This window comes from Comamonas sp. Z3, from assembly GCF_008121565.1.
GTDB classification, from domain to species: domain Bacteria; phylum Pseudomonadota; class Gammaproteobacteria; order Burkholderiales; family Burkholderiaceae_C; genus Comamonas; species Comamonas brasiliensis.
The window spans coordinates 1-113,780 of sequence record NZ_VOQU01000007.1 but is presented as its reverse complement, the minus strand read 5'-3'; the positions used below and the strand labels follow the sequence as shown (position 1 = coordinate 113,780).

Genomic DNA, 113,780 nt, shown 5'->3' with positions numbered 1-113,780 from the left:
TTGCCTTGTGCTCTGACTTGCCGCCGTCTGTTTGAGCGTAGCGGCTATGCCGCGCAGCGAGTTGGGCGGCACGCAGCCTGAATGGCGGGGTGCAGGTTTGCCCGTAGCGAAGCGCAGGGACGCGGACGGTCGGGAAGCGCTCTTTGCTTACTTTCTGACGTGTCAGAAAGTGAGTCGCCAGCCGGGGCGAGACCCGGCGCGGCCAGCAAGGCCTCTGTCGCTAGCGGCAAGGCAATTTTTTTTGATAGCTGCTTGCGCTTTCTGCAACTGGGCTAGAGCCTGATTAGGTTTGAAACTTCTATTGCTATCTCCGATAGCAGGAACTGGTGAGCGAGGCACATGACCTGCTTGATTCACTGACAGAGGGCGGGTTTCGGCCCGCCTTGCCGACCTACTTTCTGCTGCCGGTGTGCCGGACCACCAGAAAGCAGGCAAAGAGCCGGCCCTGCTGCCCTCGACCCCTTCGCTGCGCTACGGGGCAACCTGCGTCGTCAAACTCTTGTGGCTGTGCGGCCCAACTTGCTGCGCGTGCTGTGCACGCTTCGCTCAGACAAGCGGCCGCAAGTCAGAGCACGATGCGTCTGCACTCTACGGTGCAGCCGCGTACCGCAAGAGATTGCCGCCGCAGGCGCGGGCACAAAGGGCGATACCGGATACGGGATAGCTTCTTTTTGATAGCTGCTATCGCTTTCTGGGTAGGCGTTTGAGGTCGATTTCGTCATAACTCTTGCAGGCCACCCGCACCCCCCGTGACGCAGGTTTGCCCGTAGCGAAGCGCAGGGACGCGGACGGTAGGGGACGCCTAGTCTGATAGCGTTCTTTGTTGACTTCTCGGTGGTCCGGCATATCGGCGTGTCAGAAAGCAAGTCGCCTGCCGGGGCGAAACCCGGGCCCTGTCGCTGGCGACAAGGCAGAGCTGGAATAATATTGCTCCAGCTTGTATAGCGGCCTGCGCCCGCGCTTGGTTCGGTTGGAGGCCTTTGGATGCTTAAGGAAAGTTAATGGAAAACCGCAAAATCGGCCCATTCAGCGTGGCCAGTGTCGCACTGGGTTGCATGAATTTCTGCCATGCCTACGGCAACCCCGTCTCCACCGAGCAGTCGCACGCCGTGCTGCATGCGGCGCTGGATGCGGGCGTGACGCTGTTCGACACCGCTGCTCTCTATGGCTTTGGCGCCAGCGAATCGCTGATCGGCCCTGTGCTCAAGCCCCACCGCAACCACATCACCCTGGCCAGCAAATGCGGCATGGCCGGCGTGCGCGGCGAAGACGGCGTGATGCGCCGCGTCATCGACGGTCGTCCCAAAACCCTGCGCCAGAACTGCGAAGACAGTCTCAAGCGTCTGGGCACCGATGTGATCGATCTCTACTATCTGCATCGCTGGGACAGGAACGTGCCCATCGAGGAGTCGGTGGGCGAGATGGCACGCCTGAAGGAAGAGGGCAAGGTTCGCGCTCTGGGCCTGTCGGAAGTGGGGACCGATGCGCTGCGCCGCGCGCACAAGGAGCACCCGATTGCCGCGCTGCAAAGCGAATATTCGCTGTGGTCGCGCAACGCGGAGCTGGGCACGCTCGCCGCCTGCAAGGAACTGGGCATTGCCTATGTGGCCTTCAGCCCCATGGGCCGCGCCTTCTTCAGCGGCAAGCTGCAGCAGGTGGACAACCTGGTCAAGGGCGATATCCGCGCCTCCATGCCGCGCTTTGCCGGCGAGGCCTATGCGCAGAATCTGCGCCTGCTGGCGCCCATGCAGGCCGTGGCGGAAAAGGCCGGCTGCACGCTGGCCGAGCTGGCCATCGCCTGGGTGCTGCACCAGGGTGAGCATGTGATTGCCTTGCCCGGCACCACCAGCGTGGAGCATCTGCACGAAGACATTCGCGGCGGCAGCGTCAAGCTTGATGCCGAGCTGCTGGCCGAGCTCGATGACATCTTCAAGCCCGAAGCCATTGCCGGTGATCGCTATGCACTGCAAGGCCAGGGCGAGGTGGATACCGAGAAATACGCGTTTGAAAAACGCCCGGCCTGAGGCCGGTTGCAGATTGCGCTGGCGGGCTCGGGCGGCCTAGGCGGGCAGGGCGTGCAGGGGAATATCCCTGTCCTGGGCCAGCTGCATCAGCTCAGCACAGCTGCGCGCGGCCAGAAACCGGGCCACGCCCTGATGGATCTCGGGCTTGCGCATATCGGTTGGGTGGCTGAGCAGCAGGTCCGCCGCTTCGCTCAGGCGCTGGGCAAAGTGAGGCTCCAGCGCGGCCACGGCCACGATGCCGTCGGCGCAGGGGTAGATGCGGTAGCCCGCATGGGCGCCGCCGACATCGCCCGCGGGCTGGGTCAGGCCCCAGTGCCAGGGCAGGGCCAGCCATTGCGCGGCCTGGGCCAGTCCGACTTCGCGCAGGATGCCGCGTCCGCTGCGGCTGCTGACCAGCACGGCCTGGAGCACGGCCTCGCTGGCCATCAGCGCCCCCGCCATATCGGCAAACAGGCTGGGGGGCAGGGCGGTGCTGTGCACGAGGCCCGCTTCGGCCTGATAGGTGAGGTCGTGGCCGGGAACATTGGCCAGCTCGCCCGCGCTGCCGACCACGCGCACCAGCGACAGTCGCGGGTAGCGCTGCTGCAGGGCTTCCCAGCCCAGGCCCAGCTTGCTCAGGGCAGAAGGACGGAACGAGGTCAGCAGCACATCGGTTTGCGCCAGTTGCGCATGCAGGCTGGCCTGACCTTCGGCGGTCTTGAGATCGGCCTGCAGGGTTTGCACCTTGTCATGCATCTGCGCGTAGGCATCGGGACAGTAGAGGCCCATGGGGTCGGCGCTGCGGCCTGCGCCGGGGGCCAGGGGCTCGAGCTTGCGGCAATCGGCTCCCATGCCGGCGCAGCGCCACAGGGCGGCGGGGCCGGGCAGGTTCAGAGCCAGGCTGAGTATGCGAATTCCTTGCAGGGGCTGAATCTCGGTGCTGGGCATGAGTGGGAGTATTCCTTGTCTGGACTTGCGCAAACCAGGGTGCATCAGGATGGCTTGCTAGAAGCGAAGCCCTTGCCTGAGCCGATTGGCACCGGTCGTGCTTGTGCAACTGCAGTTGTAGTGCAAGCGGGGCCCTGGTGCTGGCACTTTCAGGACAGTCTGTTGCGCTGGCGATGCTTTCAGGCGCTGTTGCGCTGTGGCAAGCTTGCCCTATCTGTAAAAAAAACGCCCCTAGGGGCGTGTTCGATTGACCGAGATGCGTAGACGTACGCTTTTGTCCCTGGGCGCAGCCTCCGTGCTGGCCGCCGGCGGGGGCTGGAAGGCTTTTTCCATGAACTCCACTTCTTCTTCCCTGTTGCCCGAGCAGCTGCTGCAGAAGCTCAAGCCCTCGCCGCGCATGCCGGTGATGTTCCTGGGCCACGGCAGTCCCATGAATGTGATCGAGGACACGCACTGGCGCCAGAGCTGGAAGGCGCTGGGCCAGGAGCTGACGGCCAAGGGCATTGCGCCGCAGCTGATTCTCTGCGTCTCGGCCCACTGGCTGACCGAGTCCGACTGGGCGCTGACCGGCATGGCCCAGCCGCGCACGATTCATGATTTCGGCGGCTTTCCGCAAGAGCTGTTCGATCAGCAATATCCGGCTCCCGGCGCGCCCGAGGTGGCCATGCAGCTGGCGGCCGAGCTGCATTCGCCGCTGGACGGATCGGCGCTGCTGGTGGACCAGAAATGGGGCTTCGACCACGGCACCTGGTCGGTGCTGCTGCCCATGTTTCCCGAGGCCAGCATTCCCGTCATGCAGCTGAGCATGCCCTATGGACTGGCGCCCGAAAAGCATTTCGAGATGGGCCGCCAGCTGCGCGCGCTGCGCGACCGCGGCGTGCTGATCGTGGGCAGCGGCAATGTCGTGCACAACCTGCGCGCCATGCAGCGCGGTGCCAGCGACAACCAAGCCTATGACTGGACGATTCAGTTCGACACCGAAGTGCAGCAGCGCCTGGACAGCGGCAATCTGGCCGATCTGAGCACCTTCCTGGGCTGGGGCCCGCAGGCCCGTCTGGCCCATCCCACACACGACCACTATCTGCCCCTGCTGTATGCGGCAGGGGCGGTGCAGGAGGGCGAAGCGCCGCGCGTGTTCAACACGGCCTACCAGTATGCGGCGCTGTCCATGCGCTCGGCCATCTGGGGATTGAGTGCATGATATGATTTTGATAGCTTGATGCGTTTGTTTTAAAATGGTTTTAGATACTTTTGTATCTGAAAACTATATGGATAAAGCGCTAGCAGCTATCAAATATTGATCTGGCACTGAAGCTGGCACCGAAGCGGCCATAAAAAAAGAGCAAGGGACTAAAAGTCCGTTGCTCTTTTGCTTTCAGGGACCAGGCCCTGCATCGCGCGCTTAGATCACGGCGGCGATGGCCTTGCAGACATAGTCGATGTTCTTGCTGTTCAGCGCAGCCACGCACATGCGGCCGGTATCGGTGCCGTAGACGCCGAATTCGGAGCGCAGGCGCACCATCTGGTCCTTGGACAGGCCGGAGTACGAGAACATGCCGATCTGGGTGGTGATGAAGGACATGTCTTGCTGCACGCCGGCAGCCTTCAGACCGTCAACCAGCTTCTGGCGCATGGCCTTGATGCGCACGCGCATCTCGCCCAGTTCCTTTTCCCACAGAGCGTGCAGCTCGGGGTTGTTCAGCACCGCAGCCACGACGGCGCCGCCATGGGTGGGAGGGTTGGAGTAGTTGGTGCGGATGACGATCTTCAGCTGCGACAGCACGCGAGCGGCCTCGTCCTTGTCGGAGGCCACCACGGACAGGGCGCCCACGCGCTCGCCGTACAGGCTGAAGCTCTTGGAGAAGGAAGTCGAGACAAAGATGTCCAGGCCGGCGGCCACAAACTTGCCGATCACGGCGCCGTCTTCGGCGATGCCGTGGCCAAAGCCCTGGTAGGCCATGTCCAGGAAGGGGATCAGGCCCTTGGCCTTGACGACGGCAATCACTTCATCCCACTGAGCGGCAGTGATGTCGTAGCCGGTGGGGTTGTGGCAGCAGGCGTGCAGCACGACCACGGTGCCGGCGGCGGCGGCGTTCAGGTCGGCCAGCATGCCGGCGAAGTCGATGGAGCGGGTCGCTGCATCGTAGTAAGCGTAGGAGCCGACTTCAAAACCTGCGTTGGTGAAGATGGCCTTGTGGTTCTCCCAGCTGGGGTTGGAGATCAGGACCTTGGCGTTGGGGTTGAGCTTCTTCAGGAAGTCGGCGCCGATCTTCAGACCGCCGGTGCCGCCGATGGCTTGCACGGTGGCCACGCGGCCGGACTTGACCACGTCGGACTCGGCACCGAACACCAGGGCCTTGACGCCGTTGTCATAGGCGGCGATACCGTCGATAGGCAGGTAGCCACGGGCGGTGGGCTTTTCCATCATGGCCTTCTCGGCGGCCTGCACGCACTCCAGCAAGGGCAGCTTGCCGTTGTCGTCGAAGTACACGCCCACGCCCAGATTCACTTTGTTGGGGTTTGCGTCAGCAGCAAATTGCTCGTTCAGACCCAGGATGGGGTCGCGGGGGGCCATTTCGACGGCGGTAAACAGAGACATGAAAAAATCCTTGAGGGATGGAAATAAGTCAGGTCACCCCCAGCTATTGCTCCGAGAGCGTTTGACGGACAGGGCATTGCCCGGTGCTCGAAAAAACGCATCAGCCTAGGTTAGGCTTGAGGGTTGGGCTGCCATTCTACTCGCGCTTACCCTATGCGTCATGGACATGAGATCATGCAAGAACAAAATATGACTGCCGAGCCGCAAGGCCGTTTCGTGCAATATCCGGACTCGCCGTTCGAGCTGTTCCAGCCCTATCCGCCCGCTGGAGATCAGCCCGCGGCCATCGAAAAACTGGTCGAAGGCGTCAATGACGGCGAGTCCTTCCAGACGCTGCTGGGCGTGACGGGCTCGGGCAAGACCTTCACCATGGCCAACGTGATCGCGCGTCTGGGCAAGCCGGCCATCGTGTTTGCGCCCAACAAGACGCTGGCGGCACAGCTGTACTCGGAATTCAGGGAGTTTTTCCCGAAAAATGCGGTCGAGTACTTCGTCAGCTACTACGACTACTACCAGCCCGAAGCCTATGTGCCCCAGCGCGACCTGTTCATCGAAAAGGACAGCGCCATCAACGAGCACATCGAGCAGATGCGCCTGTCCTGTACCAAGAGCATCATGGAGCGGCGCGACGTGGTGATCGTGGCCACTGTCTCGGCCATCTACGGCATCGGCGAGCCCGAGAGCTACCACCGCATGATCATGACGCTGCGCGCGGGCGACACGCTCAACCAGCGCGACGCGATCGCGCAGTTGATCCGCATGCAGTACCAGCGCAACGACCAGGATTTCTCGCGCGGCACCTTCCGCGTGCGCGGCGACACCATCGACGTGTTTCCGGCCGAGCATTCGGAGCTGGCCGTGCGCATCGAGCTGTTCGACGACGAGGTCGAAAGCCTGCAGCTGTTCGATCCGCTCACGGGCCGGGTGCGCCAGAGCATTCCGCGCTTCACCATCTATCCCAGCAGCCACTATGTGACGCCGCGCGACAAGGTGCTGGCGGCCGTGGAGACCATCAAGGAAGAGCTGGCCGAGCGCCTCAAGCAGCTCGTGGGCATGGGCAAGCTGGTGGAGGCGCAGCGCCTGGAGCAGCGCACGCGCTTCGATCTGGAAATGCTCAGCGAAGTGGGGCACTGCAAGGGGATCGAGAACTACACGCGCCATCTCTCGGCCTCCCAGCCCGGCGATCCGCCCAGCACACTGACCGACTATCTGCCGCGCGACTCCATCATGTTCCTCGATGAGAGCCATCAGATGATCGGCCAGCTCAACGCCATGTACAACGGCGACCGGGCGCGCAAGACCACGCTGGTGGAATATGGCTTTCGCCTGCCGTCGGCGCTGGACAATCGCCCGCTCAAGTTCGAGGAGTTCGAGCAGCGCATGCGCCAGGTGGTTTTCGTCTCGGCCACGCCCGCCGAATACGAAAAGACCCATGCCGGGCAGGTGGTGGAGCAGGTGGTGCGTCCCACGGGCCTGGTCGATCCCGAGATCGAAGTGCGGCCGGCCATCCACCAGGTCGATGACGTGTTGCAGGAGATCCGCCAGCGCGTGGAGCTGGAGGAGCGCGTGCTCATCACCACGCTGACCAAGCGCATGGCCGAGCAGCTGACCGAATACCTGACCGACAACGGCGTGAAGGTGCGCTATCTGCACTCCGATGTGGACACGGTGGAGCGCGTGGAAATCATCCGCGACCTGCGCCTGGGGGCCTTTGATGTGCTGGTCGGCATCAACCTGCTGCGCGAAGGCCTGGATATTCCCGAGGTCTCGCTGGTGGCGATCCTGGATGCCGACAAGGAAGGTTTTCTGCGTGCCGAGCGCAGCCTGATCCAGACCATCGGTCGCGCGGCGCGCAACGTCAACGGCAAGGCGATTCTCTATGCGGACCGCATCACCGAGTCCATGAAGAAAGCCATCGGCGAAACCGAAAGACGCCGCGAAAAACAGATGGCTTTCAATGAAGCCAACGGGATCGTGCCCAAGCAGATTGTCAAGAGGGTGAAAGACCTGATTGATGGTGTCTACAGCGAAAAGAGCGGCAAAGAGGCTGAACGCCTGCAGGAGCAGGCCCTACAGCAGGCACGTGTCGAGGACATGACAGAGAAAGACATCGCCAGGGAGATCAAGCGTCTGGAGAAGCAAATGCTCGAGCACGCCAGGAACCTGGAATTCGAGCAGGCAGCGCGTGTGCGAGACCAGCTCTCGCTTCTCAAGCAGCAATTGTTCGGCGCGGCGCCGTAGGAATATTCCTTCGCAACTCTCAGGGTTATTACGTGAGTGCACGCTGTTACCCGACAAAATTGATGGGGAATGTGATATACTCGCGTCAAACACTCAACAACAAACTTCCCTCACAGAAGGGCTCTGAACCTAATCACAGGACGGAGTAAGGGCGGAGACTGTGCTCGTCTAGGTACTGTGACCAGGCGTGCGTTTCTGTAACGAACAATCCTGACTGAAGGAGCTCGTATGCGTCTTACGACCAAAGGCCGCTTTGCGGTCACCGCGATGATCGACCTGGCACTGCGCCAGAACAATGGCCCCGTGACCCTGGCTGCCATCAGCCAGCGTCAACAAATTTCGCTGTCCTATCTGGAACAGCTGTTTGGCAAGCTGCGTCGCCACGAACTGGTGGAATCCACCCGTGGCCCCGGCGGCGGCTACACGCTGGCCCGCAAGGCAACAGACATCACCGTGGCCGACATCATCGTCTCGGTGGATGAACCCATTGATGCGACCCAGTGCGGTGGCAAGGAAAACTGTCTGGGCGAAGCCGGCCGCTGCATGACCCATGAACTGTGGGCCGCACTGAACCAGCGCATGGTGGAATTCCTGGACTCCGTCACGCTGCAAAAGCTGGTGGACGAACAACTGGCCAAGGGCATCCAGATCGAGGACAAGCCCGTGGTGCGCCGCGCCATCTCCACTGCGCCCGTGGTCAAGCCCATCCGTGTGAACGCACCGAACTCGGTGTTCGCCCTGGGTAACGCCTTCGCGAAATCCTGATCCGCAGCCGCTCGAGCAGTGCTCGCGCGGCGACAACAGGATCACTCTGAAGCCCGACTCCGATAGTCAGGGCCTGGATACATGCATGGCTGTGCGGCATGTTTTCTCGCCCTGATGGCACCACAAGGTGCATCGATTCCTCACGATTTGTCAGCCAAAAACAAGACGAGCCAGTCATGGACATGACCCCGCACTTTCCCATTTATCTCGACTACGGTGCAACCACTCCGGTGGACCCCCGCGTGGCGGACGCCATGATTCCCTGGCTGCGTGAACATTTTGGCAATGCCGCATCGCGCAGCCATGCCTGGGGCTGGGAAGCCGAAGAAGCTGTCGAGAAGGCCCGCAAGCAGGTCGCCGATCTGATTGGTGCCGACCCGCGCGAAATCGTCTGGACCAGCGGTGCGACTGAGTCCGACAACCTGGCCATCAAGGGTGCAGCGCATTTCTACCAAGGCAAGGGCAAGCACCTGATCACCGTGAAGACCGAGCACAAGGCTGTGCTGGACACCATGCGTGAACTGGAGCGCCAGGGCTTTGAAGTCAGCTATCTGGACGTGCAGGAAAACGGTCTGCTGGACATCGAGGTGTTCAAGGCGGCGATCCGCCCCGACACCATCCTCGCCAGCGTGATGGCCGTGAACAACGAGATCGGTGTGGTTCAGGACCTGAACACCATCGGCGCTCTGTGCCGTGAAAAGGGCATCATCTTCCACGTCGACGCCGCTCAGGCTTCGGGCAAGATGGATCTGGACATGCAGACCATGCCCATCGACCTGATGAGCCTGGCTTCGCACAAGACCTACGGTCCCAAGGGCATCGGTGCGCTGTATGTGCGCCGCAAGCCGCGCGTGCGCCTGGAAGCGCAGATGCACGGCGGCGGTCATGAGCGCGGCATGCGTTCGGGCACGCTGGCAACCCACCAGATCGTGGGCATGGGCGAGGCCTTCCGCATCGCCAAGGAAGAGATGGCCAAGGATATGGCACACGCCCGTGCACTGCGCCAGCGTCTGCTCGACGGTCTCAAGGATCTGGAGCAGGTGTTCGTGAACGGTGATATGGACAACGGTGTTCCCCATTACCTGAACATGAGCTTCAACTTCGTCGAAGGCGAGTCGCTGATCATGGGTATCAAGGGCTTGGCCGTGTCCTCGGGTTCCGCCTGTACATCCGCCAGCCTGGAGCCCAGCTATGTGCTGCGTGCCCTGGGCCGCAGCGACGAGTTGGCACACAGCTCTTTGCGCATGACCTTTGGTCGCTTCACAACGGAAGAGGAGATCGACTACGCGATCAAGTCGATCCGCGAAAACGTGCTGAAGCTGCGCGAGCTGAGCCCCCTGTGGGAGATGTACAAAGACGGCATCGACCTCAGCACTATTCAATGGGCTGCACACTAAGCACAGATTACAAAGAGTTCAAGAGGTAGACACCATGGCTTACTCCGAAAAAGTTGTTGACCACTACGAAAACCCCCGCAACGTTGGCTCGTTCGACAAGAGCGATGACTCCGTGGGCACGGGTATGGTGGGCGCGCCCGCCTGTGGCGACGTGATGAAGCTGCAGATCAAGGTCAATCCCGCCACTGGCGTGATCGAGGACGCACGTTTCAAGACCTATGGCTGCGGCTCTGCCATCGCCTCGTCTTCGCTGGTGACCGAATGGGTCAAGGGCAAGACGCTGGACGAGGCTGCGGCCCTGAAGAACAGCCAGATCGCCGAAGAGCTGGCGTTGCCCCCGGTCAAGGTTCACTGCTCCATCCTGGCCGAAGACGCCATCAAGGCTGCCGTGAACGACTACCGCGCAAAGCGCACTGCAACGGAAGCCTGAGGCCATGGCCATCTCAATGACCGAGGCGGCTGCCCGTCATGTGAACCGCTATCTTTCACGTCGCGGCAAGGGGATTGGCGTGCGCCTCGGCGTGAAGACCACGGGTTGCTCCGGTCTGGCTTACAAGCTGGAGTATGTGGACGAGGTTCAGCCCGATGACGTGGTGTTCGAAGACCATGGAATCAAGGTGCTGATCGACCCCAAGAGCCTGGCCTATATTGACGGCACGGAACTGGATTTCGTGCGCGAGGGCCTGAACGAGGGCTTCAAGTTCCACAACCCCAACGAGCGTGATCGCTGCGGTTGTGGTGAGAGCTTTAGAATCTGACTCCCCCTGAGCCGCTTTGCGGCTTCCCCCAGAGGGGGGCGACACCTTCGCCGCAAGGCGGCTTTTGCTTGGTGTCTCTGGCCTCTTGGTCAGCTCCCTGGTTTTGAGTAAAGGAAGCCGCCTCAGCTTTGCTGCAGGCGGTTTTTTAATGCCATGAATCTGCAATCTGACGACTTTGAATTGTTTGGCCTGCCGCGCAAGTTTGCACAGGAGCGCAGCCAGATCGACGCACGCTGGAAAGAGCTGCAGCGCGAGGCGCATCCTGACCGTTTTGCGGCGCAGGGTGCGGCCGCGCAGCGTGTGGCCATGCAATGGTCGGTGCGCATCAACGAGGCCTATCAGCGCCTCAAGGACCCGCTCAAGCGCGCGGCCTATCTGTGCGAGCTGGCCGGCGCTCCGGTGCGTGCGGAAGACAACACGGCCATGCCTGTGGCATTCCTGATGCAGCAGATGGAGTGGCGCGAAGCGCTGGAGGATGCTGTCGGCGAGCAGGAGCTCGATGCGCTGGAGGCCGAGATGCTCGCCGCCAAAAAGCAGATGCTTGCCGAATGCGGCCGTTTGCTGGACGAGGCTGGCGATGCGGTCGCTGCCGTGCAGCAGGTGAGAGCCCTCATGTTTGTTGCGCGATTTGCGCAAGATGTGGATCGCCGTCGCGATCAACTGGGACAATAAGACCCAGAGCAACGCTTTGTGCCCATGGCGCATGGCGTATCCATCTTGAGCGGGCCAGCCACGCTGGCCTCAGACGTTTCAAAAGAAGAATTTCATGGCGCTTTTGCAGATTTCCGAGCCCGGCCAATCCCCCGATCCCCATCAGCGACGCATTGCCGTGGGTATCGACCTGGGCACCACGCACTCTCTGGTCGCCGCCGTGCGCAATGGCGTGGCTGAATGCCTGCCTGACGATCAGGGGCGTGTGCTGCTGCCGTCGGTGGTGCGCTACATGGAAATGGGCCGCCGCCAGATCGGCTTCGATGCCAAGGCCGCTCAGGCGCAGGATGCCACCAACACCATCAGTTCGGCCAAGCGCTTCATGGGGCGCAGCCTGGCCGATATCGAGTCGCCCGAGAAGCTGCCTTATCGCTTCAAGGCCGAGGACGGAGGCGTTATCTCCATCGAGACTGCGGACGGCGCCAAGACGCCCGTGGAAATCAGCGCCGAAATCCTGGCGACCCTGCGTTTCCGCGCCGAAGACACGTTTGATGACGAGCTCTATGGCGCCGTCATCACCGTGCCCGCGTACTTTGACGATGCCCAGCGTCAGGCCACCAAGGATGCGGCCAAGCTGGCCGGCATCAATCTGCTGCGCCTGATCAACGAACCCACGGCGGCAGCCATTGCCTACGGTCTGGATAACGCAGCAGAGGGGGTCTACGCCGTCTACGATCTGGGTGGCGGTACCTTCGATATCTCGGTGCTGCGCCTTGCACATGGCGTGTTCGAAGTGATCGCCACCGGCGGCGACTCGGCACTGGGTGGCGACGACTACGATGACGCGCTGGCAACCTGGGTCGCGGAAAAGACTGGCACGCAACTGGAGTCGGCAGCAGACAAGACCGCCTGGCGTATTGCCGCGCGCCATTGCAAGCAGGCTTTGACTGATTCTGAAACTGTAGCGTTTGCCGCTGATGTTTCCTCGGGCTCAGTGTCATTTGATGTCAAGCGTGAGGAATTCATTGCGCTGACTGCTCACTTAACCAGTAAGAGCCTTGCGGCCGTGCGCCGCGCGCTCAAGGATGCAGACCTGGGCCGCGATGAGGTGCAGGGCGTGGTCATGGTTGGCGGCTCCACCCGCATGCCCCAGATTCGCCAGGCCGTGGCCGATTTCTTCGGCAGCGAGCCGCTGACCAATCTCAATCCCGACGAAGTCGTGGCGCTGGGCGCTGCCATTCAGGCCAATCAGCTGGCCGGCAACAATACTGCCGGCGATTTGCTGCTGCTGGACGTGATCCCGCTGTCGCTGGGCGTGGAAACCATGGGCGGCTTGTCCGAGCGCATCATCACGCGCAACGAGACCATTCCCACGGCCCGCGCACAGGACTTCACGACCTACAAGGATGGCCAGACTGCTCTGGCCATTCACGTGGTGCAAGGCGAGCGCGACCTGGTGGCCGACTGCCGCAGCCTGGCGCGTTTCGAGCTGCGCGGCATTCCGCCCATGGCCGCCGGTGCGGCGCGCATCCGCGTGACCTTCACGGTCGATGCCGATGGCCTGCTGTCCGTCAGCGCCAAGGAGCAGACCAGCGGCGTCGAAGCGCATATCAACGTCAAGCCTTCGTACGGCCTCTCCGACGACCAGATCGCCCAGATGCTGCAGGACGGCTTTGCCACGGCACAGGAAGACATGAAGGCCCGCGCCCTGGTCGAGGCCCGCGTGGATGCCGATCGCATGCTGCTGGCCACGCAGAGCGCGCTGGACGCGGATGGCGATGTGCTCGGCGCCGAGCAGCGCGACAGCATCGACGGCCTGATGACGGCGCTGCGCGCGGCCGTCGCCAGCGATGATCCGGCCGTCGTGGAAGGCGCGACGCAGGCCCTGGCCAAGGGAACCGAGTCATTTGCGGCCGAACGCATGAATCGCAGCATCCAGCAGGCGCTGGCCGGCAAGAGTGTCAACACCATTTAATTCATAAACAGAACAATGCCCATCATCAAAATCCTTCCTCACGCCGAGTACTGCCCCAACGGAACAGAAATCGAAGCTCCCGTCGGCACTTCGATCTGCGAAGCCATGCTGGACAACGGCATCAATATCGAGCATGCCTGCGACATGAGCTGCGCCTGCACGACCTGTCATGTCATCGTCAAGGAAGGCTTCAACTCCCTGAACGAGGCCGAGGAAGAGGAAGAAGATCTGCTTGACAAGGCCTGGGGCCTGCAGCCTCAGTCGCGCCTGTCCTGCCAGGCCATTCTGGCGCGCGAGAATGTGACGGTGGAGATCCCCAAATACTCCATCAATCACGCCAAGGAAAATCACTGACCCCCTGAGCGGCTTTGCCGCTTCCCCCTCTCTCTTCGGGAGGGGGACGACAGCCTCGCTGCGCGGCGGCGCTTGCTTGCTGTCTCTGGTGTGGTCGACGCCAGTTTTTGAAAATAGGGCGATGTGAGCGCCACAGTTAACGGAGAGAAATTGAATGTCGCGCCAAATTGTTCTGGATACGGAAACCACCGGTCTGTCGGCCATCGATGGCGATCGCCTGATCGAGCTGGGCTGCGTGGAGCTGGTGAACCGAAAGCTCACCGGCAACAATCTGCATCTGTACTTCAATGCGGGTCGCGACAGCCACCCCGATGCCCTGCGCGTGCACGGCATCACGACCGAGTTCCTCAAGGACAAGCCGCGCTTCGAGGAAAAGATCGACGAGATCTGGGAGTATCTGCAAGGCGCAGAACTCATCATCCACAATGCGCCGTTCGACCTGGGCTTTCTGAACAACGAGCTCAAGCTGGCCAAGCGTCCGCCGCTCAAGCAGTGCGTGGGGGGCGTCATTGACACTCTGGTCATGGCCAAGGAGATGTACCCGGGCAAGCGCAACTCGCTGGACTCGCTGTGCGATCGTCTGGGTGTCGACAATTCCAACCGCACGCTGCACGGAGCCTTGCTCGATGCGGAGCTGCTGGCGGATGTCTACATCAATCTGACGCGCGGGCAAGATGCCTTGCTCATGTCGGAGGAGCCTGCAGATGCCCCCGCGGCCGGGACGATGATCGTTGCCTCGGTGGACCTGAGCAGCTTCAGGCTGCCGGTGCTGCGTGCCAACGAGCAGGAGCAGGCTGCCCACGACGATGTTCTCAAGCAGATGGATAAATCCAGTGGCGGCAAGACCGCTTGGCGCAACTTTGAAAATGTGAGCGCCAATCCCTGATACAATAACGTCCATCGGGTGATTAGCTCAGCGGTAGAGCACTGCCTTCACACGGCAGGGGTCACATGTTCGATCCATGTATCACCCACCAGGTATCAAACCCTCTTGAATCAATGATTCAAGAGGGTTTTTTGTTTCGGGGTGCGGGTTGCATTCATCCCGTTGATATATGCCGAGCTGCGGTGTTCGGGCTCGCACGCAAGCCGTTGGGACCTGGCGGGCGCCATGTGCTCAAGAGCATGGCTCGGTGGCAGAGCGTCTGCTCGGCCTCAGCAGCTTGGGCAGTGGCAGGCAGTCAGTTGCCGGTGATGCGGCGCACGGCCGAGAAATACCAGGCATCGGGCAGGCAGCGCAGCAGACGCATCCAGCGTGTGAAGCGGCGCGGGAAATTCATCTCGAAGCGTCCCTGGGCCCAGCCTTGCAGCATATGCCGGGCAGCCTCGTCGGCGTCTATCAGGGCCGGCATGCTGAAGCGGTTCTGTGCCGTCAGCGGGGTATCGACAAAGCCGGGGTTGATGATGGATACACCCAGGCCCCGGTCGTGCAGGTCCAGATAGAGGTTCTCGGCGAGGTTGTTGAGTGCCGCCTTGGTCGGGCCGTAGGCCAGGGACATCGGCAGCCCGCGATAGCCGGCCACCGAACCGACCAGTGCCAGATGGCCTTGCCCAGCGGCCAGCAGCATAGGAAGCACGGCATCGAGCAAATGCAGGGCGCCGCCATAGTTCACGGCCAGGTGGTGCTGCATCTCGGACAGGTCGAACTCCGTGGCGCGCAGGGGCTTGTAGCGGCCTGCGCAATAGAGAATCAGGTCCGGAGCCTTGCCGCAATGAACCTGCACCGCCCGGGCTGCTGTAGACAGGGCATCGGCATCGGTCACGTCCAGCGGCAGGGCCAGACAGCCGTCGTGGCTGCGCACGAAATCCTGCAGCGCGTCGTCTTGGCGCGCAGAAACGATCACTGTGGCTCCCTGCCTGTGCAGCGCGTCGGCCGTGGCGCGACCTATGCCCGAGGAGGCTCCCAGAATCCAGGCCGAGCGACCCTGCCAGTCGCGCAGTGGCGGGTTCAGCCGTGCACAGAGCAGTGACATGATCTTCACTCCTTGACGATGGCAAGCGTCACATCGCCCAGATGCAGGCCCAGCTTGCTCATGGCGGTGCGGTTGAGCAGGGTGCGTCCGTCGATCAGGTACATCCAGTCATCCATGCTGACATTCCAGACTCTTCCATTCACGGGCAGGGCCAGCACATAGCTCCAGCGGATGGCATTGCCAGCGCTCTGGCCCTGGGCTTCTCCCACCACGTCGTCGGCACGGCCGCTGTAGCGCCCGTCGCCCAGATGACGGATATGCCAGACGCGTTGCTGCGTGCTGCCGTCGCTGTAGACAAAGTGCTCGTCCAGCGTGCCCTCGTCGCCCTTCCAGGTCCCTGTCATGCGCACGGTGAAGCGCTTGACCACCTTGCCCGAGCGGTCCGTGAACATGCCGTGCGCCGTCAGCGGCCCGTTGAAGTACTGGCGCAGGTCCAGTTGCGGCTGCTCCTTGGCATAGTCCTGCACGGAAGGGCCGGCACAGCCAGCAAGGCTCAGCGCCAATGCCGCGCCCAGGCAGGCACGCCGCAGCGGCGAAAACGAGGTGGAGCGGATGATGTGGCTCATATGTGCCTCCAGGAAGAATGCAGACGCTCGGCGCGCCAGAGCAGGGCCGCTGCTGCGAGCTTGAGCAGGCAGGGCAGGCCGCCATAGGCCCAGGCCAGCGCCTGCAGGCCTGCGGGCTCGCTGGCACCGCTGCGATAGCCGGCTGCCGACAGCAGGGGCAGGGCCAGGCCCGCCGCCAGGGCCAGGTTGAGCTTGGTGGCGCAGGTCCACCAGCCCAGGTAGCGGCCTTCGCTGCGGCCGCCTTCGCCGGACTCGTGAATCACGCCTGTGAGCAACGCACCTGGCAGGGCCAGATCCGCGCCCAGGGCCAGACCGCTGGCCAGGCAGATCACGGCAAAGGCCATGCCGTCGCCTTCGCCCAGCCAGGGCGTGAAGCCGAAGGCCAGCACGCTGGCCAGCATGCCGGCCCGCCAGCAGGGTGCCAGACCCCAGCGTGCGACGGCTTTCACCCATAGCGGCAGGCCCAGGGCTGCAGCGCCGAAGAAGCAAAGCAGCAGCAGCGGCTGCAGTTCCGAGGCCTGCAGCCGGTCTGCCACGAAGAAAGGCAACAGGGTGGCGGGAATGGCGGCAGCCACCCCATTGACCATGAAGATAGCCAGCAGCCGCCTGAAGCCTGCATTGGCCCATGGGGAGTTGGCAGGCCCGGTCACGGACTGCGGCTGTTGCTGTGGTGGAACCGGGGTCTTGAGCCGCAACAGGCCGGTCAGGCCCAGCACCAGACCCAGGGCGAGAAAGCCTGTGGTCGCATCCAGTCCCAGCCAGGCCGGCAGCATGCTGGCCAGCAGCACGCCCGTCAGGCCGGCTCCTTCGCGCCAGGCCGTGACACGCGCACGCCAGGTGGGCTCACCGCCCCAGCGCGTGCCCCAGGCCTGGTGGAGGATGACGAGCACGCTATAGGCCAGCGTGCACACCAGCAGGCTGCAGGCAAGCCAGCCCAGCATGCCCGTCGTGTCCTGCGCATCGAAAGGCGGATGCCAGAGGGCACCGAAGCCCAGCGCCATCAGCAGACTGGCCAGGATCGCCGCACTGGCGGTGCAAACCACGCCTTGGCGCAGAAGGCGGTCGACCCAGCGGCCGACGGCCGGGTCGAGCAGGGCGTCGAAGGCCCGTGTGGCCAGCAGCACGGCGCCCAGTCCCGCCAGCGGAGCGCCTGCCACGCTGGCGTAGTGGTAGGGCAGGTTCACATACAGCGGCAGGGAGGCGAAGGCCAGCGGCGCGGCCAGAGCGCCATAGGCCAGGCCTGTGCGCCAAGGCAGGAGGGGGGCGGTGGCCGTATGTGAAGCCATGAGATGCTCCGCTGGCGCTCAGCCAATGCCCAGCAGCGAACTGCGCATGGCAGGGGCCGAAGTCTGCGGCGACAGCCAGATGCCGAAGAACAGGCGTGCATACTCTGCATCGCGCAGCTGCGCGGTCTGGCGGCCGTTGTGGAAGAAGCGCACTTCGCCCTGGCCGTCGTTCAGGCCCAGCAGCCTGTCCTGGGCCTGCACGTCGGGGAAGGCCTGTTTCATCAGCTCCAGCCATTGCCGGGCCTGCTCCTCGGTGAAGCTGCCCACCCTGCGCATTTCGGCGATGGAGCGTTCGGCAATGGCCATGCCCTCGAGCTTGCGGTCATAGACCAGCTCCAGCGCAAACGGGTGTCGGGCGTAGTCTCCGGGAGGGAAGCCGGGAGCGGCCCACAGCCGTGCCTCGTAGACACGCAGACCGAAGAAGCGCAGCACGCCTTTGCCGACCAGGCGACCGGCAGGCAGGGTGCTGCGCAGTTCAATGGGGAGATCTGCTGTCGTGGTCATGGCGTGGGTCAGCTTGGACATGGCGGTCAGTGAAGGGACAAGAGCGCAGGCAGCGCCCCAGGCCAAGGCCTGGCGGCGGTGCGCGCGGGGTTGAGGGGCTGTCATGACAGAGGCCTGCGCAGGGTGAACTGGACGACATCGGTGTTGCCGGTGTCGAAGGCCGCTTCGCAATAGGCAAGGTAGAAGCGCCAGATGCGTACAAAGCGCTCGTCAAAGCCCTGGGAGCGAACGGCGTCGAGCTGGTGCTCGAAGGACTGGCGCCAGCGGCGCAGCGTTTCCGCATAGTCGCCGCCGAAGGCCAGGTGATGCTCGACCACCAGGCCGGCACGCCGTGCTTCCTGCTCGAAGGCTGAAACGCTGGGCAGCAGCCCGCCCGGGAAGATGTACTGCTGTATGAAGTCGGTGGAGCGAAGATAGCGAGCGAACAGGTCTTCGCGCAGCGTGATGGTCTGTATGCAGGCCAGGCCTCCGGGCTTGAGACAGTCGCGCAGTGTCTGGAAGTAGCCGCGCCAGTATTCGCGGCCCACGGCCTCGAACATCTCGATGGATACGATGGCATCGAAGGGCTGGCGGGCATGCAGGGCAGGCAGGTCGCGGTAGTCCTGGTAGCGCAGCTCCACGGCATCGGTCAGACCGGACTGCCGCATGCGCTGCTGCCCCCAGTTCAGCTGCTCGCGCGACAGCGTCACGCCCGTGACCCGGGCGCCGAATTCGCGCGCTGCCGCCTCGGCCAGGCCGCCCCAGCCGCAGCCGATCTCCAGCAAGCGCTGGCCGGGCTTCAGCCGTACCTCGTCCAGCGTGCGCCTGAGCTTGGCCTGCTGGGCTGCCTGCAGGTCGGCTTGTTGCAGCGATTCGCCCGTGCGCCCCTCAAACCAGGCTGCGCTATAGCTCATGCCGGGGTCCAGCCACAGCTGGTAGAAGTCATTGCCCAGGTCGTAGTGGGCGTGAATGTTTCTGGCGCTGCCGGCCCGCGTATTGCGCTGCAGCAGGTGACGCAGGCGGTAGCCCAAGCGGCCCCACCAGCTGCCGTAGATCAGGCTTTGTACATGGTCGCGGTTGGACATGCACAGCCGCAGCAGTGCCGCCAGGTCGGGGCTGTCCCATTCGCCGGCGATATAGCCCTCGGCCAGGCCGATGTCGCCCGATTTCAGGGGGCGCTCCAGCGCCTGCCAGTCGCGTAGCACGCAATGTGCGTCGGCGATGCCGGATGCTGAGCGCATCTGAGGCAGGTGCAGCAGGCGACCGTCGGGCTGCTCCAGGTCCAGCTGCCCGCGGGGCAGGCATTCGAGCAAGTTCAGCACACGGCGTGCCCGCGCAGGCGTGCGGCGCGGTGCTGCGGCGGCGGGGCTCAGCAAGGGGGCGGCGGTGGTGTTCATCGTGTGACGAAGCGCTCGGGCTCGGTGGGTTTGCCATGGAAGGGCAGGCGCTTGGCCCAGAGGCGCAGCGCCTGCCAGTGGATGCGGGCGATGACGCCCAGCGTCATCAAAGGAGTGCCGAAGAAGGCGCGGCGCACGGTGGCCGCGTCCAGCGGATGCAGCGTGCCACCCACGCTGGTCTGCAGAAGCGGGCCGTTTTCGTCATGCAGATCCACGCGAGCCAGGGTGCGTTTCTCGCTGCGCTCGAAGCGGAAGCGGTACTCGCCCCGCACTTCGCAGAACGGCGAGACATGGAATTGCTTGCGTGCCACCTGCTCGCGGCCCCAGGCCAGGTCAGGGCCGGCCAGCAGATAGGCATGGCGCTCGCCAAAGGTGTTGTTGACTTCCGCCAGCACGGCGGCCAGGGAGCCATCGCTGCGGTGGGCATACCAGAAGCTCACGGGCTTGAAGACATAACCCAGCACGCGCGGGAAGGTGTGCAGCCAGATTTCGCCGTCGGCATCGTCAATGCCTTCGCTGTGCAGCAGTTGCTCGAGCCAGTCCAGGGCATCGGCTCCGCCATCGCCGTGGTCACTGTCGTGAAAGCTGATCCACCCGAGCCGGTTGCGCCGCAGCGCGGTATCGGTGTGCATGCGCAGGCTGCGCATCGGCAGCATGAGGAAGTAGCCCGAATATCGGAAGGCATGCTCGACGGGCCGCAGACGGCGATGCCAGACATGGCCGAAGCCGATGAGCGGCCGGGCGTTCATGCCGCCCCCCTGATGGCAGGGCTGGCGGTCAGCCTGGGCAAGACGTCCAGCAGGCCATCGGCCGCATCGAGCCCTGAACGCAGGCCATCCTCGTGAAAGCCGTAGCCACACCATGCTCCGCAGAACCAGGTCCGGCGCTGGCCTTGCAGAGCCGCGACCTGGCCCTGGGCCTCGATGGCCGCCAGGTCGAAGACTGGATGGCTGTATGCAATGCGCGCGTGAACCTTGCTGTCGTCGATGGGACGCACCGGATTCAAGGAGACCATCACGGGCTGCTGCCACGGCAGAGGCTGCAGGCGGTTGATCAGGTAGTGCAGGCAGACGCCTGTCCGGTTGCGCCCCGCATCGGCCGCGCGTTCGTAGTTCCAGGCCGCCCAGGCTGCCTCGCGGCTGGGCAGCACGCTGGCATCGGTGTGCAGCACGGCCTGATTGGGTTGGTAGCGTATGGCACCCAGCACGCTGCGCTCCTGCGGCGTGGCGTCGAGACCGAGCAGGCGCAGGGCCTGATCGCTGTGGCAGGCCAGTACCACGGCATCGAAGTGCTCCGTGCCATGCGCCATCTGCAGCAACACGCCATGTTCCACGCGGTGCAGGCCCAGCACGGGCGCGTTCAGACGGGCCTCGTGGCGGCCATCGTGCTGCAGCGCGGCCACCATGCGCCGCACGTACTGGCGCGAGCCGCCCCGCACGGTGTACCACTGGGGCCGGTCGGAGACCTGGATCAGGCCATGGTTGTGACAAAAGCGGATCAGCGTGGCCACGGGAAAGCGCAGCATCTGATCCGTCGGGCAGGACCAGATGCAACCCATCATGGGCAGCAGGTAGTCCTGCCGGAATGCGGTGCCGAAGCCGTGCTCATCCAGAAAAGCTTCGATGGAGCTGCGCAGGCCGGCCTCGTCGCCTTCCCGGGCGATGCCTGTGGCCAGACGATTGAAGCGCAGGATCTCGGCCAGCATCTTCAGAAAACGGGGGCGCAGCAGATTGCTGCGCTGCGCGAAGACTGCTCCCAGTGAGCTGCCGCTCCACTCGAGGCCGGCACGCCCGTCGGCCAGGGGAACCTGTACCGAAAACGACATCTCGGCGGCCGCCGTAGGTACTTGCAGCTCTTCGAACAATTGCGTCAGAAGCGGATAGGTGCGGTGGTTGAATACCAGAAAGCCGGTGTCTACACCCTGGCTCACGCCATTCAGCGTCATATCGACGGTGTTGGCATGCCCGCCGAAATGGTGGCCCGCTTCCAGCAATGTCACGCGATGCTGGCCAGGCGCGCCTGCCATACGGCGGGCAGCGGCCAGCCCCGCAACCCCAGACCCTATGACTGCAATGCGATGCATGGGAATGCCTTTCCTGGTTTATCAGTTCGTTTGCACCAGGAAGGTCAAATCGTGAACTGATGAGTTCAAACTATAAACCAAACATTTCCACTTTGCACTATCTAGTATTAGGTGTGGCCTATCAGGTCTAAAATATGCCCATGACAAGCCGCTCCTCCATCAAACAGCAGATACAGCGCGTGCGTGAGCAGGCCATCGTGGTGGCCGTCAACCGGCTGCTGGCCACCAAGGGCTATGACGCCATGACGGTGGACGAGGTCGCTGCCGAAGCCGGCATGGCCAAGGCCAGCCTCTACAAGCTGTTCACCTCCAAGGAGGAACTGGCGGGAGCTGCCATGGTCGGGGTGCTGGATCGTGCCCTGGCCTTCGTGGACGGCCTGCGCGACGAAGCAAGCCAGGCGGTCGAGGCAGGTGCTCCCATGCGCCCGCTGGATCAGCTCAAGGCCGTGACGCGCTGGGCCATGCAGACGCAGCTGGAGGGTGAAATGCCTTCGCTGCCGGCGCAGAACTCGAATCTCAGCGCCTCTTTGCAATCCAACGACGCCTATATGGACCGGCTGATTGCCCTTAGCAACCGGCTCAGCATCTGGATCACCGAAGCCCAGACCAGCGGCCAGCTGCATGCCGCGCTACCCCCAGAACTGGTGCTGTATACCCTGTTCGCACGGGCTTGCGATCCTGTCGTGGCCCTGCTCAAGGAATCGGGGCAGTACACGCATGCGCAGATCATCGACTGGGTGACGAGCACCACGTTTGACGGGCTTGCGGTGGCGCGCTGAGAAGCCGGTACCAGCAGATGCACCAGCACCTGGCGCTGTCCTGACAAGGGTTCGATCCGGTTTGTGGAAGTCTGCCGTAGTCTCAGGATTGCATGATGACCGGCCCGCCCTTGCTCAAGGCTCGCTGGTATGCAGCACGCTCGTGCATGCGCTGGCGATAGGCGATCAGATGAGGCCAGGCGTTCTCGTTTTCGCTGCGCACCAGAGCCGCTTCAACGGCAAAGCTCATCTGGAAGTCGGCCATGCTCAGATGCTCGCCGGCAAACCAGCGATGTTCTGCCAAATGCGCTTCCATAAAGGCCAATGCAGTCTGCACATTGGGCGCAACGAGTCTTTGCTGCACCCGCTTGCACAGGGCGCGCGCGATGGGACGCACGAAAAAAGGCATGGGCTGGCGCGGGATGGTGTCGAAAACCAGTTTCATCACCAGCCAGTTCATCAGCGAACCCTCGGCATAGTGCATCCAGAAGCGGCACTCACGGTGTTCTTGGGTGCCGCGCAGGGGTTCAAGGTGGGAAAGCTCCGAAGGCGCCTGATGGCCATAGCGCTCCACCAGATACTCGATGATCGCGCCTGATTCGGCGACAACACTGTCCGCATCGGTAATTACCGGCGATTTGCCCAGAGGATGCACGCGCTTGAGCTCCGGTGGCGCCAGGCGGGTCCCGGGATCGCGCTGGTAGCGACGCAGTTCGTAAGGAACACCGAGCTCCTCAAGCAGCCAGAGTATGCGCTGCGAGCGCGAAGTTTCAAGGTGATGAACGGTGATCATGGGGCGTTTTCCTGGAAGCGGAACCTGCGTTGCGCAGCCAGCGCATCAAGATTCCAAGCAATGGCAGTTTCTCGTAAAGCTCTTCAGCTGCATCCCAGTAATCGCGATGCTGGCAGACAAGACCTTGTGCATCAAAGCGCAGCAGGCTGGCACCCCGAATGCATTGCTCGGAACCGGGCCGCCAGCGTCGCAAGCGAAAGCGAAATTCCCAGGCCAGAAAGGCCTGACTGTCCTGTACCAGCCGCTCGGTGACGACAAAGCGCGGCTCTTGCAGCGTGTCGAACATATGGGCGAAGATGCCGGCGATTGCGCTCACGCCGCGCACTTCATTGAACGGATCCTTGAAGTGCGCATCGCTCGCGTAATAGCTGTCGAGTCGCTGTAGATGGTCAGGGGCCAGTTGTTCGTACAGCTGGACAAGCCGCTCCACTGCGGCACCCGTAGCGGTTGAGGTAGAGGGGCTTTGCTGCATGCATCAAATTGTAGGCAAACTGCTGCGCATCTCCGTGGCGGCTGCGCCACGGCTGTCCTTCAGACCAGGCTTGTCAGGCTTCCCGTGTCGGACTGCTACGGATGCGTTTTCTTGGTCAGCACCGGTTCGCTCCGGTAGCGGTCTGGGAAGAGGCGCTTGAGGTTGTTCACCTTGGGCAGATCATTGAAGACGATATAGGGGTGACGCGGGTTTTCGGTCATGAAATCCTGGTGGTAGAGCTCGGCCGGATAGAAGCTTGCCCTGTCCTCGAGGCGGGTGACGATGGGATTCGGATACGGGTGTGCCGCGTCAAGCTGCGCGACATAGGCCTGTGCTGTCTTGAGCTGGGCGGGGCTGGTCGCGAAAATGGCTGAGCGGTATTGCGTGCCGGTGTCCGGGCCCTGCCGGTTGAGCTGGGTGGGATCATGAACCACAGAGAAAAATATCTGCAGCAGCTGTCCATAGCTCACCAGGGACGGATCGAAGGTAACTTCTACCGATTCGGCATGTCCGGTATTGCCGCGGCTGACCAGCTCATAGGAGGCGGTGGCTGCAGTGCCTCCGCTATAGCCCGAGACGGCCCGCTGCACGCCTTTGACATGCTGGAATACGCCCTGCACTCCCCAGAAGCAGCCGCCGGCAAAGATGGCGCGCTGCGGCGCGGGCCCGGTGGCCGGCATGTCCATGACAGGGGGCGGGATGCGGACTGCCTCGTCGGCCGAGAAGGCCGTTGATTGCCACAGCAGTCCGCTGCCTAGCAAAACGATGCCGCCAGTCAAGGTCTGGAGCAGGCCGCGCCTATGCAGGCCGCGCCGATTCGAGGTGGCCGAGGCGGTGAGGTTGGTTTTCATGGGGCTCATCCGAAAGTGAAGGCGTAGGCAGAAACGCCGCTGTCAAGAAACTCGATGCTGAAGGTCCGCTCGGCAACGGCACCGGACTGGCGCACCAGCTGATAGAGACGTTGCGCGGTGACGGTGCCGCTGCCGTCGGTTGCCACGTCCACACCGTGGGCATCGCCGGGTGGCTTGCCGTCGACGCTGACCTTGAAGCGCACTGGCTTGCCATCGGGGCCGGGGCTCAGCACCAGGTGCAGATCACGCGCCTTGAACTGGTAGACGATGCGCCCCGAAGGACCGGCCAGCGAAGCGCTTTGCGGCCCCACCATCCATTGACCGCCCAGGCCCCAGGCGTTCAGCCGGGTCTCATGCGGCTCCAGATACGTGGTCGTTATGTCGTGCACGGCTTTGGGGGTGGAGGCGAAGTTCTCGGCGCGCTCGTAGCCCAGATAGGTTTCGGGCGAGGCGACCTCATCCATGCTGGCGGCCAGCTGCACGCCTCCTGCATCCACCTGCGTCAGGTCCATGGCCGAACGGGTGCTGCCCGCTTCTTTGAGAAGCTGCTGTATCACCCGTTCAGACTCTGCATAGCCGCCTTCGCCAAAGTGGTGGTGGCGTATGCGTCCCGTGGCATCGATGAAGTAATGGGCAGGCCAGTATTGGTTGCGGAAGGCGCGCCAGATCGCATATTGGTTATCCACGGCCACCGGATAGCTGATGCCCAGATCTTTCATGGCCTTGCTCACGTTGCCGATGTCGCGTTCGAAGGCGAACTCGGGTGCGTGCACGCCGATCACGACCAGGCCCTGGTCTCGGTATTTTTCGGCCCAGGCCTTCACATAGGGGAGAGTGCGCAGGCAGTTGATGCAGGAGTAGGTCCAGAAATCCACCAACACCACCTTGCCTCTCAGGTCCTGCCCATCCAGTGGCTTGGAGTTGAGCCATTGGGTTGCACCGTCCAGGTGCGGCGCGATGCCCTCATCGGGTAGGGCCCGGGCTGTGCTGGACGGCCCGCTCATGCGCATTGCAGCTCCCGCGGCCATCATGGCAACCCCGTCAGCAGGTGCAAGGGATTGCATCTTCATGCCCGGGTTGCCACGCATGGCCAACTGGTCGTCGCTCTGCGGCTGGTTCAGGTGCTCGACCAGTTTCTGCTCCAGGCTGCCGGTGGATGCCGTTGACAGTCGGGCCAGCACGCCGGTGTCCATTCCCAGTGCGATGGCTGCAACGCCTGCGAGCATGGCTGCCCCGAGGCCGCGTCGCACCCATTCACCGGCACCCAGCGAACGCTTGAGCGCGGCAAACACCCGGCCGCCCAGCAGCAAAGCCGCAGCCATGGAGGTCGCTGCCCCGGCGGCATAGGCCAGCAGCAGCAAGCTTGAGGTCGTGTTGGCACCCTGCAGGGCGGCGCCGGTCAGTATCAGTCCCAGGATGGGTCCGGCGCATGGAGCCCACAGCAGCCCCGTCGCGACTCCCAGCAACACGGAGGAGGCCGTCTTGGGCGTACCGTCTTGCTGTACCGACTCGGACAGGCGCGATCCGGCAGTTACCAATGGACGGGTCAGCCGCTGCGACAGATGCGGCAGCAACAGGGTCAGCCCGAAAACGGCCACCAGCGCCAGAGCCAGCCAGCGGCCATATTGATTGGCAGCCACCACCCAGCCGCCGCCTACGGCTGCGAGAGAGGCAACGACCGCAAAGGTCAGTGCCATGCCTGCCAGCAATGGCAGGCCGCTGCGCACAAAGGGCTGATTCGCGCGAGAGAACACGAAGGGCAGTACGGGCAGGATGCAGGGACTGACGATGGTCAGCACGCCGCCCAGATAGGCAAGGACGATCAGCAACATGGCCTGTTTCTCCTCAAGCGGGCTTGGGCGCGAAAGTCAGTGCAAGACCGTTCATGCAGTAGCGCAGACCTGTCGGAGGCGGCCCGTCCTCGAAGACGTGGCCAAGGTGACCGCCGCAGCGCCGGCAGTGGGCCTCGATGCGCACCATGCCGTAGCTTCGATCCTTGCGCGTGGCGACGGCATTGTCCAGTGGCTTCCAGAAGCTCGGCCAGCCGGTGCCGCTCTCGAACTTGGTGGTGGAGGCAAACAAGGGCAATGAGCAGCCAGCGCAGGAGAAGATGCCGGGGCGATGCTCCTTGTTGAGCGGACTGCTGCCCGGAGGCTCCGTGGCCTCCTGACGAAGCACGGCATATTGCTGGGGGCTTAGCCGGGCACGCCACTGGGCGTCGGTGTAGCTGATTTCGAAGGACTCGGTCGCGGCAGTGGCCCGGCGGTGGAGTGTTGCGGCGCAGAGCGCGGCGGCGGAGGCTGCGGTGCCCAGCAGCATGTGGCGTCGGGTGGTCATGGCATCGGCTTTCAGGGTTCGATGGCATCCAGCTTAGGAAGTGCGGATCCCGAAGTCCTCACGCAAAGTTAAAAAAAACGTGATAACTCCCCGCGAGCAGTTTGAGCACAATGTGAAATCAGGCGGTACTGCGCCGCCGAGCTGCACCAACTGCCCCGGAGACCTGAATACCCATGACCATTGCCCGTCGCATTCTGCTGGTCGAGGACGACGCCCATATCGCCGATCTGCTTTCGCTTCACCTTCGGGACGAGGGGTTGGAGGTCGTGCATTGCGCCCGCGGCGACGACGGGCTGGCGCATCTGGAGCGTGGCGGCTGGGATGCGCTGGTACTGGATCTGATGCTGCCTGGGGTGGACGGCCTGGAGATCTGCAGACGTGCGCGCGCCATGACGCGCTACACGCCGATCATCATCATCAGTGCCCGCTCCAGCGAGGTGCATCGCATTCTGGGACTGGAGATCGGCGCTGACGACTATCTGGCCAAGCCGTTTTCGGTGCTGGAATTGGTGGCCAGGGTGAAGGCCCTGCTGCGCCGGGTCGACGCGCTGGCTCAGAGCGCGCGCCTGGAATCGGGCAGCCTGTCGGTCAATGGGCTGGTCATGGACCCGGTCGCCAGGGATGCCAGCCTGAACGGACGACATCTCGACCTCACACCCCGGGAGTTCGATCTTCTGTATTTTTTTGCCCGCCAGTCGGGCAAGGTGTTTTCGCGCATGGACCTGCTCAACGCGGTCTGGGGCTATCAGCACGAGGGCTATGAGCACACCGTCAACACCCATATCAACCGGCTGCGCGCCAAGGTGGAGCGCAACCCTGCACAGCCCACACGAATCCTCACGGTCTGGGGACGCGGCTACAAGTTTGCCGAAGCCGGGGAGCGCGAATGAATCTGACCCTGACTCAGCGGCTGGCGATCGTGTTTGCGCTGCTGCTGCTGGTCTGCAGCGGCACTTCCGCCTGGCTGCAGCTGCGCTCCAACCGCATGCATGAACTGGAGGTGGTGCAGGCCTTGTCCCGCGACGTTGCCGAGAGCATTGCCCGCGACGCCCAGTTGACGGATGCGAACGGCCTGATGCCGAGCGCGGTGCGCAATCTGTTCAACCAGCTGATGATGGTGAACCCGAGTGTCGAGGTCTATCTGCTGGAGCCCGATGGACGCATTGCGGGTCATGCGGCTCCCGAAGGGCGCTTGCGCCGCGACCGGGTCGATCTGGAACCGGTCCATCGATTTATCGATGGTCATATGTTGCCCATCCTGGGTGACGATCCGCGCAGCCGCGATGGCCGCAAGGTCTTCAGTGCGGCTCCCCTGAGCGTGAACGGGAGGGAGGTCGGCTTCATCTATGTGGTGTTGCTCGGCGAGGCCCATGATCTGCTTGCCGCCAGAGGTTCCGCAGATGCGGTGCTGAAGACTGCATTGCTGTCGATCGGCATGGTGGGGCTGCTATGCCTGGCCGCCGGGCTTGTCGCCTTCACCTTGATCACACGCCCCTTGCGGCGCCTGACCGAGTCGGTGCGGCAGTTCGATATGCATGGCGTTCCGCCTGAGATGCCGGCGCGTGCTTCGGAGGCGGCAGATCACAGCCATGACGAGATCGCCGTGCTGGACTCGGCCTACAGGCAGATGGTGCTGCGCATCAGCGAGCAATGGCAGGCGCTGAGGCGACAGGATCAGGAGCGCCGGGAATTGATCGCGAATGTCTCCCACGATCTGCGCACGCCGCTGTCGTCCTTGCATGGGTATCTGGAGACCCTGCTGCTCAAGGATGCAAGCCTGGAGCCCGCAGAGCGCAGGCGCTATCTGGGCATTGCGCTCGACCAAAGCCAGAGGGTGGGAGCGCTGTCCCAAAGTCTGTTCGAGCTGGCGAGGCTGGAGTATGGCTTTGTGCAGCCCGAGCCCGAGTCATTCTCGCTGCGGGACCTGGTGCAGGACGTGTTTCAGAAGTTCGAGCTTGCTGCAGAGTCGCGCCATATCGCCCTGCAGGCGGATCTGCCGCCGCAGTTGCCGGCGGTTCGTGCAGATCTGGGAATGATGGAGCGAGTCCTGAGCAACCTGCTCGACAACGCCTTGCGCTATACCCCCGAAGGCGGGTCGATCAGCATAGGCATCAGAAGCGTGGGCCCGGAGCTGGAGCTGACGGTCAGCGACACTGGCCCTGGCATTTCGCCAGAGCTGCGCGAAGGTTTGTTCAGGCGTCCGTTCACGGTCGGCGGCGCCCGCCGCGACGGGGGGCTTGGCTTGAGAATCGTGCACCAGATGCTGGAGCTGCACGGGGTCAGCATCCATCTGGTCGAGAGCAGCGGCGGGGGCGCTGCGTTCCGGTTTTGCCTGCCACGGGCTCCGGAGGCCTGATCTGCAACAGGGCTGCAAGCTGGCGTTTCACGGGCAATAGAGCCCTGCCTGCCGGAAGATCTGGACCATCACCGGTCGTCGGTATCGCCATGAGTCCGGCCCTGCGGAAGGCGGCATTTTGCTAAGTGGCAGTCGCCTGCAGATTGATAGCAGTCTTATGTCTTATATCTAAGTGAAAACCCCAGTTGTTCGCTCCAATAAAAGACCACTGCCTACTAGCAGTCAAGGCGGTCGTCTGACACAAATAGTTGCCAGCGCAACTATTATTAAATTGTTAAGGCGGTTTGGGCCGGCTTGAAAAATGCTTTGGCTCTGTGTGCGAGTGCCCGCTTTGCGGGCATTTTCATTGGGGCGTGCAGCTTTCGGTCGGAACCACCGCTGATTCAAAAAACTTGAACACTTGCCCAACGCACAACTGGCTGTGCATGAGCGGGTTCACACGATGTAGGAATCGCAAAATGTCCAACTTTTCCCCACCCAGCCGCAGATCCTTTCTGTTCGCCTCCGGTGCTGGCGTCGCACTGGCCGGAACGGCCGTGACCATGCATGCCAACTCCAAGGAGCCAGCGCTCAAACTGGATGCATACAAGCCCGAGTATTTCAATGCGGATGAGTGGGCTTTCGTTCTGGCAGCGACAGCGCGCCTGATCCCGTCCGAAGGCGACGGTCCCGGAGCGATTGAAGCCCATGTGCCGGTGTTCATCGACCGTCAGCTCAAGGGCTACTACGGCACTGCGGATATCTGGTACATGGAGGGGCCGCACGATCCCACGGCCAAGCCCGATCGCGGCTGGCAAACGCCTTTGACGCCTGCACAGCTCTATCGCAAGGCGATTCCTGCTTTCAACGCCGAGTGCAAGACACGCTACGGCAAGGAATTCAAGGACCTCTCACATGAGCAGCAGGATGAAGCGCTGACGGCTTTGCAAAAAGGTGAGATCAAGCTGGACCCCGAGCTGAGCATCTTCTTCACCACCTTGCTGGCCAACACCAAGGAAGGCTATTTCGCCGACCCCATGCATGGCGGCAACCACGGCATGCAGTCCTGGAAATACATTGGCTTTCCTGGCGCTCGTGCCAGCTATGCCGAATGGGTCGACCAACACAACAAGAAGTACCCGCTGGGTCCGGTTTCCATCAAGGGCGAAAGGGCATAAACCATGGCACGCATTGAAAAAAAGAAAGACGTGGTCATCGTTGGCCTGGGCTGGACCGGCTCCATCGCCGGCATGGAGCTGGCGGCCGAAGGCCTGGAAATCGTGGCGCTGGAGCGTGGTGGCGACCAGAACACGGTGCCCGAGTTCAAGTACCCCAACCAGATCGACGAGTTGACCTGGGGCGTGCGCCTGAAAAACATGCAGCATCCGCGCCAGCAGACCGTGACCATCCGTCGCAATGACGGCGAAATCGCGCTGCCATACCGTGCGATGGGCTCGTTCCTGCCTGCCAACGGCGTTGGTGGCGCGGGCACCCACTGGAACGGGCTGCTGTGGCGCCCGCAAGCTGAAGAAATTCAGCTGCGCAGCTATGTGAAGCAGCACTGGGGCGAGTCCATCATTCCGGAAGGCATGAATCTGATGGACTACCCCGTCACTTACGACGAGCTGGAGCCGTTCTTCACGCAGTTTGACGAAGTGGCGGGTATCTCCGGCAAGGCCGGCAATCTCAACGGCAAGATTCAGCCCGGCGGCAACCCTTTCGAAGGCTGGCGTTCCAAGGACTACCCCATGCCCCCGCTGCCTGCGACCTACGACGCAACCTTGTTCGAAGCGACGGCCAAGCAAATGGGCTATCACACCTTCCCGGCGCCCGCAGGTATTGCCTCCACCGCTTATGTGAACCCTTATGGCATGCAGATGGGGCCTTGCAATTTCTGCGGTTTCTGCGAGCGCTACGGCTGCTACCAGTATTCCAAGTCGTCGCCGCAGACGGCCGTTCTGGACGCGCTCAAGCGCAAAAAGAATTTCAGCTACCGCACGCACTGCGAAGTGCTGCGCGTGGAAAGCTCGCAAGACGGCAAGACCGCCACCGGAGTGACCTACTTCGACTCCAACACCAACGAAGAAGTGTTCCAGCCAGCAGATCTGGTGATCCTTTCTTCCTTCCAACTCAACAACGTGCACCTGCTGCTGGTTTCCGGCATCGGCAAGCCCTATGACCCCAAGACCAACGAAGGGGTGACCGGCAAGAACTACGCCTATCAGATGAACGGTGGCGTGACGATGTTCTACAAGGAGGCGAACTTCAACCCCTTCATCGGTCACGGCTCCAACGGTATCTGCATCGATGACTTCAGCGTCAACCAGAACGATTTCGGCAAGCTGGGCTTCATCGGCGGTGCTTACTGGCGTTCGGGGACCTTCAATGGTCAGCCCATCCGCTCCATGCCGCTGCCCAAGGGTACGCCGGGCTGGGGTGCCGGTTGGAAGAAGGGTATCGGCGAGTGGTATGGGCACTCCATGTCCATCGGCACGCACGGCTCGCATATGTCCTACCGCGCCAATCACCTGGATCTGGACCCCACTTACAAGGATCCACACGGCCGTCCGCTGATGCGCATGACCTTCAACTGGCAGGACAACGACCTGAAGATGAACCAGTACCAGAAGCTCAAGGCGGCAGAAGTTGGCAACAACATGAAGCCTGATCAGATCCAGCTGGGTTTCAAGGACATCGGTGCGCAGTTCGACGTGCGACCCTACCAGACCACACACACCACTGGCGGTCACATCATGTCCGACAAGCCCACGGAAGGCGTGGTGAATCGCTACTGCCAGGCCTGGGACAAGCACAACGTGTTCGTCTTCGGCGCAGGCAACTTCGTGCAGAACACCCAGTACAACCCCACCGGCATGGTCGGCGGCCTGGCGTACTGGACGCTGCATGCGATTCGCACCATGTATCTGAAAAACCCACGTCCGCTGGTCTGAGGAGAGCAAGACATGAAGAAAATCCTCAGCATTCTGATTGCGCTGATCGTTCTGGGCGTTCTGGCGGCGCTGGCGCTGATCTACCTGCCATTCAAGCCGACACCGGCGAATGAGTCGCTGGCCGCCGACTGGAAGGCAGAAGCCGGTCGTGGCGAATATGTCATGCGCGCCAGTGACTGTATGGCCTGTCACACCGCCAAGGGTGGCGAGCCCATGGCCGGCGGTCGTGGCATTGAAAGCCCCATGGGCACCATCTGGTCCTCCAACATCACGCCGGACAAGGAAACCGGCATAGGCAGCTGGACTCTGGACCAGTTCCGTGCCGCGATGGTGGACGGTATCGGTGGTCACGGCCAGCAACTGTACCCGGCCATGCCCTACGAGAACTATCGCTTCATGAAGGAAAGCGATATCCGCGCGCTGTTCGACTACCTCCAGACCGAGGTCAAGCCCGTCAGGAACGAGGTGCAGGCCACCGGCCTGAGCTTCCCGTTCAATATGCGCTTCGGCATCCGTGCCTGGAACTGGCTGGCGCTGTCGGGTGAAGCCGAGTTCAAGCCCATGGCCGGTGACGACCAGCAGATTCGCGGTCAGTATCTTGTCGAAGGTGCCGGCCACTGCGCAGCCTGCCATAGCCCTCGCACTGCCTTCATGGCGCAGAACGGCACACGCCTATCCGACTCCAGCTTCCTGACCGGCGGCATGGTGGACGACTGGTCTGCTCCTGCACTGCGCGGCAAGGACTCGCGTGTTCAGCAATGGACGACCGAGCAGGTGGCCGCCTATCTGGCAACCGGCCGCAATGCCCATGCGGTGGCCAACGGAGAAATGGCGCTGGTGGTCGAGCACTCCATGCAGTACATGACCGATGCCGATCTGAACGCCATGGCCAAGTTCCTCAAGACCATGGACGGCCAGGCCGCAGATGCAGCCCCTGAAAAAGTGGCCACGCCAGGCCCTCGCAGCACTGCGGTTGCCAAGGCGGATGGAGCCGGCGAGGCCACGGCCAAACTGCTGAAATCCGCGTCTCCCGCCATGCCTTTGGGTGCTCGCCTGTATCTCGACAACTGCGCAGCCTGCCACTTTGTCAGCGGCAAGGGTGCTCCCGAGATCTTCCCCGAACTGCAAGGCAATGCCATGGTGCTGGGCAAGGATGCCAGCCCGCTGGTGTCGGTGATTCTGAAGGGCGCCTCCTCGCCTGCTACGGATCGCCGTCCCATGCATCTGGTGATGCAGGGCTACGCCGACCGCCTTACCGACGGTGAAGTGGCCGCACTGGCCAGCTTCGTGCGCAAAGGCTGGGGCAACCAGGCTTCGGATGTGAGCGAAAGCCAGGTCAGCAAGGTGCGCCAGCATGTGCAAGCCGATGCTGCTCCGCAGAGAGCCCAGTAAATAGCACGCGTATCTGCCAGGTGCTTTGCGCGCCAGGCAGGCTCCCGAAACCCAGCCCGATGGAAATCCGGCTGGGTTTTTTATGCAGCAGCTGCTGGCCCGGACGATGGAGCCTTCCAAAAATCAACAGGCCGCACCACTGTGCTTAAGTGATGCGGCCTGTTGCGTAGGCGTGTTGCGGATCAACCAACCGGATGCTGACGGTAAACGGCGCGGCATGTTGAATGGTTTTGCGGCGTCGGTAGACGTGCTTCCATGGACTCAAGTGTGCATGTTGCAGCGCAGAAAATGTTGCTTCAAATTCTGCGAATACAGCGTTGCTACAGAAAAATTTTCTGTCTTTGTATTTTTAGCGGTAAATTCAAGAATATGGATACCTTGGATAAAAAGATTCTTGCTGCCTTGCAGGCTAATGCGCGCGCCAGCCTGCAGGACATTGGTGCTGCAGTGGGCCTGAGTGCATCGCCATGCTGGGCCCGCATCAAGAAGATGGAGGAGGCCGGTGTGATCGAGGGCTATACCGTGCGTCTGAACCCGCAGGCGCTGGGGCTGGCCGATTCGGTTCTGGTCATGGTCACGCTGGACAGCCATTCAGACAACACGCTGGAAAAGTTCGGCGAGGTGCTGGCCACCATTCCCGAAGTTGTGGAAGCGCATCTGGTCTCTGGCGAGTACGACTATCTGCTACGCATCGTCGTCAAAGACACGCGTGACTACGAGCGCCTGCTGCGTGAGAAGCTCTACAAGATCAAGGGCATACGCCACAGCCAGTCCAGCTTTGTGCTGCGTACGCTGAAAAAAGCAGACCTGCCCTTGGGCGTGTGAAGCGGCATCGCTCTTCGTGGTGCGATCAGTCGCGGCACGGATCCGGTGTGGCTGAAGTCATTCAGACTCCGGTGCTCATCGAACCTGGATGCAGGCCGGGCCGCTGCGGCGCTGGCCCATCGGGGGCGGCTGCGCGTCGGATTGATGGAGGAGTTGATGAAGCTGACGCGGAGCCGGGGCACCGCGCAGCCGTCTCAACGCATGGCGCGGCGCAAGGCAGCGCTGCTCCAGTCCACGGCGATGCTCAGCAAGAGCATGGCCATGATCACGGTGCTGGCCTGGGCATAGTGGAACAGCGAAAGCTCGAAGTACAGCAGTTGGCCCAGTCCGCCAGCTCCCACAAAGCCCAGAATCGCCGCCATGCGGATATTCATCTCCCAGCGGTACAGCGTGTACGCCAGCAGTTGCGGCGCAGCGCCAGGGAGGGTTCCATAGCAAAATGCCAGCAGGCGATTGCTGCCGCTGAGCTTGAGCGCATTCGCGGGAGCGGCCGGAGCATTCTGCAAGGCCTCGGCAAACAGGCGGCCCAGCACGCCGGTGGTATGCAGGGCCAGGGCCAGGGCTCCGGCGAATGGGCCCAGGCCCACGGCCAGCGCAGTGATCGTTGCCCAGACCAGTTCGGGCACCGAGCGCAGCACGTTGAGCACCACGTTCCATGGTGCACGCCAGCGCGGCAGGGCCAGCAGCAGGCCCGCGATCGCGGCCAGCAAGGTGCCGACGATGGAGATGGCCAGGGTCTCCCAGATGCCTTGCAGCACCCTGAGCAGCCAGGGCCGGCTCAGATCGGGCGGGAAAAAGCCGCGTACAAAGTCGCCCATGCTGGTGGCCGCATCTGCCGTGAACAGGGCCGAGAAATCAATATCCAGAAGCCGCATGCTGGCCCATAGCGCCGCACAGGCAGTCAGCACAAATGTGCCGGTGCGCCAGCCGAAGGGCAGGGCGCGTGCGGCAGGCGCGGCGTCGAGTGCGCGACGCAGCCACCAGGAAAGCAGGTCGGCCGCCGCCACCAGCAGCATGAAGGCCAGCAGAATGCTGGCGGCTTCGCCGCCGTTGAGCATCTTCATGGCCTGGTCCATGAGCTGGCCCAGGCCTCCTGCGCCGACAAAGCCCATGACCACCGAGGCACGGATCGCACATTCCCAGCGGTAGACGGTGTAGGAGGTCAGCTCCTTGGCCGCCTGCGGCAGCAGGCCATAGAGCAAGGCCTGGATACGGCCGGCACCGCTGGCACGCAGGGCGTGGGCCGGAGCGGGAACTGTGGATTCGAGAATTTCGGCATAGACCTTGGCCAGCATGCCGCCATAGGTCAGCCCCAGGGCCAGTACACCGGCTGCAGGACCCAGGCCGAAGACGCGCACAAACACCAGAGCCCAGACCAGTTCGGGAATGCCGCGCAGGATGGTGAGCACGCTGCGGGCGATGGGGTTGAGCGTGACCCTCTCACGCGCCGCGCCCGTGGACAGATAGGCCATGGGCACGGCAATCACAAAGGCCAGCGCCATGCCTGCCGTGGCGATGGCCAGGGTCTCCAGCGTGGCCTGACCCAGGTAGGCCAGGAACTCCCCACTGGTTTCGGGCGGCAGAAACTGCGCGAGAAAGCCGCCGATGACTTTGAGATTGTCGGCATCGAATAGCGGCCTGAGCGAAAAGCCAGAGGTCTGCAGCATGGGCCAGAGCACGACCAGAGTCAGGATCAGGCCGCTGAGGCGGCCGCGAGCGGAGGGGTCGCGGCGCGATGGCCGGGCGGGCTCGGCCCTTTCTATCGGCATGCGTTCACCTGGATGGGAGCGGGCGCGGTGCTGGCGGGATCGCGCTGAGCCAGGCGGTTGTGCAGCATGGGCAGATCGGCGGGGCTGCCATCGGCATGGGCGTAGAGCGCTTGCAACTGGGCTTCGCTGACTTGCGCGGCGGGCAGGTCAAAGGCCAGGCGGCCATTGCGTACGCCGACGATGCGGGCAAAGTTGGCCAGAGCCAGATCGACGGCATGCAGGCTGGCCACCAGCGTGGCCTTGCGCGCGGCAGCTTCCTGCACCAGCAATTGCACCGTGGCCTGCGAGAGCGCAGGGTCCAGGGCGGAGACGGGTTCGTCGGCCAGAATCAGGCCGGCCTGCTGGTAGAGCACGCGGGCAATGCCCACGCGCTGCAACTGGCCGCCTGAGAGCTGGTCGCAGCGTGCAAACAGCTTGTCCTCAAGCTGCACGCGGGCCAGGGCCTCGCGCGCGCCCGCAATGTCCTGCGGATAGGCCAGCGATGCCAGCGCCTTCCACAGCGGCCACTGGCCGAGCTTGCCGGCCAGCACGGCCGTGACCACCCGTTGACGCAGCGGAATGGGGGCGGCCTGGTACACGGTGCCGATGCGGCTGCGCAAAGCCTTGAGTTCGCGGGCGGCGGATTGCGCGGCCGCAGTCCGGCCCAGCACCTGCATGCGACCAGCCGTGGGCAGGTAGGCTGTGCCTATGGTGCTGAGCAGCGAAGTCTTGCCGGCGCCCGAGGGGCCGATGAGCGCAATGCTCTCGCCCTGGATGGCGGACAAGGAGATATGGGACAGGGCGGTAAAGCCGTTGCTGTGGGTCAGGCCCACATCGTCCAGCATGAAGCTCATGAGACGAATACTCTGGAAACAATAGCTGCCAACGCTTGATAAATAAGCGTTGGCAGTCAAAAAAAGCTGAATTTCTTACTTCAGCAGACCGGCGGACTTGGCGGCGGCTTCAATGCCGTCGTAGTTCTTGGTGTCGGTGGCGATGAACTTGGAGGCGCGCTGCAGGTCCATGATGGCCTTGTGCTCTGGCTTGCTGGGGTCCAGTGCCAGGAAGGCGGCGGTCAGCTTCTTGACAATGGCCGGGTCCAGGTCGCCGCGCACCGTCCAGTTGTAGTCAAAGTAGGTGGGCGTCGTGGCGAACACGCGCACCTTGCTGGTGTCCACCTTCTTGGACTCGACCAGCTTGTCCCACACCGAAGTGTTGAGCACGCCGGCCTCGGCCTTGCCTGCGGCCACAAAGGCCACGGTGGCGTCATGTGCGCCCGAGTAGGCCACGGTCTTGAAGTCCTTTTCGGGATTCAAGCCGTCCTGCTGCAGGAAAAAGCGCGGCATCAGGCTGCCCGAAGTGGAGGAGGGGGCGCCGAAGGCAAAGGTCTTGCCCTTGAGGTCGGCCAGCGTCTTGATGGCGGGGTCGGCCGTGATGAACTTGCTGGTGAAGACCGCATCCTCGGCCCGCTGCACGATGGGGATGGCCGTGCCGTTGGTGCGGATCTTGGCTTGCACATAGGTGAAACCGCCCAGCCAGGCCAGATCCAGCTTGCGGGTGGCCAGGGACTCGACCACTGCCGCGTAGTCGGATACGGGGGTGAACACCACTTTCATGCCGGTGGCCTGCGAGAGGTATTCGCCCAGGGGCTTGAACTTGCGCTGCAGCTCGGTCGGTGCCTCGTCGGGAATGGCCGAGACGCGCAGCACCGCAGGGGTGTCTGCATGCGCGGCGGACAGCAAGGAGGAGGATGCCAGAGCTGCCACGGCCAAGCCGCGCAGCGCCTGGCGGCGAGCGAAAGAGTGCTTCATTAAGTGCTCCGTTCAAAAAAGCCACCGCCGTCCGGATACACGGCGGTTTAGTAGGTCACAAGCGTTTGGCTTGCGGCGAATGGAAACCCATGGGCGGTACACCGACCGCTGGCGCTTATTGTTACGTAATTGAGAAACCCTCGGCGCAGTCTTTGCTTGATTTGGATAGCAAAAAGCCCCGTGGGGACGGGGCTTGGCATGAAAGCGACTGCTTGTCTGCAGGTTCCAATATTGCAGATGCAGCAGGTAGACGACCGTGGTTGCGCTGACCTCGTTGCCTGGCATCAGCAGGGGCTTGCCATGATGCCCGATTGATAGCTACCGATCCTCTCAAGCAGGCGCTAGACAGGCGTTTGCTCGGGTTCGGGTGCTGGTGCAGGGACCTCGGGAGCCGGCGCTGGGGTGCTTTTTTTCGTGTTGTTGTCCTCACCACCGCAGGCGGCCAGGGCGGCGGCTGCAATCATGGAAATCAGAACAGGTTGGCGCAAGCCCTGTGCAGATGTCATTGACAGCTTGGCAGATGCAGGAGGAAAACTTCGATGTCTCACCAGCCTGCATCTCATCGTTTTGAAACCGATTCGTGGCCTTTGCACCACAGTCACGGCAAACCGCTTGGCAGTTGCTATGCCAAGCCAATAAACTCGCCAGCCTTTACCCCGCTTGCGTTATACGCTCTCATTTTCGAGGTGCACCATGTCCTGCCAGATTCGTTTGCGCTAAACGACTTCGCCACACGCTGATTTTTCAGGTGTGTGCTGCGGTATGGACATATCGGTCCCCTGAGGCGCCTGGCCCAGGTGGCCTGCCGCCCCGGAGGGGCAGTTTCTTCACGATGGGCAAGCCCTTGCCCGGCGTTCCCGACCTGGCTCGCGCCCCGGTCCTGCGCTCTTGCACTCTCTGAATCCCGGCCTGCCCTTTGCTCGGCGGCCAGGTGTTCTTGTCTTCGCCCGATGGTGGCGGCGATTGCCGCTTTCGTTGTCCTTGGTTTGTCTGCCACGTCTTTTGGCGCGTGGCTTATTCCCTTTTTGGAAAGCACAACATGACTACTTCCCATTTATTCAATCTGGAGATACTCAAATATCCGCGCACGCCGCATCTGCGTGGCTCGCGGCTGCAGGTCGGTGATCAGGCCGATGCTGTGTCCTATGAAGCCCTGGCCGGCCGGCATATCGTGGTCGAGGAAAAGCTCGATGGCGCCAATGCGGCGCTGAGCTTTGGCGCCGACGGCAGTTTGTTGCTGCAGTCGCGTGGCCACTATCTGCAAGCCGATCAGATGGGCGGGCGCGAGCGCCAGTTCAATGCCTACAAGCAATGGGCCAGAGCCCATGAAGGCGCGCTGATGGCACTGCTGGACGAGCGCTATGTGATGTATGGCGAGTGGCTGTACGCCAAGCACTCGCTGTACTACGACGCCTTGCCGCACTGGTTTTGCGAGTTCGACGTCTGGGACCGCTCGGAGCAGCAGTTTCTGGACACGCCGCAGCGTCATGCGCTGCTGGCCGGTGTGCCCGTGGTGTCCGTGCCTGTGCTCTACGCCGGTATCGCGCCGAGGCGCATGCAGGATTTGTTGGCATTGCTGGCACCGTCCCTGGGGCGCAGCGCTCGCTGGAAGGCGGTGTTCGAGGATCAGGTGCAAAAGCAGAAACTGGATTTGCCGCTGGCCTGGCGCCAGACCGACAGATCCGAGCTGGCCGAAGGTCTGTATATCAAGGTCGAGGAGAACGGCCAGACCGTGGAGCGCTACAAGTTCGTGCGCTCCGACTTTGTGCAGGTGATCCTGGAGTCCGGCTCGCATCACAGCGAGCGGCCCATTGTCGCCAACGGTCTGCGCACAGGCGTCGATATCTTTGCCAATGCGATTCAAAAGAGCTGGTAAGCCTCTACCAGAAATCGCTGATAGCTATCAGAACCGTGGTTTTGTGATGAAGCTGCGGTGAAAGGAGAACTTATGTGGAGCTGGAAACAGATGGCGGCCCTGGTGCCGCATTCCGCTCACGACTCGGTGGACTGGGCGGCCTGCCTGGACGCCTTCCCGCAACTTGAGCTGGCCAGGACCACGCCGCAAGACCCGATCTACCATGCCGAAGGCGATGTCTGGACGCATACGCAGATGGTGGTGACCGAACTGCTGCAGGACGGCGACTATGCAGGGCTCACCAACGAGGAGCGCGAGACGGTCTTTCTGGCCGCGCTGCTGCACGATGTCGCCAAGTGCTCGACCACGCAGATAGCCGACGACGGCCGCATCTCGCAGCCCGGCCATTCGCGCCGTGGGGCGCTCGATGCGCGGCTCATGCTCTGGGAGGCGGGCGCGCCCGTGGCCCGGCGCGAGGCGGTCTGTCGGCTGATTGCCGTGCATCAGGTGCCGTTTTTTGCCTTTGCCGATTCGCGCCGAGGCGTCTCGCCCGAGTTCATGGTCAGAGAGCTGTCCTGGCAGGTCGATCTGCATTTGCTGGTGCTGCTGGCCCGTGCCGATATTCGCGGTCGCATCTGCCCCGATGTGGGCAATGTGCTGGTGAATATCGAGCTGTTCAGGGAGCTGGCCATGGAAGAGGGCTGTTTGCGCAAGCCGCGCAGCTTTGCTTCGGCCGAAACCGCACTGCGCTATTTCCGCGGTGCCGAGCTGCACCCGGACTACGCCTTGCACGAAGATCCGGGCTCGCGCGTCATTGTCATGTGCGGCCTGCCCGCATCGGGCAAGAACCACTGGGTGGCCCAGCATCATGCGGGCCTGCCCGTGGTGTCGTTTGACGATGCGCGTGCCGAGCTGGGCCTGCGCCATGGCGAGAACGAGGGCGCTGCTGCCCACCGAGCCGTGGACAAGGCCAAGAGCCTGTTGCGAGCCAAGGCTGCCTTCGTCTGGAATGCCACGCATCTGTCCAGACAGATGCGTGGCAAGACGCTGGACCTGTGCCTGGCCTATGGTGCACAGGTGGAGCTGGTGCATCTGGAGGCTGCCAGATCCACCTTGCTGGCGCGCAACAGCAAGCGCGACACCACGCTCGGCAATGCCGCACTGCTGGGCATGTTGCACCGATGGGAGGTGCCCTTGCCGACCGAGGCGCATGGGCTGCAACTGCTGGTCAACGAGTCATCCACGCAAACATGAAAAGGAAAAAGGGCCTGGAAGTTTCCAGGCCCTTTTTGTGCAGGGGCAATGTCGTGCTCAAGGCCGCTGCATGGCTTGCAGGTAGCCCTTGGGATTGAAGCGTGTCACCAGCAGGCAGACCAGCGCTGCCACACCAGCCTGATAGAGCCAGCCCGTCATCCAGTTGCCGCTGATCTGGTGCAACTGCGCCATGACCAGAGGGGCCAGCGCTGCAAGGATGAAGCCGCCGCCCTGCATCAGCGAGTTGAGGGCGCCGGCTTGTGTGGGCGAGGGCAGATGGTCCAGCGCCACCAGCATGAAGAGCGAAAAGCAGCCGCCCAGACCCAGCCCCAGCACGATGGCATTGAGCGTGGGCATGGCATCGGGCCAGAGCCCGAGGCCGGCAAAGCCGATGATCTGCAGCAGCAAGGCCAGCATGAGCCAGCAGCGACGGTCCAGGCTGCGGCGCGCGAGAGCAGGCATGGCCAGCGCCGATGCGGCTTGTGCAATCGACAAAATGGCCAGCAGCGAGCCGCTTTGCGTGGCCGTCCAGCCATGGGTTTGATAGAACGGAGCGAGCCAGGCAACCGTGGAGCCATAACCGCCGTTCATCAGGCCAAAGCTGATCAGCAGCAGCCAGGTGCGGCCACGGCGCAGCAGCCAGCCGGTGTCGCTGTCCCTGCTGGCTTGTACCACGGGCGCGGAGGGCACAGGGGTAGCGGACTCGCGCATCAGGGTCAGCGCATACCAGGCCAGCGGCAATGCCGGCAGCACGGGAATGGCCCAGATGGCCAGCGAAGCCTGCCAGCTCAGGCCCAGCTGCAAGGCCAGTGGCGAGAGCTGGGCACTGAGTGCGCCGCCTCCCATGAGCGCCGCCGAATACAGGCCCATCATGGGCGCCACGTTGTGGGGAGACTGGCGCTTGATGAGTCCCGGCAGAATGCTTTGTGCCAGCGCCACGCCCGCGCCGCACAGGCCGGCCGTGGCGATCAGCAGCGTACCGGTGGCGGCACCCGCAGGCGTCAGGCGCAGTGCGCAGCCCAGGGCAATCAGCAGCAGCGAGGCGCAAATGCTGGCGCGCGCGCCCCAGCGTTGCAAAGCCGTGGGAGCAAGCCAGCCACCAATGCCCATCAGCGCCATGGGCAGCAGCGTGAGCCAGGAGAAGCTGCGCAAATCCATGCCCGTGGCCTGCTGTATGGTCGGTGCCAAGGGGCCGGGTGCCGTCAGAAATGGACGCAGATTGATGGTGACCAGTATCACCACCAGCAGCCAGAGCAGCGGCGGCACGCGATGCGTTCGGGAAGATGTCGATGTCATAAAGCGCTGAGGCTGCCGACGGTGCAGTGCATCGGTGCGGTCGCCTTAGGCAGCCCGGTTTGTTGTTGTGGTTTTTTGGCGGCGAGGAGGGTCAGGCAGTTGGCCAGGCCTCATCTCCGTAGAGCTGCGCCGCGCGGATGCCGGTGTCGATGCGGGTGATGGGCAGCGGCGGTGGCGTCAGCGACAGGCGCAGGCGCTGGTAGGTATCCTCGCTGGACAGGCCATAGGGCGCGGCATCTTGGTTGTCGAAGGCGAAGAATACCTGTTCGGCGCCATTCATGACCAGGGCCGCCAGGCACATGGGGCAGGGGTGGCCGCTGGCATAGATGGACAGGCCCGCCAGGCTGGGGTTGGCGCGCTGCTGCGTGCCCGCGCGTATTGCCTGCATTTCGGCATGGGTGCTGGGGTCGTGGCTGGCAATGATCTCGTTGACGCCGGTGGCAACGACTTCATTTCCCTGGGCGAGCACGGCGCCGAACGGGCGGCCGCCCTGAAGGCGGTTGGCATGGGCCAGGTTCACGGCCAGGCGCATCAGTTGTTGTGGGGTGGCGGAAGTTGGACTCATGGCGATGAAAGCTGTGGCGGCAGGCGCCGGATGCCTGATGCATCAGCGCCGCAACTGTTGTGTTTGAAAGAGGGCGGTGCGGCGCCCGGCGCCTTGCAGCGTACAACTGCAGGGCCATGCCGCTACCCGTCTGGAAAGCAAAGCTTATTTGCTCAGAGGGCGTTGACGGCCCATTAGTTCCGCCCAGGCCGAGCAGGCGAGCTCCACCTGCTGGCGTGCCGCCGGGCTGGCAGCCAGCATGCGTGCAAAGCCGTGGACCATGGCCGGGGCGCGCAAAAGCTGCAGCGGTGCGCCCAGTGCCTTGGCCTGATGGGCAAAGGCTTCGGCCTCGTCGCGCAGAATATCGTGGCTGGCCGTCATCAAAAGCGTGGGCGGCAAATGGACGATGGCTGCGCTGCTGCAGCCCGGCGTCAGCCATTGTGCGGCCTGGCCCTCGGGCCGGCCCAGTTCCTGCCAGTAGCGCTGCATGGCGGCGGGCGTGAGCCCGAAGCCTGTGGCAAAGCGGCGCATGCTGTCATTGTCCTGATCGGGCTGCAGCGGCGGGTAGAGCAGCAGCAGGCCAGCAATGCGGGCCGCATCGGTGGGGTGCTGAATCTGGCGCACCGCCGTTGCCAGTGCCAGATGGGCGCCAGCGCTATCGCCACCGAGCAGGACCTGGTCGGCCGCAAAAGGCAGCAGCCCGCGCATGTCGCTCAGCCACTGCAGCACGGTCATCACATCGTCCAGCGGTGCGGGAAAGCGGTTCTCCGGCGTGCGGCGGTAATGCACGGACAGCACCACATGGCTGGTGAACTGGGCCAGATGCTCGCACAGGTCGTCATGGGTGTTGAGATCGCCGACCATCCAGCCACCGCCATGCAGCCAGACCAGCGTCCGACCGCTGCCACAGCCTTGCCGGCGATAGCTGCGCATGCAGATCTCGCGGCCCTCGGCGGCCAGGAAATGCTCGGCCCTGGAGATGCCGGGCAGTGCCGAGCGAATCAATCCGGCCTGCAGTTCGCTGAGCAGGCGCCGGCGTTCCACATAGTCGAGCTGCGGGGTCGGCGTGTCTGTATCGAGCTGGGCAAAGCGCTGCAAGATGCGTCCCAGTGCCGGATCTATGGGCTGCGGAGGCAGGTCTTGGCGGTTGTCTGTACCGTCGTTCATGGCTGCGGGGCCTCAGTCAGCGCCGGTGCGCGATAGACCATGACCTTGAGGCTGCGCTCCTCGTCCACATCGGCAAATACGGCCGGGTTGGCCAGGCGCTCGACGAACTCCAGCTCGGGGGCGATTTCCGCCATCTGCCCGCGCAGGAAGTCCGTGCCGAGTTCGGGTGCGTTCAGGCACAGCAGGACCTGGCCGCCCGGCACCAGCAGATCGGGCAGGCGGCGCATCAGGCGCGCATAGTCCTTGGTGGCGATGAAGCTGCCTTTCTGGTAGCTGGGCGGGTCCACGACGATCAGATCGTACGGTCCGCTGCGGTTGATCTTGCCCCAGCTGCTGAAAATATCGTGGGCAGCAAAGCTGGCGCCGGCCTTGACGCCGTTGAGCTGATGGTTGTGCTGACCCGTGGCCAGAGCACCCTTGCTCATGTCCATATTCAGCACCTGGCCCGCGCCGGCCAGCTTGGCCACGACCGAGAACGCGCAGGTATAGGCAAACAGGTTGAGCACCTTCATGCGCGCGGGCCGCTCATGGGCCAGCACCTGCCGGCGCACCCACTCGCGGCCGGCGGCCATGTCGAGGAACAGGCCGTGGTTCTGCCCGCGTGCGATATGGATCAGATAGCGGGCGCCGTTCTCGGTCACCACATGCGGCTCGGGCAGCTCGCCGGCCATGATGCGGGTTTCGACCTTGCCGCCGCTTTCGCGGCTCTGGAAGGCCCAGGTCAGCGGCTGGCCTGCCGGGGCGATCTGCTGCCAGCGCTGCTCCAGCGCCTGACCGATCCGGCTTAGCTGTGCTTCTTCCAAGGGCGCAAAGCTGGTCAGCACGATGACGGGCGCAAAAGCGTCCAGCGAGATCTGTTCGCAGCCCGGATAGCGGCCGCCACGGCCATGAAAGATGCGCTGGGCATCGGTGGGGAAGGGCATCTGGGCAATGGCATCGAGCAGGGCTTGCATGGGGGAGCGCAGAACTAGCCCTGCAACCGGAGCCAGGGCATTGCGAATTGGTGATGAAAAGGGCGCCAGTGTATGCAGTTAGGGGCGTCTTTGTGCGGCTTGGCATCAATTCTGGCTGGATTGAGGGATGGCATTGTGAATGTCGGCCCTGGACAGGGTCTGTGCCCCTTTCTGATCGAGCCATGCGGACCAGAGCTCAATGGCATGTTGCTGATAGCTTCGCAGCTCTTGTTCCAGGCTCAATCTGGAGTGTGATGGCATGAGCTCTTCCGGCAGCAAGGGGTCCCGCAGCAGATGGGCTATAGCCGAGCGACCTAGCAGCAGCGATTCACGCACTGCGCTTGGCAGCGGCATGTCGTCCAGTCTTTGGTGGCTGCTGAGAATCACGCTGATCCAGTGCTTGTGGGCGGCCTCCAGTGCCTGCGTGTTCCAGAGCTTGCGTGCCTGGGCCTCGTGCAGCTTGTCAATCTGGTGAATCTGCATCAGACAACTGCCTGACGCGATGCCCAGTGATTCCAGCTCGACCTGGAACTCGGTGAACGTAATGCGCAGATTGTCGGGGCGTATATGCAGCTGAGGACCAAGCGATGCAAAGCCGCGCAAGCCCAGCGCGCGTTGATGACGGCGCCATAGAGATTTGTCCGCTTTGGAGGCGGATGCGTCCTGTAACGCAAGCCATTGCCCGTGCCAGGGCCGACGCAACTGCTCACGCCGGTGCCAGTTGTCCACGATATGGGCGAGATGAGAGGGCTGGAGCCGCGCCAGATACAGACCACGCCCGGGCCTGTCCACTTTACCGGCCGATATCAGGCGACTCAGGCAGACGCGGACCGCATTTTCCCCAATGCCGAACAAGGCTGCTGCCTGGGTGATGGCACGGGCGGAGAGCGGAATCGCACGTGCCACCAGCAGGTCCAGTATCAAGTCTGTAGCGCAAGGGCGTCTTGGCAGAACATTACATGATTTGTCCATGATGGAGAAATATTGAGAGCTTTACTAGCATGGGCGTCAAGCAAAAAAGGAGACAACGCATGCGGTTTGTGCAATTCGAAATCAATGGCCCAGTCTGCACCATCACCATGAATCGGCCTGACAAGCGAAACGCTGTTCACCGGCCCATGGCCCAGGAGCTGCGCGATGCCTTTTTGCGGTTTGAGCGCGATGAAGCACTGCATGTTGCGGTGCTGACCGGCAGCGCAGGGCATTTCTGTGCTGGCGCTGATCTGGCGGCAGTGGCTGACCCCGGGTTGCGCAACGAACTGGATTCCGAAGGCGGTGGAGGTGGTCCCATGGGTCCGACACGGCTTGAATTGAGCAAGCCGGTGATTGCGGCCATCAGTGGCTACGCGGTAGCAGGAGGGCTGGAGCTGGCGTTGCTGGCCGATCTTCGCGTGGTTGACGAGTCTTGTGTGTTCGGCGTCTTCTGCCGCCGGTGGGGAGTGCCGTTGATTGATGGGGGGACGGTGCGCCTGCCTCGGGTGGTGGGAATGGGTAGGGCGCTGGACATGATCTTGACCGGACGGCCCGTCAAGGCCGAGGAGGCTCTTTCCATGGGCCTGGCGAACCGGCTTGTGCCTGCCGGGCAGGCTTTGCAAGCGGCAAGGGCGCTGGCGCAGCAACTGGCCGCATTTCCCCAGCAGTGCATGCGCACCGATCGCGATTCTGCCTACGCGCAGTGGGACATGAGTCTTGCGGATGCCCTGCGCAGCGAGGGTCGCAAAGGGGTGCCGATGGTGGCTGCGGAGGGCGCTGGCGGCGCAGCGCACTTCACCCGAGGCGAGGGGCGTCATGGGCAGTTTTCGCGCTGATCGTTGACAAGGCTTGAGGCTGAAACAGGAGGAGATCACGATGTCGAGCCATCAGTGCGGCGGCATGCATGCAAGACAGCCCACTTATCTGGAGCTAATACGGCGCGGAGCACGCCAGCATGCGGATCGCGTAGCCGTGGTGTTTGGAGAGGAAAGCCTCAGTTTCTCCCAGGTCGACGCGCTGAGCAGCCAGCTTGCCCATGCCCTGTACTCACAGGGGATCAAGCAAAACGATCGCGTGGCATTGCTGCTGAACAATGGCTTGCTCAGCGTGCCGCTGGACTTCGCTTGCGTCAAGGCCGGACTCAATCGTGTGCCTCTGAATGCGCGCTTGTCTGTGGCTGAGCATGTGAAGATGCTCCAGGAGACAGGCTGCATCCACCTGATCTTTGGGGCAGGCCTGGAGCAGCGTGCTGCACAAATCAAGGCCGAGCTGCCCGCGCTTTGCTGCCTGGGGCTTGGTGCGGCCATGCCAGGTTCCGTGGATCTTGGTGCGCTGGCTAGCCGTCATCCCGCGCAAGGGCCGGACATCGAGGTGCAGCCCGACGATATCGTGCTGACGTTGTTCACGTCCGGAACCACCGGTACCTTGAAGGCTGCCCAGCATTCCCAGGCATCTTTTGCCAGCATCTGCCGCAATGTGCTGCTCAATCTGCTGCCGGCCACGGCGGATGACGCCATGCTGCATGCCGCCTCCCTGATTCACGCCAGTGGCGTGTTCGTGCTGCCGTTCTGGCTTCGCGGAGGGCGTACCGTCATTGTCTCGAGCTTTGAGCCGGGCCGGTTTCTGGCGGTACTGCAGGCGCAGCGCATCACCGCCATCAATCTGGTGCCGACCATGCTGCAGATGCTGCTGGAGCATCCGGATTTCACCAGAGTCAATGTCTCGGCGCTCAAGTATGTGATCTATGGCGCCTCACCCATGCCGCGCAGCGTGCTGCAAAAGGCCATGGAGCATTGGGGAACCCACCGCTTCTGGCAGTACTACGGGCAGACCGAGGCGCCTTTGTGCCTGGCGGTTCTGAGGCCCGAAGACCACACGCCTCAGCTCATGGGGTCGGCCTGCGGCCAGCCCTGTCTGGATGTCGAGCTGCGACTGTTGGACGAACAGGGGCGGGATGTGGCGCCGGGCGAGCCGGGTGAGATCACCGTCAGGGCACCGTCGGCGGTGCGCGGCTACTACAACGCCCCGCAACTCAATGAGGACACTTTTACCCCGGACGGCTGGGTGCGCACGCGAGACATGGGGCTGCTCGATGCCCAAGGTTTTCTGCATCTCAAGGATCGCAAGTCCGACATGATCATTACGGGCGGCTACAACGTCTATCCGCTGGAGGTCGAGAATGCCTTGCTCACCCATCCCGCGGTACGCGAATGCGTGGTGCTAGGGCTGCCGCATGACAAATGGGTCGAGGTCGTGACTGCGGCGGTTGTCCTCAGGGACGGGGCGCAGTCAAGCGAGCAGGAGCTGGTAGCCCATGTGGCGACGCAGCTGGCTTCGTACAAAAAACCACAGCAGGTGATTTTTGTGCAGGAGATTGCAAAGACGGCGGTGGGCAAGCTCAACCGCCGTGCCATGCGCGAGCGGCTCAAGCCTCAGTAGGCTACCCGTCGTACATCGAAAAAACAGCTTTCGGTGCCGCCAATGCCTTGCAGGCCGGCTTCGGCAGCGGCGCGGGCGGCTTTCATCCAGCGCTGGAAGGTGAGTTTGGCGTCATCGGTGATTTCCTCGGGCGGGGTGTCTTCCAGGCCTTGCACCAGAGACAGGGCCTGGCCGACCTGTTCTTCCCCGCCGAGCTGGCGGGCCAGCACGCGGGCATAGCGCGCCTCGGCTTGATGACGTTTGTCCTCGGGCAGTTCGGGGTAGTCGCACAGAGAGACGGTGAAATGGGCTTCTTGCATGTCCGTATATCCACAGTGTTTTGACTGTTTAAATATACAGTAATTAACTGTTTTTGTATCCAGCTCCTGGAAAATTTTTACGCCTCCCCAAAGACTGCGCTCTGTAGACTGTGTGCATGAATCACGCTGCTTCGCTGCCTTTTCCCGGTCATGCCTTGTTTGTCACGCGCATCGGTACCTGCGGACTGGCCTGGAATGCCGCTGCCGTCTGCGCCGTGCAACTGCCCGAGGCCAGCTGGGGCGAGACCCGGGAGCGCATGTTGCTGGGCCTGACCAAACGTCATGCGCTGCAGCCGCAGCGCGGGCCTGCGGTCTATGGCGCAGTGACCTCCATCTCCGCGGTTCCGGGTTTTGCACTGCAGGCCATGGCCGGGGTGCAGTGTCTGCTGGCCGGCCTGAGCTCGCGGAGCGAGCAGGGCTGGGCGCAACCCAGCGCGGAGGCTGTGGCTGCCGGCGTGCTGGGCGATCTGCGCCAGGCCTTTGCGCAAGAGTCGGCCCATGATTTGCCCGATCTGCAGCAGATCGCGCTTGATGAATTTGCCGTGCCTGCATTTCACAGCCGGGTCTATGCTTTCACGCGCGCCCTGGAGCCGGGCCGGACCAGCACCTATGGCGAGGTGGCGGCGGCACTGGGCGAGGCCGGTGCCGCGCGCGCCGTGGGCCAGGCGCTGGGCGCCAATCCGTTTGCACCGATTGTTCCCTGTCATCGCGTGCTGGCGGCGGGGCGGGCACCGGGCGGCTTTTCGGGCGGTCAGGGGGCGTTGACCAAGCTGCGCATGCTGGAGATCGAAGGTGGCGCCTGGGGCGGCACACAGTCGCTGTTTGCCGATTGAAGGCGCTGAATGCGATTTGCCGGGCTGCTGCCGGCAGACCCTGCAGGCAGCGCCAGCGCGGGCTCTGCCACCTGCGGGACAGCGCCGACACGCAGGTGACAACACCGGGGCGGAGGCGCCCGCACAATTCATGCAGCTTTTGACGGGCAGGCCTTGCAAGGCACTGCGCGCCCGGTTTGAACCTTGAAAACAAACAGGAGACATGAGAATGACACGTACGGTGCAGCAACTTTTCGATCTCTCGGGCAAGACGGCCCTGGTGACTGGTGGCTCGCGTGGCCTGGGTCTGCAGATGGCGCATGCGCTGGGCGAGGCCGGCGCGAAGATTCTGCTGAGCTCGCGCAAGGCCAAGGATCTGGAAGAGGCCGCAGCCGAACTCCAGGCCGCAGGCATAGAGGCCGACTGGGTTGCCGCCGACTGCTCGGACGAGGCCGATATCACGCGCCTGGCCAAGGAGGCCGTGCAGCGCCTCGGCCATGTGGACATCCTGATCAACAACGCCGGAGCCAGCTGGGGCGCCCCGGCTGAGGACCACCCGACGGCGGCCTGGGACAAGGTGATGAACCTGAATGTGCGCGGCTATTTTCTGCTGAGCCAGCAGATCGCCCGCCTGTCCATGCTGGAGCGCAAGAGCGGTCGCATCATCAATCTGGCATCAATCGCCGGCCTGGGCGGCAATCCCACGGGCATGAAGACCATTGCCTACAACACCTCCAAGGGCGCGGTCATCAATTTCACGCGCGCGCTGGCTGGCGAGTGGGGCGAGCACGGCATCACGGTCAACGCCATCTGCCCGGGCTTTTTCAAGACCAAGATGGCGGCCGTGCTGATCGAGACGCTGGGTGAGGACGAAATGCGTTCCCATGCCCCGCTGCGCCGCCTGGGTGACGACGAGGATCTCAAGGGACTGACGCTGCTCTATGCCAGCGATGCTGGCAAGCACATCACCGGCCAGTGGATGGCGGTGGATGGCGGGGTGAGCGCCCTGGTCGGAGGCTGAAGACCGGCCTGGCCGTGTTTTTGTCACGCGCCGGAGTTCGGGCCGGTCCGGCGTGTTTATATTCACGACTTGGCTGTCGCAGCGCGGTGCGCGGCGCTTCATTCTTCTGAAAGGTTTTGCGGTGTTGTCATTTGGTCCAGAAATTCCCTTTGTGCATGAACTTGGTTTCGTCCTGATCAAGGCGGAAAGCGGCGAATCCGAACTGCGCTACACACCGCGGCCCGAGCACCTGAATTCCTTCGGCGTCACGCATGGCGGCGCATCGATGACCTTGCTCGATGTGACCATGGCCGTGGCCGCGCGCAGCGTGGACTTCGAGCAGGGGGTTGTCACGATCGAGATGAAGAGTTCCTTCATGCAGGCGGCCAAGGGACCGCTGGTAGGCCAGGGCAAGCTGCTGCATCGCACCGGAAGCATGGCTTTCACCGAAGGCCGTATCTATGACGCGCAAGGACGCCTGTGCGTGCAGGCCACAGGCACTTTCAAGTACATGCAGCGCAGGCCTGCAGCCGAAGGCGGACTGAAAGCCCTGCCCACGGATTGAGTACAGATCGGCTGCTCTGTTTTTATGAGCAGCTACCGCCTTTCATATGGTTGTTTTGTATGTTATTGGCTGTAGGTGTGACGTATATCAAGCGCTTTCAGCTATGAAAATTGAGTTTCAAACAGGAGACGAAACATGACGGTCAATCAGCAGATCCTTCTGGACAACCGCCCGCAGGGCGAGGCGGTGGAGAGCAATTTCAAGCTGGTGCAGTCGCCGCTGCCCGCGGTGGGCGAGGGTCAGGTGCTGGTGCGCCACCACTATCTGAGTCTGGACCCTTACATGCGCGGTCGCATGAACGACTCCAAGAGCTATGCCCAACCCCAGCCGTTGGGCGAGGTCATGCAGGGCGGCACGGTAGGCGAGATTGTCGAGAGCCGCCACCCCAAGTTCAAGGCCGGCGACAAGGTGGTCGGCATGGGCGGCTGGCAGGAGTACTCGCTGCTCGACCCCAGCGTGCCCGGCGCGCTGCGCAAGGTCGACACCACCCATGTGCCGCTGTCCTACTATCTGGGTGCCGTGGGCATGCCGGGCGTCACGGCCTGGTATGGCCTGGTCAAGATCATCAACCCAAAGGCCGGTGAAACCATGGTCGTCAGTGCCGCGACTGGTGCCGTGGGCAGCGCCTTTGTGGCGCTGGCCAAGGCGCGCGGCTGCCGCGTGGTGGGCATTGCGGGCGGTGCCGAGAAATGCCGTTACGCCGTGCATGAGCTGGGCTTTGATGCCTGCATCGATTACCGCGAGCACCCCGATGTCAAGACCATGGCCAAGGCTTTGAAGGATGCCTGCCCCAACGGCATCGACGGCTATTTCGAGAACGTGGGCGGCTATATCTTCGACGCCGTGCTGCTGCGCACCAATGCCTTTGCGCGTGTGGCCCTGTGCGGAATGATTGCCGGCTATGACGGCCAGCCCCTGCCACTGGCCAACCCGGCGCTGCTGCTGGTCAACCGCATCAAGCTCGAAGGCTTTATCGTCAGCGAGCACATGGAAGTCTGGGGCGAGGCCCTGACCGAGCTGGGCGGCCTGGTGGCCGCCGGCAAGCTCAAGCCGCGCGAGACGATTTCTCAAGGTCTGGCCTCGGCGCCCGGCGCGTTTCTGGGACTGCTCAAGGGCAAGAACTTCGGCAAGCAGCTGGTGAAACTGATTTGACCCCCTGAGGCTGAAAAGTCACCCCCTGAGGCGCTTTGCCTGGGCGGCCCCGCGCCTTCCCCTAGCCGGGCGCCCCCTTTCTTTACGCGCTGCGCGCTAGTGAAGGGGGACAACATCCTCGCTGCGGGGCGGCGCGGCCGGCATAGGCCCTTGCTTGATGTTTCTCTTTGGGGCAGTGTCCATCTTCTGCATCGTGGGTGTATTCGTAGAAAAATATCCGGAGACAAGAATGATCACGAATTTCGTGGGAAAGACGGCGGTTCTGACGGGTGCGGGCTCTGGCTTCGGGCTGGAGTGCGCGCGCATGGGAGCCGCCAGAGGCATGAATCTGGTGCTGGTCGATGTGCAGCCGGAGGCGCTGGACAAGGCCGAGGCCGAGCTCAAGGCTGCCGGTGCCAAGGTGCTGGCGCGCAGGGTCGATGTGTCGGATGCGGCGCAGATGGAACGACTGGCTGCCGAAGTCAAGGAAACCTTTGGTGCGCCGCACTTCGTCTTCAACAACGCGGGCGTCGGTGCCGGCGGCCTGGTCTGGGAAAACACGGTGGCCGACTGGCAGTGGGTGCTGGGCGTCAATGTCTGGGGCGTGATCCATGGCGTGCGCCTGTTCACACCCATGATGCTGGAGGCCGCCAAGGCCGATCCCGCCTTCGAAGGCCATATCGTCAACACCGCCAGCATGGCCGGTCTGCTGGCGCCGCCGAACATGGGTATCTACAACGTCAGCAAGCACGCGGTGGTGTCGCTGACCGAGACGCTGTACCAGGACCTGGCCCTGGTCTCGGACCAGGTCAGCGCCAGTCTGCTCTGCCCCTTCTTCGTGCCCACGGGCATAGGTCACAGCGAGCGCAACCGTCCCCAGGGCCTGGAGGCGCAGCCTTTGACGGCCAGCCAGAAGATAGGTCAGGCCATGACCGACAAGGCCGTGGGCTCGGGCAAGGTCACGGCGACCGAGGTGGCGCAGAAGGTGTTCGATGCCATTGCGTCGGGCCAGTTCTATATCTACAGCCACCCGCAGGCCCTGGGCTCGGTGCAGGTGCGTCTGGAGGATGTGGTGCAGGGCCGCAACCCGACGGATCCGTTCGCGCACAAGCCCGAACTGGGCGAGAGCCTCAAGGCGGCGCTGCGCGCAGGCTGAGCGTGAGGGAGCTGAAAAAGCCTTGCCGCAGCGGCAAGGCTTTTTTCATGGCGCGGACGAAGTCTGGGGGCCGAGCTCGGCCTCGGTGGCCGGACGCACCAGGCGCAGCAGCAAGCCATTGCCCTTGCCCATATCAGGCACGGCCTGCAGCGTCTCGGTGTTGACCGCCCAGGCCTGCTGGGCCGAGAGGCCGGAGATGCTGCTGGATTTGTCCACCTGGGCGTAGTTGTAGGTGTTCAGGCGCTGGGCATTCACGGCGGCCGTGCCCGTCCAGTGCCAGTCGCGCGGCGCATTGGGAAAAAGTTCCGGGTTCAGGCCCTGGGGCTTGCTGCTGCGGTCGAGCAGGCGCTTGAGTTCGTTGACGCGCGGCAGGCGCCAACGCAGGTTTTCGGCCTTGTTGCGTTCTGCGGCATGGGTCATGGCCTGCTTGTAGCTGAAGACCTCGGCCTGGCCGCTGCAGGTCTTGCCATTCCAGCTCATGCCCTCGGCGCAGCGGGGCCATGCCAGCTTGGCGCGCGTGTCTATCACCATGTTCCCATCCGGTGAGGGCAGAAAAGCAGGGGCCGCTGCGGCGGGCTGCGCGCTGGCCGGCGGAGACGTCAGACATAGCGCAGTCAGCAGTAAAAAGGGCAGACGTGGGTAGAAACTTGCAGCAATCACGGCAATAGCAGGGAAGGGTAGTTGAGCCCATTGTGCTGGCTGTCCATGCAGTCATGGCCTGGATGACCGGGCCTAAAGCCTCGTAATTGACGGCTTAGGTAGAGGGGGAGGCTGGCCGGCGTGAGCCTGCACCGTCATGCAGGAAACCAGCGCCTGCTCAGCACATAAATCAAGTTACCACGACAATCACACCCCTATGCAAGCTTCTGTTTCCCTGCGCCTGGTTCTGATTCTCGGCCTGTTGTCGGCCATAGGGCCTTTCGCCATCGATATGTATCTGCCGGCCTTGCCACAGATCGGCGCCAGCCTGGATGCCCAGGTCGGTGCCGTGCAAGCCAGCCTGACCGCGTTCTTTCTCTCCATCGGTGTGGGCCAGCTGCTCTACGGCCCGGTCTCCGACATGCTGGGCCGCAAGCCGCCGCTGTATTTTGGCCTGACGGTGTTTGCCGCCGCCAGCGTGGGATGTGCGCTGGCACCCAATATCGAGACCCTGGTGGGGTTCCGCTTTGTGCAGGGTCTGGGCGCTGCAGCCTGCATGGCCGTGCCGCGTGCCGTGGTGCGCGACCTGCATACGGGCCACGCGGCCGCACGCATGATGTCGCTGCTGATGCTGGTCTTCAGCGTCTCGCCGATTCTGGCACCTCTGGCCGGCAGCGGCGTGATTGCCCTGGCCGGCTGGCGTGCCGTGTTTTGGGTCGTGGCCGCCGCAGCCATGCTGGGCTTGATCGCCACCTGGCGCGGCGTGGAGGAAACCCGCAGCGCCGAGGCGCGGCTGGACAGCAGCCTGGGCGGCGCACTCAAGGCCTATCTGAGCCTGTTGCGTGACTGGCATTACCTGGGCCTGGTGTTCATCGGCGGCTGCGCCATGGCGGGCTTTTTTGTCTACCTGGCGGGCTCGCCGTTTGTGCTCATCAACTACTACGGCCTCTCGTCCACGCAGTACAGCATGGCGTTCGCACTCAACTCCATCGCCTTCATCGGTGCGGCGCAACTGACGGGGCGGCTGGGTCAGCGCTTTGGCCTGGTCAATGTGGTCAAGGCCGCAGCTTCTGCCTCGGGCGTGACCATGGCTGCATTGCTGGTCTATTACCTGCTGGGCGGCGAGCAGCTGACGGTGCTGATCGTGCTGTACTTCATCGCCAGTGCCTTCATGGGTCTGGTGATTCCCACGACCTCGGTGCTGGCCCTGGAGGAGCACGGCGAGATTGCCGGAACCGCCTCGGCCTTGCTGGGCACGCTGCAGATGCTGAGCGGCGCGGCGGCCATGCAGATCGTGGGGCATTTTTCCAACGGCAAGCCCCTGCCCATGGTGGTGGGTATGGCGACCGGAGCCCTGGTGGGCGTGGCGCTGACCTGGATCACGCTGGGCCGTGTACACCGAGTTGCCCATGACTGAGAGCGCTGCCCAGACTCCTGCCGCCTACGACGGCCTGCCCGATGGCGCACGCGGCCGCGCCATGCTGGTCATCATTCTGGGACTGACGCTGTCGGTGCTGGACAGCAGCATCGTCAATTTGGCCTTGCCCGCCATTGCGCGCGAGCTGCAGGCGAGCTCTGCGCTGACGCTGTGGGTGGTCAACGCCTATCAGCTTGCCGGTCTGGTGCTGCTGCTGCCGCTGGCGGCACTGGGTGAGCGCCTGGGTTACCGGCGCATCTATCTGCTGGGCATGACGGTGTTTGTCATTGCCTCGGTGGCGGCCACGCTGGCCAGCTCGCTGGCCACTCTGATTGCGGCGCGTGTGTTTCAAGGCATGGGTGCGGCCGGCATCATGAGCGTGAATGCCGCGCTGGTGCGATTGACCTATCCGCGCGCCATGCTGGGACGCGGCATGGCCATCAATTCGCTGGTGGTGGCGACCTCGTCCATGGCCGGGCCTTCGGTGGCCGCGGCCATCCTGTCGGTCGCCAACTGGCCCTGGCTGTTTGCCATCAATGTGCCGCTGGGCCTGATCACCTTGTGGATGGGACGCAAGGCGCTGCCGGCCAACCCCGTGGTGCGCAAGGATGGCGAGCCGATCGCGGCGCTTGACGTATTGCTCAATATTCTGATGTTCACCCTGCTTTTCCTGGGCGGTGAGCAACTGGGCGTGCGCATGGGGCAGGGCGCTGCGGGCAGTTCCCTGATGCCTTCGGGCTGGTGGCTGCTGGGCGCCGGGCTGGTGGTCGGCTATGTGTATCTGCGCCGTCAGTGGCACAGGACAGCTCCGTTGTTTCCGGTCGATCTGATGCGCATTCCCGTGTTCCGCTTGTCGATGTGCGGCTCGGTCTCGGCCTTCTGCGCGCAGATGCTGTCCTATCTGGCCCTGCCATTCCTGCTGCTGGAGGCTCGCGGCCTGTCTCCCATGGAGGCCGGCATGCTGATCACGGCCTGGCCGCTGGCCACCATGCTCACGGCCCCGGTAGCCGGGCGTCTGATTGGCAAGTATCCCGACGGGCTGCTGGGCGGTATCGGCATGGCCATGTTTGCCTGCGGACTGTGGCTGCTGGCGGCCATGCCCATCGACGTCGCGCACTGGGATATGGTCTGGCGCATGCTGCTGGCGGGCAGCGGCTTTGCGCTCTACCAGTCACCCAACAATCACACCATCGTCACTTCGGCCCCCATGTCGCGCAGCGGCGCGGCAGGCGGCATGCTGAGCTCGGCCCGCATGACAGGGCAGACGCTGGGTGCCGTGGTGCTGGCCACCATCTTTGCCATCTCGGGCGGGCATGGTGGCAATGCTGAACTGCTGGCGCTGGCCGTGGCCGGCGGCTTTGCGGCATTGGCCGGGGTTTTCAGCATGCTGCGGGTACGCCCGGGCAAGTCGCAGCATTGATTTGGCAGCAAGAGCGGCTGCCGTGCTGATATTGATGGCACAGCCGACCATCGATTGCGCAGTGCGGCGGGGGCCGGCTCTAGTCCGTTATGAGGTGGAGCCTTGCTGCCAAGGCTTTCTAAAGTGATGCCGCCAAGTCGATGGCGCAGCATGTCTTGTGTGCCTGTGTGGCAGAAGAATGGCAGGCGGGTGATTGCCGGCATGCCATTGCGCTCTTGGCAGCTTTACATTTTATTAATATTGTCGGCGCACAATGTTGACAAGTTCCTTAGTTCAGACCGTTCCACGTATGAAGATTGACCAGTCCGCTTCGCCGAGACCGCGCCGAGAGGCGCATTTTTCTTGCCTGCCCGGTGCAGGCCGGCAGCGGCATCGCCAGCAGCGCTGGACGCTGGCTGTGGGCGCCATGCTGATCGCTGCGGCGCTGGCGGGTTGCTCCAAGCCCGAGGCGGAGCAAAAAGGCCAGGCCAAGTCCGAGCCCAAGGTCGGAGTGGTCACCTTGCAGTCCCAAAGCCAGCAGCTGGATGCCAGTCTGCCAGGGCGTACTCGGGCTTTCATGACGGCCGAAGTGCGTCCCCAGGTCTCGGGCATCATCCAGCAGCGCCTGTTCACCGAAGGCGCTCAGGTCAAGCAGGGCCAGCAGCTCTACCAGATCGATGCCGCATCGCTGAAGGCTGCCGAGGCCAGTGCGGCGGCAGCCGTGGCCAAGGCCGAAGCCAGCCAGCGCACGCTGGCGGCCACGGCGCGGCGCAATGCCGAGCTGGTCAAGATCGACGCCATCAGCAAGCAGGCCTTTGACGAAAGCCAGGCGGCGGCAGCCCAGTCCGCTTCTGACGTGGCGGTGGCCAAGGCGAACCTGGAAACCGCGCGCATCAATCTCAAGTACAGCCGTATCGAGGCGCCGATCAGCGGACGCATCGCTTTGTCTGCCGTCACGCCCGGCGCGCTGGTCACGGCCAGCCAGGCCACTGCGCTCACCACCATCGTGCAGTTGGACCCGATGTATGTGGACTTCACCCAGTCCAGCTCCGACCTGATGCAGCTCAAGCGAGATCTGGAGTCCGGCCGCTACCAGAAGGTGGAAGGCAACAAGATTCCCGTGCGCATCCAGCTTGACGACGGCAGCGACTACCCGCATCAGGGCAAGCTGGCCTTTGCCGGCGTGATCGTCAACGACACGACCGGCACGCTGACCTTGCGCGCCGAGGTGCCCAATCCCGACGGCATGCTCATGCCCGGCATGTATGTGAAGGCCCTGCTGCCGACGGCCCTGGCACCCGATGCCTTGCTGGTGCCGCAGCAGTCGGTGACCCGCGATCTGACCGGACGCGCCAATGTCATGGTCGTCAAGGACGGCGATGTGGTTGAAAAGCGCGATGTGGAACTCGATCGCGCCGTGGGTGCTTTCTGGCTGCTCAAGACGGGCCTGAAAGCCGGCGAGCGTGTGATGGTGGATGGCTTTCAGCGCATCAAGCCCGGCGACAAGGTCCAGACCGTGGAAGTGGATCTGAAGGCCAAGGCCGAGCGCAAGAGCCAGCGTGGCGAGCCGCCCGTCCAGGCCGCTGCCGATGCGCCTGCCAAGAAGTAAGCAAGGCAGGCGACACACATGGCTCAGTTCTTCATCAACCGGCCCATCTTTGCGTGGGTCATCGCCATCATCATCATGCTGGCAGGGGCTTTGTCGATCAAGCTGCTGCCGCTGGAGCAGTACCCCGAGATCGCTCCGCCCAGGGTGACCATCGGCGCCCAGTACACGGGCGCTTCGGCGGAGACGGTCGAAAACTCGGTGACGCAGATCATCGAGCAGCAGATCAAGGGCATCGACAACATGCTCTATATGAGCTCGACCAGCAATGCCTCCGGTCAGGCCCGTATTACCCTGACCTTTGCTCCGGGCACCAATGTCGACGTGGCCCAGGTGCAGGTGCAAAACAAGATCCAGGGCGCGGTCAACCGCCTGCCGGACTCCGTGAAGACGCGTGGCGTCTTCATCAACAAGGGCGGCCAGGATTTTCTGGTCACCTACAGTTTCTATTCGCCCGATGAGGCTGTGACCGCCGTGGACATCGGCGACTACATCAACAGCAATCTGGTGGACATCATCGGGCGCATCGAAGGCGTCGGTGACATCAACGTCTTCGGTACGCCCTATGCGATGCGCATCTGGATGGACCCGGCCAAGATGGAGAAATACGGGCTGATTCCCTCCGATCTGAGCAGCGCGCTCAACGCGCAAAATGCCCAGGTCTCGGCGGGTCAGCTGGGCGCTTTGCCGGCGGTGCAGAACCAGCAGCTGAACGCGACCATTACGGCGCGTACCAAGCTCAAGACCGTGGAACAGTTCGAGAACATCGTGCTCAAGTCCTCGAATGACGGCTCTGTCGTCACCATCAAGGACGTGGCACGGGTGGAGCTGGGGGCCGACAACCTGTCCATTCAGGCCAAGCTCAACGGCATGCCGGGCGCAGGCATGGGCATCATCCTGGCCGACGGTGCCAACGCCATGGCGGTGTCGGATGCCGTGGCCGCCAAGCTGGCAGAGCTCAAGCCCTTTTTCCCCAACCAGATCGACTATTTCGTGAGCTCGGACTCCACGCCCTTTGTGCGGGCCTCGATCAGCGAAGTGGTGCATGCGCTGGGCGAGGCCATGGTGCTGGTGGTGATAGTGATGTTCGTGTTCCTGCAGAACTTCCGTGCCACGCTGATCCCCGCCATTGCCGTGCCGGTGGTGCTGCTGGGCACCTTCGGCGTGCTGTCCGTTGCGGGTTTCTCCATCAATACCCTGACGATGTTTGCCATGGTGCTGGCCATCGGCCTGCTTGTTGACGATGCCATCGTGGTGGTCGAGAACGTGGAGCGGGTGATGCACGAGACGGGCAAGTCTCCCAAGGAGGCGACGCGCCAGTCCATGAAGGAAATCACGCCCGCGCTGGTCGGCATCGGGGTCACGCTGTCGGCGGTATTCGTGCCCATGGCCTTTTTTGGCGGCTCGACCGGTGTGATCTATCGCCAGTTCTCCATCACCATCGTGGCGGCCATGGCGCTTTCCGTGTTCGTGGCCCTGACGCTGACGCCGGCGCTGTGCGCGACGCTTCTGAAGGCCCCGGATCGCGGTCACGGAGATGGCCACGAGCGCCCCATACGCTCCGGGGGGCTGGGCATCAACGACCGGTTCTTCCGCTGGTTCAACCGCAATTTTGATGCCGCGGCCAACCGCTACCAGAGCACCGTGGCTTTCAGCCTGGGCCGGACCAAGCGCATGATGCTGATCTTCCTGGCCGTGCTGGCCGCGGTCTGGTTGCTGATGGCCAAGCTGCCCACCTCGTTCCTGCCGGACGAGGATCAGGGATTTGTCTATGTCAACGTCAATCTGCCGTCGGGTGCTTCGGATGCCCGTCTGCAGGAAGTGCTTGACCAGGTGCGCGAGTATCTGGCCAAGCAGCCGGACGTGATCAGCTTCAACCAGGTTTCGGGCCTCAACGGCGACCAGAGCTCGGCGCGCGGCTTCATTCGTCTGAAGCCCTGGAGCATGCGTCCGCTGCCTTCGCAATCGGCCGCGGCCATTGCGAACAAGGCGACCAAGGATCTGGCCGGCATCCGTGATGCGCGCGTGCAGGTGGTGTTGCCGCCTGCAGTGCGCGGCCTGGGTTCGAGCTCGGGCTACAACTTCATGATCAAGGACATCAACGGTGTCGGCCATGAAGCGCTGCTCGCCGCCCGTGATCAGGTGCTTGGCGAAATGCGTGCCAACAATCTGCTGACGGCTGTGCGCACCACCAATCTGGAAGACGCCAGCGAACTGCGCGTGGATGTGGATGACCGCAAGGCTGCCGCTCTGGGGCTGGCGTACAGCGACATCAACAGCGTGCTCTCCAGCGCCATGGGCGGCACCTATGTGAACGACTTCCTGAACAACGGCCGCGTCAAGCGTGTCTACATCATGGGCGATGCCCAGTACCGCATGCTGCCCACCGATATCGCCAAATGGACGGTGCGCAACAACAAGGGCGAGATGGTGCCGTTTGGCGCGTTCTCCAAAACCTACTGGGCCTATGGTTCGCCTCAGCTGCTGCGCTATAACGGCAGCCCGGCCTATGAGTTTGAAGGCCGTGCCGCAGCGGGCATCAGCTCGGGTACCGCCATGGAGACGGTGGAAGACATCCTGAAGAAGCTGCCCAACGGCATTGCCTACGAATGGACGGGAGCTTCCTTGCAGGAGCGCCAGTCCGGTGCGCAGGCACCCATGCTGTATGCCATCTCGATTCTGTTCGTCTTCCTGTGCCTGGCCGCACTCTATGAAAGCTGGACGGTGCCGCTGTCGGTGATGCTGGCCGTGCCGCTGGGCGTGGTGGGCGCGCTGCTGGCGACCTATACCCGTGGCCTGACCAACGACGTGTATTTCCAGGTCGGCCTGCTCACCACCGTGGGTCTTGCGGCGAAGAACGCGATCCTGATTGTGGAGTTTGCAGTACAGCTGCAGGAGCAGGGCAAGAAGCTGTTCGATGCGACGGTGGAAGCCGTGCGTCTGCGACTGCGTCCCATCCTGATGACTTCTCTGGCCTTTGGTTTCGGCGTGATCCCGCTGGCCATCGGCACCGGCGCTGGCGCTGGTGGTCGCAACGCCATCGGCACGGCCGTGCTGGGCGGCATGGTGGCATCGACGGTGCTGGGTATCTTCCTCGTGCCGGTGTTCTTCCTGCTGGTGCGCAGCTGGTTCAAGAGCCGCTCGCGCAGCGATGAAGCGGCTGACGTCAACAAGGAGAGCGCGGCATGAGGCGCCCGAGCATGAAATTTTCGACCATGGCCATTGCGGCAGTAACGGCTTTGCTGGCGGGCTGCAACCTGGCTCCGGCCTATAGAGCGCCTGATCTGCCCGTGCCCGAGACTGTCTCCGGCAACGCCGTGCCGGCCAAGGCCAGCGAGGCAGCGCTGCAACAGGCCCAGGCGCTGCAATGGTTGCAGTCGCCGCAGCTGCGCGAGGTGGTGGCGCTGGCGCTGAGCAACAATCGCGATCTGCGCGTCGCGCTGGAAAACATCGAGAAGGCGCGCGCCCAGTACGGAATCACAAGAGCCGATCTGCTGCCGGGCATCACGGCCCAGGCGCAGAGCAATCGCACCCGCACCGCAGGGGATCTGACGACGGCAGGGCGCTCCAGCGTCACCGAGCAATACACGGCCCAGCTGGGTTTCGCCAGCTACGAGCTGGACCTGTGGGGACGCATCCGCAATCTGAGCGAAGCCTCGTTGCAGCAGTTTCTGCAAAGCCAGGACAACCGGCGCAATGTGCAGATCGGTCTGGTGGCTGATGTCGCCAATGCCTGGCTGACGCTGGCGGCCGATCAGGCGCGCCTGCAGCTGGCCAGGGACACGCTGGACGGCCGCATCAAGGCTTTCGAGCTGACTCGGCGCATGCATGAGCTGGGTTCGACCTCCGGCCTGGTGCTGGCCCAGAACCAGACCACGGTCGATACGGCGCGCGGTGACGTGGCGAGTTATACCTCTCAGGTCGACAGAGACCGCAATGCCCTGCAGTTGCTGGTGGGCGGTCCGGTGCCTGCGCAACTTCTGCCCACTGCCCAGACCCTGACGGGCGCGGCGGACACGGCAGCTCTCAAGGTCGTGCCTGTGCCTTTGCCTTCATCGGTGCTGCTCAAGCGCCCGGATGTGCAGGCTGCGGAACGCAATCTGCAGGCCATGAATGCCAATATCGGCGCAGCCAGAGCGGCGCTGTTTCCCAGCATCACGCTCACCGGCAGTGTCGGTACCGGAAGCAACGAGCTGGACCGCCTGTTCGGCAACAACAACAGCACCTGGAGTTTCATCCCTCTGGTCAAGCTGCCGATTTTTGATGGCGGCCGCAACCGCGCCAATGTACAGGTAGCCGAGAGCAATCAGCGCATTGCACTGAGTCAGTACGAGAAGTCTGTGCAGACCGCCTTCAAGGAGGTGGCGGATGTGCTGGCCGACCGTGCCCAGTGGGGCGAGCGGCTGGACGCCCAGACCAGCATGGTGGCCAATACGCAAAAAGCCTTTGATTTGTCGAATGCTCGCTTCAAGGCCGGTGTGGACAACTATCTGACGGTGCTGGATGCGCAGCGCAGCCTCTATACCGCGCAGCAGACCTTGATAGGCCTGCGCCTGTCGGAGCAGCTCAACCGCGTGACCCTGTGGAAGGCACTGGGTGGAGAAGAGGCGCCACAGCCGGGTTGATGGGTGAACGCGCTCCTGAAACAAAGCCGCAGTCCGAGAGACTGCGGTTTTTTTGATAGCTACTAGCGCTTTACGAGTAAGCGATTGGCCGGATTTGATTGAAATTCTGGCGCGCCAACACTCAAGGTATCTTGAACAGCAGGGTAACCTGGAGCCGGAACAGGGTTCCGGCATTCATGGGCACTTCGGGATGAATGACGGTGTTGTTCATCATGGCCAGCCACAGCGGCGCAAGCAGCAATTCCGGGTGCTGCACCAGCTCCGGTGCCTTGAGCTCTCCACGTTTGGCGGCCAGCTGCGCGAGCCGGGTGAAATGCTCGAGCAAGGCGTCGTGGACATAGCGACGATACATCTGCGCCAGCAGCGGAAACTCCAGGCCTTCGGCGACGACCAGTCTGGCCGTGGCAGAGCGGCCGCTGCTGTCTATGACCTCCGCAGCGGCGCCCACGGTGCGCAGCAGATATTCGCCCACCGATTCATGCTCGTGCATGGGGCTGGACTGCAAGGCCACGGCGGCCGAGGCGATATGTGTCTGGATGACAGCTTCGAACAGGGCTTCCTTGCTGTCGAAATAGCGAAACAGCGTGACCTTTGACAGTCCCGCGCGCTGTGCCACCGAAGCCGTGGTGCCACGCGCATAGCCGTGTTCCAGAAATTCTGCAAACGCAGCCGCCACGATGGAGCGGCGCGTGGCCTGGGTCTTTTGCGGACTGGGGCCGCGAGGCGTGCGCTTGGGACGTGCGGTGTCTGGTTCAATCATGGACGCAAGAGCTGGTGAAGTCGCAGACTATGCCTGCTTGGGAGCGCGCATCGCAGAAAAGCATGCGCACTCAATGATGGCACATTTATACAAGCCGATTCGAAGGCCCCATTCTTGACTTTGTCTGGAGCCTGTCCTGCGCGGAATGATGCGGGCAAACCCTGGCTTTTCTAAAAAATGCCCAAAGCCAGCCCGGCGGCCAGCGACTGGCCCAATTCTTCGCAGCGCTGGAGATCGGTGGCCGGGATCTGCTTGGGGGCCAGTATGGCCTCCGGTGTCTGGGCATGGGTGCAGATGATGAGCGGCTCCGCCACGGCCTTCAGACGCCAGCCGGTGGCAATGCGTTCCATCTGTCTGGCTGCGTTATGACCGTCACTGCCCGCACAGACCAGACTGGCATAGGGGCGGCCCTGTACCCGGTCGAGCACGCCGTAATAGCTTCGGTCGAAAAAATCCTTCATGAGGCCGCTGATGGCCGCCAGATTCTCCGGCGTCGCAAACAGATAGCCCTGGGCCTGCAACAGGTCTTGCGGGCCGGCCTCGGTCGCATGCAGCAGGCGGACCTGCACGGATGCTTCCTGGCGGGCGCCGGCACTGGCGGCTTCGACCATCTGGAGCGTGCCGCCCGTCAGGGAGTGGTAGATGATCAGCAGGGTCGGGCGTTGGGACATGGTTGCTCTGTTGCCGGTGGAAAAACCTTGTTACTCACTCGCCTGCAGGCGGAAATAACCGGGTTCCGCACTGTGGTTCTGCTTGATTGTTGCAGAAAAGATACAAATTGTCGTGGTTTGTGATGAGGCCGGAATAGGACTAAGCTCCGACAAATATTGACATTTGTCAATTTCGAGGTGGTGGCTTGCTCTTGATTTTGCAGCGCTTTGTATTGGATATACAAGCTTATGCCTATGATTTGATCTAAATCTAGAAGCAATCATGGCAAGCCTTTCAGGGTAATCACTTGGCGTGAATGTTCTTTGGCTGTAGGTTTGTTCCTACAAACTATGTCGCTCCTCCCATTGGCTCATGGTGTCGCAGCCTTTGCTGCAAGGCGCTACTGCGGACCGGAGCCACTTCGCAACTCAGGAATCTTGTGTTTTTTGCATGCCGCAATTCGCAACTCAGCCAGTGATGACAGTGCGCAAACCTTGGTTGGCGCTGCTGGCATTGGGTTTTGGGATTTCCTGTGGCTGTCTGGGGAGCTGGCTGCTTCATCAGAGCCAGGAGTCGCGCATGCAACAGCGTTTGCAGCTCAGTGCCGATATGGCAACGCGATCCCTGGAGCAGCGCCTGGGCAGCTATGACCGGCTGCTTGCCAAGCTGGCCGAGCAAATGGGCAGTGATGCGGATGCGGGTCAGCAGATGTTTTCCCAGCATGCCCATGCCTTGCTCAGCCGTGAAAGCCTGGTCGGGCTGCAGGCACTGAGTCTGACCCGTGCGGTGAACGAGGAACTGCACACCGATCTTGCGCGTGATTCCCAGGCCTTCGAGGTTTCCTATGTCTGGCCGTTGATCGACAACGAGGCTCTGGCGGGAAGCAATGCGCGTCAGCCGGCAGCGGCATTTCATGGTCTGATGCAGGCATGGAATTCGCGCCAGATGTCGATGTCGGCACCATTTCGCTTTCTGCAACTGCCCGATAGCCCCAAGGGCGTTGCATTGCGTGCGCCGCTATGGCCCGCTGCTACCCAGGAAGGGGGCTACAACGGCTCCGAGAAGCTGCTTGGAACGGTCGATGCCCGGATCCGGCTCGGTGAATTTGCCAGAGGGCTGGTTCCGGCCAATCTTTATCCGCAGGTCGCTTTCAAGCTGGTGGACCTCAGCCCCGCCGACCCATTGCCCAAGGTCGGCATGGACCACAAACGGCCGGCCTTGCCGCTGTCGCTGCTTGCCAGCGGCTCGGAGATCCTGTTCACCGGCTCCTTGTGGGCGGAGGCGGAAACCCATCCGGAGTTTGCCGCGATCAAGCCGCTGGAGCGACAGATACAGGTGTACGACCGTATCTGGTCGCTGCAGTTCAAGCCCGCGCTCAGCAGCCAGAGACGGCTTGAGCGATACCTGCCATGGCTGGTGCTGGCTGCCGGCCTGCTGGCGGGGCTGGTGCTGGCCGCCTGGGTTTCGGGCTGGTGGCAAAGTCGCTGGAGCTGGAGCCGGCGCCTCAAGTTCAGTGCGCAGGCACGCCAGGAGAGCGACGCGCGCTTTCATGCCATGTGCGAGCAGGCCGCCATGGGCGTGCTCGAGCTGGATATCGCCACGCGCAGCGTGCTCAAGGTCAACCAGCATTTCTGCAGGCTGCTGGGCTACGAAGCCCAGGACATTCACAGGCGCAGCGTGCTGGAGCTGGTCATGCCTGAAGACCAGGCCCAGTGCGCCCAGCTTCTCGAAGGGCTGGACCTGCAGCAGTTTCAGCACAACGCGGGCGAGTTCTGTCTGCGCTCCAAGAGTGGCGCACCGATCTGGGTGGAGCTCAACGCGTTTCTGACCGGGCGTCATGAGTCCCGTCGATTGCAGGTGCTGGTGCAGGACATCAGCGGGCGCAAGCGCCTGGAGCAGATGGAGCGGCTGGGTCACCAGCAGTTGCGCAGTCTCATGCAAAGGTTGCCGGTAGGGCTGGTCATGGAGGATCTGGATGGGCGCCTGGTGTACTGGAACGAGGAGTTTCTGCGTCTGGCCGGCTATGGCGGCAAGCCCAGCGTGTCAACCCAGCAGTGGTGGGAGCGCATGTTCCCCGACACCGCAGAGCGCGAGCGCGTGATCCAGCGCTGGCAGGTCGCCAAGGCACAGGCCAGCCGGATCTTGCAGCTTCGCCGCTCCGAACACGAGCGCGTCGATGGCCAGGACGCGCCGTGGGACGAGCTTGCCACCGAGGCTGCGGCGTGCACCGTATCTGCACAGACCTTGATGCTCAGAGGTCTTGATGGCCTGCGCCGCCCGGTGGCGGTCAGCGCCGTGTTGCAGGCCGATGGATGCCTGATGGTGCTGCAGGACCAGAGCCAGCGCATGGCGGCCGAGCAAGAGGTCCGTCGTCTGGCCTTCTACGACGCCCTGACAGGACTGCCCAACCGCCGCCTGCTGGCCGACCGGCTGCAGCAGGCGCTGGCCATGGCCCAGCGCAAGGCCCATTTCGGTGGAGTGGTACTGCTGGATATCGACAACTTCAAGGCCTTCAACGAGGCCTACGGCCTGGATCAGGGCGATCTGCTGCTGCAGTCGATGAGTCAGCGCATCCGTGGTCTGCTGCCTTCGGGGGCCACGATTGCCCGCCAGGGCGGTGACGATTTTGTGCTGCTGATCGAGGATCTGGGCGGCGACTCCGTGGCGGCAGCCGCCAGGCTGGAGCAGCAGGCCGATCAATGGCTGAACCGCTTGCGCGAGCCCATAGAGATCGGCGGAGTGCTGCGCTCCATCACCGTCAGCATGGGCCTGAGCCTGTTTGGCGAGCCCGAGCTGACGGGTGAGGAAGTGCAGCGCCGCGCTGAAATGGCCATGTACCAGGCCAAGAGTCAGGGACGCAATGTCAGCTGCTTCTTTGATCCGCAGCTGCAATCGGCCTTGCAGGAGCGCCGTACGCTGGAGCAGGACATGCGAGCAGGCCTGCAGGCCGGCGAGTTCGAGCTGTTCTATCAACCCCAGGTGGAAATGGGCAAGGTGATCGGTGCCGAAGGTCTGCTGCGCTGGAAGCACCCTGAAAAAGGTTTTGTTCCGCCCGCCCACTTCATTCCGTTGGCCGAAGAAACCGGCGTCATCCTGCCTCTGGGGGACTGGGTGCTCAGGGCGGCCTGTCAGCAGCTGGCGAAATGGGCCAAGCATCCCCGCTATGCGCAACTGGTGCTCTCGGTCAATGTCAGCCCCAAGCAGTTTCACCAGAGCGGCTTTGTCGAGCAGGTGCTCAAGGCGCTGGCCGAGCATGGGGCCGATGCGCGCCGGCTCAAGCTGGAGCTGACGGAGGGCATGCTGGTGGCCGATGTGGACGACACCATCGCCAAGATGATGCGCCTCAAGTCCTACGGCATCGGATTCTCGCTGGACGATTTCGGCACCGGCTATTCGTCGCTGTCTTATCTGAAGCGGCTGCCGCTGGATCAGCTCAAGATCGATCGCAGCTTTGTGCGTGACGTGCTGACCGACCCCAATGATGCGGCCATTGCCCGCACCATTGTGGCCCTGGCCAAGAGTCTGGGTCTGCATGTGATTGCCGAAGGCGTGGAGACGCAGGCTCAGTGCCGTTTCCTCGAGGGCATACGCTGCTATGCATGGCAGGGCTATCTGATGAGCCCACCCGTGCCGGTCGGCGAGTTCGAGGGCCTGGTCACGAATGGCAATGTGCCGGGTTCTGCGACGCCGGCGCTCAGCCCCGTGTCCATGCGCTGAGGCAGTTGCGGTCTCTACAATGCCTGCTTTTCGCTGTGTGAGAGTACGAATTGCCTGAAATCAAGACCTTGCTGCTGTTTGCCTTGACCGCCGTGGCGGAGATCGTGGGCTGCTATCTGCCCTGGCTCTGGCTCAAGCAGGGTGGCAGCGTCTGGCTGCTGCTGCCTGCAGCGGCCAGCCTGGCATTGTTTGTCTGGCTGCTGACCTTGCATCCCTCGGCCTCGGGCCGCATCTACGCCGCCTATGGCGGCATCTACATCAGCATGGCGCTTTTGTGGCTGTGGCTGGTCGATGGCGTCAAACCCAGCGCCTGGGATATGGCGGGAGTTGCCGTCTGCCTGCTGGGAGCCGGGTTGATCGCCTTTCAGCCGCGCGCCTGAGGCAGCTCTCGGCGGGTTTGGCGGTTGAAATCCGCCCCAGCCCTTAGCGCGAAAGCGCAGGTAGCTATGGTTTGTGTGTATGCAGCAATCTTGGCTGACGAAGGGGCAGGCCGCGTTATGATTCCCTTCTGCTAATGGTTGCGAGCACGGGCAGGGCCTTGAGGCTTTGCATGGCTGCCGTTGCTGTTGGCGTTTCTCTTCCCCACCACAAGCCTTCGCAGGCCAGCTTCTAGACCGACACTGACACTGTGCGCCTGAATTCCATCAAGCTCTCCGGCTTCAAGTCCTTTGCCGAGCCCACCAATTTCATTCTGCCGGGGCAGATGGTCGGTGTGGTGGGACCCAACGGTTGCGGCAAGTCCAACATCATGGATGCGGTGCGCTGGGTTCTGGGCGAGAGCAAGGCCAGCGAGTTGCGTGGCGAGTCCATGCAGGACGTGATCTTCAACGGCACCACGCATCGCAAGCCGTCCAGCCGCGCCAGTGTGGAGCTGAGCTTCGACAACAGCGACCATCGCGCGGGCGGCCAGTGGGGCCAGTTCGGCGAAATCGCCGTCAAGCGCGTGCTCACGCGCGAAGGCAATAGCAGCTACTTCATCAACAACCAGCCCGTGCGTCGCCGCGACGTGCAGGACGTGTTTCTGGGCACGGGTCTGGGGCCGCGTGCCTACGCCATCATCGGCCAGGGCACGATCAGCCGCATCATCGAGTCGCGCCCCGAAGAGCTGCGCCTGTTCCTCGAGGAAGCGGCCGGGGTTTCCAAGTACAAGGAGCGTCGTCGTGAGACGGAAAACCGCCTCTCGGCCACGACCGAGAATCTCACCCGTGTGGAAGACATTCTGCGCGAGCTCAATGCCAATCTGGACAAGCTGGAAAAGCAGGCCGAAGTTGCGGCCAAGTACAACGGCCTGAACGCCCAGGTCACGCTCAAGCAGCATCAGCTGTGGTTCATGAAGCGGGCCGAGGCCGAGGCCGAGCAGGACCGTGTGCGTGTCGAAGGCCTCCAGGTCGTCAACGAGCTCGAAGAGCGCATGGCCGATATCCGCAACAACGAAAGCGGACTCGAGACCCTGCGCCAATCGCACTACGACGCGAGCGATCAGGTCAATCAGGCGCAGAGCAAGCTCTATGAAGCCACGGCCGAGGTCGGCAAGCTGGAAGCCGAGATTCGCTATGTGGTCGAAGGCCGCCAGCGCGTGCAGCAGCGCCTGCAGCAACTGGCAGAGCAGCTGCTGTTGTGGAGCAGCCGCAGCGAAGAGGCCCAGGGCGAGATCGAGAACATCGAAGGCGCGGGCATGGATGCCGAGGAGCAGGCCGAGATGCTGGCCGCACAGCTCGAGGAGCAAAGTGGCCGTCTGCCCGACCTGGAGGAAGCCTGGCACAAGGCGCAGAAGGCCGACGCCGAGCAACGCAACTCCGTGGTGCAGGTGCAGCAGCAGATTCAGGTGCTGGCCGCCGAGCAGCGCAGCCTGGACGAGCAGCGTCGCCAGTTCGAAACCCGTTACGAGCGTTTGCGGACCGACCGCAATGCGCTGGAGACGCCGGACGAGGCACGTCTGAACAATTTGCAGGCACAGCTGGCCGAGGCCCAGGAGCTGGCCGAGATGGCGGATGCCGTGCTCAACGAACTGCAGGACAGCGTGCCGCAGCTCGACGAGGATCGTCGCGCGCGCCAGCAGGCATTGAATGCGGAGAACAGCCGGCATGCCGATCTGTCGGCGCGGCTGGAGGCTCTGAAGGCCTTGCAGGAAAAGGTCAAGACCGATGGCAAGCTCCAGCCCTGGCTGGCCAAGCATGGGCTGGACGGCTTGCAGGGGCTATGGAGCCGCATTGCCATCGAATCGGGCTGGGAAAACGCGCTGGAAGCCGCGCTGCGCGAACGTCTGGGGGCGCTGGAAGTCGGTCGCCTTGACATGGTGCGCGGTTTTCTGGGCTCGGGCGGGCAGGATGCTCCGCCAGCGAGGCTGGCCTTCTTCAGCCAGGCTCAGGCTCCGGGTGTCCCGGCAGATGCGCGCTTTGCGCGCCTCAGCGATCTGCTCAAGATCAGCGACGTCGGCCTGCGCACCGTGCTGGTGGACTGGCTGACGGGCTGCTATACCGCGCCCACACTCGACGAGGCCCTGGCCAAGCGCGCCGATCTGCAGGCCGGCGAGACCATTTATGTGCCCACAGGCCATGCGGTGACCGCGCACAGCGTGACCTTCTATGCCCAGGATTCCGAGCAATCGGGTCTGCTGGCACGGGCGCAGGAGATCGAGCATCTCGAGAAGGAAGTCCGTGCCCAGTCACTGATTGCCGATGAGTCGCGCTCGGCTCTGGTACGCGCCGAAAGCGCTTATGCCGATGCCTCGCAGCGCCTGGTGTCCGCGCGCCGCGAAGCGAGTGAGTCGCAAAGCCGGGCCCATGAGCTGCAGGTCGAAACCCTGCGCCTGTCGCAGCTGGCCGAGCAGGCGCGTGCCCGCAATGCACAGATCACGGCGGATCTGTCCGAAGTCGAAGCCCAGCTCTCCGATATTGAAGAGCGCAAGGTGGCTGCCGAGGCGCGCTTCGAGGAACTGGACATGCAGCTGGCCGACAGCCAGGAGCGCCATGCCCAGCTGGGCGATCGCGTGCTGGATGCCGAGCGTCGCTTGAACGAGTCGCGCGAGCAGCTGCGCAGCCTGGAGCGTCAGGCCCAGGAGGCGACCTTCTCGCAGCGCACGCTGCACGCGCGTCGCGCGGAGCTGTCTCGCACCATCGAAACCGCCAGCCAGCAAACCAGATCGCTGGCCGATGAGCAGCAGCGCGCCCAGGACGAACTGGCCCGGCTGTCGGATGCGGCAGCGCAGGGCGGTCTGCAGGATGCGCTGGACTTGAAGATGCAGCGCGAAAAGGACGTTGCCGAGCGCCGCAGCGAATATGAGGATCTGACGAACAAGCTGCGCGCCAGCGACGAGCGTCGCCAGAGCCTGGAAAAGGCGCTGGATCCGCTGCGCCAGCGCATCACCGAATTCCAGCTCAAGGAGCAGGCTGCGCGCCTGGGCCTGGAGCAATACAGCAATCTGCTGACCGAGGCCAATGCCGATCTGGCGGCGGTGTCGCAATCCATTGCCGAGGGCAATGTGCGTCTTCACGGTCTGCAGGGCGAGATAGATCGTCTGCATCGGGAAATTCAGGCCCTGGGGGCGGTGAATCTGGCCGCGCTCGACGAGCTGACCCTGGCACGCGAACGCAAGACCTTCCTCGATGCGCAGATGGACGATCTGACCAAGGCCATGAATACCCTGGAAGAGGCGATCCGCAAGATCGACGCCGAGACGCGGGATCTGCTGACCGGCACCTTCGATATCGTCAATCGTCACTTCGGTCGCATGTTCCCCGAGCTGTTCGGCGGCGGTCAGGCCAAGCTGGTGATTACCGGCGACGAAATCCTCGATGCCGGCGTGCAGGTGATTGCCCAGCCGCCGGGCAAGAAGAACCAGACCATTCACCTGCTCTCGGGCGGCGAAAAGGCCTTGACCGCGATTGCGCTGGTGTTTGCCATCTTCCAGCTCAACCCTGCGCCCTTCTGCTTGCTGGATGAAGTGGATGCGCCGCTGGACGATGCGAACACCGAGCGCTATGCCAAGCTGGTTCATAGCATGAGCAAGGGCACCCAGTTCCTGTTCATCAGCCACAACAAGATCGCCATGGAAATGGCGGAGCAGTTGATCGGTGTGACCATGCAGGAGCAGGGCGTTTCACGAATTGTTGCGGTGGACATGGAGTCCGCCCTCTCCATGGCTGAGCTATCCTGAGCCCGGTCATCCTCCTATTGAAGAACCGTTTTCTCACATGAGTAACTTGCAAATCAGTCTGGCCGTCCTGGGAGTGGTGCTGTTGGCGCTGATCGTTGCCTACAACGCCTGGACTGCGCGTCGCAATGCTCCCAGGCGGGCCGAGCCCGAGGAAGAAAGCACAGATCCTCAGCGTCTCGAACCCGGCATGAACACTGTCGGTCATGGCGCGGATCTGACCAAGTACCAGCACGAGCCCGTGCTGGGCGATTTTGGCAACGCCATTCCCGGAACCGAGCCTCTGCAGATGCCGGAGTCCGTGGGGCGCTTTGCCGAAGCCGATGCCGAGCTGGCCCGACTTGTGGCGCGCGAAGCCCATGAAGAAGCACAGCGCCAGGAAGCTCTGGCTGCCGCACAGCAGAAAGCCGAGCTTGCCGAAGCCGGGCACGCCGGGGCGATGCAAGAGGCGACCGCTCAGCGCACGGATGCCGCCATTGCTGCCGTGACCGAGCAGGCTGTGGAGCCCGTGTTGACGGACGCCCCTCTGGCCGTTTCGATTCCTCCTGCCTCGTCCGTGGAGCGCCGTGGCCATCTGGATGCGCTGATCGATGCGATCGCGCCTGTCACGGTGGCTCAGATCGTTCCTGGCGAAGTGGCTCTGCAGGCCCAGCCCAGCACCCGCCGTGCCGGCAACAAGCCGTTTGCCATCGAGGGCATAAACCAGGAGAGCAGGCAGTGGGAGCCGCTGCAGACCGGTCAACGCTATCTGGGTTTTCAGGCCGGGGTGCAACTGGCCAACCGTACCGGTGCGCTCAACGAGATCGAGTTCTCGGAGTTCGTCACCAAGGTCCAGCGCTTTGCCGATGCGCTGGGCGCCATGGCCGATGTGCCCAATATGCTCAACGAGGTCTCGCGGGCACGCGAGCTCGATCAGTTCGCCAGCGAGCACGATGCGCAGCTGAGCTTTATGCTGCGGGCGCGTCAGGCATCCTGGAGTGCCGGTTATGTGCAGCAGAATGCGCAGCGCCTGGGCTTTGTCATCACGCCCATGCCGGGGCGCATGGTGCTGGCCTCGCCCATCCAGGGCCTGCCGCCCGTGCTGGTACTGAACTACGACCCCCAGGCCGCCATGGGCGACGATCTGGATCAGTCCGTCGTGCGCGAATTCCTGCTCAGCCTGGACGTGGCCCAGGTACCGCGCGGGCAGCAGCCGTTTGCGCGTCTGCGCCAGGTGGCGGAGCAGCTGTGCCAGACCATGGACGGCGTGCTCTGCGACCAGAATGGCTATCTGCTGCCGGTCTCGGCGCTGGACCCGATTCAGCATGACCTGGAGCTGCTCTACGACAAGCTCGACAGCGCAGAGCTGTCGGCCGGATCGCTTCTCGCCAGAAGGCTTTTCAGCTAAAACAAACAGGGCCAACGATGTTGGCCTTTTTTATCCCAGACCGTGAATTTCCAGCGGGCAGAGCATGACCGAGAATTTAGACCTTTTTTCCGCTGAGTCCCAGGGCCAGAAAGCGCAGGATGCTATCAATGCGGGGGTGCCGGGAAGCGTGACGAGCAAGGTGGCTGCATTGCGCGCCCAGCTCTGGCAATGGGCACATGAGTACTACGTGCTCGATGCTCCCACGGTGCCTGATGGCGAATACGACCGTGTCTATCAGCAACTGGAAGCACTCGAAGGCGCTTACCCGGCCCTCGTCACCCCGGACTCGCCCACGCAACGCGTGATCGGTGCAGTGCTGGATGGCCTGACGCCCGTGCGTCATGCCGTGCCCATGCTCAGCATTCAGACCGAGACCGACAATGAGGCCACGGGCGCCATGGCCTTCGACCAGCGCGTGCGCAAGGAGTTGGGGCTGGATGCATCCGCAGCTGCCATCGAGTATGTGGCCGAACCCAAGTTCGACGGTCTGGCCATGAATCTGCGTTATGAAAACGGCCGCCTGGTGCAGGCCACCACGCGCGGCGATGGCGAGGTGGGGGAAGACGTCACCCACAATATCCGTACCATTCGCCAGATTCCGCTGTCCCTGCCCGCAGATCGCAATGTGCCGCCCGTGGTGGAGGTGCGCGGCGAGGTGCATATGGCCAAGGCCGATCTGGAAAAGCTCAATGCGCGCCAGCAGGCTGCCGGTGCCAAGACCTTTGCCAACCCGCGCAATGCGGCAGCCGGCTCGGTGCGGCAACTCGACTCGAGTATCGCGGCCCAGCGCCCGCTGTCGTTCTTCGCCTACGGCCTGGGTGAGATCACGCCGCCAGAGCAGGGCGGGCCGGACTTCGGCACGCACTACGCCATGCTGCAGACGCTGAGATCCTGGGGGTTTCCGGTGGCACCGCAGGTCGCCCTGGCACGGGGTGCTTCCGAGCTGGTCGCGTTTCACCAGCGCATCGGAGCCGAGCGCGCCAATCTGCCTTATGAAATCGACGGCGTGGTCTACAAGGTCAACAGCCTGGCCCTGCAGCGTCGGCTGGGCTTCAAGTCGCGCGAGCCGCGTTGGGCCGTGGCGCACAAATATCCCGCACAGGAGATGCCTACGCTGATGGAAGCCATCGACGTGCAGGTGGGGCGCACGGGCAAGCTCACGCCCGTGGCGCGCCTGGCTCCGGTGCAGGTGGGCGGTGTGGTGGTGACCAATGCCACCTTGTCCAATCTGTTCGACATTCGCAAGAAGGGTGTGCGCGTGGGCGACCAGGTCATAGTGCGCCGTGCGGGCGACGTGATCCCCGAGGTGGTGGGGCGGGTGCCGGGCGAGCGGCCGGTTTACGTGCCGAACTTCCGCATGCCCAGGACCTGTCCCATCTGCGCCAGCGCGGTGGTGCGCGAAAAAGGCGAGGCCAATCACCGTTGTACGGGCGGCCTGTTCTGCGGCGCGCAGCGCAAGGAGGCCATCTTGCACTTTGCGCATCGCCGTGCCATGGATATCGAAGGTCTGGGCGACAAGCTGGTCGATCAGCTCGTGGATGGCCAGGTGGTACGCGTGCTGCCAGACCTTTACAGACTGGGCCTGAGTTCGCTGGCGGCGCTGGATCGCATGGCCGAGAAGTCGGCCCAGAACGTGCTGGCGGCCCTGGAGAAATCCAAGAGCACCACGCTGCAGCGCTTTCTGTTTGGTCTGGGCATCCGCAATGTGGGCGAGTCCACGGCCAGGGATCTGGCCAAGCATTTCGGCAAGCTCGATGCCATCATGGACGCCAGCGTGGAGGAGTTGCTACAGGTCAAAGATGTGGGGCCGGTGGTGGCCGACAGCATTCACACCTTTTTTGCCCAGCCCCATAACCGTGAGGTGGTGGAGCAGCTGCGCGCCTGCGGCGTGCACTGGGAGGAAGGCGAGCCAGTCGAGAAAGCGCCCCAGATTCTGGCTGGGCTGACCGTGGTACTGACCGGTACCTTGCCCACACTGGGCCGCGACGTGGCCAAGGACATGCTGGAGGCGGCGGGAGCCAAGGTCTCGGGTTCGGTCAGCAAAAAAACCAGCTATGTGGTGGCAGGGGCTGAGGCTGGCAGCAAGCTGGCCAAGGCCGAGGAGCTGGGCGTGCCTGTGCTGGACGAGGCCGGGATGCTGGCATTGCTGCGGGGCGAGCAGCCCGGTTGAACCATCTGTGAAAGTGGCAGGGAAGGCCTTATGAACAAATTGCGACGCAAACCCGTGGTGGGCCTGGCCCTGGGCAGCGGCTCTGCGAGAGGCTGGGCGCATTTTGGGGTGTTGCGCGCGCTGCGCGAGGCAGGCGTCAGCCCCGACATCATCTGCGGCACTTCCATTGGTTCGCTGGTCGGTGCAACCTACGCGGCCGGCGAGATGGATGCCTTCGAGAGCTGGGTGCTGGGTCTGGGCAAGCGCAAGGTCTTCGGCTTCATGGACTTCAATCTGGGCGGCGGCCTGCTCAAGGGCGAGAAGATCATCGAGTTCTGGCGCGAGAATTTCGTGCAGGAAACCGTGGAGGAGCTGGGCACGCCGTTCGGCTGCGTGGCCACCGACCTGCAGACGGGAGCCGAAGTCTGGCTGCGCAAGGGCTCGATTGCCGAGGCCGTGCGTGCTTCCATCGCCCTGCCCGGATTGTTCACCCCGGTGATGCGTGAAGGGCGGTTGCTGGTCGACGGCGGCCTGGTCAATCCTGTCCCGGTCTCGCTGGCGCGCGCCATGGGGGCGGATATCGTCATTGCCGTCGATTTGAATGCCGACATCATGCGCAGGCATATGAGAGCTGCGGACATGGGCGAGAGCGAGCTCAGGATGCACGGGCGCGAGCTCAAGGTCTCGGCGCTGCATAGGGAAGACGAGGAGCCCCCGCTGCCGCTGGGCCAGATTCCCGAAGCGCTGGCCGCGAACGGTTCACCGCTCGGCTGGACAGGGGCCTGGAAGCGCAGCATGACCAGCGTGAAGACGCTGTCCTCAACCGTCATGCGCAGGGGGCGCAAGGGGGGAGGGTTTGACGAGGGTGACGACTCCATGCCCGTGCCCTCGCTGGTCAATGTGGTCATGGCCAGTGTCAACATCATGCAGATGCGCATCACGCGCAGCCGCATGGCGGGAGACCCGGCCGAGGTGCTGATAGCGCCGCGTCTCTCGCATGTCGGACTGATGGATTTCTACCGGGGGCGTGAGTCCATCGACGAAGGCTATGCCGCAACCCAGCTGGCGCTGCCTGCGCTCAGGGACTGGGGGCTGTAGTCCTGAATCCGGCGCCCGCCCGCTCAGCTGCGGATATAGGTCCAGCCATCCTGCTGCATGCGGGCGATGGCTTCCACGGCGCCCATGGGCAGCACCTGAATGTTTTCGGGGGCGCTCAGGCCGTTGTTTCTGAGCGTGTTGGGGCATAACAGCACCTGCGCCAATGCCGGACCCAGATCGTCCGGCTGGTCCAGCACGGCTTGCACAGCCTGGGCGTTGACGACGATCCAGACCTTCAGCTCGGGGTTGGCGGCTTTCAGGTTCTTGAAATTACCGCGTGCGCGGGCCAGCGCTTGCGGACTGGGGGCGTGCAGCACGATGCGGCTGGCAGGGCTCAGGGCGGGCAGCAGGGTCTTCCAGTCAGGGCGGCTCATGGTATTTGTATGGATTTGCTACCGTGATGATAGCTGCTTGCATAGTCGGTGCATGGGTTTTGAGGCAATTCACCTCTTATTGAGGGCTTGGCTTGCCTGGGGTGTTGTCGAGCAGTTCTTCAAGCAGCCCCGGCGGCATGCCGGTGCGGATCTGCACCAGGCCCTGGACGTTCTTCCAGATCGTCACGGGCGTGGCGCGCAAGCCCGCACTGCTCATCAGCGCAGCGTTATTGGCCAGCGCATCGCGGGCCGACATAGGGATGCGCTGCAGCGGCGCAATGCCAAGGGCATCGGGATTTTTGCCAGGGGCATCGGCATAGGCCATGGCGTGGCTGGCCAGAGCCTGCTCCGGAACCCGGGAGCCCAGAATGGCAGCGGCCTTGCCCTCGCTGCTGGGACGCAGCATGCCGACCAGAATATGGCGCAGCTGCAACTGGCCTGCCTGCACCAGCGGCCTTGCTTCGCGCCAGAGCTGGTTGCAGTAGGGGCAGTTGGGGTCGGTGAACACATAGGCGATGCGAGGGGCATCAGGCCTGCCATCGGCAATCCAGCGGGTGTTTTCCAGATCGGCCCAGAGTTCCTGACCCATGGGCTGCTGTACCGCGCTGTGCAAGGCCTTGGCGTTCACATCCTTGCCCTGGGCATCGATGACGGTGCCGATCACCCAGTGCTTGCCGTCAGGCATGCGGTAGATGGGAATCGGCTGCTGATCGCGGTAGGCAGCCCAGGCCTTGAGGCCGCCGGAGCTTTGCATGGGTCCCACGATCTGCAGGCCCTGTTCGGCCAGGAACTGCGCCGACGGCAGATCGCCGGCTGCAACACTGCTTGCGGCGGCTTTGCTGGCGGCAATCACATCGCGGGCATGGGCCACGGCCACCACGGTAACGGCAGTGGCGGCGAGCACGGGAAAAATCAGTGCAGAAAGCGGGCATGACAGCGGCAGTGGGCGGGGCACGATAAACCTTTGTCAGTCTTGAGTCATGGAGCAGGTCGAGCAGGTCGAGCAGGGGCAATGGTGCGCAGCTGTTCGGCCAGGGTGGCACGCGAGAGCTCTCCCATGCGCATGGATCGGAGCTGCCCGCTCGCGTCATAGAAATAGGTGGAAGGCAAGCCGCGCTGCTGCCAGTGCCGGCTGGCGAGCTGCTCCGGGTCCAGCAGCACCTGGGAGACGGGCAAGGGCATGGATTGCAGATAGCGCAGCACGGTGGCCGCGTCCTCGCCCTGGTTGATCCAGATGAAACGCACTTCCGGATGGTCTTTTTGTGCCTGGGCCAGTACCGGCATTTCGCGTTTGCAGGGCGGGCACCAGCTGGCCCAGAGGTTGATGGCCAGCGCCTGGCCCCGATAGCTGCGCAAGTCCGTGGGCTGAGCGCCAGCGCTGACCAGCGTCAGCGCTGGTAGCAAGGGCCTGGTGGGCTCCACCCAGTTGCGCAGCGCATAAGCCGTCACGAGGATGAAAGCCCCCAGTCCCAGGGACTGCAGCATGCCGCGCCGCAAAACCGCATGCCGACGTGCGCTCCAAGCGCCCCAGAGTGCTGCCGCCAGCAGTCCGGCCCAGAGGTTCCAGCCGCCATCGCGAATATCCAGGATCTGCAACGCGCCGGTCGGAGATGCCCTCAAGGACGACCAATACTCGGGCCACCATTGAGCTACATAGGTCGCACGTGCCGCCAGCAGCCCAGCCAGCGTGGCACGCAGCAGCAGGGCCTCCATGGGCTGAGCGCCTTGGCGCTGCTTGCGCCTCGCCCACCACTGGCTTGCAAACATGGCCAGAAACGTTGCAAGTGCCATGCTGGGAAAGGCAAGAGGGCCGATCAGCACACTGGCCGGCAGTGCCAGTGCCTGCAGTGGGCTGGCTGAAGCGGCTGCGGTATTGACAGGATCCGGGGTGGTTGGCTGCGCCGTCTTGTCCAGGTCCAACTGAGCGGCTCTGATGCTCTGCTGCTGCACCGGGTAGCAGATGCCGGCCTCGGCGCAACCCTGCCACTGCAATTCCAGCGGCCACTGCTCGGGTCTCTCGGGCAGCGCGGCCTGAACGCGCAGCTCCTGATGAAAGACTTGCACATTGCCAAAAAAGGCATCGTCCCGCGACTGCCCCTGAGGAATCCGCAGCGGCAGCGCCTGGCCCAGCGCATCGCGCAGGCGCAGTTGGTCGCGGTAGAGGTAATGGCCGGGGGCAATAGTCCAGTGCAGCTCCAGCCGGCGACGATCGTCGGCCTCTGTCCTGATGGCGTTTTGCTCCGGTGGCGTCAGTGCAAAAGCCTGTTCAGCACCCAGAATCGAGGATTGCGCAGCGGATCTGCCAGCGCTCAGGCCGGGCGGGCTCAGCGGCTGTGACCACGCAGCCGTGCCTGCCAGCAGCAGGGCTGAAAGCAGAGCTTGGACTGCGATGAAGCGAAGAAACATGAGCGAGCGGAGGTGGTCGGTCCTGGATGGGGCTGGCCGTGATCTTGGGCGCAGGGGATTAAGCAGGGGTTAACGCTGCGAAAAGACAAATCTGCGATGCTCGCCCGATTCGGATAAACAAGGCGCTCAACACCTGCCCGGTTGCTGGAAACGATGGTGCGGGTGACGGTTGCGCAATGAAAAAATGCATGTGCTGTTAGTGGAAGATAACGCTTTGGTCGCCAGCGGGGTGAAGGCGGGCCTGCAGCTACAGGGCTTTGGTGTGGACGTGGTGGGTTGCGCCAGCCAGGCCGATGCGGCGCTCAAATCCTCCCACTTTGACGTGTGTGTGCTGGATCTGGGTCTGCCTGATGAGGATGGTCTGCATCTGCTGGCGCGCTGGCGCAGCCAGGGGCTGGCGCTGCCCGTGCTGGTGTTGACCGCACGTGATGCAGTGGGTCAGCGTATCGAAGGATTGCAGACCGGGGCCGACGACTATCTGGTCAAGCCCTTCGATCTGCACGAACTGGCGGCGCGACTGCATGCGCTGCTGCGCCGTGCTGCGGGGCGTACCGTGGACTGGATCGTGCTGGGCGATGTCAATGTGGATCTGGCTGCCGGCCAGGCCATGCGTGGGGGCTGTGCCGTGGATTTGTCGCGCCGTGAGTGGGCGCTGCTGCGTGCGCTGCTGCAGTCACCAGGGCGCGTGCTAAGTCTGGAGCAGTTGCGCGACAGCCTCTACGGCTACAGCCTCGATGTGGAGAGCAATGCCGTGAACGTGCATGTGCATCACCTGCGCCGCAAGCTGGGCTCGGACATGGTGGAGACCGTGCGTGGCGTGGGCTTCAGATTGGGGCGTGTGCAAGGGGGCGGGCGCTGATGCGCAGTCTGCGGGTCCGCTTGCTGGTCTGGCTGTGCCTGGCGCTGTGCACGCTATGGGGTGGCGTGGCCGCCTGGATGTTTGCCGACATGCGGCATGAGCTGCGCTCGGTGCTTGACGACCGGCTGATCGCCTCGGCCCGCATGGTGGCGGGCATCGTCCATCAGTTCAAACCCCAGAACGCCAGTCCTGAGGACTGGGGCCCCATGCTCAACGTGGTGGCGCGCGATGGCGTGGCCTGCGAGGTCAGCATGATTCGCAGCGAGGTGCAGACCGCCCCCGCGCCTGGCGCCATGGAGGCAGCCGCTGCTGCCGAGGCTGGCGGAGCCACGGGCAAGGCGGATGCGCGCCCGGCCCTGATTCCTGCGTCTCCGCTGGATGTGCCGCGTGTCAGGGCTGCAAAGACTGGCAGTACCGCCCCTGGCGGGACTGCAGAATCTGGTCGTGGCGCCGAACCCGGCGATTCCCAGGTGCTGGCCCGCACCGCAGGCGCACCCAGCTTCCAGGGGCCGCTGCCGCTGGGCTTCTCGAGCATCACCAAAGGCGGCAAGCCCTGGCGCACCTATGTGCTCGAGGAGCATGGCGTGCGCATTGCCACGGCCGACCGCATCGATGTGCGTGAGGGCCTGATCCATGGCTTTGCCTACACCATCATCCTGCCCTTTGTGCTGGCACTGCTGGCCAGCATGGTGCTGATGTGGTGGGGCGTGACGCGCGGCCTGCGGCCGCTGGAGTCGCTGCGCCAGGAGTTGAGCCAGCGTCCGCCCGGCGACGACTCTCCCGTGGCGCAAGGCCGGCAGGTCAGGGAACTGGCGCCGCTGGTGCAGACCATCAATCACCTGCTGCAGCGCGTGCACCGAGCCATTGAGCGCGAGCGCCGCTGGAGCGACGATGCCGCCCATGAGCTGCGCACTCCGCTGACAGCCGTCAAAACCCATGTGCAGGTGGCGCAGATGGCGGTGGCCCATGCAGGCGCACAGATGGTGGCGTTGACGGAACATTCGCCTGCCGCAAACCCGGGCATTGCTTCCAGGCCTGTTTCGCAGACCATGCAGTGGCAGATGACCCGGCAGGCCCTCGAGCAGGCGGGACAGGGGGTGGAGCATTTGCAGCACACGCTGGAGCAATTGCTGCTGCTGGCCAGGCTGGATTGCCAGCCGGCAGCTGAGGAAGGCTGTGGCTTCCGCGGCGAGCCGGCCTGTGGCTGGGAGGCTCTGGAAAAGGCCCGGGAGCTCACTGCCACGGCCATTCCGTCCGGATCGCAGCGCTTGCGCTGGTCGTCAGATCAGGATTTGGAGGATGCCCGGCTGCAGGCTTTGCGCGTGGCCCTGCCTCAGCCCCTGCTGGTGTCGGCATTGCGCAATCTGATGGAGAACGCCTTGCACTATGGGCAGACGGCAGACGCAGGGCCTGGCGAATCTTCGGTGCTGCTTGGTCTACGTCATGTTTCGCACCTGGTGCAGCCTGATGCCGACAAGCTGCAGGCAACGCCTGCCAATTCCTGCGGTTATCTGGAGTTCACGGTAATCGATCATGGACCCGGGCTGAACAGCGAGGACTGTGCCGTGGCGACCCAGCGCTTCTGGCGCAAGCAGCATCAGGCCCATGGCAGCGGCCTGGGCCTGGCAATCGTGCAGCGCATCGCACAGAGCGGCGGCGGTGAGCTGGAATTGCTGCCCCTGGCGCAATGGAGGCAGCAGAACGGCCAGGCGGAGCCTGCGGTGACGGGGCTGGTGGCGCGTTTATGTCTGCCGATCAAGCCCTGTGCGGCATTGCCCGATTAGCCCGGTCCTGCAGCGGCAGCCAATTGCTGGCGGCATTAATTGGCTCTTAATCTTCCCTCGGTATCTTCGGGCCATGTGCTTGCTGTCATGGCTTGCTTCGGCCGTGACTGCCCAGCTCAGACGTAGGCGTCAGGCACAGGCCTGATGCGCGGCAGATCTGCGCCGCCCAAACCTCCATTCCCAAGATGAATCGCTTGAACACAAAGACTCTGCCCCGGTCGTGGGTAGCTGTCGGCATTTCCATGCTGATGGCGACCAGCGCCTGGGCACAAGAACCTGCCGCCGCCAAGGCCGCATTGAACGGAAACTCCGCTGCCGGGGCCAGGATTGCCCAGTCCGGTTCGGCGGGCGGTGCGGCTGCCTGTGCCAGCTGCCATGGTGCCAAGGGTGAGGGCCAGGCCGGCTTTCCTGCCCTGGCGGGCCAGCATGCTGGCTACCTGGAGCGTCAGTTGAACCAGCTGGCGGCCGGCGCCCGTCAATCTGTTGTCATGGCTCCCATGGCCAAGGCCATGAGCGCGCAGGAGCGCGCCGATGTAGCAGCCTATTACGCGAGCTTGCCATTGCCGATCAAGAGCGTGCGCGGTGCCTTGCCTGGCAAGAGCGACGATGGTGGCGCCTGGCTGGTCGAGCGCGGCCGCTGGGCCGACGGCATTCCTGCCTGTGCGCAGTGCCATGGCCCTGGCGGCGTGGGCGTGGGCAATGATTTTCCGGCCATCGGCCATCTGACGGCCGACTACATGCAAGGCCAGATCGACGCCTGGAACAAGGGGCAGCGCGAAGCCGGCCCTCTGGGTCTGATGGGCGCAGTGGCCAGGAAGCTCACGGCCGAGGACATCAAGGCCGTGGCTGCGTATTACCAGCGCCTGCATGCCCCCGCTGCCTCTGCAGCGGCCACCAAGCCTTAAGTGTTCGGGAGTTGACTATGTCGGACCAACAACAAACAGCTTCTCAAAGCTCCAATTTCGCTGAATACGCCGTGGTGGCCTGCCTGTTTGCAGGTCTGGGCGGAGCGCTCTGGTATGGCATGAGCATCAGCCGACCCCAAAAGGCCGAAGAGCCCGTCAAGGTGGCAGCGCCTGCGGCAGACACCAGGGCCATGGTCGTGGCTGCCAAGCCTGGCGAATTCACACCTCCCGGTGTGAGTGACTACCCGGAAGGCCCCATGGGCGAGTGGGTGCGCCGCGGCGAAGCCATCTTCACGCGCACGCCGACCAATGCCGTGGGCTTCTCGGGCAATCCGCTGAGCTGTACCAACTGCCACCTCGATGCGGGTCGTCTGAAAGGCGCTGCTCCCATGTGGGGGGCCTATCCCATGTACCCGGCCTATCGCAAGAAGACCGATCATGTGGACACGTTTGCCGAGCGTGTGCGCGGCTGCTTCATGTACTCCATGAACGGCAAGGCGCCGGATGACGGTCATGATGTTCTGGTGGCTCTGGAGTCCTACGCCTTCTGGATGGCCCAGAAGGCGCCCACCGGAGAGAAGCTGCCCGGTGCCGGCTTCCAGAAAGCGGGCCAGCCCGGAACGACACCCACTTACGAAGCCGGTGCCAAGGTGTATGAAGCCAAGTGCGCGCTATGCCATGCCGCGGACGGCAACGGCCAGTTCGTCGGCGATGTGGCCGTGTTCCCGCCGCTGTGGGGCAAGGACTCCTATAACTGGGGGGCCGGCATGCACGATATCGACAAGGCGGCCAACTTCATCAAGAACAACATGCCTTATGGCAATGCAACCCTGAGCGATCAGGAGGCCTGGGATGTGGCCACCTTCATCAACAGCCAGGAGCGTGGCCAGGACCCGCGCTTCAACGGCAATCTGCAGGCCACGGCCGAAAAGCACCATGGCAAGTACTCCATGTACGGCAAGGAAGTGAACGGCAAGCTGCTCAAGGGTCTGTAAATGGACACTTGATCGGGTCTGCTGGATGCATGACCGGGGCCAGTCCTGCAGCAGGGACTGGCCTTCTTTTTTGATGATCCCGGTGACGAGAATCTGCGCCCCTCCAGGTCTTCACCGAATCATCAGCGCTGCGTTCGGTCTCGGTCACAAAGCTGTGAAGTGGCAGGGTAAAGCAAAAATCTGAATGAAATTGCGCTAAAACGCATGCCCATAAAGCGCTAATAGCTCACTTTTTGAGAGTGTCAAAAAAGCCCGGCGAACCGGGCTTTGGCATGGGCGAAACCTCAAAGATCAGGCCATGAACAGATAGTGGTCCACGAGCAGGGCGAGAAACAGCAGGCTCAGGTGAAGCAGCGAAAACCTGAAGGTGCGGCGCGACAGCTCGTCCGAGTAATTGCGGTACAGAGCCACGGCATAGACGATAAAGCCAGCGCCCAGCACGACAGCCGCAAACAGATACAGCCAGCTGCTCATGCCGTACATAAAGGGCAGCAGACCGGCCGCAAACAGCACCACGGTGTAGAGCAGAATCTGCAGGCGCGTGTATTCGCTGCCATGGGTCACGGGCAGCATGGGCAGGCCGGACTGGCGGTAGTCCTCGACACGATACAGGGCCAGCGCCCAGAAGTGGGGAGGGGTCCAGAGGAAGATGATGAGGAACAGAATCAATGCCTCGGGGCCGACATTGCACGTCATGGCTGCCCAGCCCAGCACTGGGGGCATGGCGCCAGAGGCTCCGCCGATAACGATGTTCTGTGGCGTGGCGGGCTTGAGCACCACGGTGTAGATCACCGCATAGCCGACAAAGGTGGCCAGCGTCAGCCACATGGTCAGCGCATTGGTCCAGAGCAGCAAAATTGTGGCACCGATCATGCAGAGAATGGCCGAGAAGGCCAGTGCCTGCTGACTGGAGAGCTCGCCGCGCGCCGTGGGGCGCCAGGAGGTGCGCTTCATCTTGGCATCGATATGGCGCTCCACCAGGCAATTGAAGGCCGCAGCGGCAGCTGCTACCAGCCAGATGCCGACGCAGGCAACACCCATATGGATCCACTGGTTGGCCGTGGGCCATCCGGGAACGGCCAGCACCATGCCGATCAGGGCGCAGAACACGATGAGCTGCACCACGCGCGGCTTGGTCAGCGCGTAGAACTGGCTGATTCGCGAGGTGTTGTTCAACAAGGCTTCACTTTGACTCATGCAATCACTCTTTTACGCTATGCCTCAGGCTGGGCGGCGCGCCATTTCAGGGTCGGGGGCGGCGACGGCATTTGAGCGCGTCACGGCCAGACTCCAGACCACAATCGTTACCAGGGCCGCGGCTCCACCGGTGTGAAGCACGGCCGCAACCAGAGGCCAGTCCAACACCACGTTGGACAGACCCGTCAAAACTTGCAGCACTGCAAAAAAACCCAACAGCCGTCGCTGCTTGGCCAGTGCCGGAGCATGGCGCAATGCCCACCACAGACTGGCCAGTGCCAGAACCACCACATAGGCCGCCAGACGGTGGGTGTAGTGAATGGCGGTCAGTGCTTCGAAGCTGATATGGCCGCCGTCCTTGAGCATGCCCAGGGGGCGCCAGATCTGCAGCGCTTCGGCAAAATTCATGGTCGGCCACCAACTGCCCTGACAGCCGGGGAAGGTCGTGCAAGCCAGGACGGCGTAATTGGTGCTGACCCAGCCGCCCAGGCTGACCTGGACGACGAGCAGCGCCAGGCAAAGCCACAGCGCAATGCGCAAGCCTCTGGCGATCAGGGCCGGAGACAGACCGGTCTGCTGCAGGCTCAGGCCCGAAGCAGGAATGGCCAGCAATGCCAGCAAGCCGGTACCGCCCAGCAAGTGCAGCGTGACGATGGCCGGAAACAGCTTCATGGTGACTGTCAGTGCCCCAAACGCACCCTGGATGCAGACCCATACCAGTGCCAGGGTCGGCCACCAGGGGTTGGCAGCGCCACTGAATGATATGTGTCGGCCTGCCCGCCAGGCGGTGCCTGCCTGCTTCCAGCTCATGACCGTCATCGCAATGATGAGCACGCCGACCGTGGTCGCCAGATAGCGGTGAATCATTTCCACCCAGGCCTTGCCATGGGTGACCGGGCCGGTCGGCATGGCAGCCTGCGCTTCGGAGATCTGGGCATGTGCCGCGATGGGGCTGGCTGTGCCATAGCAGCCAGGCCAGTCCGGGCAACCCAGGCCTGAGTCCGTCAGACGGGTGAAGGCGCCGAACAGAACCAGGTCGAAGGTCAGAAACAGCGTCAGCACACATAGTGCCTGGAGGCGTCTGCCGGAGCCGGTGCCGCGATTGCGCCACCAGACCCAGCATAAAGGCCCAAGAGCCAGGACCAGACCAAAAGCCATCAGCTCCAGTGCAGGAGCCAGGTCGTATAGCTGCTGCTCTGTCATGCCATTGCTCCGGGGGCCATCTTCCAGCGCCTGGCCGCCTGCACTTCAGGCAGGGCAGGGCAGTCGGCGGTCAGGGCAAAATCGCAAAAGCAAAGCGGCATGGTTCGGCAGGGGCGGCCAGTGCTTGGCCTGTATTTACAGAAATTCTTGAAGATCTTGGTCAAGCGCAGAACGAGAGAAAACCTGACTGTACGTAGCGAGCCTTGTGCGCTCCAGGGCCAGGACTCTGCTCGACGCTTGGAGCAGCAGTTGAATGCAGGCTCTTTGATCCCGCACAATTTTACCCATGTGATTTGAGGCTAGGCAGCCGTGACCTGAGTGCCCCTAACAAAGTGGAAGAAAGACTTGCCTTCCAGATCTGCTTTCGTTGAGTCCGTGAGGCAGGAATTGCCCCGATGCTCTGACCTTGGACGAAGGCCTGAGGCTGAGCCTGCTGTAGGGAACCCGAGAGGGTCCAAGGCATGCAAGGCCGGCCGGTCCAGCAAGCATGGCTGGTATCTGCAGTCATTGAGGCCGCAAAGCTGCAGGGCAACGGCCAGCCGGATGCGCTTTGCCGTGAAACCCGGCCGTGTGCCTGCTCCAGGCCGAACGCGATCTGTGGCAATCAGGGAAGCGACTGTGCTCGTCCTTAGCTGCGACCGGGTTTCCGATCCGAGGCGGGCTGTGGCCACCCAAGGTGGCCGAGGCTACCTCACGATTCAGGCTTGGATCATTTGTCCGACATCGATACGGTTGCCATCAGGGTCTTCAAACACGAATGCCCTCAGGCCATAGTCCTTGTCCTGAAGGCTCTTGATGATTCTCAAGCCGTATTGATGGCAGATGGTGTGCAGCGCATCAACGTTGTCGACCAGGAGATGCGCGACATTGAATTTCACGGCTTTGTGGCTGGGCTGCAGGCTCAGGTGCAGCTCGCCGTGATGCCGCTTCAGGATCATGAATCCGACGGGGTTCCCGTTTTCGAAGACTTTTGTGAACCCGAGAATCTTGGTGTAGAAGTCACAGGCTCTGGCCATGTCCTTCACCGGAATCGTCGCGGCGATTCGGCCGAACTGGACACCGTGATCGGTGGTATTGCTCATTCGATGGTCTCTGCTTGCAAGGCGCGATCAGCTTCCAGGCGGTGCTGTATGGCTGATGCGCTTGCGGTTGAGGTCAGCAGGACGGTGCCCACGCGAAGCAGTGTAGCTCAGGGGAACCCCGTGATAGGGCATCAATCCACCGCCGCGATCAGGTCGATTTCCACGGGGGCATTCTTGGGAAGCTGATAGACCCCCACGGATGTGCGCGTATGAATACCGGCATCGCCCAGCACGGAATACAGCAGCTCGGACGCGCCGTCCGCCACTTCGCTTTGCTGGCTGAAGTCCTCTGAGCATTTGACAAACACGGTGATGCGCAGAATGCGCGAAACCCTGTCCAGAGATCCCAGCTCTTGCCGCAGCAATGCCAGTGCACGCATGGTGCAAATCTTGGCGGCATACCGTGCCTGCTCGACCGAAACTTCAGCGCCGACTCTGCCTGTGACGACCACGCTGTCACCGACGCGAGGGATCTGGCCGCTGACAAATACCTGCCTGTCGTGGCGAACCACGGAGACATAGTTTCCGCCGATCTTTATCTCGCCGGAAAAGCTCAGGGAAAGTGCCGCTTCCATTGCGGCAAACCTGGAATCTCGTGATTCGGACATGATGTTCTGCTTTCATTGCTGACAGTGAAACTGAGGCCCGCTTGGGCCCAAGCGCCAATAGGCGAAGCGGACTAACAGGACGCAGCCTCCGCACGCGGGCGAGGTGCAGCGTTTGCATGGGCTGCGTTCAATGTTTGAGTCGGCTGGACATGCTCAGGGCGTGCCGTTTCTTCCATGCTGCCGGAATCCCGGGCGAAGACTCAGGCGTTCGTAGTATTCGCGCACCGCAGGCAGGTCCGGACGCTCAAGCGGAGTTTCAAACCAACGGTTCACCGACAGTCCTACAGGTATGTCCGCCAGAGAAAACTCGGTACCGCCTACGTAGGCTCCGGTGGAGCCCAGTTGTCGCTCGAGGATTTCCATTTGCCTTGCCCAGTCCTTGCAAGACAGGGCCAGTGCACTGCGGTCCTGGTGCTCGGGCGATTGCCTGACAAGGGACATGAAGGCATAGCTCCATGAGCTGTTGAGGTCCGACGCCTGCCAGTCGATCCATTGATCAATCCGGGCCTTCGCTTTGGCATCGATGGGGTAGAGCCCGGTCCCGTTGTAGCCATTGGCCAGATAGCGAATGATCGTATTGGACTCCCATAGCGTGAAGTCACCGTCCTGGATGACAGGGATCATGGCATTGGGATTCAACTCGAGGAATTCAGGACTGAGCGTTGACTGGAAACCGCTGCCCCAATCTTCCCGCTTGACGGGGATGTCCAACTCGGCGCAGGCCCAGAGTACCTTGCGAACATTGATTGAGGATGCCTTGCCCAAAATGCGCAACATTTCATCTCCGGGTCATTAAGAGGAATGCATTGAGGAAGCGGGAGCTGCGAGCATGTGTGGATCTGTGACCTCGCCCGGGGGGGACGGTATACCGAATACAAAAATGAAGCCGCTTGCGGCAGGTACTCTAATGTATGCGGCTGCAGACCCCCAGCAGCGGTTGACCGGTTGTTTTGCGCCTGTCTGTGTCACGCAAGTGGCGCTTGGCCATCATTGCGGCACAGGTCCATGCTGGCACAAGCCCCAGGGGCTGGCGCTGGACACAGCTGATATGGCTTGCCCTATGAGCCAGTCCCGCACAGCGGTGCCTGCGACGGCATCAGGGCAGAAGCCGTGGTCGCTTCGGGTCATCGCTGATGAGGCGCACTTGGTGCTTGAAGCGAGGCTTGTGAGCGTTGCATGGTCTTTTGCTCCTCCTCGGATAGCGTGGGATCGATAGCAATCGATCCCTGGCAGTCATGCAACGGACGATAAGACTTCGATATTGCAGAGCTTCTACAGCCATCAACCCGCTGGATACATGCTCATGGCCATCGTCATTTCTCAGGTGTAGATGCTATGAAGATCAGTGCTCGAAATGTCTTGCAAGGCAAAGTCATCTCGATTGTCACCGGCCTGGTCAGCAAGGAGTTGACACTGGAAATTGCTCCCGGTGTCAGGGTCACATCCTCGATCACCTCGACTTCAGCCCAGTCGCTGGGGCTGAAGGAGGGCGACAATGCCTACGCGGTTCTCAAGGCGTCGTCGGTGATGGTCGCCGTTGATTGAGCGGTCCAGGCTCCACAGGAGCCTCTTCTATTCTTTAGTCATGGGGCGTTCCGGCAATCGGGCGCGCGTTCTGAGCGAATTCAGCCTGTCGTAGCCAAGACGCCCGAACTGATCAGATTTCCAGGAATAGCTCTGCCAAGGTTGAGCGCAGCCATCGGTTTGCCGGGTCTTGCTGATAGCGTTCATGCCAATGCTGCTTGATGGCGAACTCTGGAAGCCTGTATGGTGACGCGATTGCCTTGACCTGGGCGATCTTTACCAGCGTCTGCGCAATTCGATGCGGAACCGTGGCGATGAGATCCGTATGGGCCAGCAGGTTGCCAACCCCCGGGAGGGTGGGCAGAGACAGTGCAACATTGCGCTGCGCCCCTTGGCGTTTCAACTCCTGCTCGACTATCTCGTTACCAGTTCCAGGAGCCGTGATGATCACATGGCGCTCCGTCTTGAACCGAGTCATTGTCAGGTTGTCGTCGATTCGAGGATGCGTTCTGCGCACAACGCATGCAAACCCATCCCTGAACAGTTTCTGCTGGTAGAAGCCGGCATCGAGTTCCGGCATATAGCCTATCGCCAGGTCTGCATCGCCTGCCTCCAGCAATCTGGCTGTGTCGGCCGTGATGCGCAGTACTTCGACTCGCACCTTGGGCGCGATATTCCCCAGCTTGTTCATCAAGGCAGGCAGAAATTCCAGGTGACTGATATCGGTCATCGCGAGACGGAACGCTCTGCTGGAAGAGGCCGGGTCGAATTCCGCCTGCTGCCTGGTCGCTGATTGCAGCAGTTCCAAAGCCTGTCGCAGCTGAGGAACCAGTGCGGCTGCACGCGGGGTGGGAAGCATCCCCTCACTGGTGCGGACAAAGAGCTGATCATTGAAGGCTCGCCGTAGTCTGCCGAGTGCCAGACTGACCGAGGTCTGAGCCAGACCCAGGTTCTCTCCTGCACGGCTCACGCTCCGTGTTTTGTAGATCTCGTCGAAGACCGAGAGAAGCTTCATATCCATTATTCGATTTCCCGCTAGCAGATATTGTTCATTATCAATCGACGCAATGATGCTGCTTGCCTAGAGTTCGTACCAGGCGATGAGGAACTCGCCCTGAATACCCAAGAACCTGGAGACATTGTTGTGAAATCGCGCTTGCTTCTATCCCTTTTTCTCACCTGCATTTCCATCACGGGTGGGCATGCTTACTCACAGGAATGGCCCCAAGTCCCTGTCAAAGTCCTTGTGCCCTTCGATGCTGGCTCGACCCCTGATCTGGTGGCCCGCGTCATCGGCGATAGGCTGGCCAGCAGGCTGCATCAAGCTTTTGTGGTGGAGAACAGGAGTGGCGCCGCCGGCAATATTGGTACCGACATGGTGGCCAAGGCCGAGGGGGATGGGCGCACCATCGGTGTCAGCATTGCCGGACCTCTTGGCGTCAACGCGCTTCTGTTTCGAAAGATGCCCTACGACACGTCCAGGGATATCGGTCTGGTGAGCATTGCCGTGTCCCAGCCGTCCGTGCTGGTCGTCGGCTCCAGGCTGTCCACGACAGATGCCAAGCAGCTGTCGGCTCTGATGAGGGACAAATCCAAGCTCAGCTTTGCGTCGATTGGAGCCGGCTCCATCTCGCATCTGGCAATGGCTGCACTGGTAGCTCAGGCGGGCGGCGATGCAGTGCATGTTCCATATCGCGGATCGGGTGCTGCGGTGACCGCTCTTTTATCGGGTGAGGTGGACATGGGCTTGCTACCTGCCGCAGCCGTGATGCCGCATGTGAAAGCCGGGAAGCTGCGAGCCCTGGCCGTGGCTTCCCCAAGCAGATCGCCATCACTTCCCGAGTTGCCCACTCTGGCTCAGAGCGGCCTTCCCGACATAAAGGGAGATGCATGGATCGGTTTCATCGTGCCTGCGAAAACGCCTGCAGCCATTGTCGACGCGCTGCGCGACCAGATTGCGCAAGTCCTTGCCGAGCCTGCCGTCAAAGACAAGCTGCGCATGCAGTACATGGATCCGGTGGGGAATTCGCCCGAGGAATTCCGCAGATTGCTGGCTGCGGATGTGGCGCGGTGGAAGCCTGTCGTCGAACGTAACAAGATCACATTGGACTGAAGCAAGAAGCCATGACATCCTCGCAAAAATCCCTTCTGGAGCCTGCCCGTTATCTACCGGTTCAAGGTGAATACGATGTAGTCGTCATCGGTGGCGGTCCGGCCGGACTGGCTGCTGCCGCCAGCGCTTCTCGGCTTGGGGCACGAACCCTTCTTGTGGAGTCCTACGGTTTCCTGGGAGGGATGGGCACCGCCGGCGGCGTGACAAACTTCGCAGGGCTATATGGCCGTCATCAAGGGGAAATGCGCCAACTCGTGCATGGCGTCGTGGACGATCTGCTTTCACGACTGCAGGCAATGGGTGGGCTGAACAAGCCTCAGGACGGGATGCAGGGCAGGATTCGCGTCCGCTCCTATGACACTTCCATCTATAAATGCGCGGCGGATCAGTGGATGCTGTCTTGCGGCGTGCATTTGCTGTTCCACACCAGGGCCTCATCTGTGCTGATGGATGACTCACGCATTCATGCCCTGGTCATCGAGACCAAATCAGGACGTCAGGCAGTTCGGGCCAATATGTTCATCGATTGCTCGGGCGACGCAGACATCGCAGCCCTGGCCGGCGTTCCCTATGAGGTGGGCGACGGGCATGGCAGCGGTCTTTTCCCGTCCACGATGTTCCGCATTGGCCATGTCGACGCATCGCAGGCCTTGCCGGCGGTTGGCGATTTCAAGGCAATCAATGACTTCATGGAGCGTTCTCGGCTCCGCGATCCAGGTCGCTACAACTTCCCTCGCGAAGGCGCGATTCTTCGGCCGCAGATCAATCCGTCGGAGTGGCGTGCCAATGTCACCCAGATTGCCAATTCCAGCGGTCAGGCCATGAATGCCGTGGATGCGCAGGAGTTGAGTGCGGGAGAGGTCGAGGGGCGGCGTCAGATTGTCGAGTACTTCCGCTTCTTGCAGGAGCAGATACCGGGGTTTGCCGATTCGAGAATCGTGGAGATCGCCCCTCAGGTCGGCATTCGTGAGACGCGTCGAATCCAGGGTCTCTATGCGCTGACTGGCGATGACATCCTGAATTCGGTCCGCTTTGATGACAGCATTGGCATCAATGCGTGGCCGATGGAGCTGCATCGAGCCGGAGGCATCACATGGGGGTTTCCCTTGGATCCCGAGCGCGGCTATAACGATCTGTCCTGGAGAATGCTGGTGCCGCAGACGGTTGAGAACCTGCTTGTTGCAGGGCGTTGTGCTTCCATGACCCACGAGGGGCAGTCTGCTGCTCGTGCAAGTGGAGGATGTTTTGTGATGGGGCAGGCCGCGGGCACCGCGGCAGCGATGGCGGGCAGCGCTGCTGTTCAAGGGATGGACCCAAAGCGTTTGCAGCGGGTCTTGCGTGAAAGCGGCTGCTTGCTTGAGCCATGAGCACGCATCTTTGATCACAGGAGCTGGCGGGCCGAAAGCAGGCAGTAGCCGTGTCGTGGATGGTGCTTGCTTCAAAAACATGGCGGGTTGATGATTTGGCTTCATCAACCACCGGCATGGATAGGCCTGAGCTTGAAACCCTTGGGCCGAACATCGGCCTCAATGGAGCATGAGCATGAGCATGGGCACCCGGAGCAAGGCCGCTATTGCGGCAGACTTCCTGACCTTGTGCGCAACAGGGCAGGTAAGAACAGCCTACGATCTGTACGTGTCGGAGAGTTTTCACCATCACAACGCGTATTTCCCCGCTGATCGGGAGTCCTTGCTGCTTGGCATGGAACAAAGCGCTGAATCAGAACCCAATAGATCGTTCATGGTCAAACAAACCATTGAATCTGATGACCGGGTTGCGGTCTATTCACATTTGCGGCGTGAGAGAGTCGATATGGATATTGCGGTCGTGCATATTCTTCGATTCGAGAATGGCAAGATCGTCGAAATGTGGGATATAGGACAGCAGGTACCCAAGGACTCACCCAACAAACTGGGCATGTTCTAAGTGTTGCAGAGCACTTGATGCTTCGATCCGAGCCTGGGCAACTGCATTCTCTGTTGCCTCGGCCTGTCATTGGCTGCACTCGATTCTGGGCAGTTTTCAAGGACTTGGTGTCGGAGGCTGCTACGACCAAGAGGCCGTCCAGAAAAATACTTTCGGTGGGCAATTTTCGGATGCGCGCCATGTACTCTCTGAGAAGTGACCGAGCGGGCACCATCACTGATAAGCTGTAGCAATGCGTTTGGCACTGGGAAGAATATCCTGCTTTAGCCTGTTGATTGAGGCCTGCTTATTTCAGCAGTGGCTCGATTTTCCAGAGCCCATGTCCGCTGAGGATTTTTCTCTTTCCCTGTCATTTCCTCAAGGGCTTGAGCAAATGTGCGTTGAGATGCTCTTATGGCATATCAAATCGCAGCCGGTGCATTACTGGTAAATATAGAGCGTCATCATCAATGACATCCATGAAAGGCAAGACCATGAATCGTGCAGAGTCCCAGGCTTCCGTTCGCGTGGAGGCGAATGTCGGCGAGAGCTTTTGGCGCAAGAGCGCGAAAGATACCTTGCCCCCGCCGGACATGGTCGGTCCGTACATGCGCAATCGTCCCGTACCGACCAGGCAGGAGTCGGGCCGCAAGGCATGGATCATAGGCAGCGGCATTGCCGGACTGGCGGCCGCTTTCTATCTGATTCGCGACGGAGGAATGAAGGGGGAGGACATCACGATTCTTGACAGCCTGAGCATTGCCGGCGGTTCGCTTGATGGCTCGGGCAATGCCGAGGATGGCTACATCGTGCGCGGTGGCCGCGAGATGAACTGGAACTACGACAACTTCTGGGATCTGTTCCAGGATGTCCCGGCGCTGGAGCTGCCTGAAGGCTACAGCGTGCTCGATGAATACCGCTGGATCAACGACAAAGATCCCAATTGGTCCAAGGCCAGGCTGATGCACAAGCGGGGGCAGATCCGCGATTTCGCTACGCTGGGTCTGAGCAAGTCGCACCAGTGGGAGATCGTCAAGCTGCTGCTCAAGCGCAAGGAAGACCTGAACGACATCACGATCGAGGAGTATTTCAGCAAGAGCTTTCTCGAGACCAACTTCTGGTATCTGTGGCGTTCGATGTTCGCCTTTGAGAACTGGCAAAGCCTGCTGGAGATGAAGCTGTACATGCATCGCTTCCTTGATGCCATTGACGGCCTGACCGACATGTCGGCCCTGGTGTTCCCCAAGTACAACCAGTACGACAGCTTTGTCGTGCCGCTGGCCCGCATGCTGCAGGAGCAGGGGGTGCGCGTGCAGTTCGACACCCGTGCCCATGAACTGGACATGCGTGAGGACGAGGGCAGCCGCACCGTGACCGCGATCCGCTGCAAGGTTGCGGGTCGCGAGGAGAGCATCACCGTCGGCTCCGACGACGTGGTGTTTGCGCTGACTGGTTCAATGACCGAGGGCACGGCCTACGGAGACATGGACACGGTACCGGTACTGGCGCGCGGCAATGGCGAGCCGGGCGAGGGCAGCGACTGGACGCTGTGGCAGAACCTGGCGAAGAAATCTCCGGTCTTCGGCAAGCCCGAGAAGTTCTGCGGTGATGTTTCCCGCTCGATGTGGGAGTCGGCCACGCTTACCTGCAAGCCTTCCCCCTTGATCGACAAGCTCAAGGAACTGGCGGTCAATGATCCATATTCGGGCAAGACGGTCACCGGCGGCATCATCACTTTCACGGATTCCAATTGGGTGATGAGCTTCACCTGCAACCGCCAACCGCATTTTCCCGATCAGCCTGACGACGTACTGGTGCTGTGGGTTTATGCGCTGCTGATGGACAAGGAGGGCAACCATATCAGGAAGCCCATGCCCGCCTGTACCGGACGAGAGATCCTGGCCGAGCTGTGCTACCACCTGGGTATCGATGATCAGCTCGATGCGGTGGCCGCCAACACCAAGGTGCGCCTGGCTCTGATGCCCTACATCACTGCGCAGTTCATGCCGCGCGCGGCGGGTGACCGGCCTCATGTGGTGCCTCAGGGCTGTACCAATCTGGCCTTGCTGGGCCAGTTCGTGGAGACCAGCAACGATGTGATCTTCACGATGGAGAGTTCGGTGCGCACAGCGCGTATCGGCGTCTACACGCTGCTGGGACTGCCCAAGCAGGTGGCCGATATCAGCCCCACGCAGTACGACATCCGCAATATTCTCAAAGGCGCGCGGGCGCTGAACAACAACGAGCCTTTTCCGGGAGAGCGCCTGCTGCACCGGGTTCTGGGCAATAGCTACTACGCCCATATATTGCCGCCGCTGCCTGAAAACGAGGAGACGCTGCGCGAGCGTGCCGAGACGGAGCTCTCTTCATTGCTGGGCAAGGGCAGCCAGGCACTGGTGGCAGCCTCGGGCTGGCTGGCGCGCTGGAGCGAAGGTCTGCGCGATAGATCCAGATAGCAGCGTTTGCGCATGACGCGCCTGCCAGACCTCGTTTTGGCGAAACAACCAGGGCCATGAGCACATGCAAGGTGTGCTCATGATTCTTCCGTCTCCATGTTGGAGCGCATCGAATCTGGCAGGTCATCCTGTCTTTTCGCGATGAGCGTGTGCGAGGCCATCAGCCGTTGTCCGGTTCGTCTCACCCTGGTCGGCAGTCGCGGCCCATAGCGGCGACGCTGCCCAATGCCTGTTTGGGGAGTCCGCACCGGCCGTGACGCGTTTCTAATGCGCGAGCGAATGCCCCAACCAGGCGGTTACGGAGCTAATTGCTTTCGCAGGGTGGCCAGTATTTCTTCAGAAAGAGCCGGGTTGCCCGCTGCTGTTGCACGAGCGAGAACCAGTGCACCCACCATGCTGCTGAGGGTCACGATAGTCTCGCTGCGTCTGGTCTCGTCTTCACCCTGGAGCACGCCCATAAAGCGTTGGATGTTGCGTTCCACGCCCAGCGCAAATACCTCTGACATTTCGGGGCCTGCTCTGGCGGCATCTGCGGCCAATGCAGCAGCAGGGCAGCCCTCTCCAGGGTGGTCGCGGTGGGTTGCGGAAAGATAGCCATGCACCAGTGCGCGAAGGCTGTTTGCAGATGCGGCGTCGGCCTCCGAAGACTCCAATCCGTCCAGCGGGGTGATTGTCCACTCGAATGCGCGCAGGCATGCCTCGCGTGCGAGGGCATCCTTGGACTCGAAGTGCCGGTACAGCCCACCATGTGTCAATCCTGCGTCGCGGGTGATCTCCGCCACGCCCACTCCATCCAGGCCTTTTTCTCGATACAGACGTGCAGCGGCATCCACGATTCCCTCGCGATTCTCGGCTGCCTGTGCTTTGCTCACTTTCATGCGTTAGATGATAGCCGTCATCAAAACTCATTTATGATTGCGGCCATCATCAATATAGTCATGCTCTGTCCCTGCTGGAGACTGGGCATGACATGCGAAAGGTGCAGCATGGGTCGTCGGGTGGTTATTACCGGCTTGGGTCTGGTATCTCCTTTAGGGTGCAATGTGGAACTGGCCTGGCAGAGGCTGCTGGCCGGCCGGTCCGGGGTGCGGACTCTGAGTGCTGGTACCGCCGAGGGGACAGGCGTCTGTGTGGCTGGGCGTGTACCAGGCCAGCAGGAGGATCCAGAGGCCGGGTGGAATGCCGAAGCCATCATTTCAGCGAAAGAGCTACGCCGCATGGATCGCTTCATTGCATTTGCGTTGGGCGCAGCCGGCCAGGCTCTGGCCCATGCGCAGTGGGCTCATCCATCAGCCGAGCAGCGGGAGCGCGCTGCGACCATTATCGGCTCCGGCGTGGGCGGATTCAGCACCATCGCAGAAGCCGTGCGAACCACGGATGGCAAGGGACCCCAGCGCCTGTCACCCTTCACGGTACCCGCTTTCCTGGCCAATCTGGCTGCGGGGCAGGTATCGATCAGGCACCAGCTCATGGGGCCGTTGGGGGCGCCGGTGACTGCTTGTGCTGCCAGTATTCAAGCCATTGGCGATGCGGCGCGCTTGATTCGCAATGACGAAGCGGACATGGCGCTCTGTGGTGGTAGCGAAGCCACGATTGACCGGGTTGCGCTAGGCAGCTTTGCTGCGGCAAAGGCCGTGACGACTTTTTGCGGCGGCGATCCCGCGAGGGCTTCCCGACCTTTCGATCAGGCGCGGGATGGCTTTGTCATGGCCGAAGGTGCGGGGCTGCTGGTGCTTGAGGCACTGGATCACGCATTGGAGCGCGGCGCCAAGCCACTGGCGGAGATCGTGGGCTATGGTGCCTCTGCCGATGCCTACCATGTCACTTCCGGTCCGGAGGATGGAGCGGGCGCTGCTCGTTCGATGCGCGCCGCGCTGCGTCAAGCACAGCTGCAAGCTGGTGATATTCAGCATCTGAATGCCCATGCGACCTCTACACCCGTAGGTGACCGAGGCGAGCTGGCCGCCATTCGTCAAGTGTTTGGCGCAGACTCCGGTCCTTCGATCACGGCCACCAAATCGGCCTTGGGCCATATGTTGGGAGCAGCTGGCGGAGCTGCCGCGATCTTCACGGCATTGGCCTTGCGCGACCAGATCGCACCACCCGTGCTGAACCTGGAGCATCCAGATCCTATGGCGGCCGGTCTGGATCTGATCGCCGGTAATGCACGTGCCCATGCGATGGAGCACGCCATGCTCAACGGATTTGGGTTCGGCGGTGTCAATGCATCCTTGATTCTGAAGCGATTTGCGGCCTGAGCAATGGCGCACCGGAGACTCCACGAGGCCGCAACAGACATGCGGCTTCCGGGCGTTCGTGCAGACTCTCGAGCCGACCGTTGCCAGTGCGCGAAATGGATAAAAGGCGCCGTGCCTGGATCGCGGATATTGCGCCTGGGTATTGGGACAGCGGATGAAGGACCACGTCCGATCGCTGCGGGGTATTCGGGCTGGGGCGTAGAAGCCCGAGCTGAGTGCGGTCTTGAGAGCCGTTGCGCTTGCACCTCTGGAGCTGGCCGAATGCAGCCGTCCCGATCAGCGGTGGGCCTGCGGCACCCAGCATCTGTGTTGTGCTGACAAGACTACCTTGTTGCGCCCAGTCATCTTGGCGTTGTAGAGCACCTCGTCGGCATAACGGATCTGTATCGGTCCGTTCTGGGCCCCACGTGGCACTCCCTATGCTGACCGTGATGTGACCGAAAGCGCTTTCTGTATGTTCAATGGCAAGCTTGCAGATTGCGAGACGAATATTCTCAGCAATGAATTCTTCACCGTCCGAAGACGTGTCGGGCAAAACGACAAGGAACTCCTCGCCTCCATAGCGAGCGGCACCATCTCCGGGGCGGCGGATATTGTTGGCAATGCGTTTCGCCACGGTCGCTAGAACGGTGTCGCCAGCTTGATGCCCGTCGTTGTCGTTGTAGGCCCTGAAACAGTCAATATCCACGACTAGCAATGACAGGGTACTCTGATGCCGTGTGGCTCTTCGCCATTCCTGATCCAGGATTTCATCGAGCTTGCGGCGGTTGCTCAAGCCCGTCAGTCCATCGGTGCGCGCCACCATTGCTGGCTCAGCCTGCGTGCGTATTTTGCGCTTGAGCTGTACTCCAAAATCGCAGGACAGACCGATGAATGCCAATGTGAGTGTCCCCATGACAGAGGCAATGAGCAATGTTCTGTGCCGCCAAACCGCATAAATATCAGAATGCGCCTTTGCCACCATGATGATGAAAGGCAGGTTCGGCAAAGTCTTGAAGAAATACAAGCGTCTTGCACCGTCGATATACGACGTATCCGAAAAGCTGCCCTCTGGCGCCGCCATGAACTGCTTGAATGTGCTGGCGCTACTGATATTGCGACCTATGCTTTTCAGTGCCTGCGCTCCATGTGTGCCTAGCGACAGTTCAGAAAATAGTTTCTGGAAGTATTCGAGCTGTATATCAATCAGCACGATGCCAGCGAAAAAGCCGTTCGCATGAGAAATCCTGCGACTGAGAGGAATGCTCATCGAGTAGCCATGAAGTGGTGATACATAAGGGTCGCCCACATAGAGGCCCAGGTTGGAGCTTTACTGGTGTGCTTTGAAAAAATCCCGATCAGAGAAGCTGTCGTCCACCAGACTCTCTGCACCTGCTTTGAGGGTGACTTTCCCCTCCGCATTGAGCACCAGAATGGATCCCAGATAGGTCGCGCTCGCCGCCTTGTCGAACAAGGCCGCTTTGCGAACATGTGGCGACGCAGCCATCAAGTCAGCGCTTCGCGATAGCGCTTCCAATGGCGATGCGCCTGCTTTCTTCAGCGAATAGTGAGCTTTTGGCGATTTGGAATTGATCTGTTCAACGTCGCCAAGCTGCGGCCTAGCGCTCGCTCAATTATCAAAGTCTGTGTGCAGGTCCTTTCAGTTCCAGCTGATTGCCGTCTGGATCGTGGCAATAGATGGACGGGCCAGTGCCGTCAGCTCCATAGCGCTGTTCTGCTTTCTCGGCCTTGAGCGCGTGGCGGCTCAAGTGGGCAAGGATGGCCGACTCATCGAATGGTTCGATGCGCAGGCAGAAATGGTCCATATTCCTGCGCTCTGTTGAGGCAGCAGGGCCGCCCTCACGTCCAAGCGGGCCATGGATATCCACCAGATCAATCATGGATGCACCGGCTCGAAGATGAACCATGCCCAGGTCGTCACGACGTTTTGCAAGTGCGCAACCAAGCACTTCCCGGTAGAAGCGGATGCTTTGCTCCAGGTCACTGACGCGCAGCACGATGTGGTCGATGTGTTGAACGCGGAAAGTGCTCATGGCGATCTCCTGTACAGACTTGGCAGGGGTAATCATAGGCACTATGAGAATGCGCACTCCAAACCAATGAAGTGGGGGACTGGCAGACCGTACCCCAAGCGTGACATTGAACACTCTGCTCATGGCAGGTAGTGGATGCTGCTGTTCGGCGGGCTGCGGTCGTTTGAGACTTGCCTGTCGGCAGACATTGGAGCTGCTAGTGGTTTTCTTATGACCCTTCGATAGTCTTTCGGTCGCGCTCAGTCAAGCGGCCCGGCATTGGCTGCCAGTTGCAGCAGGCGAGGCGCCGGAAGTCCGTCTCCTCGCCTGTGAACAGATGTGGCCAGGCAGCAGCAGACTCAGCTTTCGTAATCAGCTTGCATCACCTTGAGGTGTTTGATGCTGGATCCAGAAAGCAGCCGCTGGCAGACAACGGCAAAGCCCAGCAGTAGCAGCAGCACTGGCTGGAAGACTTGCGCCCCCCAGGCCACGACCAGAAGTCCGCCGGCCAGACCTCCGCCGGCGATGGCAGAGTTCCACGTCGTCACGAACAGGGACTGGGCCAGGTCGACCTGTTCCCCCGCGACTTGTGCGAGTGAGGTCTGAAACAAGGTGGCTGAACCGCCGAAGGCGAATCCCCAGACTGCCAATGCTGCCAAGGCCAGCGACGAACCGCCCCAGCTCAGCCCCAGCATCAGAACAGCGCCGCAGAAAAGCAGAATGCTCGCCATCGACAGGCGATGCAGATGCCTGTCCACGAACAATCCCGTCAACCAGATGCCAGGCAAGGCCGCAATACCGAAGACCAGCAACGCCAGGTCAATGCGGACATGCACTCCACTGGCCGCCAGAAAAGGAGCGATGTAGGTATAGAGGATGTTGTGGGCAAGCACATAGAAGAGCACTACCATCAATACTGCCAACACGCCGGGCGTGCGCATCACGGCGGCAATGGGCTTGCGCTGGTTCCGGTCCTGCCCTGGAAAATCCGGAAGCCGCAGCCACATCCACAGCCACAGCAGCAGGGCCAGGGTACTGGCCAAGCCGAAGCACCAGCGCCAGCCCCATGCCAATCCCAGCCAGCCGCCTGCGGGAACGCCCAGAGACAATGCCAGCGGCGTGCCAGCCATGGCTACTGCAATGGCGCGGCCACGGAACTGCGGTGCAACCAGGCGGGTGGCGTAGCCTGCCAGCAGCGCCCACAGCATTCCTGCAGCCATACCTGCCACGATGCGCGCAGTCATGATGAGGGTGAAACTGTCCGACAAAGCCGTCACGCTGTTGGCCAGCGCAAAACCCAGCACGGCAGCCATTAGCAGCGGGCGCCGGCGCATGCTGCGTGTCATCGTCACAAGCGGAATGGCAGCCACCAGCGAACCGAATGCATAGGTGGTCACGGTCTGGCCGATCCAGGCTTGAGAGACACCCAGGTCTTGTGCCATCTGCGGCAGCAGCGCGGCGGGCAATGCTTCAGTGAGGATGGTGATGAACGCAGCCATGCTCAGGGCCAGCAAGTTCGCCCAGGGCAGACTTTTTTGAGAGGTGGAGGCACTCATTCTTGAAGGCCCCGGTAAACCGCATCCCGCAATGCCGATACAAAACGCCCTGACATTCCCTCATACAAGGTATTGGTCATGGCAACCACCGTCAGGCCCCGGGGACGGTCCACCCACCAGGCATGTCCGTAGGCACCACCCCAGCGCCAGGTGCCACGGGACTCGGGTGACTGGGCCCGTGCCGGGTCGCGCAGCACGGAAAAGCCCAGGCCGAATCCAAGGCCCGGGCCGGCGGCCAGCTCCTGCCCCTGTGTCTGGTCCCGCGTCATCTCGGCGACCAGTTGCTCGGGCATCCAGCCATCGCGACCTGTGCGCAGCGCCTCCAGCAGACGCAGCAAATCATCGGCAGTGCCCACCATGCCGGCGCCGCCGGAAGGAAACGCGCGTTCATCAAAAGCGCGTGAAGGGCTGTAGGCAATACCCACCGTGCCTTCGAAGGGCGCCACGACCTCGCCTTCCTGCAAGCGATGGGGCTCCGGGCCGCCATTGACGTAAGCCGTCGCCATACGCGCCGCATCCAGGCAAGTGAAGCCGGCATCGACCATGCCCAGGGGGCGCGTCACCAGAGTCTCGATGGCCTGCGGCAAGCCCATGCCGCACACTGCTTCGACCAGCGCGCCTAGTACATCCACGGCCAGTGAGTAGCCCCAGCCAGTGCCAGGTGCATACAGCAGCGGCACGCTGGCAATGCGGCGCAGATTCTCCTGCAGGTCGATACCGCTCGCATCCATGCCATCCGATACACCAGCCCGCGTGTACGGGCCGTGTGCGTCGGGTTCCAGAAAGCGGTAGCCCAGGCCTGCGGTGTGGCTGAGCAACTGGCGCACCGTGATGTTCGTCTCACCGCCATCGGGAAGCCGGGGGCGAAAGGCTGGCAGCCAGGTCGTGACGGGCTCGTCCAGCGCGATGCGTCCCTGGGCCACCAACCGCAGAACGGCAGCGCTGATCACCGGCTTGCTGGCCGAAGCCCAGCGGAACACCATGTCTTCCGACATTGCGACGCCTGCCTCACGGTCGGCCCAGCCTGCGGCCATGCGGCACAGCGTTTGACCGTGCTGATAGGCGAGCACCACGGCGCCCACCAGTCGCTGCTCGGCAAGGGCGTGGTGCACTGCATCGGTCACCAGTGCCAGCGGCTCGGAAATGGAGTGCTGCACGCTTCTTGTAGGCGTGCAGGAAAGTGAAGAAGTCATCGGATCACAGTCCTCTTTGCTTGGAAACCATGACCTTATGTGGCATGCAATCCGAGAAAAAGTAGGATAGAGTTCCGCTCTTCAAGGACGAATATGTCCGTAATCAAGGGGCACACTACCGAAATGAAAATGGCGATGCATGGATAGCCTCAACGCATTTACGGTGTTTGTACAGGTTGCCGAAACTCGAAGCTTTGTCGCGGCTGGCCGCCTGCTGGGTGTCTCCGCTTCTGCGGTAGGCAAGAGCGTGGCGCGCTTCGAGGAAAAACTGGGCGTGCGCCTGTTTCATCGCAGCACCCGCAGCATCACACCTACCGCCGAAGGTTTGTTGCTGCTGGAGCGCAGCAGGCGCATTCTTTCAGAGATCGAAGCGGCACAGGCGGAGCTGTCTCAGGCCTCATCGGCTCCAAGAGGACGCTTGCGTGTGAGTCTGCCGCTGGTGAGTACCCTTGTGCTGCCGGTGCTTGCCGATTTCATGCACGAGTATCCGGATATCCAGTTGGACCTTGATTTTTCAGACCGTCTGGTTGATGTGGTGGAGGAGGGCTTCGATGCCGTGGTCCGCACCGGAGAGCCTGCCGATTCCCGTTTGGTGGCGCGCAAGCTCGGCCATTTCAAGATGGTGCTGGTTGCGTCTCCCGAATACCTCGCTACCTATGGCAGTCCGAGCAAGGTGCAAGACCTCCAGTCCCACCTCTGCCTGCATTTCCGTTGGCCTCACAGTGGCAAGCTGGAGGCTTGGCCGCTTCCTCCAGAGCCGGACGGCGAGCCCCTGAAGCTACCGGTATCAATGGTCTGCAACAACATCGAGACGCGTGCATGTTTTGCCCTGCAAGGGCTCGGCATTGCCTGTCTGCCGGACTTTGCCATTCGGGAGGCGCTGGCTGACGGGAGACTGGTGCGTGTCATGCCTGAGCAGGCGCAACGCGAGGGGGTCTTCCACATTTTGTGGCCGGCAGGCAGACATGTTTCGCCCAAAGTCAGAGCCCTGGTGGATTTCCTGTGCTCGCGGGTGTTTGCCTCCAACTGAGGGGCGGTAGGGGCGCTGCTGGACAAGCAAAGAGCAGGCTGAAATCGCCTGGCTCCCGGATCTGGGTATTCGCTCCGCACATGAAAAGTCACCTAGTGAATGAACTCACAGGCATTGGCAGGCGCGGCTCTTCCCATCGGTAGGTCTTGCTCAAGACATTGCGTTCAAGCGATTGGCTGCTCCAGCGTAAATCCAGCAGATCCGCAATAGTCCATGCGGCCCAATCGGAGCGAAAAGGCCTCTGTGCAACGTCTTCAGGCAGGCTTGGCGAAGAGGGCGTTCGCCAGATAATCGCGGGAATGCGGTAGCCGGCCTCGGTGCTCTTGCTGTGTCCCGCATGGTTGCGGACATGGCCCACTTCCTGGCCATGGTCGGATAGATACATCCATGCCACCTTGCCTTTCGCCAAGGCAGCTGATTGGGTGAGGCGCAGCGTTTCCGCCACCACATAGTCGTGATACAGCAGCGCCGCATCATATTCCTGGCGTTGCCGGCGTACCCATAAGGAGGTGCCCTTGTTCTTCAGCGATGCATCAATTGCATCTGCTTCATCATCAAAGGGATTCTGGCCCTTGGGGTAGCGCAGGCTGTAGTGCGGATGGGCGCCCAGCATGTGAACCACGATGAACTTGCGTTCGGAAGGCGCATCAAGAGCCGTCTTCAGCTCATCGACCATTTCCCCGTCCAAAGACACAGAGGAGCGCCCAGGAGTGCGATTCACCATCTGCACGATGTCAGCCAGCCTGGCATGCTGCTGCTCGATTCCAACATCGTCGTGGTTGCTGATCCACCAAACCTTGTAGCCTGATGCTCGAGCAAGCGCGACCAGATGATGGGAGTCCGTCGAGCCCGGGGCACCGAAGCCAAACAAGTTACGCACTGCAGGCAGAGTACTGGCATCCACAGACCATGCATTGCGCAGCACGGTCATCTGGGGCCCAGATGTCCTTTGATGCTCCTGAAGCTGGGGCGTTGTCTGCCTGTCGTAGCCATAGAGCGACAAGTTGTCTCGATTAATGCTTTCACTGAGGACCAGCACGACGGTGGATGGCCCGGCGTCCGCCAGCGTAGGCCTTGCTTGGATGGCGAGATCTAGCAGTCTTGCTCGCTCCTCATGCTGGTCGGCGAGGCTGGCTTTCAGTTTTTGAGCGGAGTGCACCCATTGGGTCCAGAAAATCGCGGGATGCAGCCTGCGCCAAGGCTTGCTGGAATAGGCCAGCGCACACACAAGGGCCACGATCAATGAAAGCACCGCCAGCCTTCGGTCCCTGCGCAAGGCAGCCAATATAGTTCGCCCCGTGAGATGCCACACCAGCAAAGCGAGCAAGGCAAGGCCGCAGAAGATCAGCACGACGCTGCGCCAGTGCATTGACAGATACTCGGAGCTTTCGCGCCAGTTGGTATTGGCCATCGCGCCGATCACCATGGCGCCCTCTGGTGAAGACTGGTACAGCTCCATCAGATAGGCACGCATGGTGCCATCCAATGCAAAAAGCATTACCCAGACAAAGGAAAGCCAACGTCGCGCCTTGAGCCATGCATGGCTGCGCATCGGCCAGGCCAGACTGACGAGCACAGGCACCATGAGTACCAGCAACTGTGCAACACGTCGGCCGTCATGCCCCAGAACAATGAAGAACAGGACAATGGCGGCCAAGCCGCTTAGCGCTGACCAGGAGACGCGCATGCCGTGAGACGCAGGGGAATCACCGGGGATGGATGTTTGGGACAAGACACTTGACTCATGAAGTTCACTACCGCAGCAAAATGCTCTTCAAGCATTGGAGGGGTGATGGCTTCACTCCCCGAGCTTTATTGCTGCATCGAACGCAATAGCTTTTTGACCTGCCTGGTGAACCAGGTGGGCGAATACTTCTGCGCAGTTATGTGTCTTTGGTGCTGAAGTCGGCGCTAGCGGCACGATCCTAGCATTTTTTGTTTCGTCGCAAAGCGGCGTTGGGCGAAGTTGGCTAAGCCCGAAACGAATTGCCAATCAGGGGCGATGCAGTAGCGCGGCATCTGCAAAAAAGCGTCCATTAAGGCCGTGCTGTACCTGGAGAGCGCGCTCAAGGACAGCTTGCGCTTGGGGAGGGCTGCCTCAGCTTGAATGCCTTGGCATGTTTCATCGACTGGCCCTTCATGCAGAGTCCAGGAGTTGATGGCCGCACACATGCTGAGGCGTCTTTGGACATGGTTGTGTGCGTTTTTGAAGTGACGCTGTCCGACGCATTTACGCACGCAGGAAACTGCATTTCAGCTCAGCTCAGCTCAGCTCAACTCGGCTCGGCTCGGCTCGGCTCGGCTCGGCTCGGCGCGTGCGTCAGACGAAGAGAAAGAAGCTCGCATAGGGGTCTATCTCGATTGCTGCGAGCTCATGTCCGAAGGGGGAGAGGGAAGGACTGGTTTGTTGCTCCATGGACTCGTCGAGATGGCCTTGGCTCTTCACATCAAGCGTTCAAGGCGCCAACAAGATACCGAAGATCAGATGGCGTACCCAGCTGGTAAAGGAGGCCGAGCCCTTGGAGTATCCAACAGCTTGCCCGCCTGCGCCGTGGATGGGACTTCCGCCGTGGTGCTCAAGACCTACAAGTTGCCGGAGAACCTGTACCGACTCGCGCAGGGCAGGCGGATTTCACAGGATTTCGTTGTGCTAGAATTTTCGAAGCACAACATTGTCATTTTCAGTAGAGACAATGGTTTGCGGCAGATTTTGCAATGAAATCATGCTGTTGAAGGTGTGCGGGCGTCGTTCAATGGTAGGACTCTTGCTTCCCAAGCAAATAACGTGGGTTCGATTCCCATCGCCCGCTCCAGCTTTGCCTTTTTAAAACAAAGACTTATCGCGATCTTTGTTTTTTCAGGGGAGTTCCTTGGGGGGGGGTGTCCGCTGAAGGACTCCAGCTTCGCCTGCTCTATATCCCCCTGACCGTCGTCCAGCCACTTGGAGTAGACGTTCAAAAACATCTCCACAGAATGCCCCATCTGCTTGGCCGCATAGGCCGGCGTGGCTCCTGCCATGAGCAGCATCGTCGCTTAGGTGTGGCGCATATGGTTGGGCGGCTGGTAACGAATGCCCAGCGCCTTGAGCATCGGCACCCAGAAGGGGTTGCGAAACCGCTTTTTGTTCCAGTCGATGCTGTGCCAGCGCAGGGCCACCATCTCGCTGGTGCGCAGGCCTGAGAAGAACCGGAACGCGATCAGATTGGCGACCGAGGGCGCAAAGTTTGCGCGCGTAGTCGATGATCTGCTCGACTTCCTCGCGGTCGAAGGGGGCGGGCGGTTCCCGCTGCCACTTGGCGCTGGGGACCGCCGCGACCGGGTTCTCGGTCAGCAGCTTGTCGAGCACGGCCAGGTCCATCGCGGACCTGAGGGCCGACACATAGTTGTTGACGGTCTTGCCGCTCAGGTCCGGCCGGGTCTTGATGGCTCGCAGAATGTCCGAGTGCTTCAGGGCGGAGACCTGTTTCTCACCAATGAACGGCTTCCAGAACTTGATCGCGCTGAGGTAACCCGCCAGCGTCGAATTCTCTGCCACCTTCACCGACAGCCAGTGATCCAGCTGGTGGGCCACGGTCGTGCCGGCAGCCACCGTGCCGCCTTCCGGAAAGTACTCGCGCATCACAAAGTTGCCCGCGCGGATCTTGAGCTTGATCTCGGCCGGCAGCCGGATGGCATATTTGATGTTGGCAGGCGTTGGCGCAATGGCCTTGCCCTCCACCAGGAGAGTGCGGCGAATGCGCTCTCCCCCGTGGGCGAACGATAGCCGAATGCCGCTCTCTCGGATCTCTACACCCCGCGCATTACCCATTTCTGGACTCCTTCACGGTCGATAAAAATGTGCGAGTCGGGCGACCTGAAATACTCGCGCCGCTCGATCCAGACACCGCTCTCGATCTTTCGACGGATGGCCTTCTCAGTGAAGCCCGAAATGGCCGCAAAAAATCTTGATGGTGACAAAGCGATCCGGCGCCAGAAAGACCGGTGGCGGCTGGGTGGCGGTCAGAAAAGAATCCATGTGATACCTCTTGAAAAAGAAAAACCCTGCTCAGTGGCAGGGCTCGGGTTTGCTCAATCGATTGCGCGGGTCACATCGCATGCTGCGGCTAGACATGCCGCGTTGAAGCGCTTGCAGGCTCCCGGCTGCGCGCCGGCACCAGTGCACAGTGAATGACGTGGGTATGCACCTCGCTGCGTGGCGGGCGGCAGGCCAGCGTGTGGATTTGGGCGCGATCCAGCTCCACCACCAAGGCGGTGCCGGGCAGCAGCGCTGCATGGTGTGTTTGCCAAAATCGCTGTGCGGCCACGCCTGTCCAGGTGGCGCGCCATAGCTCTGTGTGGTGCGGGCCCAGGCGATCCAGCAGCAGCAACTGCAGCTGAAAAGCACCGCACAGCGCCCTGGCTGAGGAAAAGCGTTCCGGTATGGCGCATACATGCCTCCTGTTTCGGCAATAAAAAAGCCCGCACGAAGGCGGGCAATGGCAATGGGGTGGAAGGATCTCTAGGTCTTGTTTCGGCCTCGATAGTCGAGATCCGTGGCGGAGTAGTTCTCGCGCTTGCGCCAGTCCATCTGGACGGGGCCAGCATGGTCGGTGGGATAGGTGATGCGTTCTTTCTCCCGACTGAGCTCCCATCGCTTGGCCTCTACGATATGGTGGACGGCGGGCTTTTTAGTTGTGCTCATGGCTAAGACTCTCAGTAGATTTCAGAACAGTTGATCCCACGGTACAGGGTTACCGCGGGCAGGTCTATCGATTTCTTGTTCGAAAGAGCAGGGGAGAGATTGGGCGCAAGCACCGCTCCCGTTGCCGACGTTGCATGTTGTAAACCAAAGGTCTTTCACTTGACCTATACTGGTTCCACTCGCTGTTTAGGCCGTTCGCCCCAACAGTGCCTGTCTGACACCATTGCCGCCCCTTGGCCGCAGGTAGCCGCTCTTCTAGCAAAGCACGCGGTTGTCACTCCCTTCTAGGCGAACTCCCCAGATCCTGAACATCCTTATGGATCTGCGTTGCCCCCTGCATTCACAGCGGGCCTTCCCTATCTCACTTGATGGTCTGCGCAACCGTGCGTGCGGCCGTCCGTTTTCATGCTGCACAAAAATATTACAGAGCAGATTGGCCGCTACGTGGTCACACCTCTGACACAGTCGAACACCAGCGGCCAGTTCCTGGCTGCCGTTTCCATTCGCCGCGGCGCTTATGACCGCGTCATTCGATTCATCCCTCAGTTTTCTAGCGAGTTGCTCGCCTCCAACTACGCACTGGCTGAAGGCCGGAGCATGGTGATGAGCCAACGCCTGAACTGAGCTCTTATTGCTTTTACTCACAGGAGACACTTTGGCTAAAGAAGAACTAATCGAGATGCCCGGTCGCGTTGATGAAGTACTGCCGGATGCCCGCTTTCGTGTCACTCTGGAAAACGGTCATCAGCTCATTGCTTACAGCGGCGGAAAGATGCGCAAGCACCGTATTCGCGTACTGGCAGGCGACAAAGTGACTGTTGAAATGTCTCCCTACGATCTGAACAAGGGGCGAGTGACCTTCCGTCATCTTGCTCCTCGCACTGGCGCGGCACCAGCCTTCAAGCGCCGTCGCTAACCCTCTCTACCTCCTATTCGCTCATCGCTTAAATGCATGAGCCCACTTGAAAGAACACAATGCAAAACAATCTCTATGTCACCAATCTCGGCTATTCCATCGACGGCGAAGCCCTGCGCGCCCATTTCAGCGGGTGCGGTGAAGTGATCTCCGCAGACGTCATCTCTGACCGTGAAACCGGCCGCTCGCGCGGCTTCGGCTTTGTTGAAATGAGCACCCCTGAGCAGGCACAGAAAGCTATCCAGACGTTGAACGACCAGCCGCTGGGTGGTCGTGCTGTGGGAGTGGCCCTGGCCCGTCCACGCAAGTAATATTCTTCGATCTGTAAGAAGGGCCCACGCCAAAAGCGTGGGCTTTTTCTTTTTGGGAGCAGTACCTGCTGCCGGCCACTTTTTTGCTGCCGGTCGCGAAGCCTATCCAGCAAGGCCGCGTCTTTGGCGTGCCAGTGGGCTCTGAAGCCCAAGTGGCGGTCATGCCGGCCCCATAATGCGCCACCCATTGCTATCAAGAATTTGGCTTCTATGTCTTCCAACGGCTTTCACGTCCACGGCCCGCACGATCACGAACTCGAACATGCCGCCCAGGGCGAACATGGCGCAACGGCACACCACGGCATCGGCGGCGGCAGCCTGACCAACCAGATCGCCATGTGCACTGCCGTCATCGCAACGGTGGGCGCCATCTTCTCGTACATGGGCGGTGCGACCCAGGCCAATGCCGGGCTGTACAAAAACGACGCAGCCATCAAGAAGACCGAAGCGGCGAATCAGTGGGCCTTCTACCAAGCCAAGAGCACCAAGCAGTCGATGGCCGAGTTTGGGCGCGATCTGGTGGCCACGGAGGACAAGCGGGCAGCCTACCAGGCCAAGGTAGAGCGCTACGAGAAGGAAAAGGACGACATCAAGCGCGATGCCGAGCGTCTGGAGGCGGAAGCCCGGCACTGGGACGAGCAGTCCGAGATGCAGATGCACCTGCATCACCGCTGGGCCCAGGCAACCACCGCGCTGCAGGTCGCCATTGCCCTCGCCGCCATTGCACTGCTCACCAAGAAGAAGTGGCTCGAATACGGGATGCTTGGCGTAGCCGCGCTTGGCCTGGCCGTGGGCGGGCTGGCCATGCTGCATATCTAAGAGCGTTTTTACGATCTCCTGCGCAATAGCACCAGGGAGATGGACGAAGTGCAGGCTGGCTTGCCGGCGCGCACCAGGTGCATCGGCATGAGTGCAGGGTGCTTGCCGCGTGCCCTGGATCCGGTTGGCAAGTGCTGTGGTTTTTCAAAAAATAGAAAACCCGCGTGATGCAGGTCTTCTAGTTGATGGTCAGGGGTCAGCGCATTTGCTCTTGAATTTGCGTCAAGGGTTGCGAGCCTGGTTGGCGCTTATTGCATTTGCATTGCTGCTGACTGAAATTGGGATTTTTGAGCGGCTGCCCCATTTGCATGGGCCAGTAGAAGCGCCAAAAACGAGTTCCGTTGACCGTTTGGGTTGTACCAATCTCCATCGAGATCAGCGAAATAGTCGTTACCCCTGCTGGGCAGGATTTTTCTGCTCTTGCGCAGGCTTCTGGCCGGGTTGCTGCGGGTTTGGGGTTTGCTGCTGTGCTTGCTTGTCTTTTTGGGCTTGATCCGCAGGCGATTGGCCTTGTTGGTTTGCAGTGCTTTGTGGGTTGGTTTGTTGAGTCATGGTGGACATTCCTTGAGGTTGAGAGCAAATCGGAAAGACCTGCTATGGATCCAGGAACACTTTGAAAGGAGCCACGGTGTGGGGATTCTTTGTGGAGCGATGTCCTGGTGGGTAGTGCTCACGACAGACCGTCTGTTAGCACCGCTGATGCGACATCCTTTTAGGTGACGTCGCTGTGAAGTTCCCGTTGTCTTTGGATCAAGACTGGCTGTTGACGCTCCAGATCTTTTTTTTCTTCGTCTGTGGGAGTTTTCTTCTCCTGATGATCTGGCAGGCTGCTTCTATTGTTGATGCCTCTGAAGGTCTTTTTTATGGAGCACAAAAACCCTTTGCATTGAGAATTTAGGTAGGACATAAGGCCTCCTTTTTTGGCGTTGAATCCTTGATTAATTATTCTTATGAAGGTGTTTTCATTGTTTTGTGAATTTGTGAGTTTTTTATGGTTTTTCTAGAGAGTTCATCAAATTCTGCTATCTCACTCTCTGAATCGTCATTCGACGTTACAGTGAAATATTTGTCGGTAATAAGGTAGTCGTCTATATCCAAGAGATGCGGTCTGTATACCTTGAATAAATGTGTGTATTTATTGATGAAGGGCATAAAGACCTCCGGTATTTTTGGAAAGTCCTGACTGAATGCCATAGATAAACCATACGCCTATTTCACCAATAAAACCGCTTTCAGACGAAAAATTACATTAATTGAGGCTGTGTCAGGTAGCAAGTAAATGGCTTGGAGCTAGCCTGCAAAAGACTTTATTGCTATCAATGCGTGAGTGATTCACACAAAGTGTTATTGTAAACACTTTATAGATATGGGTATATTCGAAGAAATTAATTAACTTCAGAAATTGCCCCAAAATAAGAGTTGTGCCGGTAGATGAAAACTATTGCGGAAGTTCGTTTGAAGGGATACCGCATCCTATATTTGGATGCCTGAATGGCTGCAGCGTTGAGAAGAGAGGGTTGCGCCAGTTGAAGAAGCAACCTGCAGGTCAAACTATCGTGCAACTAGCGGTGCAGATTGATAGGCGAACGGACTCGGAGGCCTTCTTCAGTGGCGTTGCTGCGTTGTGCCTGACGAGATTTCTTGATGCGAACTTGTGTTTTTGCGTGTTCGTTTTGACGCAATCTGGCTTCGTAAACCGCTGGGCAATAGACAAAGTCGCCAGTAGGTACAGCAGTGCTATCAGCTTCGTACGGGGCGGGATTGCTTTCGGATGGGTGTTTTTTGGTTACACTTAACATATAGGCCTTTTATTTATTAGGGGAATTATTGATGTCTACTGCTATCCATAGTACTCCTTTTTCAATTTAAAGGCACCTGTAGGGTGCTGAAGGGTCGATCGAGGGGCTGGATCGTTGAATTAAATTACGCATCACGATTAATTTGATGCTCTTTTTCGGCAACAGCTTTCTGCAATTGAGTATTCGTTTCATCCTCTTCTGGCAGGCCTGGAAAAGCTCTCACCCAAGGAAATAACACATGCATGAGATTTGACCAAAGGTCCTGGGCCTTGGAAAGTGGTTGTGCAAACATATCAATTTCCTTTCGCTATTCGCTCAGAAATCTCTTTCCCACTATTTTCACTTTCCCAGGAGAGGATTTAGGTGATGGGATCCTTTTTGCAACGATGTCGCTCAAAATAAAGCGCCCCTTTTCGATGGGGTGATCAGGCGTGCGGGAATAGTCGTCATGAGAGACAGAATGGCTATTGACGTCTGGAAGCCCGGTTTTTCGGGTGCGGGCCTTGAGATTATTTTTAACTGTGGCTTTCATAAAAGCCTCCGATTCAATAAAGCACTCAGAAATGACTGCTTTCTTCACAATACTCTCTTTTCCTGACAGAAACCGATTTTGAATCAAAACCAACAGAATTTCGGTTGTCTAGATCTCGGAGAGCAGGGCCACTCGCTCGGTGCTGCAGCTCGTGCAGCACGGTGTCTATCGGATGCATCGGCAGGTGATCCCCAAGCCCAGGTGGCCCAGCTCGGCAAAGCCGTGGTCAAACGCTTCGGCGGCACTGCGGGCGATGTGATGGATGGAGACACAGCCGCATTTCAGAACAAAGATGCGCATGGCGACTGATCCTCGAAAAGCGGCAGGTTCAAGTGGTTGGTGGTGCCGGCACGCACGCGGTTGATGGTCATCAGCGCCGGGCTGTATTGACCCAGCAGAACCTGCACAGGTCAGGCCGCTAATGCGAATGCCTCAGCGGGTGTTC

At 61.9% G+C, this 113,780-nt stretch carries 103 protein-coding genes and 2 tRNA genes; 57 read left to right on the top strand and 48 right to left on the bottom strand.

Translation table 11 applies throughout. The features are described 5' to 3' along the window. Window positions 1-1,001 precede the first annotated feature (1,001 nt). The gene (locus FSY59_RS20215) at window positions 1,002-2,024 is read left to right on the top strand and encodes an aldo/keto reductase (protein WP_019042860.1); all 1,023 of its coding nucleotides are present in this window, start codon (window positions 1,002-1,004) and stop codon (window positions 2,022-2,024) included. A gap of 36 nt (window positions 2,025-2,060) precedes the next feature. Here FSY59_RS20215 and FSY59_RS20210 read toward each other — a convergent pair whose 3' ends face one another. After that, entirely contained in the window at window positions 2,061-2,951 is an 891-nt protein-coding gene (locus FSY59_RS20210; protein ID WP_148729523.1) for a CoA transferase, read from the bottom strand. A gap of 274 nt (window positions 2,952-3,225) precedes the next feature. Between FSY59_RS20210 and ygiD the strand changes: the two genes are divergently transcribed. Continuing rightward, the gene (gene ygiD, locus FSY59_RS20205) at window positions 3,226-4,152 is read left to right on the top strand and encodes a 4,5-DOPA dioxygenase extradiol (RefSeq protein WP_148729657.1); all 927 of its coding nucleotides are present in this window, start codon (window positions 3,226-3,228) and stop codon (window positions 4,150-4,152) included. Between the two features lie 201 nt (window positions 4,153-4,353). Here the strand turns inward: ygiD and FSY59_RS20200 are convergent, their stop codons facing one another. Continuing rightward, window positions 4,354-5,550 carry an amino acid aminotransferase gene (locus FSY59_RS20200; protein ID WP_003054209.1) on the bottom strand — a complete coding sequence of 399 codons (1,197 nt, stop codon included), beginning with the start codon at window positions 5,548-5,550 and terminating at the stop codon, window positions 4,354-4,356. A 174-nt stretch (window positions 5,551-5,724) separates the two neighbouring features. Here FSY59_RS20200 and uvrB point away from each other — a divergent pair, with 174 nt between their 5' ends. From uvrB to FSY59_RS20150, 10 genes are all read left to right on the top strand, one after another. Next, the gene (gene uvrB / locus FSY59_RS20195; protein ID WP_148729522.1) at window positions 5,725-7,791 is read left to right on the top strand and encodes an excinuclease ABC subunit UvrB; all 2,067 of its coding nucleotides are present in this window, start codon (window positions 5,725-5,727) and stop codon (window positions 7,789-7,791) included. A 228-nt stretch (window positions 7,792-8,019) separates the two neighbouring features. Then, on the top strand, window positions 8,020-8,556 hold the full coding sequence (gene iscR, locus FSY59_RS20190) for a Fe-S cluster assembly transcriptional regulator IscR (RefSeq protein WP_003054211.1): 537 nt from the start codon (window positions 8,020-8,022) through the stop codon (window positions 8,554-8,556). Between the two features lie 176 nt (window positions 8,557-8,732). Further along, complete coding sequence (locus tag FSY59_RS20185) at window positions 8,733-9,953, top strand: IscS subfamily cysteine desulfurase (RefSeq protein WP_029158470.1); 1,221 nt, start codon at window positions 8,733-8,735, stop codon at window positions 9,951-9,953. Window positions 9,954-9,987: 34 nt separating this feature from the next. Next, a complete protein-coding gene (gene iscU / locus FSY59_RS20180; RefSeq protein ID WP_003054213.1) occupies window positions 9,988-10,383 on the top strand; it encodes a Fe-S cluster assembly scaffold IscU in 396 nt (131 codons plus the stop codon). Window positions 10,384-10,387: 4 nt separating this feature from the next. After that, the gene (gene iscA, locus FSY59_RS20175) at window positions 10,388-10,711 is read left to right on the top strand and encodes an iron-sulfur cluster assembly protein IscA (protein ID WP_003054214.1); all 324 of its coding nucleotides are present in this window, start codon (window positions 10,388-10,390) and stop codon (window positions 10,709-10,711) included. A gap of 153 nt (window positions 10,712-10,864) precedes the next feature. Then, window positions 10,865-11,383 (top strand): Fe-S protein assembly co-chaperone HscB, encoded by a 519-nt coding sequence (hscB, locus tag FSY59_RS20170; RefSeq protein ID WP_019042865.1) that lies wholly within the window; start codon window positions 10,865-10,867, stop codon window positions 11,381-11,383. Window positions 11,384-11,477: 94 nt separating this feature from the next. Further along, entirely contained in the window at window positions 11,478-13,337 is a 1,860-nt protein-coding gene (gene hscA, locus FSY59_RS20165) for a Fe-S protein assembly chaperone HscA (protein ID WP_148729521.1), read from the top strand. A 15-nt stretch (window positions 13,338-13,352) separates the two neighbouring features. Next, window positions 13,353-13,691, top strand: a complete 339-nt coding sequence (gene fdx / locus FSY59_RS20160; RefSeq protein WP_003054218.1) for an ISC system 2Fe-2S type ferredoxin — start codon at window positions 13,353-13,355, stop codon at window positions 13,689-13,691. A gap of 154 nt (window positions 13,692-13,845) precedes the next feature. Next, window positions 13,846-14,577, top strand: a complete 732-nt coding sequence (gene dnaQ / locus FSY59_RS20155; protein ID WP_003054219.1) for a DNA polymerase III subunit epsilon — start codon at window positions 13,846-13,848, stop codon at window positions 14,575-14,577. 16 nt (window positions 14,578-14,593) lie between these two features. Next, window positions 14,594-14,668 (top strand) — tRNA-Val (locus FSY59_RS20150). A 204-nt stretch (window positions 14,669-14,872) separates the two neighbouring features. Here FSY59_RS20150 and FSY59_RS20145 read toward each other — a convergent pair. From FSY59_RS20145 to FSY59_RS20115, 7 genes are read right to left on the bottom strand one after another with little or no spacing between them, the layout of a single operon-like run. Beyond that, window positions 14,873-15,664, bottom strand: a complete 792-nt coding sequence (locus FSY59_RS20145; RefSeq protein ID WP_148729520.1) for an SDR family oxidoreductase — start codon at window positions 15,662-15,664, stop codon at window positions 14,873-14,875. Window positions 15,665-15,669: 5 nt separating this feature from the next. Then, window positions 15,670-16,230 carry a DUF3833 domain-containing protein gene (locus tag FSY59_RS20140; RefSeq protein ID WP_003054221.1) on the bottom strand — a complete coding sequence of 187 codons (561 nt, stop codon included), beginning with the start codon at window positions 16,228-16,230 and terminating at the stop codon, window positions 15,670-15,672. Then, a complete protein-coding gene (locus tag FSY59_RS20135; RefSeq protein ID WP_148729519.1) occupies window positions 16,227-17,516 on the bottom strand; it encodes an MFS transporter in 1,290 nt (429 codons plus the stop codon). Before FSY59_RS20135 ends, FSY59_RS20140 begins: the two co-directional genes overlap by 4 nt. Window positions 17,517-17,534: 18 nt before the next feature. After that, entirely contained in the window at window positions 17,535-18,125 is a 591-nt protein-coding gene (locus FSY59_RS20130; protein ID WP_148729518.1) for a hypothetical protein, read from the bottom strand. Next, window positions 18,122-19,396: a cyclopropane-fatty-acyl-phospholipid synthase family protein gene (locus tag FSY59_RS20125; RefSeq protein WP_003054224.1), complete on the bottom strand. Its 1,275-nt coding sequence runs from the start codon at window positions 19,394-19,396 to the stop codon at window positions 18,122-18,124. The genes FSY59_RS20130 and FSY59_RS20125 overlap by 4 nt, the downstream gene beginning before the upstream one ends. Next, window positions 19,393-20,145 (bottom strand): DUF1365 domain-containing protein, encoded by a 753-nt coding sequence (locus FSY59_RS20120; RefSeq protein WP_148729517.1) that lies wholly within the window; start codon window positions 20,143-20,145, stop codon window positions 19,393-19,395. Before FSY59_RS20120 ends, FSY59_RS20125 begins: the two co-directional genes overlap by 4 nt. Continuing rightward, complete coding sequence (locus FSY59_RS20115) at window positions 20,142-21,479, bottom strand: NAD(P)/FAD-dependent oxidoreductase (RefSeq protein ID WP_003054227.1); 1,338 nt, start codon at window positions 21,477-21,479, stop codon at window positions 20,142-20,144. The genes FSY59_RS20120 and FSY59_RS20115 overlap by 4 nt, the downstream gene beginning before the upstream one ends. Window positions 21,480-21,619: 140 nt before the next feature. Here FSY59_RS20115 and FSY59_RS20110 point away from each other — a divergent pair, with 140 nt between their 5' ends. Further along, window positions 21,620-22,258, top strand: a complete 639-nt coding sequence (locus tag FSY59_RS20110) for a TetR/AcrR family transcriptional regulator (protein WP_019042872.1) — start codon at window positions 21,620-21,622, stop codon at window positions 22,256-22,258. Window positions 22,259-22,340: 82 nt separating this feature from the next. Here FSY59_RS20110 and FSY59_RS20105 read toward each other — a convergent pair whose 3' ends face one another. From FSY59_RS20105 to msrB, 5 genes are all read right to left on the bottom strand, one after another. Next, complete coding sequence (locus tag FSY59_RS20105; RefSeq protein ID WP_148729516.1) at window positions 22,341-23,030, bottom strand: glutathione S-transferase family protein; 690 nt, start codon at window positions 23,028-23,030, stop codon at window positions 22,341-22,343. Then, on the bottom strand, window positions 23,008-23,502 hold the full coding sequence (locus FSY59_RS20100) for a nuclear transport factor 2 family protein (RefSeq protein WP_148729515.1): 495 nt from the start codon (window positions 23,500-23,502) through the stop codon (window positions 23,008-23,010). The genes FSY59_RS20105 and FSY59_RS20100 overlap by 23 nt, the downstream gene beginning before the upstream one ends. 95 nt (window positions 23,503-23,597) lie before the next feature. Next, complete coding sequence (gene msrA / locus FSY59_RS20095; protein ID WP_187427946.1) at window positions 23,598-24,362, bottom strand: peptide-methionine (S)-S-oxide reductase MsrA; 765 nt, start codon at window positions 24,360-24,362, stop codon at window positions 23,598-23,600. After that, window positions 24,359-26,185, bottom strand: coding sequence for a cytochrome c biogenesis protein DipZ (locus FSY59_RS20090; protein ID WP_148729513.1), 1,827 nt, complete (start codon window positions 26,183-26,185; stop codon window positions 24,359-24,361). The genes msrA and FSY59_RS20090 overlap by 4 nt, the downstream gene beginning before the upstream one ends. A gap of 13 nt (window positions 26,186-26,198) precedes the next feature. Continuing rightward, the gene (msrB, locus tag FSY59_RS20085) at window positions 26,199-26,690 is read right to left on the bottom strand and encodes a peptide-methionine (R)-S-oxide reductase MsrB (RefSeq protein ID WP_003054237.1); all 492 of its coding nucleotides are present in this window, start codon (window positions 26,688-26,690) and stop codon (window positions 26,199-26,201) included. Between the two features lie 173 nt (window positions 26,691-26,863). Here msrB and FSY59_RS20080 point away from each other — a divergent pair, with 173 nt between their 5' ends. From FSY59_RS20080 to FSY59_RS20055, 6 genes are all read left to right on the top strand, one after another. Then, entirely contained in the window at window positions 26,864-27,580 is a 717-nt protein-coding gene (locus FSY59_RS20080) for a response regulator transcription factor (RefSeq protein WP_003054239.1), read from the top strand. Further along, window positions 27,577-29,046, top strand: coding sequence for a HAMP domain-containing sensor histidine kinase (locus tag FSY59_RS20075; protein ID WP_003054240.1), 1,470 nt, complete (start codon window positions 27,577-27,579; stop codon window positions 29,044-29,046). The genes FSY59_RS20080 and FSY59_RS20075 overlap by 4 nt, the downstream gene beginning before the upstream one ends. A 458-nt stretch (window positions 29,047-29,504) precedes the next feature. After that, the gene (locus tag FSY59_RS20070; RefSeq protein WP_003054241.1) at window positions 29,505-30,203 is read left to right on the top strand and encodes a gluconate 2-dehydrogenase subunit 3 family protein; all 699 of its coding nucleotides are present in this window, start codon (window positions 29,505-29,507) and stop codon (window positions 30,201-30,203) included. 3 nt (window positions 30,204-30,206) lie between these two features. Beyond that, the gene (locus tag FSY59_RS20065) at window positions 30,207-31,976 is read left to right on the top strand and encodes a GMC family oxidoreductase (protein WP_003054242.1); all 1,770 of its coding nucleotides are present in this window, start codon (window positions 30,207-30,209) and stop codon (window positions 31,974-31,976) included. Between the two features lie 12 nt (window positions 31,977-31,988). Then, complete coding sequence (locus FSY59_RS20060; protein ID WP_148729512.1) at window positions 31,989-33,368, top strand: cytochrome c; 1,380 nt, start codon at window positions 31,989-31,991, stop codon at window positions 33,366-33,368. 369 nt (window positions 33,369-33,737) lie between these two features. Next, window positions 33,738-34,193, top strand: coding sequence for an Lrp/AsnC family transcriptional regulator (locus FSY59_RS20055; protein ID WP_003054244.1), 456 nt, complete (start codon window positions 33,738-33,740; stop codon window positions 34,191-34,193). A gap of 194 nt (window positions 34,194-34,387) precedes the next feature. Here FSY59_RS20055 and phnE read toward each other — a convergent pair whose 3' ends face one another. From phnE to FSY59_RS20040, 3 genes are all read right to left on the bottom strand, one after another. Beyond that, window positions 34,388-35,962: a phosphonate ABC transporter, permease protein PhnE gene (phnE, locus tag FSY59_RS20050; RefSeq protein WP_003054245.1), complete on the bottom strand. Its 1,575-nt coding sequence runs from the start codon at window positions 35,960-35,962 to the stop codon at window positions 34,388-34,390. Then, the gene (locus FSY59_RS20045; protein ID WP_148729511.1) at window positions 35,953-36,795 is read right to left on the bottom strand and encodes a phosphonate ABC transporter ATP-binding protein; all 843 of its coding nucleotides are present in this window, start codon (window positions 36,793-36,795) and stop codon (window positions 35,953-35,955) included. Before FSY59_RS20045 ends, phnE begins: the two co-directional genes overlap by 10 nt. 75 nt (window positions 36,796-36,870) lie before the next feature. Beyond that, window positions 36,871-37,752, bottom strand: coding sequence for a putative selenate ABC transporter substrate-binding protein (locus tag FSY59_RS20040; RefSeq protein ID WP_003054247.1), 882 nt, complete (start codon window positions 37,750-37,752; stop codon window positions 36,871-36,873). A gap of 1,039 nt (window positions 37,753-38,791) precedes the next feature. Here FSY59_RS20040 and FSY59_RS20035 point away from each other — a divergent pair. Both FSY59_RS20035 and FSY59_RS20030 read left to right on the top strand, forming a co-directional pair. Continuing rightward, window positions 38,792-39,628 carry an RNA ligase family protein gene (locus FSY59_RS20035; RefSeq protein ID WP_003054250.1) on the top strand — a complete coding sequence of 279 codons (837 nt, stop codon included), beginning with the start codon at window positions 38,792-38,794 and terminating at the stop codon, window positions 39,626-39,628. A gap of 72 nt (window positions 39,629-39,700) precedes the next feature. After that, complete coding sequence (locus FSY59_RS20030) at window positions 39,701-40,861, top strand: AAA family ATPase (RefSeq protein ID WP_148729510.1); 1,161 nt, start codon at window positions 39,701-39,703, stop codon at window positions 40,859-40,861. 57 nt (window positions 40,862-40,918) lie between these two features. Here FSY59_RS20030 and FSY59_RS20025 read toward each other — a convergent pair whose 3' ends face one another. The 5 genes from FSY59_RS20025 to FSY59_RS20005 form a co-directional block, all read right to left on the bottom strand. Further along, window positions 40,919-42,157 carry a cyanate transporter gene (locus FSY59_RS20025; protein WP_148729509.1) on the bottom strand — a complete coding sequence of 413 codons (1,239 nt, stop codon included), beginning with the start codon at window positions 42,155-42,157 and terminating at the stop codon, window positions 40,919-40,921. Window positions 42,158-42,248: 91 nt separating this feature from the next. After that, on the bottom strand, window positions 42,249-42,689 hold the full coding sequence (locus tag FSY59_RS20020; protein ID WP_148729656.1) for a nucleoside deaminase: 441 nt from the start codon (window positions 42,687-42,689) through the stop codon (window positions 42,249-42,251). Window positions 42,690-42,866: 177 nt separating this feature from the next. Continuing rightward, window positions 42,867-43,868, bottom strand: a complete 1,002-nt coding sequence (locus tag FSY59_RS20015; RefSeq protein ID WP_148729508.1) for an alpha/beta hydrolase — start codon at window positions 43,866-43,868, stop codon at window positions 42,867-42,869. Further along, complete coding sequence (locus tag FSY59_RS20010) at window positions 43,865-44,821, bottom strand: class I SAM-dependent methyltransferase (protein ID WP_050871640.1); 957 nt, start codon at window positions 44,819-44,821, stop codon at window positions 43,865-43,867. Before FSY59_RS20010 ends, FSY59_RS20015 begins: the two co-directional genes overlap by 4 nt. Window positions 44,822-44,926: 105 nt before the next feature. Continuing rightward, window positions 44,927-45,745 (bottom strand): PaaX family transcriptional regulator C-terminal domain-containing protein, encoded by an 819-nt coding sequence (locus FSY59_RS20005; RefSeq protein ID WP_019043653.1) that lies wholly within the window; start codon window positions 45,743-45,745, stop codon window positions 44,927-44,929. 107 nt (window positions 45,746-45,852) lie between these two features. On the opposite strand from FSY59_RS20005, the gene FSY59_RS20000 reads away from it, so the two are divergent. Together FSY59_RS20000 and FSY59_RS19995 are read left to right on the top strand one after the other, a co-directional pair. Next, window positions 45,853-46,629, top strand: a complete 777-nt coding sequence (locus tag FSY59_RS20000; RefSeq protein WP_029158673.1) for a crotonase/enoyl-CoA hydratase family protein — start codon at window positions 45,853-45,855, stop codon at window positions 46,627-46,629. A gap of 40 nt (window positions 46,630-46,669) precedes the next feature. Continuing rightward, complete coding sequence (locus tag FSY59_RS19995; RefSeq protein ID WP_148729507.1) at window positions 46,670-48,232, top strand: class I adenylate-forming enzyme family protein; 1,563 nt, start codon at window positions 46,670-46,672, stop codon at window positions 48,230-48,232. Here the strand turns inward: FSY59_RS19995 and FSY59_RS19990 are convergent. Beyond that, window positions 48,226-48,531, bottom strand: coding sequence for a hypothetical protein (locus FSY59_RS19990; RefSeq protein WP_003054262.1), 306 nt, complete (start codon window positions 48,529-48,531; stop codon window positions 48,226-48,228). The genes FSY59_RS19995 and FSY59_RS19990 overlap by 7 nt on opposite strands. A 116-nt stretch (window positions 48,532-48,647) precedes the next feature. Between FSY59_RS19990 and FSY59_RS19985 the strand changes: the two genes are divergently transcribed. From FSY59_RS19985 to FSY59_RS19965, 5 genes are all read left to right on the top strand, one after another. Continuing rightward, window positions 48,648-49,364, top strand: a complete 717-nt coding sequence (locus FSY59_RS19985; RefSeq protein ID WP_003054263.1) for a methylated-DNA--[protein]-cysteine S-methyltransferase — start codon at window positions 48,648-48,650, stop codon at window positions 49,362-49,364. 208 nt (window positions 49,365-49,572) lie between these two features. Further along, entirely contained in the window at window positions 49,573-50,364 is a 792-nt protein-coding gene (locus tag FSY59_RS19980) for an SDR family oxidoreductase (RefSeq protein ID WP_003054264.1), read from the top strand. Window positions 50,365-50,485: 121 nt separating this feature from the next. Continuing rightward, on the top strand, window positions 50,486-50,908 hold the full coding sequence (locus FSY59_RS19975; RefSeq protein ID WP_029158675.1) for a PaaI family thioesterase: 423 nt from the start codon (window positions 50,486-50,488) through the stop codon (window positions 50,906-50,908). Between the two features lie 135 nt (window positions 50,909-51,043). After that, window positions 51,044-52,060 (top strand): NADP-dependent oxidoreductase, encoded by a 1,017-nt coding sequence (locus FSY59_RS19970; RefSeq protein ID WP_003054266.1) that lies wholly within the window; start codon window positions 51,044-51,046, stop codon window positions 52,058-52,060. Between the two features lie 229 nt (window positions 52,061-52,289). Continuing rightward, window positions 52,290-53,195, top strand: coding sequence for an SDR family oxidoreductase (locus FSY59_RS19965; protein WP_148729506.1), 906 nt, complete (start codon window positions 52,290-52,292; stop codon window positions 53,193-53,195). 45 nt (window positions 53,196-53,240) lie between these two features. Here FSY59_RS19965 and FSY59_RS19960 read toward each other — a convergent pair whose 3' ends face one another. Further along, window positions 53,241-53,726 carry a DUF1566 domain-containing protein gene (locus tag FSY59_RS19960; protein WP_003054269.1) on the bottom strand — a complete coding sequence of 162 codons (486 nt, stop codon included), beginning with the start codon at window positions 53,724-53,726 and terminating at the stop codon, window positions 53,241-53,243. 325 nt (window positions 53,727-54,051) lie between these two features. Between FSY59_RS19960 and FSY59_RS19955 the strand changes: the two genes are divergently transcribed. The 5 genes from FSY59_RS19955 to FSY59_RS19935 all read left to right on the top strand — a co-directional run bounded on the left by FSY59_RS19955 (window position 54,052) and on the right by FSY59_RS19935 (window position 62,881). Continuing rightward, the gene (locus FSY59_RS19955) at window positions 54,052-55,251 is read left to right on the top strand and encodes a multidrug effflux MFS transporter (RefSeq protein ID WP_034400501.1); all 1,200 of its coding nucleotides are present in this window, start codon (window positions 54,052-54,054) and stop codon (window positions 55,249-55,251) included. Next, a complete protein-coding gene (locus tag FSY59_RS19950) occupies window positions 55,244-56,671 on the top strand; it encodes an MFS transporter (protein ID WP_003054273.1) in 1,428 nt (475 codons plus the stop codon). Before FSY59_RS19955 ends, FSY59_RS19950 begins: the two co-directional genes overlap by 8 nt. Window positions 56,672-56,960: 289 nt before the next feature. After that, on the top strand, window positions 56,961-58,259 hold the full coding sequence (locus tag FSY59_RS19945) for an efflux RND transporter periplasmic adaptor subunit (RefSeq protein WP_148729505.1): 1,299 nt from the start codon (window positions 56,961-56,963) through the stop codon (window positions 58,257-58,259). A gap of 18 nt (window positions 58,260-58,277) precedes the next feature. After that, window positions 58,278-61,445, top strand: a complete 3,168-nt coding sequence (locus FSY59_RS19940) for an efflux RND transporter permease subunit (RefSeq protein WP_148729504.1) — start codon at window positions 58,278-58,280, stop codon at window positions 61,443-61,445. Continuing rightward, window positions 61,442-62,881: an efflux transporter outer membrane subunit gene (locus FSY59_RS19935; protein WP_029158677.1), complete on the top strand. Its 1,440-nt coding sequence runs from the start codon at window positions 61,442-61,444 to the stop codon at window positions 62,879-62,881. Before FSY59_RS19940 ends, FSY59_RS19935 begins: the two co-directional genes overlap by 4 nt. 121 nt (window positions 62,882-63,002) lie before the next feature. Here FSY59_RS19935 and FSY59_RS19930 read toward each other — a convergent pair whose 3' ends face one another. Both FSY59_RS19930 and FSY59_RS19925 read right to left on the bottom strand, forming a co-directional pair. Then, window positions 63,003-63,641: a TetR/AcrR family transcriptional regulator gene (locus tag FSY59_RS19930; protein ID WP_003054281.1), complete on the bottom strand. Its 639-nt coding sequence runs from the start codon at window positions 63,639-63,641 to the stop codon at window positions 63,003-63,005. 170 nt (window positions 63,642-63,811) lie between these two features. Next, a complete protein-coding gene (locus FSY59_RS19925; protein WP_019043662.1) occupies window positions 63,812-64,312 on the bottom strand; it encodes a flavodoxin family protein in 501 nt (166 codons plus the stop codon). 559 nt (window positions 64,313-64,871) lie between these two features. Here FSY59_RS19925 and FSY59_RS19920 point away from each other — a divergent pair. The 6 genes from FSY59_RS19920 (at window position 64,872) to FSY59_RS19895 (ending at window position 76,817) form a co-directional block, all read left to right on the top strand. Further along, complete coding sequence (locus tag FSY59_RS19920) at window positions 64,872-68,009, top strand: EAL domain-containing protein (RefSeq protein WP_029158678.1); 3,138 nt, start codon at window positions 64,872-64,874, stop codon at window positions 68,007-68,009. A 50-nt stretch (window positions 68,010-68,059) separates the two neighbouring features. Further along, entirely contained in the window at window positions 68,060-68,389 is a 330-nt protein-coding gene (locus FSY59_RS19915; RefSeq protein ID WP_003054287.1) for a YnfA family protein, read from the top strand. Window positions 68,390-68,637: 248 nt separating this feature from the next. After that, window positions 68,638-72,165 carry a chromosome segregation protein SMC gene (gene smc / locus FSY59_RS19910; RefSeq protein ID WP_003054288.1) on the top strand — a complete coding sequence of 1,176 codons (3,528 nt, stop codon included), beginning with the start codon at window positions 68,638-68,640 and terminating at the stop codon, window positions 72,163-72,165. Between the two features lie 37 nt (window positions 72,166-72,202). Beyond that, complete coding sequence (locus FSY59_RS19905; RefSeq protein ID WP_148729503.1) at window positions 72,203-73,549, top strand: cell division protein FtsZ; 1,347 nt, start codon at window positions 72,203-72,205, stop codon at window positions 73,547-73,549. A 64-nt stretch (window positions 73,550-73,613) separates the two neighbouring features. Beyond that, window positions 73,614-75,740 (top strand): NAD-dependent DNA ligase LigA, encoded by a 2,127-nt coding sequence (gene ligA, locus FSY59_RS19900; RefSeq protein ID WP_003054292.1) that lies wholly within the window; start codon window positions 73,614-73,616, stop codon window positions 75,738-75,740. 30 nt (window positions 75,741-75,770) lie between these two features. Further along, a complete protein-coding gene (locus FSY59_RS19895) occupies window positions 75,771-76,817 on the top strand; it encodes a patatin-like phospholipase family protein (RefSeq protein ID WP_003054295.1) in 1,047 nt (348 codons plus the stop codon). A 23-nt stretch (window positions 76,818-76,840) separates the two neighbouring features. Here the strand turns inward: FSY59_RS19895 and FSY59_RS19890 are convergent, their stop codons facing one another. From FSY59_RS19890 to FSY59_RS19880, 3 genes are all read right to left on the bottom strand, one after another. Beyond that, window positions 76,841-77,191: a hypothetical protein gene (locus FSY59_RS19890; protein ID WP_148729502.1), complete on the bottom strand. Its 351-nt coding sequence runs from the start codon at window positions 77,189-77,191 to the stop codon at window positions 76,841-76,843. Window positions 77,192-77,267: 76 nt separating this feature from the next. Further along, a complete protein-coding gene (dsbG, locus tag FSY59_RS19885; RefSeq protein WP_255439601.1) occupies window positions 77,268-78,095 on the bottom strand; it encodes a thiol:disulfide interchange protein DsbG in 828 nt (275 codons plus the stop codon). A 74-nt stretch (window positions 78,096-78,169) separates the two neighbouring features. Next, window positions 78,170-79,597, bottom strand: a complete 1,428-nt coding sequence (locus FSY59_RS19880) for a prolipoprotein diacylglyceryl transferase family protein (RefSeq protein WP_148729500.1) — start codon at window positions 79,595-79,597, stop codon at window positions 78,170-78,172. 184 nt (window positions 79,598-79,781) lie between these two features. Here FSY59_RS19880 and FSY59_RS19875 point away from each other — a divergent pair, with 184 nt between their 5' ends. The 4 genes from FSY59_RS19875 (at window position 79,782) to FSY59_RS19860 (ending at window position 84,140) form a co-directional block, all read left to right on the top strand. Continuing rightward, entirely contained in the window at window positions 79,782-80,456 is a 675-nt protein-coding gene (locus FSY59_RS19875) for a response regulator (RefSeq protein ID WP_003054305.1), read from the top strand. Continuing rightward, on the top strand, window positions 80,456-82,240 hold the full coding sequence (locus FSY59_RS19870) for an ATP-binding protein (RefSeq protein WP_148729499.1): 1,785 nt from the start codon (window positions 80,456-80,458) through the stop codon (window positions 82,238-82,240). Before FSY59_RS19875 ends, FSY59_RS19870 begins: the two co-directional genes overlap by 1 nt. A 185-nt stretch (window positions 82,241-82,425) precedes the next feature. Next, complete coding sequence (locus tag FSY59_RS19865) at window positions 82,426-83,145, top strand: c-type cytochrome (RefSeq protein WP_003054309.1); 720 nt, start codon at window positions 82,426-82,428, stop codon at window positions 83,143-83,145. Window positions 83,146-83,162: 17 nt separating this feature from the next. Then, on the top strand, window positions 83,163-84,140 hold the full coding sequence (locus tag FSY59_RS19860) for a c-type cytochrome (protein ID WP_148729498.1): 978 nt from the start codon (window positions 83,163-83,165) through the stop codon (window positions 84,138-84,140). A gap of 291 nt (window positions 84,141-84,431) precedes the next feature. On the opposite strand, the gene cyoE is transcribed toward FSY59_RS19860, so the two are convergent. The 5 genes from cyoE to FSY59_RS19835 form a co-directional block, all read right to left on the bottom strand. Next, window positions 84,432-85,337, bottom strand: coding sequence for a heme o synthase (gene cyoE, locus FSY59_RS19855; RefSeq protein ID WP_148729497.1), 906 nt, complete (start codon window positions 85,335-85,337; stop codon window positions 84,432-84,434). A gap of 24 nt (window positions 85,338-85,361) precedes the next feature. Next, window positions 85,362-86,540, bottom strand: coding sequence for a heme A synthase (locus FSY59_RS19850; RefSeq protein WP_148729496.1), 1,179 nt, complete (start codon window positions 86,538-86,540; stop codon window positions 85,362-85,364). Between the two features lie 698 nt (window positions 86,541-87,238). After that, window positions 87,239-87,622, bottom strand: a complete 384-nt coding sequence (locus FSY59_RS19845; RefSeq protein WP_019043671.1) for a VOC family protein — start codon at window positions 87,620-87,622, stop codon at window positions 87,239-87,241. 131 nt (window positions 87,623-87,753) lie between these two features. Beyond that, window positions 87,754-88,230 (bottom strand): RidA family protein, encoded by a 477-nt coding sequence (locus FSY59_RS19840; RefSeq protein WP_019043672.1) that lies wholly within the window; start codon window positions 88,228-88,230, stop codon window positions 87,754-87,756. Between the two features lie 153 nt (window positions 88,231-88,383). Next, window positions 88,384-89,007, bottom strand: a complete 624-nt coding sequence (locus tag FSY59_RS19835) for a glutathione S-transferase family protein (protein ID WP_148729495.1) — start codon at window positions 89,005-89,007, stop codon at window positions 88,384-88,386. A gap of 558 nt (window positions 89,008-89,565) precedes the next feature. On the opposite strand from FSY59_RS19835, the gene FSY59_RS19830 reads away from it, so the two are divergent. Next, a complete protein-coding gene (locus FSY59_RS19830; RefSeq protein WP_003054319.1) occupies window positions 89,566-89,775 on the top strand; it encodes a molybdopterin-binding protein in 210 nt (69 codons plus the stop codon). Window positions 89,776-89,887: 112 nt separating this feature from the next. Here FSY59_RS19830 and FSY59_RS19825 read toward each other — a convergent pair whose 3' ends face one another. Beyond that, a complete protein-coding gene (locus tag FSY59_RS19825) occupies window positions 89,888-90,769 on the bottom strand; it encodes a LysR family transcriptional regulator (protein WP_232536017.1) in 882 nt (293 codons plus the stop codon). Window positions 90,770-90,799: 30 nt separating this feature from the next. Here FSY59_RS19825 and FSY59_RS19820 point away from each other — a divergent pair, with 30 nt between their 5' ends. The 4 genes from FSY59_RS19820 to FSY59_RS19805 all read left to right on the top strand — a co-directional run bounded on the left by FSY59_RS19820 (window position 90,800) and on the right by FSY59_RS19805 (window position 96,228). Continuing rightward, the gene (locus tag FSY59_RS19820; RefSeq protein WP_232536016.1) at window positions 90,800-91,867 is read left to right on the top strand and encodes a tripartite tricarboxylate transporter substrate binding protein; all 1,068 of its coding nucleotides are present in this window, start codon (window positions 90,800-90,802) and stop codon (window positions 91,865-91,867) included. Window positions 91,868-91,878: 11 nt separating this feature from the next. Continuing rightward, a complete protein-coding gene (locus tag FSY59_RS19815) occupies window positions 91,879-93,234 on the top strand; it encodes an FAD-dependent oxidoreductase (protein WP_003054322.1) in 1,356 nt (451 codons plus the stop codon). A 175-nt stretch (window positions 93,235-93,409) separates the two neighbouring features. Continuing rightward, window positions 93,410-93,793 carry an ester cyclase gene (locus FSY59_RS19810; protein ID WP_034400508.1) on the top strand — a complete coding sequence of 128 codons (384 nt, stop codon included), beginning with the start codon at window positions 93,410-93,412 and terminating at the stop codon, window positions 93,791-93,793. A gap of 449 nt (window positions 93,794-94,242) precedes the next feature. Next, window positions 94,243-96,228 carry an oleate hydratase gene (locus FSY59_RS19805; protein WP_148729494.1) on the top strand — a complete coding sequence of 662 codons (1,986 nt, stop codon included), beginning with the start codon at window positions 94,243-94,245 and terminating at the stop codon, window positions 96,226-96,228. Between the two features lie 296 nt (window positions 96,229-96,524). Here FSY59_RS19805 and FSY59_RS19800 read toward each other — a convergent pair whose 3' ends face one another. Beyond that, the gene (locus FSY59_RS19800) at window positions 96,525-97,106 is read right to left on the bottom strand and encodes a TetR/AcrR family transcriptional regulator (RefSeq protein ID WP_043373252.1); all 582 of its coding nucleotides are present in this window, start codon (window positions 97,104-97,106) and stop codon (window positions 96,525-96,527) included. 108 nt (window positions 97,107-97,214) lie between these two features. Between FSY59_RS19800 and fabF the strand changes: the two genes are divergently transcribed. Continuing rightward, on the top strand, window positions 97,215-98,486 hold the full coding sequence (gene fabF, locus FSY59_RS19795) for a beta-ketoacyl-ACP synthase II (protein WP_148729655.1): 1,272 nt from the start codon (window positions 97,215-97,217) through the stop codon (window positions 98,484-98,486). Here the strand turns inward: fabF and FSY59_RS19790 are convergent. The 5 genes from FSY59_RS19790 to FSY59_RS19775 form a co-directional block, all read right to left on the bottom strand. After that, window positions 98,449-99,735 carry a diguanylate cyclase gene (locus tag FSY59_RS19790; protein WP_003054328.1) on the bottom strand — a complete coding sequence of 429 codons (1,287 nt, stop codon included), beginning with the start codon at window positions 99,733-99,735 and terminating at the stop codon, window positions 98,449-98,451. The genes fabF and FSY59_RS19790 overlap by 38 nt on opposite strands. Window positions 99,736-99,795: 60 nt before the next feature. Then, window positions 99,796-99,972: a hypothetical protein gene (locus FSY59_RS27740; RefSeq protein WP_003054329.1), complete on the bottom strand. Its 177-nt coding sequence runs from the start codon at window positions 99,970-99,972 to the stop codon at window positions 99,796-99,798. A gap of 130 nt (window positions 99,973-100,102) precedes the next feature. After that, window positions 100,103-100,519: a VOC family protein gene (locus FSY59_RS19785; protein ID WP_003054330.1), complete on the bottom strand. Its 417-nt coding sequence runs from the start codon at window positions 100,517-100,519 to the stop codon at window positions 100,103-100,105. A gap of 338 nt (window positions 100,520-100,857) precedes the next feature. Then, window positions 100,858-102,054 (bottom strand): MFS transporter, encoded by a 1,197-nt coding sequence (locus FSY59_RS19780; RefSeq protein ID WP_050873602.1) that lies wholly within the window; start codon window positions 102,052-102,054, stop codon window positions 100,858-100,860. Next, the gene (locus FSY59_RS19775) at window positions 102,051-103,247 is read right to left on the bottom strand and encodes a serine hydrolase (protein WP_148729493.1); all 1,197 of its coding nucleotides are present in this window, start codon (window positions 103,245-103,247) and stop codon (window positions 102,051-102,053) included. The genes FSY59_RS19780 and FSY59_RS19775 overlap by 4 nt, the downstream gene beginning before the upstream one ends. Window positions 103,248-103,386: 139 nt before the next feature. On the opposite strand from FSY59_RS19775, the gene FSY59_RS19770 reads away from it, so the two are divergent. After that, a complete protein-coding gene (locus tag FSY59_RS19770; protein WP_148729492.1) occupies window positions 103,387-104,277 on the top strand; it encodes a LysR family transcriptional regulator in 891 nt (296 codons plus the stop codon). A gap of 88 nt (window positions 104,278-104,365) precedes the next feature. Here the strand turns inward: FSY59_RS19770 and FSY59_RS19765 are convergent, their stop codons facing one another. Then, complete coding sequence (locus FSY59_RS19765; RefSeq protein ID WP_255439600.1) at window positions 104,366-106,009, bottom strand: phosphoethanolamine transferase; 1,644 nt, start codon at window positions 106,007-106,009, stop codon at window positions 104,366-104,368. Between the two features lie 696 nt (window positions 106,010-106,705). On the opposite strand from FSY59_RS19765, the gene FSY59_RS19760 reads away from it, so the two are divergent. After that, window positions 106,706-106,996 (top strand): hypothetical protein, encoded by a 291-nt coding sequence (locus FSY59_RS19760; RefSeq protein WP_255439598.1) that lies wholly within the window; start codon window positions 106,706-106,708, stop codon window positions 106,994-106,996. Window positions 106,997-107,016: 20 nt separating this feature from the next. Next, window positions 107,017-107,090, top strand: a tRNA-Gly gene (locus tag FSY59_RS19755). A 44-nt stretch (window positions 107,091-107,134) separates the two neighbouring features. On the opposite strand, the gene FSY59_RS19750 is transcribed toward FSY59_RS19755, so the two are convergent. The 3 genes from FSY59_RS19750 to FSY59_RS19735 form a co-directional block, all read right to left on the bottom strand. Beyond that, window positions 107,135-108,085 (bottom strand): Arm DNA-binding domain-containing protein, encoded by a 951-nt coding sequence (locus FSY59_RS19750; protein ID WP_370458237.1) that lies wholly within the window; start codon window positions 108,083-108,085, stop codon window positions 107,135-107,137. Between the two features lie 295 nt (window positions 108,086-108,380). Next, on the bottom strand, window positions 108,381-108,644 hold the full coding sequence (locus FSY59_RS19740; protein WP_255439597.1) for a hypothetical protein: 264 nt from the start codon (window positions 108,642-108,644) through the stop codon (window positions 108,381-108,383). 131 nt (window positions 108,645-108,775) lie between these two features. Beyond that, a complete protein-coding gene (locus FSY59_RS19735) occupies window positions 108,776-108,958 on the bottom strand; it encodes a hypothetical protein (RefSeq protein ID WP_003054638.1) in 183 nt (60 codons plus the stop codon). A 405-nt stretch (window positions 108,959-109,363) separates the two neighbouring features. On the opposite strand from FSY59_RS19735, the gene FSY59_RS19730 reads away from it, so the two are divergent. From FSY59_RS19730 to FSY59_RS19715, 4 genes are all read left to right on the top strand, one after another. Beyond that, a complete protein-coding gene (locus FSY59_RS19730) occupies window positions 109,364-109,582 on the top strand; it encodes a hypothetical protein (protein WP_043373230.1) in 219 nt (72 codons plus the stop codon). Between the two features lie 31 nt (window positions 109,583-109,613). Further along, on the top strand, window positions 109,614-109,874 hold the full coding sequence (gene infA, locus FSY59_RS19725) for a translation initiation factor IF-1 (protein ID WP_003054641.1): 261 nt from the start codon (window positions 109,614-109,616) through the stop codon (window positions 109,872-109,874). 59 nt (window positions 109,875-109,933) lie between these two features. After that, the gene (locus FSY59_RS19720) at window positions 109,934-110,185 is read left to right on the top strand and encodes an RNA-binding protein (protein WP_003054642.1); all 252 of its coding nucleotides are present in this window, start codon (window positions 109,934-109,936) and stop codon (window positions 110,183-110,185) included. Between the two features lie 210 nt (window positions 110,186-110,395). Continuing rightward, window positions 110,396-111,004: a DUF4337 domain-containing protein gene (locus FSY59_RS19715; protein ID WP_148729488.1), complete on the top strand. Its 609-nt coding sequence runs from the start codon at window positions 110,396-110,398 to the stop codon at window positions 111,002-111,004. A gap of 390 nt (window positions 111,005-111,394) precedes the next feature. Here FSY59_RS19715 and FSY59_RS27425 read toward each other — a convergent pair whose 3' ends face one another. The 3 genes from FSY59_RS27425 to FSY59_RS19710 form a co-directional block, all read right to left on the bottom strand. Next, on the bottom strand, window positions 111,395-111,556 hold the full coding sequence (locus FSY59_RS27425) for a hypothetical protein (RefSeq protein ID WP_187427945.1): 162 nt from the start codon (window positions 111,554-111,556) through the stop codon (window positions 111,395-111,397). 1,371 nt (window positions 111,557-112,927) lie between these two features. Beyond that, window positions 112,928-113,095 (bottom strand): hypothetical protein, encoded by a 168-nt coding sequence (locus FSY59_RS27420; protein WP_187427944.1) that lies wholly within the window; start codon window positions 113,093-113,095, stop codon window positions 112,928-112,930. Window positions 113,096-113,110: 15 nt separating this feature from the next. Next, window positions 113,111-113,383: a hypothetical protein gene (locus FSY59_RS19710; protein WP_144244933.1), complete on the bottom strand. Its 273-nt coding sequence runs from the start codon at window positions 113,381-113,383 to the stop codon at window positions 113,111-113,113. 30 nt (window positions 113,384-113,413) lie between these two features. Here FSY59_RS19710 and FSY59_RS19705 point away from each other — a divergent pair, with 30 nt between their 5' ends. Then, window positions 113,414-113,644 (top strand): hypothetical protein, encoded by a 231-nt coding sequence (locus FSY59_RS19705; RefSeq protein ID WP_148729487.1) that lies wholly within the window; start codon window positions 113,414-113,416, stop codon window positions 113,642-113,644. Window positions 113,645-113,780: the final 136 nt, after the last annotated feature.

Coding starts and splice junctions, on each gene's coding strand:
- FSY59_RS19980 (WP_003054264.1), top strand. CDS start 49,573: ATGACACGTACGGTGCAGCAACTTTTCGATCTCTCGGGCAAGACGGCC.
- FSY59_RS19935 (WP_029158677.1), top strand. CDS start 61,442: ATGAGGCGCCCGAGCATGAAATTTTCGACCATGGCCATTGCGGCAGTA.
- FSY59_RS20125 (WP_003054224.1), bottom strand. CDS start 19,396: ATGAACACCACCGCCGCCCCCTTGCTGAGCCCCGCCGCCGCAGCACCG.
- FSY59_RS20140 (WP_003054221.1), bottom strand. CDS start 16,230: ATGAGCCACATCATCCGCTCCACCTCGTTTTCGCCGCTGCGGCGTGCC.
- FSY59_RS19995 (WP_148729507.1), top strand. CDS start 46,670: ATGTCGAGCCATCAGTGCGGCGGCATGCATGCAAGACAGCCCACTTAT.
- FSY59_RS20045 (WP_148729511.1), bottom strand. CDS start 36,795: ATGAGCTTCATGCTGGACGATGTGGGCCTGACCCACAGCAACGGCTTT.
- hscA (WP_148729521.1), top strand. CDS start 11,478: ATGGCGCTTTTGCAGATTTCCGAGCCCGGCCAATCCCCCGATCCCCAT.
- FSY59_RS19945 (WP_148729505.1), top strand. CDS start 56,961: ATGAAGATTGACCAGTCCGCTTCGCCGAGACCGCGCCGAGAGGCGCAT.
- uvrB (WP_148729522.1), top strand. CDS start 5,725: ATGCAAGAACAAAATATGACTGCCGAGCCGCAAGGCCGTTTCGTGCAA.
- FSY59_RS20115 (WP_003054227.1), bottom strand. CDS start 21,479: ATGCATCGCATTGCAGTCATAGGGTCTGGGGTTGCGGGGCTGGCCGCT.
- cyoE (WP_148729497.1), bottom strand. CDS start 85,337: ATGAGTCAAAGTGAAGCCTTGTTGAACAACACCTCGCGAATCAGCCAG.
- FSY59_RS19955 (WP_034400501.1), top strand. CDS start 54,052: ATGCAAGCTTCTGTTTCCCTGCGCCTGGTTCTGATTCTCGGCCTGTTG.
- FSY59_RS19750 (WP_370458237.1), bottom strand. CDS start 108,085: ATGGGTAATGCGCGGGGTGTAGAGATCCGAGAGAGCGGCATTCGGCTA.
- FSY59_RS19715 (WP_148729488.1), top strand. CDS start 110,396: ATGTCTTCCAACGGCTTTCACGTCCACGGCCCGCACGATCACGAACTC.
- FSY59_RS20130 (WP_148729518.1), bottom strand. CDS start 18,125: ATGACAGCCCCTCAACCCCGCGCGCACCGCCGCCAGGCCTTGGCCTGG.
- FSY59_RS20200 (WP_003054209.1), bottom strand. CDS start 5,550: ATGTCTCTGTTTACCGCCGTCGAAATGGCCCCCCGCGACCCCATCCTG.
- FSY59_RS19865 (WP_003054309.1), top strand. CDS start 82,426: ATGAATCGCTTGAACACAAAGACTCTGCCCCGGTCGTGGGTAGCTGTC.
- FSY59_RS20015 (WP_148729508.1), bottom strand. CDS start 43,868: ATGAACGACGGTACAGACAACCGCCAAGACCTGCCTCCGCAGCCCATA.
- FSY59_RS20000 (WP_029158673.1), top strand. CDS start 45,853: ATGCGGTTTGTGCAATTCGAAATCAATGGCCCAGTCTGCACCATCACC.
- FSY59_RS19930 (WP_003054281.1), bottom strand. CDS start 63,641: ATGATTGAACCAGACACCGCACGTCCCAAGCGCACGCCTCGCGGCCCC.
- FSY59_RS20215 (WP_019042860.1), top strand. CDS start 1,002: ATGGAAAACCGCAAAATCGGCCCATTCAGCGTGGCCAGTGTCGCACTG.
- FSY59_RS19905 (WP_148729503.1), top strand. CDS start 72,203: ATGAGTAACTTGCAAATCAGTCTGGCCGTCCTGGGAGTGGTGCTGTTG.
- FSY59_RS20055 (WP_003054244.1), top strand. CDS start 33,738: ATGGATACCTTGGATAAAAAGATTCTTGCTGCCTTGCAGGCTAATGCG.
- FSY59_RS27425 (WP_187427945.1), bottom strand. CDS start 111,556: ATGACTCAACAAACCAACCCACAAAGCACTGCAAACCAACAAGGCCAA.
- FSY59_RS20100 (WP_148729515.1), bottom strand. CDS start 23,502: ATGCAGCAAAGCCCCTCTACCTCAACCGCTACGGGTGCCGCAGTGGAG.
- FSY59_RS20060 (WP_148729512.1), top strand. CDS start 31,989: ATGAAGAAAATCCTCAGCATTCTGATTGCGCTGATCGTTCTGGGCGTT.
- FSY59_RS19770 (WP_148729492.1), top strand. CDS start 103,387: ATGGATAGCCTCAACGCATTTACGGTGTTTGTACAGGTTGCCGAAACT.
- FSY59_RS19965 (WP_148729506.1), top strand. CDS start 52,290: ATGATCACGAATTTCGTGGGAAAGACGGCGGTTCTGACGGGTGCGGGC.
- FSY59_RS19970 (WP_003054266.1), top strand. CDS start 51,044: ATGACGGTCAATCAGCAGATCCTTCTGGACAACCGCCCGCAGGGCGAG.
- FSY59_RS19985 (WP_003054263.1), top strand. CDS start 48,648: ATGAATCACGCTGCTTCGCTGCCTTTTCCCGGTCATGCCTTGTTTGTC.
- FSY59_RS19815 (WP_003054322.1), top strand. CDS start 91,879: ATGACATCCTCGCAAAAATCCCTTCTGGAGCCTGCCCGTTATCTACCG.
- FSY59_RS20120 (WP_148729517.1), bottom strand. CDS start 20,145: ATGAACGCCCGGCCGCTCATCGGCTTCGGCCATGTCTGGCATCGCCGT.
- FSY59_RS20185 (WP_029158470.1), top strand. CDS start 8,733: ATGGACATGACCCCGCACTTTCCCATTTATCTCGACTACGGTGCAACC.
- FSY59_RS19875 (WP_003054305.1), top strand. CDS start 79,782: ATGCATGTGCTGTTAGTGGAAGATAACGCTTTGGTCGCCAGCGGGGTG.
- FSY59_RS19845 (WP_019043671.1), bottom strand. CDS start 87,622: ATGAGCAATACCACCGATCACGGTGTCCAGTTCGGCCGAATCGCCGCG.
- FSY59_RS20210 (WP_148729523.1), bottom strand. CDS start 2,951: ATGCCCAGCACCGAGATTCAGCCCCTGCAAGGAATTCGCATACTCAGC.
- iscU (WP_003054213.1), top strand. CDS start 9,988: ATGGCTTACTCCGAAAAAGTTGTTGACCACTACGAAAACCCCCGCAAC.
- FSY59_RS20025 (WP_148729509.1), bottom strand. CDS start 42,157: ATGACATCGACATCTTCCCGAACGCATCGCGTGCCGCCGCTGCTCTGG.
- FSY59_RS19775 (WP_148729493.1), bottom strand. CDS start 103,247: ATGACTTCTTCACTTTCCTGCACGCCTACAAGAAGCGTGCAGCACTCC.
- FSY59_RS19940 (WP_148729504.1), top strand. CDS start 58,278: ATGGCTCAGTTCTTCATCAACCGGCCCATCTTTGCGTGGGTCATCGCC.
- msrA (WP_187427946.1), bottom strand. CDS start 24,362: ATGAGCCCCATGAAAACCAACCTCACCGCCTCGGCCACCTCGAATCGG.
- FSY59_RS19840 (WP_019043672.1), bottom strand. CDS start 88,230: ATGTCCGAATCACGAGATTCCAGGTTTGCCGCAATGGAAGCGGCACTT.
- phnE (WP_003054245.1), bottom strand. CDS start 35,962: ATGCCGATAGAAAGGGCCGAGCCCGCCCGGCCATCGCGCCGCGACCCC.
- FSY59_RS19850 (WP_148729496.1), bottom strand. CDS start 86,540: ATGACAGAGCAGCAGCTATACGACCTGGCTCCTGCACTGGAGCTGATG.
- FSY59_RS20145 (WP_148729520.1), bottom strand. CDS start 15,664: ATGTCACTGCTCTGTGCACGGCTGAACCCGCCACTGCGCGACTGGCAG.
- FSY59_RS19890 (WP_148729502.1), bottom strand. CDS start 77,191: ATGAGCCGCCCTGACTGGAAGACCCTGCTGCCCGCCCTGAGCCCTGCC.
- FSY59_RS20035 (WP_003054250.1), top strand. CDS start 38,792: ATGACTACTTCCCATTTATTCAATCTGGAGATACTCAAATATCCGCGC.
- FSY59_RS19785 (WP_003054330.1), bottom strand. CDS start 100,519: ATGAGCACTTTCCGCGTTCAACACATCGACCACATCGTGCTGCGCGTC.
- FSY59_RS19780 (WP_050873602.1), bottom strand. CDS start 102,054: ATGAGTGCCTCCACCTCTCAAAAAAGTCTGCCCTGGGCGAACTTGCTG.
- FSY59_RS19760 (WP_255439598.1), top strand. CDS start 106,706: ATGGCCTTGGCTCTTCACATCAAGCGTTCAAGGCGCCAACAAGATACC.
- FSY59_RS20080 (WP_003054239.1), top strand. CDS start 26,864: ATGACCATTGCCCGTCGCATTCTGCTGGTCGAGGACGACGCCCATATC.
- FSY59_RS27740 (WP_003054329.1), bottom strand. CDS start 99,972: ATGGCTGCGTCGCCACATGTTCGCAAAGCGGCCTTGTTCGACAAGGCG.
- FSY59_RS19730 (WP_043373230.1), top strand. CDS start 109,364: ATGCTGCACAAAAATATTACAGAGCAGATTGGCCGCTACGTGGTCACA.
- FSY59_RS19880 (WP_148729500.1), bottom strand. CDS start 79,597: ATGTTTCTTCGCTTCATCGCAGTCCAAGCTCTGCTTTCAGCCCTGCTG.
- FSY59_RS19925 (WP_019043662.1), bottom strand. CDS start 64,312: ATGTCCCAACGCCCGACCCTGCTGATCATCTACCACTCCCTGACGGGC.
- FSY59_RS19805 (WP_148729494.1), top strand. CDS start 94,243: ATGACATCCATGAAAGGCAAGACCATGAATCGTGCAGAGTCCCAGGCT.
- FSY59_RS20010 (WP_050871640.1), bottom strand. CDS start 44,821: ATGCAAGCCCTGCTCGATGCCATTGCCCAGATGCCCTTCCCCACCGAT.
- FSY59_RS20030 (WP_148729510.1), top strand. CDS start 39,701: ATGTGGAGCTGGAAACAGATGGCGGCCCTGGTGCCGCATTCCGCTCAC.
- FSY59_RS20105 (WP_148729516.1), bottom strand. CDS start 23,030: ATGATCACCGTTCATCACCTTGAAACTTCGCGCTCGCAGCGCATACTC.
- FSY59_RS19790 (WP_003054328.1), bottom strand. CDS start 99,735: ATGAGCATTCCTCTCAGTCGCAGGATTTCTCATGCGAACGGCTTTTTC.
- FSY59_RS19950 (WP_003054273.1), top strand. CDS start 55,244: ATGACTGAGAGCGCTGCCCAGACTCCTGCCGCCTACGACGGCCTGCCC.
- FSY59_RS19830 (WP_003054319.1), top strand. CDS start 89,566: ATGAAGATCAGTGCTCGAAATGTCTTGCAAGGCAAAGTCATCTCGATT.
- FSY59_RS20070 (WP_003054241.1), top strand. CDS start 29,505: ATGTCCAACTTTTCCCCACCCAGCCGCAGATCCTTTCTGTTCGCCTCC.
- FSY59_RS19810 (WP_034400508.1), top strand. CDS start 93,410: ATGAGCATGGGCACCCGGAGCAAGGCCGCTATTGCGGCAGACTTCCTG.
- FSY59_RS20090 (WP_148729513.1), bottom strand. CDS start 26,185: ATGTTGCTGATCGTCCTTGCCTATCTGGGCGGCGTGCTGACCATCGTC.
- FSY59_RS19800 (WP_043373252.1), bottom strand. CDS start 97,106: ATGAAAGTGAGCAAAGCACAGGCAGCCGAGAATCGCGAGGGAATCGTG.
- FSY59_RS19825 (WP_232536017.1), bottom strand. CDS start 90,769: ATGAAGCTTCTCTCGGTCTTCGACGAGATCTACAAAACACGGAGCGTG.
- ligA (WP_003054292.1), top strand. CDS start 73,614: ATGACCGAGAATTTAGACCTTTTTTCCGCTGAGTCCCAGGGCCAGAAA.
- FSY59_RS20135 (WP_148729519.1), bottom strand. CDS start 17,516: ATGGCTTCACATACGGCCACCGCCCCCCTCCTGCCTTGGCGCACAGGC.
- iscA (WP_003054214.1), top strand. CDS start 10,388: ATGGCCATCTCAATGACCGAGGCGGCTGCCCGTCATGTGAACCGCTAT.
- FSY59_RS19990 (WP_003054262.1), bottom strand. CDS start 48,531: ATGCAAGAAGCCCATTTCACCGTCTCTCTGTGCGACTACCCCGAACTG.
- hscB (WP_019042865.1), top strand. CDS start 10,865: ATGAATCTGCAATCTGACGACTTTGAATTGTTTGGCCTGCCGCGCAAG.
- msrB (WP_003054237.1), bottom strand. CDS start 26,690: ATGACCACCCGACGCCACATGCTGCTGGGCACCGCAGCCTCCGCCGCC.
- dnaQ (WP_003054219.1), top strand. CDS start 13,846: ATGTCGCGCCAAATTGTTCTGGATACGGAAACCACCGGTCTGTCGGCC.
- FSY59_RS20065 (WP_003054242.1), top strand. CDS start 30,207: ATGGCACGCATTGAAAAAAAGAAAGACGTGGTCATCGTTGGCCTGGGC.
- FSY59_RS19860 (WP_148729498.1), top strand. CDS start 83,163: ATGTCGGACCAACAACAAACAGCTTCTCAAAGCTCCAATTTCGCTGAA.
- FSY59_RS19870 (WP_148729499.1), top strand. CDS start 80,456: ATGCGCAGTCTGCGGGTCCGCTTGCTGGTCTGGCTGTGCCTGGCGCTG.
- FSY59_RS19835 (WP_148729495.1), bottom strand. CDS start 89,007: ATGTTGCGCATTTTGGGCAAGGCATCCTCAATCAATGTTCGCAAGGTA.
- FSY59_RS20020 (WP_148729656.1), bottom strand. CDS start 42,689: ATGCGCCTGGCCGTGAACCTGGCCCATGCCAACCGCCTTCAGGGCGGC.
- FSY59_RS20040 (WP_003054247.1), bottom strand. CDS start 37,752: ATGAAGCACTCTTTCGCTCGCCGCCAGGCGCTGCGCGGCTTGGCCGTG.
- FSY59_RS19720 (WP_003054642.1), top strand. CDS start 109,934: ATGCAAAACAATCTCTATGTCACCAATCTCGGCTATTCCATCGACGGC.
- iscR (WP_003054211.1), top strand. CDS start 8,020: ATGCGTCTTACGACCAAAGGCCGCTTTGCGGTCACCGCGATGATCGAC.
- FSY59_RS27420 (WP_187427944.1), bottom strand. CDS start 113,095: ATGTTTGCACAACCACTTTCCAAGGCCCAGGACCTTTGGTCAAATCTC.
- fabF (WP_148729655.1), top strand. CDS start 97,215: ATGGGTCGTCGGGTGGTTATTACCGGCTTGGGTCTGGTATCTCCTTTA.
- FSY59_RS19735 (WP_003054638.1), bottom strand. CDS start 108,958: ATGAGCACAACTAAAAAGCCCGCCGTCCACCATATCGTAGAGGCCAAG.
- FSY59_RS20110 (WP_019042872.1), top strand. CDS start 21,620: ATGACAAGCCGCTCCTCCATCAAACAGCAGATACAGCGCGTGCGTGAG.
- fdx (WP_003054218.1), top strand. CDS start 13,353: ATGCCCATCATCAAAATCCTTCCTCACGCCGAGTACTGCCCCAACGGA.
- FSY59_RS19895 (WP_003054295.1), top strand. CDS start 75,771: ATGAACAAATTGCGACGCAAACCCGTGGTGGGCCTGGCCCTGGGCAGC.
- FSY59_RS19920 (WP_029158678.1), top strand. CDS start 64,872: ATGCAACAGCGTTTGCAGCTCAGTGCCGATATGGCAACGCGATCCCTG.
- FSY59_RS20075 (WP_003054240.1), top strand. CDS start 27,577: ATGAATCTGACCCTGACTCAGCGGCTGGCGATCGTGTTTGCGCTGCTG.
- FSY59_RS19960 (WP_003054269.1), bottom strand. CDS start 53,726: ATGGTGATAGACACGCGCGCCAAGCTGGCATGGCCCCGCTGCGCCGAG.